Origin of the sequence: Mycolicibacterium parafortuitum (genome assembly GCF_002086815.1) — a bacterium.
GTDB classification, from domain to species: domain Bacteria; phylum Actinomycetota; class Actinomycetes; order Mycobacteriales; family Mycobacteriaceae; genus Mycobacterium; species Mycobacterium parafortuitum.
Map to the genome: position 1 here is coordinate 56,074 of NZ_MVID01000012.1, position 83,860 is coordinate 139,933.

An 83,860-nucleotide genomic window follows, 5' to 3' on the forward strand; every position below is an offset into this window, starting at 1 on the left:
GGGCCTAACCCGCGATTCGAGAAATTGAGATGACCAGGTCTTTTAGAGAGACGGTTTTCACGCGTTCTCGCACGGCGGGGGGTACGTCGTACCCCTCGTACCCCCTTTAGGCGGGCGCTCATCGCCCCTCCTGTAGATGGACGACTTTGGCGTTGCCGCCCTTACCGAGGATGGGTTGCAGCTCCACATCGCCTACGCCGATCAGTCGCTCCAGCGCCGGGTCGAAGAGCTTCTTATCGCGTCCGAAATCGCGTCGCATCGCGGCCTTAGGCTGATCATTCTTCGCGCGTAGCGACTTCCGAATACGTTCGGCGACACGACCAATGGCGGCATCTTCCGCCTTCGCGAGAACCTCCGCCTTGGCCACCTCGCGTACCGCGTCCTGGCGCCCGCGTTCCTGGTTCGCGGCGGTCGACTTAGATCTCAGCGCGGCTTGGACGTCGCGGCGGGTCGCGGTCGATACTCCCATCACGACGCTTGCCAGGTCCCAATCTTCCTCAGAGACTTTGTCGGTGCGTCCGTTGATCCACATGAGGGCGACTGCGAGCTTTAATCGCGCGAGCATCGCGTGGGAGTCAAGCGCATGGACTGTGGAGACCTCACCGCGCAGTTTCGCGCGCTGTTCCTGCCGAACCTTCTCGGCGACGGTTGGCGGCAAGGCCAACACATGAAACGCTGACTTGTCGGCGGGCACATCGAGCATGTACGGATCGACGTCACCAAACTTCAGCTGAACACTGTCGCCTATCGACCTGTCCGCGATCGCATCGGCGGGGTCGGGAGTTGCGGCCGGCCACGCGGGTAGGCATAACGGGTCGGGTTCCGCGTCAGGCACCTCCGGCGCGTCCGGGTCTGTCGTCGGCAACCAGATGAACCTTTGGGGTGTGCCACCGTCCTTGTCGTCCAGCAGAGCCCTCGCACGGCCAGGCTGGACCCCGACAATCATCGTCATTCGGTAGCGGTGCTCCATGATGGCTACGGCCTTTTCGGCGTTCGCGTAACCGAAGCCGAGCCGCTCCCCCATCCATGCCTTACGCAGTTCAGGCATTAGCGTGGAGCCGCTGCGACCCGCTAGGGCTGCGAAGGTGTCGACTTCGCCGACCGTGAACATCACCGAATTACGCAGATTCATCTGCTCGGCCTTTTGTTTGTAGGCGTACTGCTTCGGTATCCCCTCCCCGCTACCCGGCGTCGCGACAAACACGTCGGTCTCACTCACCACAAAGTCTGCCGCGGCTGCTTCCGAGGTGTTCTTGCCGAAGCCTGAACGTGCGACCAAGGCGACGAACAGATTCACGCTGGCGAAGGACCCCACTGTGGGTGGCAGAACGACGTGCGGCGGAATCGTCGCTATCGCGCGAGCCAGAACCGCGCCAAGCATCGACCACGGCCCGACTGAGCGCGCCCTGGCGAACTGTCGTAGCCGCTCAAGTTCAGGCCTTGACGTCCAGAAGCTCTCAAGCTCTGCGGTCGTCGGCAAGCTGTCATTCCGGTGCGCGCGCTTAGCGTCAGCCTGCGCAGCACCCCACCGCATCACCCGCGCGAACTCGCCACTGCGCTGCGCCAGACGAGCGCGACCGTCACTTTCATCGAACGCATCGAAGTAGACAGTTCTCAAGGCTTCAACCGCATCACGCGCCGAGTAGCAGCCGGCCATCGCCTCCGACAGCGCCCACGGGGCAACCTTCACCAGAGTCTCGTAACGGCTCGCGCCGTCCTCCACCCCTTTATGGAAGTGCTTCAGCGGGCCGTCCACGGTGTGTGAGCAGTCGTCACGTCCGCAGCCCCCGCCGGTATGGGCGTCGAGGAACGCTGCCAATTGGAGGCCTGTCAGCGGGTCGGCGGTTTCGCCCGCCTCCGCCAAACACTCCCGCAATACCTCGGGCATCGGCGGCAACGGCCCCGTCTTTCGTGGTCTGTACTCGCCGTCTTTAGTCTCCGCGTCGGGGTGTGGAGTCGGCGCCGCGATGATCACGCCGTTCTTGCCGCGGAACTCGCCCCAGCGCCCGAACGCACCTGCGCTGTTCCCGAAGTTGTCCGACTGACAGGCGAACATGTAGTGCGCGCGTGCATCCTTCCCGCAATGCAGTCTGCGCGTCGCTTGTATTGCTCCAGTCTGCAGAGCGGTCCAAAGCGTCGCCGCCATACCAGCAGGTTTGTCGTTCACGTCTTCGTCTAGGTCGAACACGCCCGCACCAGACCGCCCGCAATGCAGCGCAATCCCGTAACGCGGGTTCGCCGTCCACCACCGACGTATCTGCTCGGGGTCGCGGCTCGAATGCTCATGCCACTTGCCGCCGACAACACTGCCGGGGTTCTTGATCTCCCTCGGGTCTGTGGGCAGCACATACCAACCCGCATCCGTATAGGCCAAGGCGGCCTCCAACAGCGACAGGCCGCTCACGTCAGGCAGCCGCAGACTGCCAACGGCGCCCTCAATGGACAACCGGAAGTCATCATCGATGCCAACAGAGCTATTTCGCAACGGCTTTCGTTCGTTGCGTTCCTGGCGTAGCGTCATCGTCGTCTCTTCTCAGCCATCGAAGTAGGCATCGCCCCCGGTCTCGTCAACCGGGGGCACACTTCACTTCGCGGTGTTGACCTCTGGTGCGCGATAGACGCCAGATTGCTTGCGGGACTTCACCCAATCCAGACCGTCGCGCTTGCTGAAGTAGTTGCCGTTACCGAGTCGAGTTGGCCGGATCTCCCGCCGCTTCACAGCCTCTTTTACCGAGCGCCGCGTCACAGGCAGGTCGAGGTCGAGAAATAGGTACTCGAACAATTCTTGCTCCGTCAGATTGGGCCGGTCCAGATAGTCCATTTCTTCCTCCAAAACACAAAAACACCTGGCGTACACGCTCAATGTCATGAGCGTGCGCCAGGTGTCATGGGTGTTCAGCGCAGTCCCGCAGGTCCACAGCCTGCCGCCAAGATCCAGCTTGGAGGCTTCTGAGTTGCCTTCGAATATTCACTTTTGCCGACGGATCGCCGCCGAGCGGTACCCCTATCGTAGCCGATCCTCGCTCGTCGCGCTCCTACGTAACTCGACTCGAATATGGTCACTAGAAACTGATTTCGTCCCTCAGCTGCCCTCAGACCGTTTGACACAATCGCCGGGTATGGGGATACGCGGCCATTCTTCGGCGAAACCTTCTGCCAACCCCTCCCTAGCCCGGTTGCCCTCGCCCTTGCGGCATATCGCCGTCATCGCCATCAGCGGGCCGCGCGGGGCCGTCTACGTCCGGTCGGGCGGAACCCTCGGCGGGACCGGCGAGCCGAGGTCAATCCGCGCCCCGGGCGGCAGCTTCGACTGGGCTTCCAAGACGTTGATCTGAAAGTTCGTATCCGCGAGCAGGCCGGCCACGTCCTCGCACACCCGGCAGCACCGGAATAGCAGGACGAACTGCCCGCGCCGAACCGGCATCAAGCGCGTAGTCCCCGCACCATGGTCCTCCGCGTGGGCCGTACACCCCTCGGCCACGTTGATCGTGCACCGAAGCTCAGCGTCCGCACCACTCCCGTACGAGTGGTAGTCATCGATCATCGCGAAGAACTGCAACATGCCGCTGAAGTAGTCGGGACCGCGAACCTGGCGTGTGCGTGCGTTCGCCTGGCTCCGGCAAGCGATCAAAACGGAGCTGCTGCCCGGCGCCCAGATGAAGACCGCCTCGGCGGGTGGGTTGTCTAGGTCGACAGTGTCGTAGTGGTCGTGCGTGTCGAACCTGATGTGACCTTCGGCTAGGCCCGCGCGAAGCTCCGCCATGGCCTGATTCGCTCGTGTCCACATCGCAGGCGACCAGACTGGGTCGAACAGGGCTGCGTTCCCCCGGCCATGCGCCTTGGCACTGATCGCCCCAGCCGCCAGCATCGCCGTCACTGTCGTATTCATGGCGGGGTCCATCGGCGGGCGGTCAGTACCGTATTTGGCGGTGAGCGTTGCCCGGCGTGTGTCACTCATAATCATGCTGTTCTCCTATTGCGGGTAATGTGGCGGTAGAGGTCTCGGGTGGAGTAGTACACAGCGCCGCCTATCAGATAGCTCGGCAGTGTGTAGTTGTTTGTCGAAACGACAACACTGTTCATCGACACCGGGATACCGAGCACCGTTCGATACCACTCGACCGCGCCCTGCTTCCCTTTGATCGTTGGCGCCTCGGAAAGCGTGACCCCGGGCGGATCAGCTGCGTCGGGCGGCGCAACACGGGCCATAATTGCCTCCTAGCGGGACCTCGGAGCACACGTAATGCGTTCTGCGAGAGAACTACCCGCTATCCTATCGCGATTCCGTCGCGGCCCGACTTCAAGTCCGTCGCTCATGTATCGCGGTCCGATAGCCTCCGTACTCGCCGCTTGAATCTGGCCTACCGTCGCTACCTCGTAACGACTTTCGATCTAGCAGGTAGGTGAATTCAAGTGGCTAAGGGTATTTCAGATCGCGGATCGGCGCTCGTGAATCAGACGGCGGACGGTGTCGACCTCAACTCCGTCTGGCAGGAGGTCGCGGACGCGCTCGCGCTGTACAACGAGGAACGCACAACGATCGCGAGCCTGCTGAGCTACCGCACGGTGCAGGTGGCCGATGCGGTACCGCAGAGCTCATCCAGTGACTCATTCGAGGAGGCAACGGAATTCGGTGTTCCGCGAGCTATTCGCCCACCAAGCGATGTGCTCAAACTGGGATACCAATTCAAGGACTTTGACATCAGCCTCCGCGCGACCTGGCGCTTTCTCCGTGAAGCCACTGCCGAACAGATTACTGCGCAGGTGGTCCGTGTCCTCGAGGCTGACAACAAGCTAATCAACGGAACTGTTCTGCGGAGACTGTTCTCTCCCACAGTTTTTCAGAACGAGTTCGGACACAACTGCTACGGCTTGTGGAACGGCGACGGCATGACGCCACCACCCTATCTGGGTAAGACGTTCACGAGTTCGCACACACATCTGCTCACCAGCCAGTCGAGCGTGATCGACAGCCAAGATGTCGAAGACCTGCTGCGCCACGTCACCGAACACGGTTACGGCCGCGTCGGTTCGCAGATGCTGATCCTCGCCCACCCCGACGATGTCGACGCCGCGACTCTGACCGCTTGGCGCGCTGGGGTTGAGTACCGGACTGGGGGTCCTTTGCCAAAATTCGATTTCATCCCGAGCGCTGCGATGCCAGCCTGGATTAGCGATGAGACAATTCACGGACCGGTCCCAGCTGCCGAATACAACGGCCTTGTGGTTCACGGAAGTTACGGTGGCGCTTTGCTTTTGCAAAGCATGTACGTCCCCAAGGGCTACGTAGCCGTTGTTGCCAGCGGCGGCCCCGGCAGTGAGTCCAACTCAGTCGGCTTCCGCGAGCACGTCAATCCGAGTTATGCCGGATTGCGTCACATCGCAGGCAACGGGCCGTACCCGATCCAGGATAGTTTCTTTGTGCGGAGCTTCGGCGTCGGCGTCCGACACCGGGGCGCAGCGGCGGTCTGCCAAATCACGGCGTCGGCGTCCTACACCGCGCCGACGATCGCGACGTAGTCATGACCGCACCCGAACGATGGCGCGAGGTACCGCCACCCTCGCCACCGCTACGTCGACCAGCCGACCCGAATCGCCTCGCTCGGGACAAGTCCCAGGCCGAGACCGAAACCGAGTTCGGGTGGGGTTCTGGCCTCGTGCCGCCACACATCAATGGCCGGCCGCCATCCGAAGGCGGCGCGTACCGGCCAAAGGCACCGCCCGTCGAGCTTGTCGAAAGCTCAGCCATCCCCCGCCAGCAGCGGCGGCCACGCGGAGAGGTACGCGGTTACCCCGGCGTCCAGATTGCACGCTAGACCCCCGACCGGGGCGGGTGGCCTCAGACCCCGCCCCGGTCGGACTCCTAGTCACGACGCGGCCTACTCATGTGACGCCAGATTGAATGGTCAAGCGCCGACGCCTTCATATCGAGGCGACCAGCAGCCTCGGTTACGAGTTGAGAGACCGTCTTGGCATCCGGTGTGCGACCGACGGCCTCCGCGACGAACCGGGTGACAAGCGTGTCCGCTTTAACTCCATCGTTGCCAGCCAACATGAGGAAGTAGTCCCAGGTGACGGGGCCGAGGCCCTTCGTGCCGCAATAAGCTCGGCGCTGCTCGGCGGAGTTTCGGTCGATATCAGCGTGAGATATGACGCCGATGTCCGCGAACCTCCTCGCGGCGTTGACTATTGCTTCGGCCTTCGGCACGCCGCCCGTCTTCTGCTTCATCAGCACCTGCTGCAGCCAAGCGGTATCGGCCTTTGCGAGTTCACCGAAGTCGTCCCAGCTTGTTCGGCCCGATTCGGCCTTGTACCGCTTGATGGCCCCGCGAACCCCGGTGTCCGCAGAGGTGCCATACGTCGCCCGGATCGAGAGCACCGCATCGATCAACGACAACTCGACATTCCCCGGCCAACCTTCAGGCGCTTCGTAGAACGTCGTTACCGTCGAACCGACGTATTCGACCAGCCGATTAACGTCCCCACCCTCAGAAGCCACTTAGCCCTCCCCCTCTCGCGTCTTCTCGGCGAACTTTACAACCGGGGGCCGACGAACCTAACCGTTCAGCCTCAGCCCCTCATTCGGCGGCTGACGTGTGCGGAATCTTCGCCCGCCCCTTCGAGCGAAATCGGCACGGCAACACGCCTACGCAGCTCTAAAGGGCTCAGGTGGGCGTGTTAGCTACGAATGCGGAGCCGTCGCCGCGCTCCCGCCACACGCCGCGTTCACGCCGCGATGACGGCCGCTAGTTAGCCCCGCTAGGCGTTCGATACCGCCTCTCAACAGGCGATATAGAGTGCCCCCACTGGGATTCGAACCCAGACTTTCCGGATTTTAAGTCCGCTGCCTCTGCCAATTGGGCTATGGGGGCCAGAACACCCGGGCAGGAATCTAGCGTGCCTCAGCCTGACGGCGAAACCTGGCGTACCGGAGGCGCGTCGTCCCCGTTACGGCCTGCTCGGAATACCTCTGCACGCCCTCGGTCCAAGCCGTGCTGTGGGCACCGTCCGCGGGTCGCGATCCACCTAAGCATCACCCTTGCGCGCGAACACTTTCGAGAACGCCAACCGGCGATCAACCCGCCAGCGCTACGGCGTGGTCATCAAGGTGTAGACAACCAACACCAACGTCAGCGCCATCAGCACCAGAACGCCGATGACCTGGATCCTGCGTCGCAGGTCCATGGAATTTTCACGGCGGGTCTCGGGTGCCTGGTACCAGGGCTCGGCCATGTCGCGAGTCTATATCGACAGGCCCGCCACGAGGTACAGATTCTTCATAGCCGTGGCAAGCAGTGATCGATACTTTCCGCTGTTCAGCAGCTCAAACCACCCAACTGCTTGCGTTTGCTAAAAACTGGAACTGCCCGCGCTGCTGTAAGCACTTTGCCGGAGCACCGGCCACTCCGCGCCTGGCGTTCCCGCCCAGCAGGTGACGGCCGTCTTCAACTTGCGACCTGGCCCCGACGACGTTGCGGAACGCCACCGGCGTGCCCATCGCCTCGGCGCCGATCAGACACAGCGGAAGGGCCCCGCCGTGGGCGGGGCCCTTCCTTACCGATCGGTCTGTGTGCCGGGCTAGCTGGTCGGTGGTTCGTAGGTGGCGTCGGGATTCTCCCGGTGCCAGTCCACCTGCTTCTCCTGCACCTTGTGGTGCGCGCGGTTGAGCCAGAACAGCCCACCACCGATGAGCAACACCGCTAGCACGACGCCGACGATCCCCGCCGCAGCGGTGCCGTTGGCGAATGCGAACAATCCGAGCACGAGGCTCAGGACACCGAGGCCCACGGCGATCAGACCCGGGGCGTTGACCCCGGCCTTCATCGTCTCGCCGGCATGCTGGCGGGTGGTCCGGGCGTGGTCGACCGGGTCTTGGGACGTGTCAGGCATGATGCTCCTTTCGCTGACGGTTCGTCATCACTGATAGGGCTGGTATTGCGACCGCTTGAGCAGCCGCGCGAGATGCGCGGCGTTGCGGGCTGCGGCCGCGGTCGCCGACGCGACCTGTTCGGGAACGTGGTCGAGGTCCTTGTAGTCGCCGCTTTCCATCGCGGGGCCGTTCCAGTACGTGCAGCCTTGTGCGGGGATGCTGTACCCGACGTCGTTGAGCGCCTGGAACAGGTCCGCGACCACCTTGTGCGCGCCGTCCTCGTTGCCGACGACGCTCACCAACGCGACCTTGCCGACCATCACCGGCCGACCCTCATCGTCGGTGTTGGACAACTCGGCGTCGAGGCGCTCCAGGACCCGCTGCGTGACCGACGCGGGATGCCCGAGCCAGATGGGTGAACTGAGCACCAGAATGTCTGCGGCGAGCACCTTTTCGCGGATCTGTGGCCACTGGTCACCGGATCCCATGTCCGCCTCGACACCGGGTGCGATGTCGTAGTCGGCGCAGCGCACCGCCTCGCATTCGACGCCTTGCGCACGCAGCTGCTCGAAGACGTGTTCAGCCATCAACTCGCTGCTGGACTCCGCCGGGCTCGGCTTCAGGCTGCAGACGAGCCCAACCGCGCGCAGCGATTCCGGATCTTGAGCCATGGGGCCGAAATACCCGGGCCCCCCGCACCCAAACTGGGAGGGCCGTCACGTCATACGCCCGTCATGTGCGAGAACCGTTTGAGAATTCGTGGCGAGGGCATCTGTCAGGCCATGAGCAATCCCCGTGACGAGAAGGCCGAAGCCGATACCGAAGAAGACACCAAGGTCGCCGGATCACGGGCCTCGAAGGGCAACGACGATCCGTCCGACGGTCCCTACGTCGGCCGTTCCAGCTCTGACGACGACTTCGATGCCGGCGAGTCGGGCGCGGAGGCCCGCAGCGACGACTGACAGCCCAGCACGCCGCAACTCAGTGGTTGCGGAGCTTGTCGATCAACTTGTCCTTGGTCAGGTGCGAGTACCCCGACATCCCGAGCTGTTTGGCACGCTGCTTCAGGTCGCTGACCGTCCAGTCGTCATAAGACCCGGACTTGCCGCCGCGGCGGCCCACCGCGGACTTGCCCTGCCCGGCTGCAGCATTCGAGATGCGCGCGGCCTTCTCCTTGGAGTTGCCCTGATCGCGCAGCTCCTCGTACATTTTCTCGTTCTTGATCGATGCGTTTGGCATAGAAAAATCAACCTCCTGCCGTATGCGGTACGAGGAGGTTTCCCGGTGCTCCGGCAACCAAACAGAATCAGCCCCGCGCGACCCGCCGGATCGGCATCCGGGTCACCTCCTCCATGAAGCCGGCGCCGCGTCAGGCCCATCGACCCTTACGGCTTCAGGATCACCTTCACCGCACCGTCCTGCTTCTTCTGGAAGATGTCGTAGGCGTGCGGCGCCTCGTCCAGCGGCACCACATGGGTGGCGAATGTGTCCACCCCGAGCGGGTCCGAGTCGGTCAGCAGCGGCATGATGTCGTCGACCCACCGCTTGACGTTCGCCTGCCCCATCCGCAGCTGAATCTGCTTGTCGAACAACGTCAGCATCGGGATCGGGTCGGCCATCCCGCCGTAGACGCCGATCAGCGACAGGGTTCCGCCGCGCCGCACACAGTCGATCGCCGAGTACAGCGCGCCGAGCCGGTCGATGCCGGCCTTCTGCATCATCGGCTTGGCGATCGCGTCGGGCAGGAACGCCGTCACCCCCTGAACGGCGTGCGCCACCGGCGATCCGTGGGCCTCCATCCCGACCGCGTCGATCACGGCGTCGCTGCCGCGGCCGCCGGTCAGCCGGCGCACCTCGTCGCCGACCGAGCCGTCGACTTTGGAGGCGTCGATGGTGTGGATCCCGCGCGCGACCGCGCGGTCGAGCCGCTCGGGCACCAGATCGACGGCGAACACCTGATACCCGAGAAATTGGGCGATCCTGGCCGCCATGTCCCCGATCGGGCCCAGTCCGAGGACGGTGACGGTGCCGCCCTTCGGGATGTCGGCGTAGACCACCGACTGCCACGCCGTGGGCAGCACGTCGGACAGGTACACGAACCGCGAATCCGGCGGGCCCTCAGGGACTTTGATGTGGGTGAACTGGGCCTGCGGCACACGCAGGTACTCGGCCTGCCCGCCGGGCACCGAACCGTACAGCTCCGAGTAGCCGAACAGCGCCGCACCCATCCCCTGCTCGCGCACCTGGGTCGTCTCGCACTGGGTGTAGAGCTTTTGGTCGCACATGAAACAGTGGCCACACGAGATCTGGAACGGGATCACCACCCGGTCGCCGACCGACAGGTTCGTCACCTCGGAACCCACCTCACGCACGATCCCCATCGGCTCGTGGCCGAGGACGTCGCCCTCGTTCATGAACGCGCCGAGGACCTCGTACAGGTGCAGGTCCGAACCGCAGATGTTGGTGGACGTGACCTCGATGATCGCGTCGGTGGGCTCTTCGATCTTCGGGTCCGGAACGGTGTCTACGCGCACGTCCCGGCGCCCATGCCATGTCACAGCCTTCATGGGCCCGTCACTACCCTGTGACAAGCCCGCCAAACGTCGCGCCCGTTTGGTCAAGATCAGAAACGGCAATGCGGACTTGGTTGAAGGCGGTCGAGTCGAAGGAGGTCGCAGTGGGCGAACAGCACGGCGGCAGTGCCGCATTCGAAGGCCTGGTGTCTCTGCTCGACTATCCGATGTTCGTCGTGACCACCGCCGTCGGCGACCGCAGGTCGGGCTGCCTCGTCGGATTCACCTCGCAGACGAGCATCAACCCGCCCCGTTTCCTGGTCGGCCTGTCCCGCAACAACCACACCTTCACCGTGGCCCAGGACGCCGAGTACCTCGCCGTGCAGGTCCTGCCGCACGACGCGCTGAACGTGGCCAGATTGTTCGGCGGCACCACCGGTGACACGACGGACAAATTCGCCGAATGCGCCTGGCATGAAGGACCGCACGGCCTGCCCGTCCTCGACGATGCGGCGGCGTGGTTCGCCGGACGGGTGGTCCGCCGGTTCGACGTCGGCGACCACGTCGCCCATCTGCTGGAGCCCGTCGACGGCAGCGCGCCCGACGAACTCGGTGACCTGATCACGTTCTCCGACGTCCGCGACATCGAGCCGGGCCACGACGCATGACCGACGTGCGGGCACTGCCCGCCGGCGCCGCCGTGGAGGACCACGGCTACCGGCCGGCACCCGCCGGGGTGCGGGTCAACATGATCTTCAGTGCCGACGGCGCCGCGGCGTTCGCCGGGCGGGCAGGACCGCTGTCGTGTCCGGCCGACTACGCCCTGCTGTTGGCGCTACGCGCCTACTCGGACGTGGTTCTCGTCGGCGCCGGAACCGCACGCGCCGAAGGCTACGGCCCGGTGCGGCTGGGTCCCGAACACCGCGCGCACCGTCGCGAACTCGGCCTCGGTGACGACCCGCCGCCGCTGGCGGTCGTGTCGCGGTCCGGCCGGCTGCCCGAGAGCATGTTCGGCGGGCCGACCCCACCGATCCTGATCACCGGTGCCGCGAACACCAGCACAGCGCGGGAAACCGGTTGCCAGGTCATCGTTTCCGGCACCGACACCGTCGATGTCGGCGGTGCGATCCACCAGCTCCGCGAACAGGGGCTGCAGCGGATCCTGTGCGAAGGCGGGCCGGCGCTGCTCGACGAACTCGTCGCGCACGACCTCGTCGACGAACTCTGCGTGACCCTCGCCCCGAAACTGGCCGGCAGCCAACCGGTGGGCACCGGCGCACCCTCGGCCATCGCGGCCCCGACCGCACTGCGGTTGGGACGGGTGCTCGTCGGCGCCGACGGCTACCTGTTCCTGACCTACCACCGAGGGTGAGGCACGCTCAGCCCGGCAGCGTTTCGCCGCCGATCGGGGCCAGCACCTCACCGCTGTAGTACGACGACATCCGCGACGCCGCGAAGAACACGTAGGACGGTGCGATCTCGTCGGGCTGCGCCGCGCGCCCCATCGGCACCTGCTCGCCGAACGACTCGACCTTCTCCGCATCCATCGTCGCCGGAATCAGCGGGGTCCACACCGGCCCGGGAGCGACGCAATTGACCCGGATCCCACGCTCGGCCAGTGACTGCGCCAGCGAGTACGTCAGCGCGATGACCGCGCCCTTGGTCGCCGAGTAGTCGATCAGGGTCTTGTTGCCGCGCAGACCGTTGATGGACCCGGTGTTGATGATCGCGGCACCGTCGGGCAGGTGATGCAGCGCGGCCTTCGTGACGTGGAAGAAGCTGTCGATGTTCACCGCGAAGGTGCGCCGCCACTGCGCGTCCGAGATCTCGGTGAAGTCGGAGGCCGGCGACTGGAACGCGACGTTGTTGACGACGATGTCGAGCCCGCCGAGCTGCTGGGCGGTCTCGTCGACGACGCGGCGGCAGTGTTCGGGGTCGGCGAGATCACCGGCGAATTCGATGCCGCGCCGGCCGGCGCCCTCGATCAGCGACAGCGTATGTGCGGCATCGGTTTTCTCCTCCAGGTACGCAATGGAGACGTCGGCGCCCTCCTTCGCGAACGCGACGGCCACGGCTCTGCCGATACCAGAGTCCCCGCCGGTGATGAGCGCCTTCTTCCCGGCCAGCAGGCCGGTGCCCTGATAGTCGCGCATCTCGTCACGCGGACGGTCGGACATCTGGTCGGTCTCACCGGGGTACGGGATGACGCCGTCAGGGGTCACGTCGGGGGCTGCGGGGGTTTCCTCGTGGGTCACGGCGTCCGGCGTACCCGGCCGCCCCCCGGCGAAACTACGGTGCGGGTGCCTGCTGAGGCCCGGTCCGCATCGAGATCGGCAGCAGCCACCAGAACATCACGAACAGCACCAGCGCGCACCCACCGGCGACCACCGCCGCCCACAGCCCCGCGACCGCGTCGAAGATGATCACCGTCATCCCGGTCAGCGCCACCGCAAGCAGCAGCAGCCCGGCGTACGCGCACCGGTGCGCGGCCGCCACCAGCACCGCCAGCCGGTGCCTGCGGAACAGCAACCGGTGCATCGCCACCGGGGCGATCAGCAGCACGGTGGACCCGACCGCGGCGCACACGGTCACCAGATACACCACCTGCATGCCGTCGTCGAGGATGTCGAAACGCTGCTGGAACGGCAGGGTCAACAGGAAGCCGGTGAGCAATTGCACCCCGGTCTGCACGACCCGCAGTTCCTGCAGCAGGCTGGCCCAGTTGCGGTCGAGGCGTTCGGTCTCGGTCTCGTGGCGGCGGGGCGGTTGACCAGGACCCATCGACCGATCCTCCCACCGGCGCCTCCACCCCGTCGGGCGTTTGGCCACGCGCGACACGGGTAGGCATCTCCCGACGCGCACAGTGAGAAAGACCAGGGAGTGACCATGAGCAAAATCGCCAGATCGCTGTACACGCCGCTGTCGGTGGCCACCGGTGTGGGCGGAGGTCTGCTCGCTGGTGCGATCTTCGGGCAGATCTGGAAACGCATCGGCGACAACGACGCCGAGCCGCCGGACCCGAAGGACCTGACGCAGTCGACCAAGACCGTCATCCTCGCCGCGGCGATCCAGGGCCTCATCATGGGGCTGGTGCGCGCCGGGCTACAACGCGCGAGCGCGCACGGATACCAGGCGATGACCAACGAACTGCCGCCCGCTTAGGATTCCCACCCGAACTTCAAAGGATTCACACAGCAAACGGTGAGCCGGTCTTCAGCACCCCGGCTCACCGTAAGGGCATGACTCACACAGTCGAGTTCCCGCAGGTCCGCGATGCCGTTGCGCGTGAGACTGCGCGTGAGACGCAGCGAACGTGGCTGACCGCCGTGCTGGCGTTCGCCGCGAGCATGGCGATGATGCTGATGTCCTCGCCGGCGCACGTCGCCGCGTGGGCCTACTGGACCGTCTCGGCCATCGCGCTGGTGACCGCGCTGATCGTGTTCGTCGCGGCCCAGCACGCGTGGGGCCAGATGGTCACCAGCGCGCAGGCAGCAGGCGTCGTCGAGGACTGACCGTCGGCGTCACCGGCCGAGCGGGGCCAGCACCACCGCCGGTCGCGGCAGCCGCCATCGCGCGCAGCCGTCGTCGAGCGCATCGTCGACCGCGGACGCGATCGCGCCGAGCCCCTTCGTGTCACCGGTCAACCACGCACTCGCCGGCCCACCCGCCAGACTGATCCGGGTCAGCTCCGCACCCCACGACCGCATCTGCGCCATCCGGCCCAGCAGCCGCTCGGCGGCCACCCCCCACTGTCCCGGATCGTCCGGATCGGCGACGTCGCAGTGCATTCCGACGATGTCGAGGCGTCGCTCACCCGCCACAGCCGGTCCCGCTTCGTCGAGGTAGACGTACTTCGACGGCTGCGGGCAGGCGGTCAGCGCGTCGACGTGGCGGTCGCTGGACACCACGAAGCGCACCACACCCAGACCGGCCGCCCGGCGGATCGTCTCCGACACCGGGCAGCACCGCAGCACGACGTGCAACGGACGCACCCCCGCCGCGCGCACCAGTTCCAGTTCCTCGCCGCCGCACGCGGTCACCGCAAGCCCGTGCGCGCGCACCCACGCCGCCACCATCGGATCGCGCAGTGCCACAGCCGGAATGGCGCAGCCCGCCATCGGCAGGATCCGGCGCACCGCGTGCACCGAGGCCGCCAGCCGGCGAGGGGCCAGGGGAACGTCCAAAGTCGTCATGAATTCGGTGTACGCGCACGCCCTGGCAACACGGGTCGATCCATACAGATCCTTGACGGCCGCCTACCAGACTTTGACGCCGCGCTGACGGCCGCATGGGGTCCGTAAAAACTGTGCCGGCACCCGTCAAGAAACCGTCAACGCCCAGCTCACCCACCTGTTTCCGGTCATACGTTGGCCTGCGCATCCCGCCACCACCGGTGGGTGTGTCAATGAGCGCAGGAGAGCTGATCCACGTGACGACCGTCATTTATCTCGTGCTGACCGCGGCGATCTTCGCCGTGTTCGGCCTCATCCAGAAGTGGGTGGAAAACCTGTGACGCCGAACCTGATCGGGCTCGCGCTGGCGGCCCTGATCGCCGTGTTCCTGTTCGCGGCGCTGTTCTTCCCGGAGAGGTTCTAGTGAGCGCCGACGTCGCGGGGACACTGTTCGTGCTCTCGCTCGTCGTCGCGCTGGCGGCGGTGCACGTGCCGCTCGGCGATTACATGTACCGCGTCTACACCGCGTCGGGGCACTCGCGCGTCGAGCGCGGAATGTACAGGCTGATCGGCGCCGACCCGAAGGCCGAGCAGACCTGGGGCGCCTACGCCCGCAGCGTGCTCGCGTTCTCCGCGGTCAGCCTGCTGTTCCTGTTCGTCCTGCAACTCGTGCAAGGCAAGCTGCCGCTGGCGTTGCCGGACCCCGGCACCGAGATGACCCCGGCGCTGGCCTGGAACACCGCCGTGAGCTTCGTGACCAACACGAACTGGCAGGCCTACTCCGGGGAGTCCACGCAGGGCCATCTCGTGCAGATGGCGGGGCTGACGGTGCAGAACTTCGTCTCCGCCGCCGTCGGTATGGCAGTCGCCGTCGCGTTCGTGCGCGGCCTCGCCCGCCACACCCGTGCCGAGCTCGGCAACTTCTGGGTCGACCTGATCCGCGGCAGCTTCCGGATCCTGCTGCCCCTCGCGATCGTCGGCGCCGTCATCCTCGTCACCGGCGGCGTGATCCAGAACTTCCACCTCCACGACCAGGTGGTCACCACGCTGGCCGGAGGTGCACAGACCATCCCCGGCGGCCCCGTGGCCAGCCAGGAAGTCATCAAGGAACTGGGCACCAACGGCGGCGGCTTCTTCAACGTCAACTCGGCCCATCCGTTCGAGAACCCGACCGCGTGGACCAACTGGGTGGAGATCTTCCTGCTCAGCGTCATCGCGTTCTCGCTGCCCCGCACCTTCGGCCGAATGGTCGGGTCGCCCAAACAGGGTGTGGCGATCGTTGCCGTCATGAGCATCATCGCGCTGCTCAGCGTCAGCCTGACGATGGCGTTTCAGCTCCAGCACCACGGGACCGTCCCGACCGCGGTCGGCGCATCCATGGAGGGCGTGGAACAGCGCTTCGGCGTTGCCAATTCGGCAGTGTTTGCCGCGGCCACCACGCTGACCTCGACCGGTGCGGTGGACTCGTTCCACGACTCCTACACCAGCCTCGGCGGCATGATGACGATGTTCAACATGATGCTCGGCGAGGTCGCCCCCGGCGGGGTGGGTTCGGGCCTCTACGGCATGCTGATCCTGGCGATCATCACCGTGTTCGTCGCGGGCCTGATGGTCGGACGCACCCCGGAATACCTGGGCAAGAAGATCACCCCGCGCGAGATCAAGCTCGCCGCAACGTATTTCCTGGTCACCCCGCTGATCGTGCTGACCGGGACCGCCGCGGCGATGGCGCTGCCCGAGCAGCGGGCCGGCATGCTCAACACCGGACCACACGGACTCTCCGAGGTGCTCTACGCGTTCACCTCGGCCGCCAACAACAACGGGTCGGCGTTTGCCGGCCTCACCGTCAACACCACCTGGTACAACACCGCTCTCGGGCTGGCGATGCTGTTCGGCCGGTTCCTGCCGATCATCTTCGCCCTCGCCCTGGCCGGTGCGCTGGCCCGGCAGGGCAAGACCCCGGAATCGGTCGGCACGCTGCCGACGCACCGGCCGCAGTTCGTCGGCATGGTCGCCGGCGTCACGCTGATCCTGGTCGCCCTGACCTTCCTGCCCATGCTCGCACTCGGACCCCTCGCCGAAGGACTCCATTCATGACCGTCACCACCGTCGAACACGCCCACCGAAAGCACACGGCCGCAGCAGGTTCCACCACCGTGCGCGGCGGCCTGCTCGAGCCCGCCATGCTGTGGAAGTCGCTGCCCGACGCGTTCGCCAAACTCAACCCGCGCACGCTGTGGCGCAACCCGGTGATGTTCATCGTCGAGATCGGCGCGGCGTGGAGCACCGTGCTGGCCGCGGCGGACCCGTCGTGGTTCGCGTGGCTGATCGTGGTGTGGCTGTGGCTGACCGTCGTGTTCGCCAATCTCGCCGAAGCGGTCGCCGAGGGACGCGGCAAGGCCCAGGCCGACTCGCTGCGCAAGGCCAAGACCGACACGATGGCGCGCAGGCTCACCCCGTCCGGCGGGGAGGAACAGATCGCCGCGCCACTGCTGCAGCAGGGCGACATCGTCGTGGTCGAGGCCGGGCAGACGATCCCCGGCGACGGCGACGTCATCGGGGGCATCGCCTCCGTCGACGAGTCGGCGATCACCGGCGAATCCGCGCCCGTCATCCGCGAATCCGGCGGCGACCGGTCCGCGGTCACCGGCGGCACCACGGTGCTGTCGGACCGCATCGTCGTCAAGATCACCCAGAAACCCGGTGAGAGCTTCATCGACCGGATGATCGCGCTCGTCGAAGGCGCCAACCGGCAGAAGACCCCCAACGAGATCGCGCTGAACATCCTGCTGGCGTCGCTGACGATCGTGTTCTTGTTCGCGGTCGCCACCCTGCAACCGCTGGCGATCTACTCGGTGAGCAACAATCCCGGCGTGCCGGACAGCCTGGCGCTCAACGCGAACGGCGTCTCCGGGATCGTGATGGTCTCCCTGCTGGTCTGCCTGATCCCGACCACCATCGGCGCGCTGCTGAGCGCCATCGGCATCGCCGGCATGGACCGCCTCGTGCAGCGCAACGTGCTGGCCATGTCCGGGCGTGCCGTCGAAGCGGCCGGCGACGTCAACACCCTGCTACTCGACAAGACGGGCACCATCACCCTCGGCAACCGTCAGGCAGCGGCATTCGTGCCGTTGGCCGGTGTGCCGCCGGAAACCCTCGCCGACGCCGCCCAGCTGTCCAGCCTCGCCGACGAAACCCCGGAGGGCCGTTCGGTCGTCGTCTTCGCCAAGCAGGAGTTCGGGTTTCGCGGCCGGACCCCGGGCGAGCTCGACCATGCGACCTGGATCGAGTTCAGCGCCAACACCAGGATGTCGGGTGTCGACGTCGACGGACGGCGCCTGCGCAAGGGTGCCACCGGCGCGGTCGCCGACTGGGTACGTGCCAAAGGTGGCACGGTCCCAAGCGAACTCGGCGACATCGCCGACGGTATCGCCGCCGCCGGCGGCACCCCGCTGGCGGTCGGTGAGGTGCGCGACGGTCGCGCGACGGTGCTGGGGGTCATCCATCTCAAGGACGTCGTCAAGCAGGGTATGCGGGAACGTTTCGCCGAGATGCGCCGCATGGGCATCCGCACGGTGATGATCACCGGCGACAACCCGTTGACCGCCAAGGCGATCGCCGACGAGGCCGGCGTCGACGACTTCCTCGCCGAGGCCACGCCCGAGGACAAGATGGCGCTGATCAAGAAGGAGCAGGCCGGCGGCCGTCTGGTCGCGATGACCGGCGACGGCACCAACGACGCCCCCGCGCTGGCCCAGGCCGATGTCGGTGTCGCGATGAACACCGGCACCTCGGCGGCCAAGGAGGCCGGCAACATGGTCGATCTCGACTCCGACCCGACCAAGCTCATCGAGATCGTCGAGATCGGCAAGCAGTTGCTGATCACCCGCGGCGCGCTGACGACGTTCTCCATCGCCAACGACATCGCGAAGTACTTCGCGATCATCCCGGCGCTGTTCGTCGGCCTGTTCCCCGGGCTGGAACTGCTCAACGTGATGCGGTTGCACAGCCCGCAGTCGGCGATCCTGTCCGCGGTGATCTTCAACGCCGTCGTCATCGTCGCGCTGATCCCGCTGGCACTGCGCGGTGTCCGCTACACACCGAGCAGCGCGTCGAAACTGTTGAGCCGCAACCTCTATGTCTTCGGTCTCGGCGGCATCGTCGCGCCATTCCTCGGCATCAAGGCCATCGACCTCGTCATCCAACTCTTCCCAGGAATGTGACATGGTGTTCTCCAACCTCATCCGCGGCCACTGGGCGGCACTGCGCGCCCTGCTGCTGTTCACCGTCGTGCTCGGGCTGGGCTACCCGGCGCTGATCTGGCTGATCGCCCAGGCCCCGCCGCTGTCCGGCAACGCCGACGGCTCCATCGTCGAGGTCGATGGAACACCGGTGGGCAGCAGCCGGATCGGCCAGCTCTACACCGACGTCGACGGCAACCCCCTACCGCGATACTTCCAGGGCCGCCCCTCGGCCGCCGGTGACGGCTACGACCCGATGTCGACCAGCGCAAGCAACCTGGGGCCGGAGAGCATCGTCGACCGGCCGGACACACCCAGCCTGCTGACCCTGGTCTGTACCCGCAGCGCCGCGGTGGGCGAACTCGACGGCGTCGACGGCAGCCGTCCGTACTGCACGGGCGGCGGAGTCGGTGCGGTGCTGTCGGTGATCGGCCCACGCGACGGCTCGGGCGACGTCACCACGCCCACCGAGGTCGTCAGCGTGAACGAACCGTGCGACACCACCCCGGAACCGTTCCTGGACAGCTATCTCGGCGTGCAGGTGGACTGCGCGGATCCGGGGCGTGACTACAGCGCCGGGCAGCTCGTGCCGATCCGCGGCGCGGCGCCGGCCGATCCGGCCGTGCCCGCCGATGCGGTGACCGCCAGCGGTAGCGGACTCGATCCCGACATCTCGCCGGCCTACGCCGATCTGCAGGTCGACCGCGTCGCCGCCGCGCGCGGGATCGACCCCGGGCAGGTCCGCGCCCTGGTGGCCCAGCACACCGAGGGCCGCACCCTGGGATTCCTCGGTGAGCCCCGGGTGAATGTGTTGCAGCTCAACCTCGCTTTGGATCGTCAGGGTGGATGATGGGCAGGTGAGTTCGCCCGCCCCGCAGCGGCCCAAGCGCGGAGAGCTCCGCATCTACCTGGGTGCGGCTCCCGGCGTGGGCAAGACGTACGCGATGCTCGGCGAGGCGCACCGGCGGATCGAGCGCGGCACCGACCTGGTCGCCGCGGTGGTGGAGACCCACGGCCGCGCGAAGACCGCGCAGCTGCTCGACGGTATCGAGACCGTGCCCCCGCGCATGGTCGAGTACCGCGGGCACAGCTTCGCCGAGCTCGACGTCGACGCGGTGCTGCGGCGGCGCCCGCAGGTGGTGCTCGTCGACGAGCTCGCCCACACCAACACCCCGGGCAGCAGAAACCCCAAGCGCTGGCAGGACATCGAGGAACTGCTCGACGCCGGCATCACGGTGGTCACCACCGTCAACGTCCAGCACCTCGAAAGCCTCAACGACGTGGTCACCCAGATCACCGGCATCGAGCAGCAAGAGAAGGTGCCCGACGAGGTGGTGCGCGCCGCCGACCAGATCGAGCTCGTCGACATCACTCCGGAAGCGTTGCGGCGCAGACTCGCTCACGGCAACGTGTACGCGCCCGAGCGGGTGGACGCCGCACTGTCGAACTACTTCCGGCGCGGCAACCTCACGGCGCTGCGGGAGCTGGCCCTGCTGTGGCTGGCCGACCAGGTCGACGCCGCGCTGGAGAAGTACCGCGCCGACAACAAGATCACCACCACCTGGGAGGCCCGCGAGCGGGTGGTCGTCGCGATCACCGGCGGACCCGAGTCGGAGACCCTGGTGCGCAGGGCATCCCGGATCGCGACGAAATCCAGCGCCGAGCTGATGGTCGTCCACGTGGTGCGCGGCGACGGACTGTTCGGCGCCGCACCCCACCAGATCGACCGCGTGCGCGAACTCGCCACCAGCATCGGCGCCACGCTGCACACCGTCGTCGGAGACGACGTGCCGTCCGCGCTGCTGGACTTCGCCCGCCAGATGAACGCGACCCAGTTGGTGATCGGGACGTCGCGGCGGTCCCGCTGGGCCCGCATCTTCGACGAGGGCATCGGCGCGACCGTGGTGCAGAACTCGGGCACGATCGACGTCCACATGGTGACCCACCCGCAGGCCGGCGGAACCTCGCTGTGGGCGCGGGTATCTCCGCGGCAACGCCACGCCGCGGCTTGGCTGGCGGCCGTCGTCGTGCCCTCGGCGATCTGCGCCACCGCGGTGCTGTTCCTGCAGCCGTTCCTGGGCATCGGCGGCGAGAGCGCGATCTTCTTCATCGGCGTGCTGGTCGTCTCGCTGCTGGGCGGCGTTGCGCCGGCGGCACTTTCGGCGGTGCTGTCCGGGGTGCTGCTCAACTTCTTTCTCGTCGAACCGCTGCACACGTTGACCATCGACGATCCCGACAGCGCCGTGACCATCGTGGTGCTGCTGGCCGTGGCGGTCGCCGTCGCCGCCCTGGTCGACAGGGTGGCCAACCGCGCTCGTGAATCACGCCGGGCCGCAGCGGAAGCCGAGCTGCTGGCGCTGTTCGCGGGGTCGGTGCTGCAGGGCGCCGACCTCGACACGCTGCTGGAGCGGGTCCGCGAGGCCTACTCGCAACGGTCGGTGAGCCTCGTCCGCGGCCCGGCGCACGGCGGCGAGGTGCTCGGATCCGCGGGCACCGACCCGTGCGTCTCGGTCGAGGACGCCGACACCGCGATCGAAGCCGGATCCGACAACGACTCCGAGGAGTTCTGGATGGTGCTGGCCGGCCGCACGCTGCCCGCCCGCGACCGCCGGGTGCTGGCCGCGGTGGCCAATCAGGCCGCCGGGCTGGTCCGTCAACGGGAGCTCGCCGCGGCCGCCGGGAAGGCCGAAGTGCTCGCCCAGGCCGACGAACTGCGCCGGTCCCTGCTGTCGGCGGTCAGCCATGACCTGCGCACCCCGCTGGCCGCCGCCAAGGCCGCCGTCTCGAGCCTGCGCAGCGAGGACGTCAGGTTCTCTGCCGACGACACGGCCGAACTGCTCGCCACCGTCGAGGAGTCGGTCGATCAGCTGACCGGGCTGGTCGGCAACCTGCTCGACTCGTCCCGGCTGGCCGCCGGCGTGGTCAGGCCCGAACTGGGGCCGGTCTATCTGGAGGAGGCGGTGGCGCGGGCCCTGCTGGGCATCAACCGCGCAGGGCGCGACCGGGTGAAGATCGAAGTCGACGGCGCGGTGGTGCTGGCCGACAGCGGCCTGCTGGAGCGGGTGCTGGCCAACATCCTCGACAATGCGCTGCGCTACGCGGCCGACGGGCCGGTGCGGGTGACGGCGGGCCGGATCGGCGAGCGCGTCCTGATCGCCGTGGCCGACGAGGGGCCGGGCATCGCGCAAGGGGCCGAAACGGCGTTGTTCGCCCCGTTTCAGCGGCTGGGCGACCACGACACCAGAAGCGGTGTCGGCCTTGGCCTGTCGGTGTCGCGGGGGTTCGTCGAGGCGATGGGCGGCACCATCGCCGCCACGGACACCCCCGGCGGCGGGCTGACCGTCGAGATCGATCTGGCGGCCCCGTGACCGCCCCACCGAAGACCCGCGTGCTCGTCATCGACGACGAGCCCCAGATCCTGCGCGCGCTGCGGATCAACCTGTCCGTGCGCGGCTACCAGGTGTCCACCGCGGCCACCGGATACGACGGATTGCGGGCGGCCGCCGAGCGCAAACCCGACGTGGTCGTGCTCGACCTGGGCCTGCCGGACATGCCCGGTATCGAGGTGCTCGAAGGCCTGCGCGGCTGGCTCACGGCGCCGGTGATCGTGCTCTCGGCACGCAGCGACTCCGCGGACAAGGTCGAGGCCCTCGACGCCGGCGCCGACGACTACGTCACCAAACCCTTTGGGATGGACGAGTTCCTGGCCCGGCTGCGGGCAGCGGTCCGGCGCGGGGCCACCGCGGCCGACACCGACGAACCGGTGGTCGAGACATCGTCGTTCACCGTCGACCTGGCCGCCAAGCGGGTCACCAAGAACGGCGTCGAGGTGCATCTGACACCGACCGAATGGGGCATGCTCGAGATGCTGGTCCGCAACCGCGGCAAGCTCGTCGGCCGCGAGGAACTGCTCAAAGAGGTGTGGGGGCCCGGTTACGCGAAGGAAACCCACTACCTGCGCGTGTACCTGGCGCAGCTGCGCCGCAAGCTCGAAGACGACCCGTCGCACCCCGTGCACCTGCTGACCGAGGCGGGTATGGGCTACCGCTTCCAGCCGTAGCACCCCCACGCCGCCGCCGAACTGGGATTCCCGGCTGTGATTTGCGGCGCGATCACAACCGGGAACCTCAGTTCGGCGAAAACTCCTTGGCCACCGCGATCAGCTTGGCCCGCACCAGCTCCGGCTGCTCGTCGAGGATGAAGTGGCCGCCGTCGACGACCTCAAGCGTGTAGTCGTCGGCGCGGGCGGTCTCCGCCGCGGCGAGGTCGGGGTGGATGGCGGTGTCGGCCCGGCCGAATAACGCCCGGGTCGGCACGGTCGAGCGGCGCCGCTCGCCGGTACGCGCCGCCGACGGGAACTCCCGGGTCAAAAACGTCCGGTAGGTGTCGCGGGCGGTGCGGGCCACCACGGGATCGCGGAACCGCTCCGAGTAGACCCGCACGGTCTGCGGGTCGAGCGTCGGAGCCGCGACCCGGAACACCACCTTCTCCAGATACCGGGTGCGTCGCTGCAGCGGCACACCCGCCGACGCGACCACCGGCTGATACAGCAGGAACCGCCACAGGTGCGGCGCCATCACCTTCGGCGGCACCCACGGGTGCGCGATGTTCAGCGCCAGATAGGCGTCGATGCGGTCCGGGATCCGCAGCGTCAGCAGATGCCCGATGTAGCCGCCCCAGTCGTGCCCGACCAGCAGAAAACGGTCCAGGCCCAGCGCGTCGACCAGCGCCACCAGATCGGTGACCACGTCCTCCTTGGCCCACCGATGCGGGGCCGGTCCCGACCATCCGTAGCCGGGCAGATCGGGGGCGATGATCCGCAGCCCGGGGGGCGGGTCGGCCAGCAGATCCCGGTAGGCCCAGTGGTGCTGCGGCCAACCGTGCAGCGCCAACACCGGCCTGCCGTCCTGCGGACCGGCCTCGGTGACGTGGAAATCGACCCCTCGGACGGTCAGCCGGTGCCGGCGCGCCCCGGCGATTTGCGGGGGTTGGATGGTCATGGTCCAGAGACTAGACCCAAGGGTCTACGGTGCTCCTATGCCTGGGTACCGCGACCTCTTCGATGCCAGCATCACCGATCCCGCCTCCTTCTGGGGTCAGGCGGCCGACGCCGTGACGTGGATCCGCAAGCCCGACCGCGTGCTCGACGACAGCAACCCGCCGTTCTACCGCTGGTTTCCCGGGGCGGAGCTCAACACCTGCGCGAACGCGCTGGACCGGCACGCCGACGGCGGGCGCGGCGATCAGCCCGCGCTGATCTACGACTCCGCGGTCACCGACACCAAGCGCACCTACACCTACGCCGAGCTACGCGACCAGACCGCCCGGTTCGCCGGCGCGCTGCGCGGCCTCGGTGTCGGCAAGGGCGACCGCGTGGTGATCTACATGCCGATGATCCCCGAGGCCGTGATCGCGATGCTCGCGTGCGCGCGCCTCGGCGCGATCCACTCGGTGGTGTTCGGCGGATTCGCCCCGCACGAACTCGCCGTGCGCATCGACGACGTCCAGCCGAAGGTGATCGTGTCCGCGTCGTGCGGCATCGAACCGTCGCGCACCGTCGAGTACAAGCCGATGCTCGACGCCGCGATCGCGATGACCGCGCATCCGCCGACGCATTGCGTTGTGGTGCAACGTGATCGGCTGCGCTGCGAGCTGATCGACGGACGCGACCTGGACTGGGCCGACGTCATCGCGGGCGCCGACCCCGTCGACCCGGTGCCCGTCGCCGCGACCGACCCGCTGTACGTGCTCTACACCTCCGGCACCACCGGCAAGCCCAAGGGCATCGTCCGCGACAACGGCGGTCACGCCGTCGCGCTGCTGTGGAGCATGCGCCACCTCTACGACATCGCCCCCGGCGACGTGTTCTGGGCGGCGTCCGACGTCGGCTGGGTCGTCGGGCACTCCTACATCGTGTACGCGCCGCTGCTGCTCGGCGCGACCACCGTGCTCTACGAGGGCAAACCCGTCGGCACGCCCGACCCGGGCGCGTTCTGGCGGGTGGCCGCCGAGCACGGGGTCAAGGCGCTGTTCACCGCGCCGACGGCGATCCGCGCCATCCGCAAGGAGGACCCGGAGGGCTCCTACGTCGGGGACTACGACCTGTCGGGGCTGAAGTATCTGTTCCTGGCCGGTGAGCGACTCGACCCGGACACCTACCACTGGGCGTCGGACAAGCTCGGCATCCCGGTCGTCGACCACTGGTGGCAGACCGAGACCGGTTGGGCGATCGCGGCCAATCCGATGGGCACCGAAGCACTTCCGATCAAGGCCGGCTCCCCCACCGTGCCGATGCCCGGCTACGACGTCCACATCCTCGACGAGCAGGGCCACGACTGCGCCGCCGGCAAGGAGGGGGCCATCGCGATCAAGCTCCCGCTGCCGCCCGGCACCCTGCCGACGCTGTGGAACGCCGACGACCGCTACCGGGTGTCGTATCTGACCGAGTACCCGGGCTACTACCTCACCGGCGACGGCGGACACCTCGACGAGGACGGCTACCTGTACGTGATGGGCCGCATCGACGACGTCATCAACGTCGCCGGCCACCGGTTGTCCACCGGCGCGATCGAGGAGGTGCTGGCCACCCATCCCGCGGTGGCCGAGTGCGCGGTGATCGGCGTCGCCGACGAGATCAAGGGGCAGGCGCCGCGCGGCCTGGTCGTCGTCAAGTCCGGCGCGTCCACCGAGGGGTTGACCGAGGAACTGGTGAAGCTGGTGCGCGACGAGATCGGCGCGGTCGCGGCGTTCAAGCTCGTCGACGTGGTGCCCGCGCTGCCGAAGACGCGGTCCGGGAAGATCCTGCGCAAGACCATGCGCGGCATCGCCGCCGGCCGCGACGAACCGGTGCCGTCGACGATCGAGGACCCGGCCGTGCTCGAGGCATTGGGCCCGATCCTGCGTTCCTGACCGCGACGGTGTTACGCACCGCCCAGGATGGGTATCTCCCCCCCACACGTTCGTCAATAAGTACCCGGGAGGGAGGCCCCGATGTCACCGGCTCCCAAGATCATGGCGGTGCAGGGCGCGGCGATGATCGTCGCAGCGGCGCTGATCGTGATGGGCATCCTCGGCTTCATCCCCGGGATCACCGCGAATTTCGACCAACTCGGCTGGGCCGGAAGGCGTTCCGGCGCCCTGCTGTTCGGCACCATCGCGGTCTGCGCGACGGTCAACATCGTGCATCTGGTGATCGGGGCGGCCGGCTTCTGGTTCGCCCGCAGCTACGCCGGCGCACGGAACTACCTGCTCGCCGGCGGCGCGATCTACCTGGCGCTGTGGCTCTACGGCGCGCTCGTCGAGTTCGGCAGCAGCGCCCATGTCATCCCGCTCAACACCGCCGCCAACTGGCTGCACGTCATCCTGGGGACGGTCATGGTGCTGCTGGGCCTGACGCTCGGCGGCCAGCACGACCCGACCAAACGCAGACCGAGGTTGCGGCGCGCCGCGACCCACTGACACCGCTCAGACGATCGACAGCGCGATCCCGTCGAGGATGTCGTGCTCGCTGACCACCAGTTCGCTGATATGCGCCCGCTCGCCGAGCATCGCGGCCAACTCCTGCACGATCAGCGCACCGCCACCGATCACGTCGACGCGGCCCTCGTGCATCGGGCCCAGCACCGCACGCTGCTGACGCGTCATCGCCAGCAGGTCGGCACACACCGGTAGCAGCGCGTCGAACGGCACCCGCGACAGGTGGATCGCGTCGGAGTCGTAGACGGTCATACCGTGCGCCAGCGCCGCCAGCGTCGTCATCGTTCCCGCGACGCCCACCCACGTGCGGGCCTGCTCGACGGGCACCACCTCGAGCACCTGGGCCAGCGCGTCGCGCACCACCGCCCGCGCGTCGGCGATCTCCGCCTCGGTGGGCGGATCGGATCGCAGGCAGCGCTCGGTGAGCCGCACGCAGCCGATGTTCACCGACAGCGCCGCGGACACCTCGCCGGAGCCGACCACCACCTCGGTCGAACCGCCACCGAGGTCGACGACCACGAAGGGTGCCGCCGCGGCATCGAGTTCACCGACCGCGCCGCGGAACGACAGCTCGGCCTCCTCGGCGCCGGTGATCACCTCGGCGACCGCGCCCGGCACCACGGTGCCCAGCACGTCGGAGGTCATCGCGAAGAACTCATCGCGGTTGGACACGTCGCGCGCCGCCGAGGTCGCGACCATCCGCACCGCGCCGACGTCGTGGCGGCGCATCAGTTCGGCGTAACCGGTCAGCGCGGCGCGGGTGCGCGCCAACGCATCCGGGGCGAACTCGCCGGTCGCGTCGACTCCCTGCCCGAGCCGCACGATGCGCATCTCGCGGTGCACGTCACGTAGTCCGCCGGCCACCTGCTCGGCGATCAGCAGGCGGATCGAGTTCGTTCCGCAGTCGACCGCGGCGACTCTGCCCGTGCTTGTCACTGTGCCCACACCTTCCGGTCCAGGATCCCGGCCATCTCCGGCTCGGCGGCCAGCACGGCCAGCGCCTCGTCGCCGAACGGGTTCACCCCCGGCCCCTTGGCCAGCGAGTGGGCGATCACCACGTGCAGACACTTCACCCGGTCAGGCATCCCGCCGCCGGAGAACGTGGTTCCCAACGGCTCGATCGCGTCGCGCTCGGCGAGAAACGATTCATGCGCTCGGCGGTAGGCCGCGGCCAATTCCGGGTCCTGGGCGAGGCGTTCGGTCATCTCGCGCATCAAGCCCGAGGACTCCAGCCGGCTCGCCGCGGCGGTCAGCGCCGGGTGGGTCAGGTAGTACAACGTCGGAAACGGTGTTCCGTCAGGAAGTCTCGGCGCCGTCTTCACCACGCCGGGCTCACCGTTGGGGCATCGGTAGGCGATCTCCAGCACACCGCGCGGCTCACGGCCCAGCTGCCGCGCGACGGCGTCGAGATCGGACTGCTCAACCACCGGGCGGGGGCGCGACAGGCGCGACGGGCTCGGGCGCGCCGGGCGCACCGGGTGGCGGCGGTGTCGGCGAGATGCCGTGTGGCGCATCGGCGATGGTGTGCCACAGCGCCGTGTACCAGGGGTCGTTACTGGTGGCTTGCAGAGCTTCCTCCTGCGGGGTGTTCGGTTGGGCCGCACCGGGAGGCAGCTGTACCTGATACGGCGTCTCGCCGGGCATCACGAAGCCGAGGCGCTGACGCGCCTCCGACTTGATGAACGTCTCGTCGGCCAGTTTGGCCTTCTGCTCTTCGAGCTCGGCGATCTGTTCGCGCAGTTGCGCTTCGCTGGCTTCCAGTTGCTTCATCTCGGTGCGCTGCGAGAAGTAGGTGCGCACCGGCCCGGCGATCGTCAGGGTCAGCACGCAGATGACGGCGGCCAGGATCGCCGCGCGACGTGCCGCCGAACCGAACCGCTGCTCGGCGGCCGCCTCGGCCGACGCGATGATCGATTCCCGGATCGTGGCGGGGGCGTCGACGATCTCGACGTCCTCGGGTGCGGCGGCCTGCGCCCGCGTCTCGGCGCCGCGGGGTTCACGGCGCGCCGCCGTCGCCGGCCGCGGCTTGGCCCGACCGGCCGCACCGGGCCGGGACGCGGGAGCCTTCTTGGCTCGCGCGTCCCCGCCGGCACGGCGTTTCGGATCGGGCCGTTTCGCCTCGGGCACGGGCTATTTCGTCTCCACACTGAAGCGCGGGAACGCGAGGTCGCCGGCGTAGCGCGCGGCGTCGCCCAGCTCCTCCTCGATGCGCAACAGCTGGTTGTACTTCGCCACCCGCTCACTGCGCGCGGGCGCACCGGTCTTGATCTGGCCGCTGCCGACGGCCACAGCGAGATCGGCGATCGTGGTGTCCTCGGTCTCGCCGCTGCGGTGGCTCATCATCGTCTTGTAGCCGGCGTTGTGCGCCAGCGACACCGCGTCGAGCGTCTCGGTCAGCGTGCCGATCTGGTTCACCTTCACCAGCAGCGCGTTGGCGGCGCCCTTCTCGATGCCGTCCTCGAGGCGCTCCGGATTGGTGACGAACAGGTCGTCGCCGACCAGCTGGATCTTGTCGCCGATCGCCGACGTCAAGGTGACCCAGCCGTCCCAGTCGTCCTCGGACAGCGGATCCTCGATCGACACCAGCGGGTAGGCACCGAGCAGCTGCTCGTAGAACTGCGCCATCTGCTCGGCGTTGCGGGTCTCCTTCTCGAACGCGTAGCCGGTGCCCTCGGTGTAGAACTCGGTCGCGGCGACGTCGAGAGCCAGCGCCACGTCGCTGCCGACCTTGAACCCCGCGCCCTCGATCGCGGTCGCGATCAGGTCCAGCGCGGCCCGGGTGCCGGGCAGATCCGGGGCGAAACCGCCCTCGTCGCCGAGACCGGTGGACAGGCCCTGCTTCTTGAGCACCGACTTCAGCGAGTGGTACACCTCGGCGCCCCAGCGCAGCGCCTCCTTGAACGACGGCGCGCCGATCGGGGCGATCATGAACTCCTGGACGTCGACGCCGGTGTCGGCGTGCGCGCCGCCGTTGATGATGTTCATCATCGGCACCGGCAGGATGTGCGCGTTGGGTCCGCCGATGTAGCGGAACAGCGGCAGCTCGGCCGACTGCGCGGCGGCCTTGGCCACCGCCAGCGAGACGCCGAGGATCGCGTTGGCGCCCAGCCGCGACTTGTCCGGGGTGCCGTCCAGGTCGACCAGCGCCTGGTCGACGAGGCGCTGCTCGTCGGCGCCGAGCCCGATCACCGCGGGCGCGATCTCGTCGAGCACCGCCTCGACCGCCTTCTCGACACCCTTACCGCCGTAGCGCGAACCGCCGTCGCGCAGCTCGACGGCCTCGTGCTCCCCGGTGGAGGCACCCGAGGGGACGGCCGCGCGGGCCACGGTCCCGTCCAACAGGCCCACCTCGACCTCGACGGTCGGGTTTCCCCGGGAATCGAGGATCTCGCGGGCTCCGACCTGCTCGATGATGGGCACTTTGTCGCCTCCTGGGTCTTGGGCTCAGACGTTTTTCGTTGTTGAGCCTAGAACGTGCCCGTCGGGCGGGTGCCCTCAGAGCGGATGTCCGTTCGCATACGCCGTCGCCCAGTCCCGCACATTGCGGGCGTAGGCGTCGGAAAGGTTGTACGCCCGCAGCGCCTCCATCCAGCCGCGCGGCTTCGACAGGTCCTTGCCGCGCCAGCACAGATACCCGGCGGCCGACAACGCGGCGTCGTCGATGTTGTCCACGCTGATCTCGCCGTCGTTGTTGGCGTCGACCCCGTACAGCCGCCAGGTCTCCGGGATGAACTGCATCGGTCCCATCGCCCGCGCGAACGGTACGTCGCCCTTGTTCTCGACGGCCGGGTCGTGGCTGACCGAATCGGTGTCCAGGATCTCCAGGTTTCCCGCGGTGCCGTCGAGCAGCACGCCGCGGATCGGTGGGGTGACCTCGCCGTTGCGGGCGATCTTCGCGCCGCGGTAGGTGCCGTGATGGCTCTCCACCTGCCCGATGCCGGCCAGCGTCGTCCACGCCAGCTTGCAATTGGGGTTCTCGACCTCGGCGACCCGCGCCGCGTACGCGTAGGCCTCCAGCGCGGTCACCGGGATACCGAGTGCCGGCGCCCGCTCGGCCGCCCATTCGTGCAGCTGGTCGGCGGGCCTGCCCTTGGCGTAGGTGTCGATCTGCGGGACGGGGTCGCCGGCCGGGGGCGGCACACCGTCGGGAATCGGGGTGCCGAGTTGCCAGGAACAGCTCGACGCCATGAGCAGCGCTGTCGCGCCGATCACGGTTATCGCCTGTAGCCAACGCACCCGCGTCACCGGACTCCCTAACCCGCTCTGGTTGTCATCCATGCTGCCACGGGAGATGTGACTACCGACTGAACCCGGGCCGCCGGGGACGGGTGTACATTCACTACGCGCTGCCAAAACTGAGGTGAGCCACACCTTCCTTTGGGCAGCCAAAGCGAAGCGCGCGCACGCCGTAGCAAGGACAATTCGATGGTCGCTGGTACAGACCCCGGGGTCACCTCGTACTACGCGGCGGCGAACCTCAGTTCACAGCTATTTGGCAGCGGACTCATAGGATTACGCGAAGGTCTCGAAGCCGCGATCGTCGTGTCGATCCTGGTGGCATTCCTGGTCAAATCCGAACGCCGCGACGCCCTCCGATGGGTCTGGCTCGGTGTCGGCGCCGCCGTCGCGATGACGGTGGTCACCTTCCTGGCCATCCAGTTCGGCGAGAACACCATCAGCGGACTGGCCGCCGAAGCCATCGCCGGAGTGGCCTCCCTGGTCGCGGTCGCGATCGTCACCACGATGGTGCTCTGGATGAAGAAGGCATCGGCCTCGATGTCGGGCCAGTTGCGCAATGAGATGGCCCAGGCCCTGGAGACCGGGCCGGTGGCCGTCGCGCTGCTGGCGTTCCTCGCCGTCGGACGCGAAGGTGTCGAGACCGCGCTGTTCATGGTGGGTTACGCCGAGGCACAGTCGAATTGGCCGCTACTGGGGCTCATCGCCGGGGTGGCGGTGGCGGGACTGATCGCCTACGGGATGTACCGCGGCGCGCTGAGCATCAACCTGGCGAAATTCTTCAGATACACCGGCGTGTTCCTGATCGTCGTCGCCGCCGGCATCCTGTCCTACGGCATCGGAGCCCTGCAGACCGTCGGATGGCTTCCAGGGTTGGGCGACAAGGCATTCGACATCAGCGCCGCGTTCAACTGGTCGTCCTGGTACGGCGAGGTGATCCAGGGCATCTTCAACGTCACCCCGACCCCGACCGTGCTGCAGCTCGCCGGCTACCTGGCCTACCTCGTCGTCGTACTGGCGCTGTTCCTGCGCCCCCCGAGTGCGGCGCGGGACAAGACCCCGACACCACCGAATCCCTCTCCCGAAAGGTCCATTACGTGAAGTTGCATCCCTCCGTCGCGGTGCTCTCCGCGGCCCTGGCCGCGTTCGCACTCGCCGGCTGCCAGGCCAAGGACGAGGCGCCCGCCGCGTCCGGGGACGGCGGCACCGCCCCGTCCGAGATCACCGTCGAGGCCTCCGACACGTCCTGCGCGCTGTCGGCGACCGAGGGCAACACCGGCGCGAACACGTTCGTGATCACCAACAACGGCTCCAAGGTGACCGAGTTCTACGTGTACGGCGAGGGTGAGCGCGTGATGGGCGAGGTGGAGAACATCTCCCCCGGGCTGCAGCGCAAGCTGATCGTCCAGCTCAGCCAACCCGGCACGTACCAGACCGCGTGCAAGCCGGGCATGATCGGCGACGGCATCCGGGGCGACTTCGTCGTCACCGGCGACGAGGTGCAGGTCGACACCGAGGGCAAGTTCAAAGAAGCCGCGGACAACTACAAGCGCTACGTCAACAGCCAGGTCGAGGCGCTCGTCCCGGCGGTCGAGGCGTTCGTCGCGGCGATCAAGTCCGGTGACATCGAGGCCGCGAAGGCGCAGTACCCGACCACCCGCGTGTATTACGAACGCATCGAGCCGGTCGCGGAGTCGTTCCCCGACGATCTCGATCCCCGCATCGACCTGCGCGAGGCCGACCTCGAGCCGGGCCAGCAGTGGACCGGCTTCCACCGGCTGGAGAAGGACCTGTGGGTGACCGGCCCGCAACCCGACACCAACGCGATCGCCGACCAGCTGGTCGCCGACGTCAAGGAACTGCAGGCCGGGGTCAGCGCACCCGATTTCACCGTCGACTCCACCCAGATCGCCGGTGGCGCACAGGGTCTGCTCGACGAGATCGCCACCAGCAAGATCACCGGCGAAGAGGACATCTTCAGCCACACCGACCTGTGGGACTTCAGCGCGAACCTGCAGGGCTCGCAGACCGCGGTCGCCTCGGTGCGCCCGATCCTCGACGAGCGCAACCCGGATCTCGGCACGCGGGTCGATCAGCGCTTCGAAGAGGTCGAGGCACTGCTGGAGAAATACCGTGAAGGCGACGGCTTCGTCACCTACGACAAGGTGACCGAGCCGGAGCGACAAGAGCTTTCGCGCGCCCTCGACGCGCTGAGCAAGGAGGTCAGCCAGGTGCAAGGTGTCATCGCACCCCAATAACGAAGACGCCGAGGCTCAGCCCCAGCCCGAGAGGGCGGGGCTGAGCCGGCGCAAACTGTTCGGCGCGGCCGGGGTGACCGCCGCCGTGGTCGGCGCGGCCGGTGCCGGTGCGTTCGCCGGGCGCGCGACCGCGGCCCAGACGACGGATCACCTGCATGCCGCGGTGCCGTTCCGCGGGCCGCATCAGGCGGGCATCGTCACCGAGGCCCAGGACCGCATGCATTTCGCGACGTTCGACGTGACGACCCGCAGCCGCGACGACGTGATCAAGATGCTCGCCGACTGGACCGAGATGGCCGAGCGGATGACGCAGGGCAAGGAGGCGTTCCCGAACGGCGCCACCGGCCAGAACCCGTACGCCCCACCGTCGGACACCGGCGAGGCGCTCGGACTGCCGCCCTCGCAGCTGACGCTGACCATCGGCTTCGGCCCGTCGTTCTTCGCCAAGGACGGCGTCGACCGGTTCGGCATCGCGGACAAGAAGCCGGACGCGCTGGTGGACCTGCCGAAGTTCCCCAACGAGAAGATCGACCCCGCCCGCAGCGGCGGCGACATCGTCGTGCAGGCCTGCTCCAACGACCCGCAGGTCGCGGTGCACGCGATCCGCAACCTGGCCCGCATCGGGTTCGGCACCGTCGCGGTCCGGTACTCCCAGCTGGGTTTCGGGCGCACGTCGTCGACCACCCGGGAGCAGTCCACACCGAGAAACCTGTTCGGGTTCAAGGACGGAACGGCGAACCTGCGCTCCGACGAGACCGACAAGCTGAACGAGTTCGTCTGGGTCGCCGACGGCGACGGACCGTCGTGGCTGACCGGCGGGTCCTACCTGGTCGCGCGCCGCATCCGGATGCGGATCGAGCAGTGGGACCGCACGACGCTGCTGGAGCAGGAACGCGTGGTCGGGCGGCAGAAGGGCAGCGGAGCGCCGATGGGGCTCACCGATGAGTTCGAGGAACTGAACTTCGACCTCACCAACGACAAGGACGAGCCGCTGATCGACACGCTCGCCCACGTGCGGCTGGCGTCGCCGCAGAACCTCGGCGGCATCGAGATCCTGCGTCGCGGTTACAACTTCACCGACGGGTCCGACGGGTTCGGGCACCTGGACGCGGGGCTGTTCTTCATCGCGTTCGTGCGCAACCCGGTCACCCAGTTCGTCCCGATGCAGAACGCGATCTCGCGCAACGACGCGATGAACGAGTACGTGACACCGACGAGCTCAGCGGTGTTCGCCTGCCCGCCAGGGCTTCCCGAGGGTGACACCTCGTCGTTCTGGGGATCGGCACTGTTCGACTGACCTCGAAATCCACCTTTTGCAGACGAAGTGCGAGTAAAGACCTGCAAAAGGTGGATTTGGACGCCGAGGGCTACTCGACCTCAACCTCCCGCGGCCACGCCGCCCGCCACTCGTCGGCGGTGAAGGCGCCGTGCGGGGCAGCGTCCAGCTCCTCGGCCACGTCGTCGCCACGCCGGGCGGCCGCGGCGGCCCTCTCGGCGGCGCGCACGTCGTCCATGAACTCCAGAACCGCTGTGCGTAATGCGCTTTCGGCGTCGAAATCAGCCGCCACGGTGACCCGGGTGACCGCATCCGGGATCAGATCGGCCGGCAGCCCCGCCGTCTCGGCGCGTGCGAGCACCTTCTGCGCCAACGCGAGCGACGGCTGCGCGGTCGGGATGTCGTCCATGCAGGACTGCCGCGACGAACGTTCCAGCGCCTTGCGCTGCTCCCACTGCGCCAACTGGTCTTCGAGCGAAATCGACTCTCCGGCAAGCACTGCCGGCACCCGGTTGCCGAGCTTGCGCACCAGCGCGTCGGCGACGTCGTCGATGTCGAAGGCCGCCGCAGGACTCTCCTGGGCGATGCGGGCGTGGAACAGCACCTGCAGCAGCACGTCACCGAGTTCGTCGCGCAGCTCGGTCAGGTCTCCGCCGTGCACGGCGTCGAACAGCTCGTAGGTCTCCTCCAGCAGATACCGCCGCAGCGAGTCGTGCGTCTGCTGGCTCTCCCACGGCCCGGCCGTGCGCAGCTTGTCCATCATCGCGACCGCGTCGACGAGGCGTTCCCCGGGTTTCGCCGCCGGCGCCGAGATCACCCGCTCCCCCGCGGCGATCCGCTCGCGCACCGACGGGTGCTGCGGGTCCGACGACAGCAGCACCTCGGCCGGCTCACCGGTGTAGGCCGGCCGGGCCGCGGGCAACGACCACGGCACCTTGATCGGCATCTCCTCGGTGTACTGGACATCACCGCCGAGCAGTTCTATCGCGTCGACAGGCACCAGCGACGGGCGACGTGGGTCGACGAGGACGACGGTCATCGCAGTCGGTTATATCAGCTTTGCCGGAACGCAGGGCACTACTCGTGCAGCACCTTGATCAACCCGGCCACGAAATCCACCAGTTCCAGGTCGCGGATCCGCGGGGACCCGACGCCCGAACCCGCCCGCGGGATCGGCACCTGCACGGTCGAGGTGGTCGCCCGGTAGTTCGCCCCGGCGTAGAGCCTCTTGAGCCTCAGCTGCGCCGAATCCGGCAGCGTCAGCGGCGACACCCGCAGCGTCGACGCCGCCGCCGACACCGCACCGATCTCGGTGATCCCGTGCGCGCGGGCCAGCAGCCGCAACCGGGCGACCGCGACCAGCAGCAGCGCAGATTCGGGCAGCGGGCCGTACCGGTCGGTCAGCTCCTCGATCACCGAGTCGACGCTCTTGTCGTCCGGTGCCGCGGCGAGCCGGCGGTACGCCTCCAGCCGCAGCCGGTCGCTGCCGATGTAATCCGGCGGGAAGTGCGCGTCGACCGGCAGATCGATCCTGACGTCCTTCGGTTCCTCCGGTGTCGCAACGGTTTTGCCGTCCGCGGCGGCCCGGTAGGCCTCCACCGCCTCACCGACCAGCCGCACGTACAGGTCGAAACCGACGCCGGCGACGTGCCCGGATTGCTCGGCGCCCAGCACGTTTCCGGCGCCGCGGATCTCCAGGTCCTTCATCGCGACCGCCATACCGGCGCCGAGTTCGTTGTTCTGCGCGATCGTGGCCAGCCGGTCGTAGGCGGTCTCGGTCAACGGAACCTCGGGCGGATACAGGAAATACGCGTACCCGCGCTCACGCGAACGACCGACCCGGCCGCGCAGCTGGTGCAGCTGCGACAGCCCGAACGTGTCGGCGCGTTCGACGATCAACGTGTTCGCGTTCGAGATGTCCAGTCCCGTCTCGACGATCGTGGTGCACACCAGGATGTCGTACTCGCGGTTCCAGAACCCCTCGACGGTCTTCTCCAGCTGCTCCTCCGGCATCTGGCCGTGCGCGACCACCACCCGCGCCTCGGGCACCAGCTGGCGCACCTTGGCCGCGGCCGAGTCGATGGTGCGGACCCGGTTGTGGATGTAGAACGCCTGCCCGTCGCGAAGCATCTCACGCCGCAGCGCGGCCGCGACCTGCTTGTCGTCGTGCGGGCCGACGTACGTCAGCACCGGGTAGCGCTCCTCGGGCGGCGTCAGGATCGTCGACATCTCCCGGATGCCGGCCAGGCTCATCTCCAGCGTGCGCGGGATCGGGGTGGCGCTCATCGTCAGCACGTCGACGTGGGTGCGCATCGACTTGATGTGCTCCTTGTGCTCGACGCCGAAACGCTGCTCCTCGTCGACGATCACCAGGCCGAGGTCCTTCCACGTCACCCCGGTCTGCAGCAGGCGGTGGGTGCCGATGACGATGTCGACCGACCCGTCCTTCATGCCCTCCATCGTCGCGCGCGACTGCGCCGGATCGGTGAACCGCGACAGCCCCCTGACGGTGACGGGGAACCCGGCCATCCGCGCGGTGAACGTCTGCAGATGCTGTTCGGCCAGCAGCGTGGTGGGCACCAGCACCGCGACCTGCTTACCGTCCTGCACGGCCTTGAACGCCGCGCGCACCGCGATCTCGGTCTTGCCGTAGCCGACGTCACCGCAGATCACCCGGTCCATCGGGACCGGCTTCTCCATATCGGATTTGACCTCGGTGATCGCGGTGAGCTGGTCGACGGTCTCGGTGAACCCGAACGCGTCCTCCATCTCGGTCTGCCACGGCGTATCGGGGGCGAACGCGTGCCCGGGCGAGGCCTGCCGCTTCGCGTACAGCGTCACCAGTTCCGCGGCGATCTCCCGAACCGCCCGGCGCGCTTTGGTTTTCGTGTTCGCCCAGTCGCTGCCGCCGAGCCGCGACAGCGTCGGCGCCTCACCGCCGACATACCGCGACAGCTGGTCCAGCGAGTCCATCGGCACGTAGAGCTTGTCGGTGCCGCCCCCGCGCTTGCTCGAGGCGTACTCCAGCACCAGGTACTCGCGGCGGGCGCCGCCGACCACCCGTTCGGTCATCTCCACGAAGCGCCCGATGCCGTGCTGGTCGTGCACGACGAGGTCGCCGGCGGTCAGTGCGAGCGGGTCGACGACGTTGCGCCGCTTGGCCGCAAGCTTCTTGCCTTCGGTCGCGGCGGCCCGGTTGCCGGTCAGGTCGGTCTCGGTGATCACCACGAGGTTGGCACCCGGGATCACCACGCCGTCGTGCAGCGGCCCCTTGATCACCCCGACCACACCCTCCTTCGGGGTGTCTCCGGGCTCCAGAATCGCTGCCGGCGTGTCACTTTCGGCCAGCTGCTCGACCACGCGCTGGCAGGTGCCCGTACCGGGGGCGACGACCGCGCCGTAGCCGCCGGTCGCGACGTGCGCGCGCAGCATCGCGAAGATCTCGTCGAGATTGTGTTGCTGGCCGCGGGCCGACGGCGCGGGCCTGATGTCGAGGGCCGTCGATTCGTCCGAACCGCTGTCGAGCTGGCTCAGCGTCCACCACGGGTGCCCGCCCGCCCGGGCGGCCTCACGGGCGTCGTCGTAGCCGACGTACCCGGAGGCGCCGAGCGCCTCGATGTCGATCGGGGCGTCCCCGCCGACCGCGGCCACCGACCACGACGCCTCCAGGAACTCCCGGCCGGTCTTGATCAGGTCGGCGGCCCTGGTGCGCACCTTCTCCGGGTCGCAAACCAACAGCGGGGTGCCCGCGGGCAGCAGATCGGGCAGCGTCGCGAAGTCGCTCGGGCGCAGCAGCGGAAGCAACGCCTCCATCCCGTCGACCGGGATGCCCTCGGCCAGCTTGGCCAGCATGTCGGGCACGCTGCCGACGACGTTGTTCTCCTGGGCCGGGTGCTCCTTGGCGAGTGCGGCCGCGCGGTCGCGCACGTCGGGGGTCAGCAGCACCTCGCGGCACGCGACGGCGATCATCGTGTCGATCTCGATCTCCGGGATCGACCGCTGGTCGGCGATGGAGAACATCCGCATCTCCGAGACCTCGTCGCCCCAGAACTCGATGCGCACCGGATGTTCGGCGGTCGGCGGGAAGACGTCGAGAATGCCTCCGCGCACCGCGAATTCACCACGCTTGCCGACCATGTCGACGCGCGTGTAGGCCAGGTCGACCAGCCGCGCGACGATCGCGTCGAACTCGGCCTCCTGCCCGACCGTCAGCGTGACCGGCTCGGTCTGGGCCAGATCGGGCGCCATCGGCTGCAGCAGCGACCGCGCCGTGGTCACCACGACCCGCAGCGGCGGGCCCAGGCGCGCGTCGTCCGGGAAGGCCAGCCGGCGCAGCAGCATCATCCGCGCACCGACGGTGTCCACCCCCGGGGACAGCCGCTCGTGCGGCAGCGTCTCCCAGGACGGGAACATCGCGACGGTGTCGCCGTAGACGCCGCGCAGTTCGGCGGTCAGGTCGTCGGCTTCGCGGCCGGTCGCGGTGACCACCAGCAGCAGCCCGGACCGGGCGAGCGCGGACGCGGCGAACAGACGGGCGCTGGCCGGCCCGACGAGGTGCAGATCGGCGGGCCGGTCGGCGGAACTTCCAGCGATCTCCTGCAGGCAGGGATCACGCAGCGCCAGCTCGACGAGGCCCGCGATCGGGGTGTGGACGTCGACGGTCCCCGATGCGGTCATGATGTCTTCCATCGTAGGCACTGCCCGGCACAGCCAGAAATTGGTGCACGGAGGCCGTCCGCGGCGGTGTTAGCTTCGCAGCGTCAGACATTCGCGCGCTGGGGAGGCTGCCGGTGGTCACGATCTCGGTCGTCGAGGCCAGCGCACCGCAGCGGCTCACCGACACCGCCGCCTCGCTGGCCGCGGCGGCGACCACCCTCACCTCCACCGTCGACGCACAGCGGCGGGCGCTGACGGCGCTGCGCGCGGGATGGCCGGAGACCGACACCGCGGGCACGGCGGCCGACACCGGTATCGCGCGGCTGACGGCGCTGTCCGCGCGGCTGACCGCGATGCAGCGCGCGCTGGCCGGCGCCGGGGCGAACCTGACCGCGCTGCGCGAGCAGATCCTGCCGATGAGAGACCAGGTCATCAAGCTCGGCGGCAAGGTCGACGACGACGGCACGGTGGCCCCGCTGGTGCGGCCGTTCGGGACGATGCAACTGCTCACCCCGGCCGTCTGCGCGAGCTATACGGACTGCTTCACCGCGCTGCTGACCCAGTTCGACAACGTCGACGAAGCGACCGCGAACGCACTCGGCGTCTTCTGGTCGCACCCGGCGTCCAGCCCCGACCCGTGAGGGGCTATTCCTCGTGCAGCACCGGATCGGACTCCAGGTGCGTCAGGCCGTTCCAGCACAGGTTGACCAGATGCGCGGCGACGACCTCCTTCTTCGGTTCGCGCACGTCGAGCCACCACTGCGCGGCCATCGACACCGAACCGACCAGCGCCTGCGCGTAGAGCGGCGCGAGGTCGGGGTCGAGTCCGCGGCGGGAGAAGTCACCGGCCAGGATCGAGGCGACCTGGCTGACCGCATCGTTGAGCAGCGTCGAGTAGGTGCCCTGGGTGATGCTGGCCGGCGAGTCGCGGATCAGGATCCGGAATCCGTCGGTGCGCTCCTCGACGTAGGTCAACAGCGCCAGCGCGACCCGCTCGACCCGCACCCGGGAGCGGTTGTCGGCCAGCGAGGACGTGATGCCGTCGAGCAGCGCCGACATCTCCCGGTCGACGACGACGGCGTACAGCCCTTCCTTGCCGCCGAAGTGTTCGTAGACGACCGGTTTGGACACGTTGGCGCGCAACGCGATCTCTTCGATCGACGTGCCGTCGAAGCCACGCTCGGCGAACAGCGACTTGGCGATCTCGATCAGCTGCTGGCGCCGTTCGGTGCCGGTCATCCGGGCGCGCGGCGCACGCACATGGACCTCGGGACTGTCGGACTTATGCGGCACGGCCACGCGTCTCAGGGTAGACGCTGAGGTCACCGATCCGAGGTAGCGTCAACCCGTGATCACGCTGGACCGCCTGATCAACGTCCTCGGCGGCTACGGCGCGCGCTGGCAGGGCGGTTCGGCGGAGCGACAGACCGAGTTGCGCAGCGTCGTGCTGCCCGAGGCCGTCGACGGCCGCACGGTGTCCGGCGACGTGCTGCTGGCCATCGGCGCCGCCTCGAGCGCCGAGGCGCTGGAATGGGCCCGGGCCGCGCGGGCGGCCGTCGTGCTCACCCGCGGCGGCGGCCCGGCCCCCGAACTCGACACCGCCGGGGTGGCCGTGCTGGTCGTCGATTCGGCCCTGCCGTGGAGCGAGTTCGCCGCGATCGTCTACGGCCTGGTGATGGAGGGCCGCGAAACCGAGTCGGGCCGCGGGCCGACCGATCTGTTCGCGCTGGCCGACAGCCTGGCCGGCGCCGTCGGCGGCGCGGTCGTCATCGAGGACCGGGCATCGCAGGTGCTGGCGTTCTCCCGCGGGCAGCAGGACGCCGATCCGGCGCGCGCGGCGACCATCCTGTCCCGTCAGGCGCCGCCGGAACTACGCGCGGTGTTCGACCGGCACGGCGTGTTCACGCATCTGGGCGCCTCCGACGAGCCGGTGTTCGTCCCCGGTGACGACAGCGTCGGGCTCACCGGGCGGATGGTGGTGGCCGCGCGGGCGGGACGGGAGCTGCTGGGTTCCATCTGGGTCGCGTCACCGGTACCGCTGACCGGGACGCGGGGGCAGGCGCTCGCCGACGGCGCGCACACCGTCGCGCTGCACCTGCTGCGGTCACGCGCCAGCGCCGACCTGGAGCGCCAGGTCGAGTCGGACCTGGTGTTGCGGCTGCTGGAGAGCGCCGCCGACGCCGAGCCGGTGGCCAGCCGCCTCGGCCTACCGCCGGCGGCGCTGCGGGTGGTGGCGCTGCGGGCCCGCGACGACGCGAACCCGCATTCGGCGCTGCTGCAGATCTTCGAACGCGCCACCGCGGGGTTCGGGTGGTCGCGCCCGTCGCGCAGTGCGCTGGCCGACGGGACGGTGTACACCGTGCTGGCCGCCGAAGCCGCCGCCGTCGCGCGCGACTGGGTCGGCGCACTGGTCACGACACTGCCCGGCCCGCTGACCGTGCGGGCCGGCATCAGCGCACCCGCGACGGTGACCGAACTGTCCGTCGCGCGCACCGAGGCCGACGAATGCCTGGCGCTGCAGGAGAGCACCGGGGTCGCCGAGCCGCCGGCCTACGACGAATCCTGGGACGACCTGCTGCTGCGCCGGCTCAAGACCGCGGCCCGGTCAGGGCGCACCCCGCACCGCGGCGCGGTCGCCGAACTGCGCGACCACGACCGGCAGCACGGCACCGCGTATGTCGAGACCCTGCGCGCCTGGCTGCACGAAAGCGGCGATCCCGGCCGCACCGCCGCACGCCTCGGGGTGCACGAGAACACCGTCCGGTACCGGATGAAACGGATGGCGGAGCTGACCGACCTGCACCTCGACGACGCGAACAAACGGTTCGCGATGACGATCGAGCTGGCCGTCCTGGACTGAACCGCCCGGCGCGTTGTCGCAACGCCACATTCTGCACACCAGTGTTTGTCGGATCACAACAACGCCTCCCCGGTACCCGCATCGCACCATGAAGGCGTCAGTACCGGTTTACGAGAGGTCATGCGATGTTCGGCGGGTCAGGGATGGACAGCGGTCCCCGATCTGTGATCGTCGTGGGTGCCGGCATCGTCGGTCTGTCGACGGCCTGGTTCCTGCAGGAACGCGGCGTCGAGGTGACGGTCATCGACCGCGGCGGCGTCGCGGCGGGGGCTTCCTGGGGCAACGCCGGCTGGGTGTCCCCGGCGCTGACCGCGCCCCTGAATTCGCCATACGTGCTGCGCGAGGGGCTGCACGCGATGGCCGACCCCGCCGCGCCGCTGCACATCCCCCTGCGTGCCGACCTCACCCTGGCCCGATTCCTGCTGCGCTTCGCCGCGCACAGCCGCCCCTCGGCATGGCGGCACGCCGTCGCGGCGAACGCCGCGCTCAACGCCGAGGCCATCGAGACGTTCGACGTGCTGGTCGCCAACGGCGTCGAGGCTCCGGTCACCGATACCGCGCTCGCGGTCGCGTTCCGCGACGTGCGCCGCGCCGACGACTTCCTGCGCGAGCTCGACGCGATGGACGGCCCCGTCGTCTCCGAGGTGCTGACCGGCGCGGCGTTGCACGACCGGGTGCCGCTGGCCTCCGAACAGGTCGCGGCCGTGGTTAACGTCGCCGACCAGCGCTTCGTCGATCCGGGCCGGTTCACCCACGCGCTCGGCGATGCGGTGCTCGCCCGCGGCGCCGCGCTGCACGCCGACGAGGTGTGCGGTGTCTCGGGCACCACGAACGGCGCCCGGGTGATGCTGCGCGGCGGCCGCTCGCTGCGCGCCGACGCGGTCGTGCTCGCGACCGGGGCGTGGCTGCCGGCGCTGACCGGACGGCGGGTGCGGGTCGGGCTGCAGGCCGGGCGCGGCTACTCGTTCACGGTGCCGGTCGACCGGGCGCTGCCCGGCCCGATCTATCTGCCCGAGGCGCGGGTCGCGTGCACGCCGTACCGCGACGGCCTTCGGGTGGCGGGCACGATGGAGTTCCGCCGGCCCTCCGAACCGCTCATGCCGCGCCGCATCGACGCGATCATCGCCTCGGCCACACCACTTCTCGACGGCGTGCGCTGGGACGAGCGCACCGACCTGTGGGTCGGCCCCCGCCCGGTCACCGACGACGGCAAACCGCTGATCGGCCAGCTCGGCGCCGCGGTGTTCGTCGCGGGTGGACACGGCATGTGGGGTCTGGCCCATGGCCCGGCCAGCGGCAGGCTGCTGGCCGAACACGTCGTCACCGGCAAGCAGCCGGAGATCGCGCGCCCCTTCGATCCGCTTCGCGGACGTCGCGGCGCCCGGCCCGGCGACACGCTCACGCTTCCCCTCTGACGAGGGCTGCCCGGTCGTCAGGGGCGGCGGATTCGATCCCGCCCCTGACGACGATTCCCTTTTATCGACCCCCTTCTTGACCGACCGAAAGGACTACTCATGCACACCGTCGAACGCGTCTGGATGACCCCGCAGACCCGCGAGAGCCTGGAACGGGAACTGGCCGAACTGCTGGCCGTGCCGAACGAGGGTGGCACCGATGAGGTCGTCGACGCGTGGCTGGCCCGCAAGGAACGCATCCGCGAGATCCACGAACTGCTCAGCCGCGCCGACCACGCCGTCGCCCCCGCCGACGACGGTGTCGCCGAACCGGGCATGGTGCTGACGGTGCGCTTCGACGACAGCGGCGACACCGAGACCTTCCTGCTCGGCACCCGCGGCACCACCGAAGCCGAGCTCGAGGTGTACACGGTGAACTCGCCGCTCGGCGGTGCGCTGCTGGGCGCGACGCCGGGTCAGCAGCGCAGCTATCAGCTGCCCAACGGAGCCACCCAGACGGTGACGCTGCTGTCGGCCAAACCGTTCGGCGCGGACAGCATCCCGGCGTAACGGCCCCCGCCTTCCCGCGGGTCCGCCGCAGCACAGACCCACCCCACGCGGTGGGTTAGAGTCGCACGCGTAACCGGTGTTCCGGTCCGTCGTGGTGTAATCGGCAGCACCTCTGATTTTGGTTCAGATAGTTCAGGTTCGAGTCCTGGCGACGGAGCTCAACAGCGAGCGTGCGCGAAGTGGCCTCCAGGCGCGGCGTGTCGAGTGCAGACACGCACGCTCGCGGAGCCAGGGCGGTGAGCCGGCTCGGGAAGGACGTCTATGCGAGACGCCGCGGTCGTGATCCTGGCGGCGGGTGCGGGCACCCGGATGAAATCGGACACCCCGAAGGTGCTGCACACCCTGGGCGGCCGCAGCATGCTGGCGCACAGCCTGCACGCTGTCGCCGGGGTATCGCCGAAGCACCTCGTCGTGGTGGTCGGCAAGGACCGCGAACGCGTGGCGCCCGCGGCCCGTCAGATCGGTGCGGACCTCGGACACGACGTCGAGATCGCCGTCCAGGAAGAACAGCGCGGCACCGGCCACGCCGTGGAATGCGGCCTGACCGCCCTGCCGGAGGACTTCGACGGCGTCGTCGTCGTCACCGCGGGCGACGTGCCGCTGCTCGACGCCGCCACCCTCGGCACGCTGATCGAGACCCACGACGCCGAGGCCGCCGCCGCGACACTGCTGACCACCACGCTGGCCGACCCGACCGGGTACGGGCGCATCCTGCGCACCCAGGACGGCGAGGTGATCGGCATCGTCGAGCAGGCCGACGCCACCGCGTCCCAGCGCTCGATCACCGAGGTCAACGCCGCCGTCTACGCGTTCGACATCGGTGCGCTGCGCTCGGCGCTGGGCCGGCTGCGGTCCGACAACGCCCAGGGCGAGCTGTACCTGACCGACGCGATCGCCCTGGTGCGCGCCGACGGCGGTGTGGTGCGTGCGGTGCACGTCGACGACGCCGCACTGGTCGCCGGCGTCAACGACCGGGTGCAGCTGGCCGACCTCGGCGCGGTGCTGAACCGCCGCGTCGTCGCGGCGCACCAGCGGGCCGGGGTGACGATCGTCGACCCGGCGTCGACGTGGATCGACGTCGACGTGACCATCGGCCGCGACACCGTGGTGCGCCCGGGCACGCAGCTGCTCGGCGCGACTGCGATCGGCGGCCGCTGCGAGATCGGCCCCGGCACCACGCTGACCGACGTGATCGTCGGCGACGGCGCCCAGGTGATCCGCACGCACGGCAGCGAGGCGGTGATCGGGCCCGACGCCGTCGTCGGGCCGTTCACCTATCTGCGCCCCGGCACCGTGCTGGGTGAGGCGGGCAAGCTCGGCGCGTTCGTCGAGACCAAGAACGCGACCATCGGCACCGGTACCAAGGTGCCGCACCTGACCTACGTCGGCGATGCCGACATCGGCGAGCACAGCAACATCGGCGCGTCGAGCGTGTTCGTCAACTACGACGGAGAAACCAAGAGCCGCACCACGATCGGGTCGCATGTGCGCACCGGCTCGGACACCATGTTCGTCGCCCCGGTGACCGTCGGCGACGGCGCCTACACCGGCGCGGGCACGGTGGTGCGCGAGGACGTCCCGCCCGGAGCGCTGGCGGTGTCGGCCGGCCCGCAACGCAACATCGAGGGCTGGGTGGCGCGCAAGCGCCCGGGAAGTGCCGCGGCTTCCGCGGCGGCAGCCGCCGCGGCGGCAGCGGCGGCCGAAAAAGGTGACCAAGCTACCAGCGAGTAGCTTTTCGGCCCCGTTTCTTGGCATTCTGTAACCCGCCACCGTGAGCGCGTAAGCGCTACGTACGATGGCCCCGTATCGATCGCCGACGCCGAGGGCAGCCCCGTGAGCCACGACTGGACCGACAACCGCAAGAACCTGATGCTCTTCTCGGGCCGGGCTCACCCTGAACTCGCCGAGCAGGTCGCCAAGGAACTCGACGTTCCGGTGACCGCGCAGACCGCGCGCGACTTCGCCAACGGTGAGATCTTCGTCCGCTTCGACGAATCTGTGCGCGGCTGCGACGCATTCGTGCTGCAGAGCCATCCGGCACCGCTGAACCAGCACCTGATGGAACAGCTGATCATGATCGACGCGCTCAAGCGCGGCAGCGCCAAGCGCATCACCGCGATCCTGCCGTTCTACCCGTACGCCCGGCAGGACAAGAAGCACCGCGGCCGCGAACCCATCTCCGCGCGCCTGGTCGCCGACCTGCTCAAGACCGCGGGCGCGGACCGCATCGTGACCGTCGACCTGCACACCGACCAGATCCAGGGCTTCTTCGACGGCCCGGTCGACCACATGCGGGCCCAGAAGCTGCTGACCGGCTACATCGCCGAGCACTACGCCGACCGCGACATGGTCGTCGTCTCCCCTGACTCCGGTCGCGTCCGCGTCGCCGAGAAGTGGGCCGACTCGCTGGGCGGCGTACCGCTGGCCTTCATCCACAAGACCCGCGACCCGCTGGTGCCCAACCAGGTCGTGTCCAACCGGGTCGTCGGTGACGTCAAGGGCAAGACCTGCGTGCTGACCGACGACATGATCGACACCGGCGGCACCATCGCCGGCGCGGTCAAGCTGCTCAAGCAGGACGGCGCCGGCGACGTGATCATCGCCGCGACCCACGGTGTGCTGTCCGATCCGGCCCGCGAGCGGCTGGCCGAGTCCGGCGCGTGCGAGGTGATCGTCACCAACACCCTGCCGATCAGCGACGACAAGCGCTTCCCGCAGCTGACCGTGCTCTCGATCGCGCCGCTGCTGGCCAACACGATCCGCGCCGTGTTCGACAACGGGTCGGTGACAAGCCTTTTCGACGGGTCGGCGTAGATGGCCGGCGAACGCATCTACCACAACCCGAAGTGCTCGACGTCGCGTAAGACGCTGGACCTGTTGCGCGACAACGGCATCGAGCCCGAGATCGTCCTGTACCTGAAGAACCCGCCGACCCGCGCGGAGCTGGCGAAAATGATCGACGACGCCGGTATCGACGTGCGCACCGCCGTGCGGAAACGCGAATCCCTGTACGCCGAGCTGAATCTGGCGTCGGCGTCCGACGACGAGCTGCTCGACGCGATGGCCGAGCACCCCATCCTGATCGAGCGTCCGTTCGTCGTCACCGGCAAGGGCGTCCGCCTGGCCCGGCCCATCGACAACGTCCGCGAGATTCTGTGACGGCTCGCCTCCGGCTGGCCGTCGCGCTCACCGCGACCTTGACGCTTTCCGGGTGCGCCCCCGAAACCCCTGACTATCAATCGGTCTGGTCGACGACCAGCAGCGCCCCACCGACGTCGTCGACCACCGCCGTGGCCGACGGCGACGAACCGCCGATCAACATCGCGACATTCCTCGAGCGGGCCGGTGTCGTCGGTGAGCCCGTTGCCGCGGACAAGCTGACCGACCTGATCGTCACGATCCCGACGCCGCCGGGCTGGCAGCCGTACCGCAACACCAACCTCGCGCCGGGCACCCGGATGATCGCCAAGGGCGACACCTATCCGACCGCCATGCTGATGGTGTTCGAACTGATCGGGGATTTCGATGTCGCGCAGGCGCTCTCGTACGCGGACACCGACGCAAAGACCTCGGAGAACTTCACCGAGCTGAACTCCTCGACCGAGGAGTTCGCCGGCTTCCCGTCGTCGATGATCGAGGGCAGCTACGACCTCGCGGGCAGCCGCATGCACAGCTACAACCGCATCGTGTTCGCCACCGGCGCACCCCCGGAGAAGCAGCGCTACCTGATCCAGTTCACCGTCACCGGCTACGCCGACAAGGCCGTCGAGGAAGCCCCCGACATCGAGGCGATCATCCGGGGCTTCACCGTCAAACTTCCCTGACCCGCCCGTACTGTGGTGGGCATGAGCGACTGGACCGCCGCCGACCTGCCCTCTTTCGCCGGACGCACCGTGATCGTGACCGGCGCCAACAGTGGTCTCGGGCTGGTCACCGCGCGTGAGCTCGCCCGGGTCGGCGCCACCACGATCCTGGCGGTGCGCAACCTCGACAGGGGCCGGACCGCGGCCGCGACCATGACCGGCGATGTGCAGGTGCGCGAGCTCGACCTGCAGAACCTCGCATCGGTGCGCGCGTTCGCCGACGGCGTCGAACACGTCGACGTGCTGATCAACAACGCGGGCATCATGGCCGTGCCGTACGCGCAGACGGCCGACGGGTTCGAGAGCCAGATCGGCACCAACCACCTGGGGCACTTCGCGCTGACCAACCTGCTGCTGCCCAGGATCACCGACCGGGTGGTCACGGTGTCGTCGATGATGCACCTGTTCGGACGCGTCAACCTCAAGGACCTGAACTGGAAGGCGCGGCCGTATCTGGCGTGGCCCGCCTACGGCCAGTCGAAGCTCGCCAACCTGCTGTTCACCAGCGAGTTGCAGCGAAAGCTGACCGCCTCCGGATCCTCGGTGCGGGCGTTGGTGGCCCACCCCGGCTACTCCGCGACCAACCTGCAGGGGCAGACCGGGGGCTTCGGCGACCGTCTCACCGGCCTCGGCAATCGGATGATCGCCACCGACGCCGACTTCGGCGCCCGGCAGACCCTGTTCGCCGTGGCCCAGGACCTGCCCGGGGACAGCTTCATCGGCCCGAAATACTCCACCCGCGGGCCGTCCGGCCCGACCTGGCGCAGTCCGCTGGCGCGCGACCGGGCCAAGGCCGCGGCGTTGTGGACGCTGTCCGAGCAGCTCACAGGCACCGAATTTCCGTTGTAGGCCGTTGCTGGGCTACCCTTGCGGACGCGTCACGGCGAGGGTGGCTTGCTCTGCAGGACCACCGTTATCGACGGGAACCAGCACTTCTGGTGTGCAACCCTGGCCGTGCCCGATACCGAATCACCGGCACAGGAGCACAGACCAATGGCTAAGAACGCCCCCAACAACCTGACCGCGCAGGTCCGCACCACCACCGGCAAGGGCGCGTCGCGTCGTGCCCGCCGTGAGGGCCTCGTCCCCGTCGTGCTGTACGGCCACGGCACCGAACCGCAGCACCTCGAGCTCAACGGGCGTGACTTCGCCGCCGTGCTGCGCCACGCGGGCACCAACGCCGTGCTGACCCTCGATATCGACGGCAAAGAGCAGCTGGCGCTGACCAAGTCGATCGAGATCCACCCGATCCGCCGCAACATCCAGCACGCCGACCTGCTCGTGGTGCGCCGCGGCGAGAAGGTGACCGTCGAGGTCACCGTCGTCGTCGAAGGCGACGCCGCCCCCGGCACGCTGGTCACGCAGGACGCCAACACCATCGAGATCGAGGCCGACGTCCAGTCCATCCCCGAGCAGTTCACCGTCTCGGTCGAGGGCGCCGAAGAGGGCACCCAGATCCTGGCCGGTCAGGTCGAACTGCCGTCCGGCGTCACGCTGATCACCGATCCCGAGGTACTGGTCGTCAACGTCGTCGCGGCGCCGACATCCGAGGAGCTCGAGAGCGAAGGTGCCGGCGAGGCGGGCGGCGCGGCAGCCGAGGGCGCCGAGTCCGAGGGCGAGGCCGAGGGCGACGCGGCCGAGTCCGCCGAGTAGGCGAACCCGGTCATGGCCGAGCCCATCCTGGTGGTCGGCCTGGGCAACCCCGGACCGCAGTACGCCACCACCCGGCACAACGTCGGGTTCATGGTGGCCGACGTCCTCGCCGACCGCATGGGCGAGACGTTCAAGGTGCACAAACGCTCCGGTGCCGAAGTGGCCACCGGGCGGCTCGCCGGCCGCTCGGTGGTCCTGGCCAAACCGCGGGTGTACATGAACGAGTCCGGCCGACAGGTCGGTCCGCTCGCCAAGTTCTACTCGATCCCCGCCACCGACGTCGTGATCATCCACGACGAGCTCGACATCGACTTCGGCCGCATCCGGCTCAAGGCCGGCGGCGGCGTCGCGGGTCACAACGGTCTGCGTTCGGTCGGCTCAGCGCTGGGCAGCAACGACTTTCAGCGCGTGCGGGTCGGCATCGGCCGGCCCCCGGGACAGAAGTCCGGTGCCAGCTTCGTGCTGGAGCCGTTCAACTCCCGCGAGCGTCCCGAACTCGGCACCATCATCGAGCAGTCCGCCGACGCCACCGAGTTGCTCATCGAACTCGGTCTGGAGTCGGCGCAGAACACCGTGCACGCCTGGGGCTGACGCCCCCGTTTCGCCGAAATTGCGTTCCGGCAGAAGAAGTTCGAGTAACTGTCTGCTGGAACGCAGTTTCGGCGGATGTCACCGGCGACCCATTCCCCCGTCGACAACCTTGACGTCCTTGTGCGGGTAGCGCTTGACCGCGTGCGCGTGTGCCTCGGAATCCGGCAGCACATACAGGGTTTCGCGTTTGTCCTGCAGCGGCTTGAGCACCAGGTTCATGAACGCCTTGCGGTCGTCGAGATAGGGCTCGATGACCTCCTCGCCGGCCGGGCAGACCGCCAGACAGTACGCGGCCTTGTAGTTCGCCTTGAACGACAGGCTCTGCCACATCGACGCGTTCTCCGAATCGCTGACCCGGGAGCGGAAGTCCGCCGCGTCGGAACTGTCGGCGACGGTCTGAACCCAGTCGGTGAACCCGCCCATGAACTCGCGGTAGTTGTGCACCGCGCACGCGACGAAGTCGAAGTCGCCGTTCTTCTTGATCGCCCCGACCGGGCATGCCGCCACGCACAGCTTGCACTCCAGACACGGTGAATAGTCCAGCGGCGCACCGTAACCGCTGATCTCTGAGGCGACAAGCACCGTGCCGAGCAGGATGAAGTTGCCGAACCGCGGGTGGATGACGTTGCGGTGGATGCCCATCGCACCCATGCCCGCGGCCACCGCGACCGGTTTGTGCGCGACCACCCAGATGCGCCCCGGGTAGTTGTCCATCTCCATCGGGAAGGTCGCCGACGGGTTCACCACCCGGTGCCCGGCGTCCTGCAGCGCGCGGGTGATCCGGTGCGCCGCCTCGTTCATGATCTCGCCGCTGCGGTGGAACTCCTGGTTGGCCACGCTGCGGGCGGTGGAGCGCACGTTGTCGCGGTTCATCTTGACCACCAGCGAGATATAACTGCGTGCGCCCGGCAGCGCCGTGTCGACGTGCGGGCGCTCCGAGGCCAGGGCCGGATCGTCGACGCGCGCGAATCCGACGTCGTCGACGCCGGCGTCCAGGCACACCGCACGCAGCCAGTCGGCGTCGATGACGCCCGGTTTCGGCGCCGGTCGGGACCGCACGGCGCGCACGGTCGGATGGTCGGCGAGTCGGGTCGGCTTCGTCATGGGTCTGAGTATAGCTTTCTATACTCAGGTGTGTCAGCTGCTGGTGCGGCGCCGGTATGCGTAGAGCGCGAACGGCGCGAAGACCGCCGTCAGCGCCAGCGACCACAGCACGGTCGCGAGTACCGGATGGTGCAGTGGCAGTTGCGCGCTGGCCGGGGCGGGCCCGCCGTTTCCCCACAGCTCGCGCATCGCCTGCGCCAGCGAGGACACCGGATTCCACTCCGCGATCACGCGCAGCCAGTGCGGCATCGGCTCGGTCGGCACGAACGTGTTGGCCAGGAACGTGATCGGGAACAGCGCGGTGAACATCACGCCGTTGACCGCCTCGACGGTGCGCATCAGCGAGCCGATCAGGATGCCGAACCAGATCATCCCGAAACCGAACAGCATCAGCAGCGCGAAGGCGAGCACCGCCTCCCCGACGCTGTTGCGGATCCGCCACCCGATGGCCAGCCCGGTCAACGCCATCACCAGCGCACCCAGCGACGAGTGGATGACGCTGGCGATGCTGCGCCCGATCAGCACCGAGGACCGTGAGATCGGCAGGGACCGGAAGCGGTCGATGATGCCCTTCTCGACGTCGGCGGTGATCCCCGAGGCCACCACGAACGCGGAGAACACGATCGTCTGCGCCTGGATGCCTGGTAGCAGGAACTCCCGGTAGGACGCGCCGCCGGTGTTGGTGATCGACGCCCCGAACACGAACGCGAACAGCAGCACGAACATGATCGGCTGCGCGGTGACGTCGCTGAGCATCTCCGGCATTCGTTTGGTATGAATCATGTTGCGCTTCACCATGATCCACGACTGCTGCGCGAGGTTGGTGGGCCGGGTCGGGACGGGCTGCGGCCGGATCGGGGCCTGCGACCGGTTCTCCACAGCGGTCATGCGCCGACCTCCTCGGAGTCGTCGGTGGTGCGATGCCCGGTGAGCATCAGGAACACGTCGTCGAGGCTGGGCCGGGACAGGCCGATGTCGTCGACGGTGATGCCGCTGTCGCGCAGCCATCCCGCGACCTGGATCATGTCGTCGAGCCCGTCGGCGGTGGCGGTCAGCCTCCGCGCACCGGTGTCGACGAACACGTCAGCGCCGGTACGGGCCAGCAGTGCCCGCGCCGGTTCGAGATCGGCGGTGTCGGCGACGGTGACGACGAGGCTGGCTCGCCCGGCCTGCTGTTTGAGTTCCAGCGGGGAGCCTTCGGCGATGATGCGGCCGCGGTCGATGACGACGATGTTGTCGGCGAGCTGGTCGGCTTCCTCCAGGTACTGGGTGGTCAGCAGCAGCGTGGTGCCCTGGGCCACCAGACCGCGCAGCACCTCCCACAGCTCGCTGCGGCTGCGCGGATCCAGTCCCGTGGTCGGCTCGTCGAGGAAAAGCACCGGCGGCGCGGCCAGCAGGCTGACCGCGAGGTCAAGGCGTCTTCGCATGCCGCCGGAGTAGGACCTGACCACCCGGTCGGCGGCGTGGGTGAGCGAAAACTGTTCCAGCAGTTGGCCACTGAGCGCGTTGAGGTCCTTGCGCCGGATGCCGTAGAGGCCGCCGATCATCCGGATGTTCTCCCGCCCCGTCAGCAGTTCGTCGACGGTGGCAACCTGCCCCGTCAGCCCCATGTGCCTGCGCACCCGGTCGGGTTCGGCGCCGACGTCGTAGCCGGCGACCCGTGCGGTGCCGCTGGTCGGTTCGGTCAGCGTCGTCATCATCCGCACGGTGGTCGTCTTGCCCGCACCGTTGGGGCCGAGCAGCCCGAGCACGGTGCCCGGCGGGACCGCGAAGCTGACCCCGTCGACCGCCGTCTCGTCGCCGAACCGTTTCACCAGATCGATGGCCTCGATCGCGGGATCCATGCCCACGACGGTATAGGCGCGCACCGACACCCGGCGACCGCTTTACTGGCCGCGAAGTCCTGCGTCTACTGGACAGGTGCACCTGGACTGGTTCGACGCTCCCGGGTACTGGCTCGCCCGGGAGATCCTGCAGCGCGGGATCGCCGCGATCTATCTGATCGCGTTCGTCGGTGCCGCCCGTCAGTTCCGCGCGCTGATCGGTGAGCGCGGCATGCTGCCCGTGCCGCGCCTCGTCGCGCAGGTGCCGTTCCGGGCGGCACCTAGCGTGTTCCAGCTGCACTACTCCGACCGCTTCTTCGCCGGCGTCTGCTGGGCGGGAGCGGCACTGGCCGCCGCGCTGGTCGCGGGCGGCGGCAACGTGGTGCCGCTGTGGGCGGCCGTGCTGGGCTGGCTGGTGCTGTGGGCGCTGTACCTGTCGGTCGTCAACGTCGGGCAGCGCTGGTACAGCTTCGGCTGGGAGTCGCTGCTGCTGGAGGCCGGTCTGCTGGCGATGCTGTTGGGCAACGACGACGTCGCACCGCCGCTGCTGACGCTGTGGCTGATGCGCTGGCTGCTGTTCCGCGTCGAGTTCGGCGCGGGCCTGATCAAGATGCGCGGTGATCCGTGCTGGCGGGATCTGAGCTGCCTGGAATACCACCACGAGACCCAGCCGATGCCCGGGCCGTTGAGCTGGTTCTTCCACCATCTCCCCAAACCGCTGCACCGTGTCGAGGTGGCGGGCAACCACGTCGCGCAGCTGGTGGTGCCGTTCGCGCTGTTCGCCCCGCAGCCGGTCGCGTCGGTCGCCGCCGGGATCGTGATAGTCACGCAGCTGTGGCTGGTGGCCTCCGGCAACTTCGCATGGCTGAACTGGCTGACGATCCTGCTCGCGTTCAGCGCCGTCGACGCGACCGCGTTCTCCCGGGTGGTGACGGTGCCGGCTCCCCCGCCCGTCCCGGACGCGCCGGTGTGGTTCGTCGCGGTGGTGCTCGCCGCGACCGTCCTGACGGTGGTGCTGAGCTTCTGGCCGGTGCGCAACATGCTGGGCCGCCGACAGCAGATGAATGCGTCGTTCAACCCGTTCCACCTGGTCAATACCTACGGCGCGTTCGGAAGTATCGGGCGGATCCGCTACGAGGTGATCCTCGAAGGCACCGACGACCCGTCGCCGTCAGGTCGCACGGAGTGGAAGGAGTACGGCTTCAAGGGCAAACCCGGTGATCTGCGCCGGATCCCCCGGCAGTGGGCCCCGTACCACCTGCGACTGGACTGGCTGATGTGGTTCGCGGCGATCTCCCCGTCCTACGCGCGGGACTGGTTCCGGCCGCTGGCGGTTCGGCTGCTGCAGGGCGACACCGCGACGCTGCGGCTGCTCGGGCACAACCCGTTTCCCGACACGCCGCCGCGCTGGATCCGGGCACGGCTGTACGAATACCGGTTCACGACATGGCGGGAACTGCGCGACGAACGCCGGTGGTGGGACCGGACGCTGATCGGTGACTACCTGCCCGCGGTCACTCTCGGTGAGCGTGCGTGAAGTTCGCAAAAGTGGCGGCGTGTCGGCTGCAGACACGCACGCTCGCATTTAGGTGACCAGCGAGACCGAGTTCGACCGGCGCAGCTTGCCCGACGACGTCTTCGGGATGCTGCCCGGGCCGAGAACCACGACGTTGCGGGGGCGGACGTCGACCTCGGCGACCACCTCGTGGGCGACCTGACGCTCGATGCGGTGCACCTCGGCCGGGTCCTTCCAGGCGTTCGACTCGACCGCGACGGCGAACGTCTCCCGCGAGTGCCCGGCGTCCAGGCGCACGGCGACCGCGCAGCCCGGGCGGACACCCTCGACGCGGCCGGCGGCCCGTTCGATGTCGGTCGGGTAGATGTTGCGACCGGCCATGATGATCACGTCCTTGACGCGGCCGCACACGACGACGTTGCCCTCTTCGGTGATGTAGCCGAGGTCGCCGGTGTCGTACCATCCGTGCTCGTCCTGCGCGGGAATGAAGCCGCCCATGGTCATGTAACCGGGTGTGACGCACTCACCGCGCAGCTCGATGACGCCGACACCGCGCGGTGGCATCACGTTGCCGTGCTCGTCGATGACGCGGGCCTCCAGGTCGGTCAGCAGCGGGCCGAGCTCGGCGAGACGCTTGGTGTGCCCCTTGGTGGCCGGGACCGCGCGGCGCAGCGCCGCGAGCAGATCCGCGTCGACCTCGTCGACGGTCAGGCCCTGACCACACGGCGAGAACGACACCGCCAGCGTGGTCTCGGCCATACCGTAGGCGGGCAGGATCGCGCCCGGATCCAGACCGAACGGCTTGCCCGCGTCCAGCAGATCCTCGACGTCGGCCGGCTCGACGGGCTCGGCACCGGAGAGCGCGAAGCGCAGCGTGGACAGGTCGAACTCACCCGGCTTGGCCTGCCGGCGCAGCCGCTTGGCGAACAACGCGTAGGCGAAGTTCGGCGCGGCCGTCATCGTGCCCTTGTACTTGTGGATCAGCTTGGCCCACAGCAGGGTGTCGCTGAGGAAGTCCATCGGCGTGACCTTGACCAGCTCGGCGCCGAAGTACATCGGGATGGTCAGGAAGCCGACCATGCCCATGTCGTGGAAGCACGGCAGCCAGCTGACCATCACGTCTTTGTCGACGTCGTACTGCGCGCCGATGAACATCGCCTCGGCGTTGGAGTGGATGTTGCGGTGCGTGATCTGCACGGCTTTGGGTGAACCCGTCGAGCCGGACGTCAACTGCATCAGCGCGAGATCGTCCTCGCCGACCTCGATCGGCTCGATCGGATCGGCCTCGAGCAGATCAGAGATCGTGAGGACGAGGATGCCCTTCTCCTGCAGCACCGGGATCACGGCCATGAACGGGTCGGACACGATGACGGCCTTGGCCTCGATCATGCCGATCACGTTCATGGTGTCCTCGGCCCAGACCACGAGGTCGGTGCGAGGAGTCGGCTGGTGCAGCATGGTCAGGCTCGCGCCGCGCATCCACAGGCCCTGGGCGGTCGGCGCGATCTCGACGGGGAAGCCGGCCAGCACGCCGACGGCGTCACCCAGACCGACACCCGCGGCCGCGAGGCCGCCTGCGATGCGCTTCGCGCGCTCGTGCACTTCGCCCCAGGTGTGCCGGACGGGCGTGTGCGGCTCGCCGGTGACCATGCCCCGCCTGCTCGTCCGGGCATTGAAGTACATCTTCTCGGTGAATCTGCTCACGACGACCTCCTCGCCGACATCTGCCCCGGTGCACATGCCCGTTTGCCATGCTCCGCCTGATCAACGGCCATTTCGGGAAGGCGCGCATACGGTTGGGGAGCGATTGTGTCTCGAATCGGTGATGTTGAGCAGACGCGGCCGAACGCGGTCCACATCCTGTTAGCCGCCCCGCCGGCAGAACCGGTGGGGGAACTGGATGCGTCCACTACTCGACCGCTAGCTCTCACCGTCGCTCATCTTAAGCAACTCTTAAGTAACTGCCAAACGAGCGCGACTATTGAGGTATGTGTCACACCTATTTGTGATCGCGAATTTATCCGGCAGACGCGCCGCGATCAGCCGGCCGTCGACGGGCTCGGCACCAACCGCGCCCCCTGCACCGGACCGCTGGCCACCCGCACGGTGCGGCATACGCCCGCGCCGGCCAATTCGGTGCCGATGTCGACGGCGGCGCCCGCCGAGGTGCACAGGAATGCGCACGTCGGCCCGGAACCGGACACCACCCCGGCCAGCGCACCTGCCTCCACGCCGGCGCGCAGCGTGCGACGCAGCGCGGGGTCCAGCGTCAGCGCGGCGGGCTGCAGGTCGTTGCCCAGCAGCGGCGCGAGCTCGGCCGGATCCCCCGACGCCAGCGCGGCCAGCACGGGTTCGGGTGATTCCAGCCGGGGCGGCAGCGTGCGGTTCTCCTCGGCGCGGAGCCGGTCGATCTCGGCGAAGACGGCAGCCGTCGAGAGCCCGCCGGGCGAGAAGGCCAGCACCCAGTGGAAAGTGTTGCGGGTCAGCACGGTGGCGAGCTCCTCGCCGCGGCCGGTGCCCAGCGCGGTGCCGCCGTGCAACGCGAACGGCACGTCGCTGCCGAGCTGGGCGGCCAGCGCGTGCAGGTCGCGGCGCGGCACCCCGAGTTCCCACAGCGCGTTCATCGCCACCAGCACCGCGGCCGCATCCGCGCTGCCGCCGGCCATCCCGCCGGCGACCGGGATGGTCTTCTCGACGGTGATCGCGACGTCAGGGGCGCGCCCCACGTGCTCGGCCAGCAGTTCCGCCGCGCGCCAGGCCAGATTGCGGTGGTCGGTGGGCAGCGACTCCGCACCTTCCCCGACATGCTCCAGCGACAGGGTGTCGGCGTTGCGCACGGTGACCTCGTCGAGCAGCGACACGGCGTGGAAGACCGTGGTCAGCTCGTGATAGCCGTCGGGCCTGCGGTCGCCGACGTCGAGATAGAGGTTGACCTTGCCGGGCACCCGCACCGTGACCGAACCGGTGGGAACCCACTCCGAAACCGTATTACCGTCACGCGCGGACACCGCACGACATTAACGCCGACCGTCGCGCGCGGCGAACCTGAGCCGCACACCACAAAGGCCCCGGTGCGCGACCGGGGCCTTCATGAAAAACAGCGGTGGGCGACTACGTCGCGGTGACCTGCGACTCCTCGCTGGTGTCGGACTCGGTCTTCGGCACGACGTGCCAGTCCGCGCTGCGCTGCAGCAGTCGCACGAAGTCGTTGATGCTCAGCGTCTCACCGCGCCGGGACGGATCGATGCTGGCGGCCAGCAGCCGGCTGGCCGACTCGTTGCCCGAGCCCGCCCACTCGGCGAACGCGTTACGCGACGTCTTACGGCGCTGCGCGAACGCGATGTCGATCAGATCGAAGACCTGCTCGCGGAACTCGGTGTCGGTGGGCCACGGCGACGTCTCGTAGCGGTCGATCCGGACCAGGCCCGAATAGACGCGCGGGATCGGCCAGAACACCGTCGGCGACACCATGCCGTAGCGGCGGACGTTGCCGAAGAACCGCACCTTGGCGCTGGGTACGCCGTACTCCTTGTTGCCCGGTTCGGCGGCGAGCCGCTCGGCGACCTCGGCCTGCACCATCACCATGACGGTCCGGATGGACGGGAACTCGGCGAGCAGGTGCAGCAGCGCGGGCACCGCGACGTTGTACGGCAGGTTCGCGACGAGCGCGGTCGGCATCTCGGTCATATCCGACTGCTTGAACGTCAGGATGTCCCGGTTCATCACGGTCAGCCGGTTGACCTCGCTGTGCGAGTGGGCCGCGATGGTCGTCGGCAGCTGGGTGGCCAGAACCGGATCGATCTCGACGGCGGTCACCTTCGCGCCGCGGTCCAGCAGCGCGAGCGTCAGCGAACCCAGCCCCGGACCGACCTCGAGCACATGGTCGTTGCGGTTGATGCTGGAGGCCGAGACGATGCGGCGCACCGTGTTGGCGTCGTGGACGAAGTTCTGCCCGAACGATTTCCGCGGGCGGAAATCGATGGATTTGGCCAGATGCCGAATTTCAGTTCGCCCGAGCAGTCGTATGGTCACGACGCACCGATCCTCCCACTACAGGTCGGCCACGCTCCCCAACCCTGGCGCGCCCGAGTTACCTCAGCTATCGCGATCTGCTCTTCTCTCGTTGCCAGATCCGCTCGCTGAGCATACCTCAGACCACCGTTGCGCTCCCAGGTGTTTTGATCGAATTGAACTCCGCCGAAATAGCCATTGCCTGTGTTGATCGCCCAGTTACCTCCCGCTTCGCAGCGCGCGAGGGAGTCCCAGGTCATCCCATTGTTCACTGGCGGCACCTCGGTACCAGGCTTCGCACCCACCCGCAGCACACCGTCGCGAGCCGGTGTCACGACGACATTGGCTATTGGCAGCCTTCCAGTTTCGACCCCGTTAATTTTCGCTACAGCGAAAGTCACGTCTTGAACTCCAGGATTTCCCGGATCCTCGACGACCTGGCGACTCATGTTCAAAGTGACGTCTTCGATGCGCTGATTGTTCGGGTTCAACGGCAATCGCTCGGTCACCTTTTCGATGCGCACCCTGGTCACTTTGATGAACATGCCGTCCACAATCGGCGTCGACGCCGCGGGGATGACGGAATCTCTTTGCTGTAACGGCGCGCCCGCGGCTTCCAGCAGCGCCTGCACGGTCGGCGCCGCGAGCCGCACGGACCGCATCACGCCGCCGTCGTCGATTTGCACGTTTCGCGGACTGACCACCGGGAGCGCCATTCCGTCGAGCGGAAGCCTGCTGGCGCGCGACGCCGCGACGGGAGCCTTGTCGGTCATCTGCAGCTGGGCGAGCGCCTCGTCGACCGTCGACGCGGTGGTCCACACCTGCTCGGTGCCGCCACCGTCGGTGGAGATCTCCAGTGGCCGGCTGCGGCGCAGCACGATCGTGTCGGACTGGTGCACCGGTGTCTCGGCGGCGGGATAGAGGTCGTCGCGCTCGCTGACGTCGAACCCGTTCTCGGCGACGACGTCGATCACGCGCGACTTCATGGTCGACACGGTCACCGAGGCGCCGTCGACCTGCAGGGTGACGGTCTTGTGCGCGGCGACCGCGGCTCCACCGGCGAACACCAATGCCAGCAGGGTGGCTGCGACCAGAAGTCTCAGCAGCGGTGAGCGCGTTTGATGGAGTTTTGTCAGTGCATTCAAAAGTTCGTCAGTCCCGACCTAGCCTGGTGCGCGGCAGCGGCGAGCAACGGTGGGGGCGCTGCCACGCGGTTTATCACGAGACGGTAACGAATCGGCCTAGGTCCAGCAACCCGCCAGACCGTAGGTTCGCACCGCCGTCGCGGAGGTCAGCTCGGCGAGCTCCTCCGCGGGCCGGCCCAGGAGATCGGCCAGCGCTCGCACAGTGTAGGGCAGGCAGTAGGGCTCGTTCGGCGCCCCGCGATACGGGTGCGGGGTCAGAAACGGTGCATCCGTCTCGACGAGCAGCTGACCGTCAGGGATCAACGCCGCGGCTTCACGCAGGTCACGGGCGTTCTTGAAGCTGACCGTCCCCGACAGGCTGAGCAGCCAGCCCTGGTCGATGCACGCCCGCGCCATCGCGGCGTCCGAGGAGAAGCAGTGGAAGATCACCGTCTCGGGGGCGCCCTCGGCGCGCAGCACGTCGAGCACGGCCGCGTCGGCATCGCGGTTGTGGATCATCAGCGGCTTACCGGTGCGCTTGGCCAGGTCGATGTGCCACGCGAACGCCTCGCGCTGCTCGTCGGGTTCGGCGCATCCGTCCAGCCGGCCCGGCCAGTACAGATCCATCCCGGTCTCCCCGATCGCGACCACCCGGGGATGCTGGGCGAGGCGTTCGATCACCGTGCGCGCCTCCGCGGTCAGCGCGTTGGCCCGGGTCGGGTGCAGCGCGACGGCGGCGTAGACACGGGGATCCCAGTCGGCGGCCTCGGCGGCCCAGCGCGCGGACTCCAGGTCGTCGGCGATGGTCACGACCGCGCGCACCCCGGCCGCGCCCGCCCGGTCCAGGATGTCGCGGACGCCGTCGGCATCCTCGGCGCCGCACGCGTCGAGGTGGGTGTGAGCGTCGACCAGCGGTCCGAGCGGCTCCGGGATCGGCGGCGGCTCACGCCGCTGTTTATCAGCGCTCACGCCAACACTCTAGGGTTGACCCTGAAATGAGCGAGCCTTACTACATCACCACGGCGATCGACTACCCCAACGGTGCGCCCCACATCGGGCATGCCTACGAGAAGGTCGCCGCCGACGCGATCGCCCGGTTCAAGCGCCTCGACGGCTACGACGTCCGATTCCTGACCGGCACCGACGTGCACGGACTGAAGATGGCGCAGACCGCGGAACGCGAAGGCATCCCGACCGCCGAACTCGCGGTGCGCAACTCCGACGCGTTCGAGGCGATGCAGCGCAGGCTCGGAAGCTCCTTCGACCGCTTCATCAGGACCTCCGACGCCGACCACTTCGCCGCGTCGGCAGAGATCTGGAAGCGGATGGACGCCGCCGGCGACATCTACCTCGACACGTACTCCGGGTGGTACTCGGTGCGCGACGAACGCTTCTACAGCGACGACGAGATCGAGACGCGCGACGGCGAGAAGTACTCGATCGAGACCGGCACGCCGCTGACCTGGACCGAGGAGCAGACGTACTTCTTCCGGCTGTCGGCATACACCGACCGGCTGCTCGCCCACTACGAGGCGAACCCCGATTTCATCGGTCCCGACGTGCGGCGCAACGAGGTCGTCAGCTTCGTCTCCGGCGGACTGCGCGATCTGTCCATCTCGCGCACCACGTTCGACTGGGGCGTGCCGGTGCCGGGACATCCCGATCACGTCATGTACGTCTGGGTGGACGCGCTGACCAACTACCTCACCGGCGCCGGCTTCCCTGACGTCTCGTCGCCGGACTTCCGGAAGTACTGGCCCGCCGACCTGCACGTCATCGGCAAGGACATCATCCGATTCCACACCGTGTACTGGCCGGCGTTCCTGATGTCAGCCGGACTCGAGCTTCCCCGACGGGTGTTCGCCCACGGCTTCATCAACGTCAAGGGCGAGAAGATCAGCAAGTCGGTGGGCAACGTCGTCGACCCCATCGCGCTGGTCGAAGAATTCGGCGTCGACGCCGTGCGCTACTTCCTGCTGCGCGAGGTGCCGTTCGGCCAGGACGGCAGCTACAGCGAGGACGGCATCATCGGCCGCATCAACGCCGACCTGGCCAACGAGTTCGGCAATCTGGCGCAGCGCTCGCTGTCCATGGTGGCCAAGAACCTCGACGGGGTGGTACCCGAACCCGGTGAGCTGACCGCCGAGGATTCCGAGATGATCGCCGCCGCCGACGCGCTGCTGGAGCGGGTGCGCGAGCACTACGACCGCCAGGCGATGCATCTGGCGCTGGAAACGATCTGGTCGGTGCTCGGCGCGGCCAACCGCTACTTCTCGGCGCAGGAACCCTGGGTGCTGCGCAAATCCGATCCGCAACGCTTCGCCACGGTGCTCTACACGACGTTGGAGGTGGTGCGCATCGCCGCGCTGCTCAGCCAGCCCGTGATGCCCGAGACGATGGCCAAGCTTCTGGATCTGCTCGGCCAACCCGAAGAACAGCGGGCCTTCACCGCGATCGCGACGCGGCTGGCGCCGGGCACCTCGCTGCCCGCACCGTCCGGGGTGTTCCCGCGCTACCAGGTGGATTGATCGGAAATGACTGAGTTACACACCAAACTGCACGACATCTACGACGAGGTGGCGCGGCGCAACCCCGGCGAGGACGAGTTTCACCAGGCCGTCTACGAGGTGCTCAACAGCCTCGGCCCGGTGGTCGACAAGCATCCCGACTACGTCGACCGCGCCGTCATCCGGCGGCTGTGCGAACCCGAGCGGCAGATCATCTTCCGGGTGCCGTGGCTCGACGACTCCGGCGACGTCCAGGTCAATCGCGGGTTCCGGGTCGAGTTCAACTCGGCGCTCGGACCGTTCAAAGGCGGGCTGCGCTTCCACCCGTCGGTCTACCTCGGCATCATCAAGTTCCTGGGCTTCGAGCAGATCTTCAAGAACTCGCTGACCGGCCTGCCGATCGGCGGCGGCAAAGGCGGATCGGACTTCGATCCGAAGGGCCGCTCGGACGGCGAGGTGATGCGGTTCTGCCAGTCCTTCATGACGGAGCTCTACCGGCACCTCGGTGAATACACCGACGTTCCGGCCGGCGACATCGGCGTCGGGATGCGCGAGATCGGTTACATGTTCGGGCAGTACAAGCGGATCACCAACCGCTACGAGTCCGGCGTGTTCACCGGCAAGGGCATCACCTGGGGCGGATCGCAGGTGCGCACCGAGGCCACCGGGTACGGCACGGTGTTCTTCGTCGACGAGATCCTGCGCTCACGTGGGCAGTCGTTCGACGGGAAGAAGGTCGTGGTCTCCGGCTCGGGGAACGTCGCGATCTACGCCATCGAGAAGGTGAGTGCGCTCGGCGGCACGGTGATCGCCTGTTCGGACTCCAGCGGCTTCGTCCACGATCCCGACGGCATCGACCTCGATCTACTCAAGGAGATCAAGGAGAAACGCCGCGCCCGGCTCGCCGAATACGCCGAAGCCCGTGGATCGGCCCAGCTGGTGGCCAACCGCTCGGTGTGGGAGATGGAGTGCGACATCGCGCTGCCCTGCGCCACCCAGAACGAGGTGTCCGGCACCGACGCCAGACACCTGATCGAGTCCGGCTGTCAGATCATCGCCGAGGGCGCCAACATGCCGTGCACCCCGGAAGCGGTGAAGTACTTCGAGGACGCCGGGGTCACGTTCGCCCCGGGCAAGGCCGTCAACGCCGGCGGGGTCGCGACCAGCGCGCTGGAGATGCAGCAGAACGCGTCACGTGACTCGTGGACGTTCTCCGACACCGAGGCGCGCCTGGCCGAGATCATGCGCCGCATCCACGACCGTTGTCTGGCGACCGCCGACGAGTACGGCCAGCCGGGCAACTACGTCGCGGGCGCCAACATCGCCGGCTTCATCCGGGTCGCGGACGCGATGCTCGCTCTCGGACTGGTCTGATCACGATCGAGTAATCTGCGTCACACATCCGGCGTCGGTGTCACATCCGGACACCGCGCGGTGTCTTGAGGGCACAAGCCCCTCGAAAGGAGACACCATGAGCGCGCAGCCCACCCGGATCGTCGTCATCGGCGGCGGATACGCAGGCGTGATGGCCGCCAACCGACTCTGCTCCCGCGAGGACGTGGACGTCACCCTGGTCAACCCCCGCCCCCAGTTCGTCGAGCGGATCCGGCTGCACCAACTGGCGGCAGCCGACGACCCCGGCAGCACGGTCGCCGTCCAGGACTTCGGCACCGTGCTCAACGCCCGCGTGCGCCTGGTGGTCGACAGCGCCGATCGCATCGACGCCGCGACCCGGCGCCTCGCGCTTTCCTCCGGTGCCACACTGGACTACGACTACCTGGTGTACGCGGTCGGCAGCACCGGCGATGTGCCGGCAAGCGTGCCCGGAGCCGCCGAATTCGCCTACCCGCTCAGCGAATTGGAGCAGGCGACGCGGCTGCGGGAGCGGCTGGCCGACCTCGCGGCGCCGGCTCCGCTGGTGGTCGTCGGCGGCGGGCTGACCGGGATCGAGGCGGCCGCCGAGTTCGCCGAGGCGGGCCGCTCGGTCACGCTCGTCACCCCGGTGGTCGGACCGTCACTCAGCGTCGCCGCGCGCCGGTCGGTGACCAAGCGGCTGCGCACGCTGGGTGTCACCACGGTGGCCGCCGGGGTGCGCACCGTCGGCCCCGACCACGTCGTCCTCGACGACGGGCGCACCCTGCCCAGCGCGGTGACGGTGTGGACAGCCGGGTTCGGGGTGCCGGGGCTGGCCGCGGCCAGCGGACTGACCACCGACGCACTGGGCCGGCTGATCACCGACGAGACGCTGACCAGCGTCGACGACGACCGCATCGTCGCGGCCGGGGACGCGGCAGCTCCGTCGGGTCACCCGTACCGGATGAGCTGCCAGGCCGGGCTGCCGCTCGGCGCCCAGGCCGCGGGTACGGTGCTGGCGCGGATGGCGGGCACCGCCGTCGCCGACGCGACGGTGCCGATGTCCGGGCAGTGCATCAGCCTCGGACGCGGCGCGGGCACCGTGCAGATTCAGCACAAGGACGACACCCCGCGCAACCTCTACATCGGGGGCCGAACCGGCGCCTTCGTCAAGGAGCAGGTGTGCCGGTTCACGGTCAAATGGCTTGCCGCCGAGGCACGTAAGCCCGGTTCGTACCGGTCGCTGAAGGGCCCGGATCGTTCCGATCTGATCGCGACCTCACCGGAGGTGCCGGTGCGGTGAGCATGGCGCCGGGAGACGAACACGCCGAACGGTTCACCCACCTGCGTCCGCTGCTGTTCACGATCGCCTACGAGATCCTGGGCAGCACAACCGAATCCGACGACGTGCTGCAGGAGAGCTACCTGCGCTGGGCCGAGGTGGACCTCGCCTCGGTCACCGACACCAAGGCCTACCTGGCCCAGCTCGTCACCCGGCAGTCGCTCAACGCCCTGCGCGCCCAGTCCCGCAGGCGGGAGGACTATGTGGGCCCGTGGCTGCCGGAACCGCTTCTGACCCAGCAGGATCCGTCAGCGGATGTGGTGCTCGCCGAGTCGGTGTCGATGGCGATGCTCGTCGTGCTGGAGACGCTGAGCCCCGACGAGCGGGCGGTGTTCGTGCTGCGCGAGGTGTTCGGCTTCGGGCACACCGAGATCGCCGAGGCGCTCGGCAAGTCGGCTGCGGCGGTCCGGCAGATGGCGCACCGGGCCCGCGAGCATGTGCAGTCCCGGCGCAAACGCTACGAGCCGGTCGACCCGAAGGTGTCGAGCGAGATCACCATGAAGTTCTTCGCCGCCGCGGCCACCGGCGACATGGACGGACTGCTCGAGATGCTGGCGCCCGACGTGGTGTGGACCGCCGACAGCGACGGCAAGGTCAGCGCGGCCCGGCGGCCGGTGGAAGGGGCCGACAAGGTGGCCCGGCTGATCCTGGGCTTTGTCCGCCTCGCCGGTGGCGAGGGCCGGGTCGAGCCCGCGTTCTACAACAGCGCGCCCGCACTGGTGCTCTACACGGGCGACGTGCTGGAGGGCGTGGTCACGTTCGAGGTGGCCGACGGCCGGATCACGAACTTCTACGCGATGCGCAACCCGGAGAAGCTGACGGGGGTGATGGTGCCGCGCCGGATCAGCCGATAATGAGCCGTGCGCATCGAGCGGCTCGGCGATCTGGGCGACGCCCCGTCGGTGCTGCGTGCGCTCGGAGCCGCGACGGAGCGTCTCGGGCTCGCGGCGCCCGCCGCGCTGATCGGTGACTGGTTCGGTTCCCGCGCGGTGATCGCTCCCACGGTGGGCGTGTCGGCCGTCGCACCCGAGACGGTTTTCGGCGTGACACCGGGAAACCGCTGCGACGGGCCGGTGGGTGGCGGCTGGTTCGGATATCTGTCCTACCCCGACGCCGGCGCCGACGGGCTCGGCCCGCGGATCCCCGTCGCGGCGGGCGGCTGGTCGGATTCGGTGTTGCGCTGCGACCGCGACGGCGGCTGGTGGTACGAAAGTCTCACCGGGGCAACACTTCCCGGCTGGGTCGTCGATGCGGTGCACTCGCCCGCCGGGCCTCGGCGCGCAGCAGTGGTGTGGGAGGCCGCCGATCACACCGCGCACCAACGGGGGGTGCGGGAATGCCTCGACGCGATCGCCGCCGGCGAGGTGTACCAGGCGTGCGTGTGCACACAGTTCCGTGGCGTGCTCGACGGAGCGCCGCTCGATTTCTTCACCGAGGCGGCGGGCCGGACCACACCGGCCCGGGCCGCGTATCTCGCGGGCGATTGGGGCGCGGTGGCGTCGCTGTCGCCGGAGCTGTTCCTGCGCCGGTGCGGGGAATCCGTCACATCCAGCCCGATCAAGGGCACCCTGCCGCGGCAGGCCGATCCGGCGGCATTGCGGGCGTCGGTCAAGGACGTCGCGGAGAACATCATGATCGTCGACCTGGTGCGCAACGACCTGGGCCGGGTCGCGCGCACCGGATCGGTCACGGTGCCCGAGCTGCTGGCGGTCCGGCCGGCGCCCGGGGTCTGGCATCTGGTGTCCACGGTGACCGCGCAGGTCCCCGCGGAGTTGCCGATGGCCGACCTGCTCGACGCGACGTTTCCGCCGGCTTCGGTCACCGGCACGCCGAAGCAGCGCGCCCGCGAGCTGCTGGTCTCGTGGGAGCCGCTCCGGCGCGGGATCTACTGTGGCACAGCGGGGCTCGCGTCACCGTGGGCCGGGTGCGAGCTGAACGTCGCGATCCGCACGGTCGAGTTCACCCCGAACGGCGCGGCGGTGCTCGGCGTCGGCGGCGGTATCACCGCCGATTCGGATCCGGAGCGCGAATGGGACGAGTGCCTGCACAAGGCCGCGCCGATCATCGGCCACGGTGTCGGCTCACTCACGCGCACGTAGTACCGCGTCATAGAGCTCGCGTCGCGACGGAGCGCCGGGATGCGCGGCGACCACCTGTGCGCACGCGTCCTTGACCCGCATCCCGTCCTCGACCAGCCGAAGCGCCTCGGCGACCATTTCCTCGGGATCCGCCGACGGTGTCGCACCGGCCAGCACCACGGTGATCTCCCCCAGCACACCGTCGGCCGCCCACTCGGCGAGCTCCCCGAGCGTCCCGCGCACGATCTCCTCGTGCGTCTTCGTCAGCTCCCGGCACACCACGGCCCGGCGTTGCGGGCCGAGCACGTCGACGGCGTCGCGCAGCGTCTCGGCCAGCCGGCGGGGTGACTCGAAGAACACGCAGGTGCGCGGTTCGGCCCGCAAGGTCTGCAGCCACGAGGTGCGCGCGGACTGCTTGCGCGGTGCGAACCCCTCGAAGCAGAACCGCTCCGACGGCAGGCCCGCCACCGCGAGCGCCGTGGTGACCGCCGACGGTCCGGGCAGGCACTGCACCGTCAGGCCGTTCTCCGCGCAGGCCGCCACCAGCCGGTAGCCGGGATCGCTGATCAGCGGCATCCCGGCGTCACTGACCAGCAGCACCGTCGCCCCGCTGCGGATGTCGTCGAGGAGCGCAGGCACCCGGGACGACTCGTTCTGGTCATAGAGGCTCACGATCCGGCCCGCCGGCTTCACCTCCAGCGCCGTCGCCAAGGTGCGGATCCGGCGGGTGTCCTCGGCGGCGATCACGTCGGCACTGCCCAGCGCCCGGATCAGCCGCGCTGAGGCGTCCGACGGCTGTCCCAGCGGCGTGGCGCCCACGAGCAGTCGTCCGGCCGTCATGTCACACAGCCTACGATCGCATGCGTGACCGCCCCGACCGAGGAACTCGAAAGAAGCGGGCGCTCGGTCCCCGTCATCAGCCCCGGCCCGGTCGTACCCGTCGCCGACTTCGGTCCGCTCGACCGTCTCCAGGGCTGGGCGATGACCGCCGTGATCACCGCGCTCGCCGCGGTGACGCGGTTCCTGAACCTGGGCTCGCCGACCGATGCCGGCACCCCGATCTTCGACGAGAAGCACTACGCGCCGCAGGCGTGGCAGATGGTGCACAACAAGGGCCTGGAGGACAACCCCGGCTACGGGCTGGTGGTGCACCCGCCGGTCGGTAAACAGCTCATCGCGATCGGCGAGGCGATCTTCGGCTACACCGGGCTGGGCTGGCGGTTCTCCGGCGCGGTGTGCGGTGTGGTGCTGGTGCTGCTGGTGGTGCGGATCGCGCGGCGCATCAGCCGCTCGACCCTGGTCGGGGGTATCGCCGGGCTGCTGCTGATCGCCGACGGCGTCAGCTTCGTCACCGCGCGCACCGCGCTGCTGGACGGGTTCCTGACCGTGTTCGTCGTCGCGGCGTTCGGTGCCCTGATGGTCGACCGCGACCAGATCCGCGAGCGCATGCACATCGCGTTCTTGGAGGGGCGCATCGCCGAGACGCCGTGGGGTCCGCGGCTCGGGGTGCGCTGGTGGAGGTTCGGCGCCGGGGTGCTGCTCGGGCTGGCCTGCGCGACGAAGTGGTCGGGGCTGTACTTCGTGCTGTTCTTCGGGGTCATGACGGTGGCCCTCGACGTCGCCGCCCGCAGGCAGTACCGGGTGCCGCGGCCGTGGCTGGGCACGTTCCGCCGCGACGTCGGTCCGTCGCTGTATGCGCTGGTGCTGATCCCGTTCGGGGTGTACCTGGCGTCCTACACGCCGTGGTTCGCGTCCGAGACGGGCGTCAACCGCCACGAGGTGGGCCGGTCCATCGGCCCGGACAGCGCGCTGCCGATCCCGGACGCGTTGCGGTCGCTGTGGCACTACACCTACGCCGCGTACCGATTCCACTCCGGGCTGACCAACGCCGACGGCAACCACCACCCGTGGGAGTCCAAACCGTGGACGTGGCCGATGTCGCTGCGGCCGGTGCTGTACGCGATCGACACCGACAACGTGTCGGGCTGCGGCGCCCAGTCGTGCGTGAAGGCCGTGATGCTGGTCGGCACGCCGGCGATGTGGTTCCTGGCGGTGCCGATCCTGGCGTGGGCGGTGTGGCGGGCGTTCGTGAAGCGGGACTGGCGTTACGCGGTGCTGCTGGTCGGCTACAGCGCGGGCTTCCTGCCGTGGTTCGCCGACATCGACCGGCAGATGTACTTCTTCTACGCCGCGACGATGGCCCCGTTCCTGGTGATGATCATCGCGATGATCCTCGGCGACATCCTCTACAAACCGACTCGCAACGCCGAGCGCAGAACTCTGGGCCTGCTGGTGGTGTGCCTCTACGTCGCGGTGGTCATCACGAACTTCGCGTGGCTCTACCCGATCCTGACCGGGCTGCCGATCTCGCAGCACACCTGGAACATGCAGATCTGGCTGCCGTCCTGGCGCTAGCGGGGTTTTCGCCGAACTGGGATTCCCGGTCGCGATTTCGGGGTTATCCACAGCCCTCAGCCGAGGCTCGCCGAGGGCCGGCCAAAGTCAGCGACGATCGATCACATGCGACCGGTGATCCTGGGCAGCCAGGAGATCAAGGACGGCACGCTCACCCGCGGCGAGCTGCGATGGCATTACGAGCGGCTCTTCCCCGACGTCCACATCCTGCGGGACGTCCCGCGCTCGCTGTATCACCGGACCGTCGGCGCATGGCTGTGGTCGCGCGAACGCGGTGTCATCACCGGCCGTGCCGCCGCGGCCCTGCACGGCGCGAAATGGATCGGTGAGGACGTGCCGATCGAACTCATCTGGAAGTCCTACGACACGCCCCCGGGGATCGTCGCGCGCGACGACCACTTCCTCTACGACGACGTCTACCCGATCGACGGCATGGCCGTTGCGACGGTTCAGCGGTGCGCCTACGACCTCGGCCGTCACCTGCCCCGGGACGAGGCCGTCGTGTGTCTCGACGCTCTGTCCAACGCGACGGGGCTTCGCGCAGAATGGGTCTCCCCGATAGCCGACAGGTACAAGGGCGCCCGCCACATCAGGCGGCTGCGGACCGCCCTCGACCTGATGGACGGCGGCGCCCAGTCCCCGAAGGAGACTCGTCTTCGGCTGCTGCTGATCGACGCGGGTTTCCCCCGTCCCGCAACACAGATCCCGGTGTGTGACGACTACGGAGCCCCGTTCGCATTCCTCGACATGGGCTGGGAGGACGCCGGTATCGCCGTCGAATACGACGGCGATCACCACCGCACGCATCGCGGGCAGTACGTCTGGGACGAACGGCGGCTGCGGATGATCAGGGACCGCGGCTGGCGACATGTGAAGGTCATCGCGGAGGACAGGCCGTACGACGTGATCGAACGGGTGCGTCGCGCATGGGCCGAACGCGAGCCCGGCGCCATGGTTGTGTGAACGGGCGAATCCACAGCCGGGAATCCCAGTTCGGCGAAACTAGAGCGGGTCGCGGCCGGCCGGGCACGACATACAGCGTGGGCCGCCGCGGCCGGTGCCCAACTCGGACGCCGCGATCGGCAGCACCTCGATCCCCGAGTCGGCAAGGCGGGCATTGGTTTCGGTGTTGCGCTCGTAGGCGACGACGACGCCCGGGGCCAGCGCCAGGGTGTTGTTGCCGTCGTCCCACTGCTCCCGCTCGGCGGTGACGGGATCGAGCCCGGTGTCGATGACGCGCAGCTTCCCGATGCCCATCGCGTCGGCCGCGGCGTCGACGAACGGCGCCGCCCGGTCGATCTTCACCCCGCCCGACTCGCTGCGAATCGTGAACGCGGTCAACGAATCCACGATGTTCGGATACATCACCACCGCATCGGTGTCGACCATCGTGCACACGGTGTCGAGGTGCATCTGGGCCCGCTCCTGCGCGATCGGCACGGCCAGCACGGTGTGCGCGAGACCGTCGTCGAACAGGCTGCGCGCCAACGCTTCCGCACCGGCCGGAGTGGTGCGCTCCCCCACCCCGACGGCGACCACGCCCGGAGCCAGCAGCAGCACGTCCCCGCCCTCGATCGGCGCGGACCGCGACTCGTAGGCCCGCCGCACCCCGAGGAACCGCGGATGGTGCGCATAGATCAGGTCGGTCAGCGACGTCTCCCGGATCCGGGCTTGCATCGACAGCGACGTGATCGCCACGCGAGGCCCGATCCAGAACGACGAGTCCCGGGTGAACAGCAGGTTCGGCAGCGGGTCGATCACGAAGTCTCCGCCGTGGTGCATGCGGCGCACCAGCGACAGCTCGTTCTCACCGAACGGCAGCTCGTCGAAGGTCATGCCGGCCATCAGAATTCGGGCCAGCGCGGGCGCGTCCAGGGTGCGCAGGTATGCGGCGAGCTCCTGCGCCAGCGGCACCCCGAGACGGCGCGAGTCCACCGCGGCGGAGATGCCCTGCATGCGGGCCGCCCCGCTCTTGGCCAGCGCCTCGGTCAGCAGGTCACCGAGCAGCAGCACCTCGACGCCGCGCGACCGCAGCAGTTCGGCGAACGCGTCGTGCTCCTGCTGCGCGCGCGCCACCCACGGCAATCCGTCGAACAACAGGGTGTCGTTGTTGCGCGGGGTGAGCCGCTGCAGCTCGGGTCCGGGGCGGTGCAGGATGACCACGCGAAGCCTGCCGACCTCCGAATTGCATCCCAGCGCCGCATCCGTCACAAGAGCACCGTAACCGCAACTAGGGTTGAGGTCATGGAATGGCCCCACGAGCTGACGCCCGGCGAGATGGCCGAGCGGAGCGGGGTGGCGGTGTCGGCGCTGCACTTCTACGAGCGCGAGGGCCTCATCACCAGCCGGCGCACGAGCGGCAACCAGCGCCGCTACGCCCGCGAGACGTTGCGCCGCGTCGCGTTCATCCGGATGTCGCAACGGCTCGGGATCCCGCTGGCACGGATCCGCGACGCGCTCGCGACACTGCCGGCCGACCGGGTGCCGACCAGCAAGGATTGGGCCCGGTTGTCGGCGGGCTGGCGCGAGGACATCGACCAGCGGATCCTGCACCTGCAGCGGCTGCGCGACAATCTGGCCGGATGTATCGGCTGCGGCTGCCTGAGCCTGAAGATCTGCGCGCTGGCCAACCCCGGGGACGTTCTCGCCGATGAGGGACCCGGCCCCGTTCGCCTCTGAGAATTCGAACGCCTGTGCGATAGACTGCGCGGTATGGAGCCAGCTCTGCAAAGCTCGCTTTTCGAGCAGTCCGACCGCCGCGACCTCGGCAACGGCGCATGGCTGGAAGTCCGCTCCGGATGGTTGTTCCAGGACGGTTCCCCCGACGACACGCTGTTCGCCGAACTCCGCGACCAGATCCCGTGGCGCGCCGAACGACGGCAGATGTACGACCGGGTCCTCGACGTGCCCCGCCTGATCAGCTTCCACAACCTGGTCGACGCCGATGCCCCGCATCCGCGGCTCAAACAACTCCGCCGCCGCCTCAACGACGCCTACGCCGGTGAACTCGGCGAGCCGTTCGTCACCGCGGGGCTCTGCCTGTACCGCGACGGGAACGACAGCGTCGCCTGGCACGGCGACAACATCGGGCGCAGCCGCACCGAGGACACCATGGTCGCCATCCTCGGACTCGGCGCCACCAGGGTGTTCGCGCTGCGCCCGCGCGGCGGCGGACCGTCGCTGCGGCTGCGGCACTGCCACGGGGATCTGCTGGTGATGGGCGGCTCGTGCCAGCGCACCTGGGAACACGCGGTGCCGAAGACGACCAGGCCGACCGGCCCCCGGATCAGCATCCAGTTCCGCCCGCAGGGTGTGCGCTGAGGGCTACCCGCGCACCAGGTCGACGGCCTGGGTGACGAGGTCGCGGGCCCGCTCGGTGTCGATGCGGGCGGGCGGTTTGTCCGGTACGGCGAGCGGGTTGGCCGTGACGATCACGATGAAGTTGCCGAACGTGGCCACATAGTTGTAGAGCTCGCCGGTGCGCGGGCCCTCCGCGGTCACGGTCTGCAGCACCCGGTGTGTCCCGATGGTCCGCACCCCGTCGATCTGCGGGGCTTCGGCGCCCTCGACCAGGCCTCTGATCCCGGCGCCGGTGAAGGTGACCTTGCCGCACTGGTCGCCGGGGGTGTTCACCGGTACCGCCTCGGAGGTCTCGAGCGCGATCACGATGTAGCGCACGCCCTCGCCCTCGGCGGTCGTCGCGGCCATGTTGCCCTTGACGCCCTCGGGCACGGTGTTCTCCGCGGCCGCTTTACCGCATTCGGCCGGATCGAACGTCAACCCGGCCGGCAGTTTCTGGGCGGTCAGGAACTGCGGATCGACGGCCGCCGGACCGACGGTGCTCACGGTGTAGGACGGGCCGAAGCTGGATTTCACCTCGGCCACCCGGGCGATGTCGGCCTTCGACAGGTCCTGCTGCGGCGCGCTCTGACACGCCGTCAGCAACCCGGCCACCACGGCCGCCGTGCAGGTGAGGTACTTCGGGGCGTTCGACATCGCCGCCAATGTACCGGCGCCGCACCGTTCAGCCCCGCAGCGTGGACACCGTTTCGGCGAGCAGATCCGAGGCGAACTCGGCGCCGAGCGTGGGGTGCGGCGACCCGGGATCGGTGACCACCACGACGAAGCACAGGTACGTCCCGAGGTAGGCCACGGCGGTGTCCGCATGGGTGTGCGTCTCGGTGCCACCCTCGACGACCGTGGTCAATGCGGTGCGCATCGCGACGGTTTGCGCGGCATCGATGCCCGGGCCCGGTTGCGCGGTGACCGTGCCGCTGGTGTGTCCGGACGTCACGGTCCACTGTCGGCATTCGTCGAGCACGACGGGGTCGGGGCCCTGCGGGGGCGTCGCCTCGGCGACCACGGCGTAGACGATCCCGCCGGGACCCGATGCCGACCAGCCGCGGGCTGTCTCGGCAGCAACCGACGGAGCTCCCAGCGCCGCGCACTGCACCGGGTCGGCCTGCGCCGAATCGCGAAAACCCCACGCCCCGAACGGCACCGGCGCCCCGGCGTACCCGGCGACCTCGTAGCCGTCGGGCATCGCATCGCGAGCGCGGTCGATGCGGGCCGGGTTGACGGTGTGCGTGGCCGACGGTTCGGGTTCCGGTGAGCGCGGCGGCGTGGCCGGCTCGGAACATGCGGCGACCATCAGAGTCAGGGCGCACGCGGCGATCAGCCTCACGCGCTGTTGATACCACGCGCGCGGGCCGCGTCCGCTCAGGCGGCGTCGGCCGCGTCGCTGTCGTCCGATTCGTCGCCGGCCTCGGTCGCCGCCGGCGGATCCGCATCGGAGTCCACGTCTGCGTCGCCGGGGGCCGTCGACGTGCCCTCGGTGTCGTCCGCCACCTCGGTGTCCGCATCGGTGTCCTCGCCGAGGTCCACCTCGAAGTCCACCCCGGCGCGAATCTCCTCGTCGCGCCCCTCCTGCGCGTCCGGGGACTGCCGGTCCCTCCCCGCGGGTTTCGAAACCCGCTGCGGCGTAACGCTTTCGGGGTCATCGCCGCCGGCTGCGGGGTCATCGCCTCCGGCCGGCCATTCGACTCCGCCGACGCCGAACGCACCCGGCGCCGTGGTGCCGAACACCCGCCCCTGACCGAAACCCTCGGTCAGGTTGTCCAGCGCCACCGGCACCGACGCGACGAGTTTGGCGGCGGTGCCCGCGAAATCCTTGATCGGCCACCACTTCGCGGGCGTGGGCGTTCCGGGGCTGACGTCACGGTCGTAGGCGTCCTCGATGATCACCCGCAGTGGCACGTCGAGCGCACTGAGGATCGCGGCCGGCACGAAGGGGCGCAACGGCTGCAGCAGCGGCACCAGGTCCGATTCGATGAGGTAGTAGTCGGTGTCGCCGACCCGGCCCTGATAGCGCGCCCGGGTGAACGGCACGTCGACGGTCTCGGCGTGCATCATGCCGTAGCCCAGCAGCGCGTTGACGGTGGCGAGCAGGTTCAGCGGACGCACCGGGAAATCACCGCCGAAACCGTCGTATTGGCGCACGACGTCCACGGTCTTGAACGCGCCGTCGACACTGTCGGTGGGGGTCGCCCCGTAGAACGTGATGCCGATGAGCGGGATCGTCAGCTTCGGAAAGCGGCCGAGCACACCACCATTGGGCCGCATCGGGTTGGCGGTGAGCATGAACGACGCCGACGGAGATCCGGGCCCGTGCTCGTCGATCAGCTTCTTCTTGAGCAGCGAGGCGATCGCCGCGCTCTGCGAATACCCGAACACCAGGAAGGTGTCGCCGAGTTGCGGCGCGACCGCCGAACCTGCGTCGGGATCGGTGTTGAACACGCAGCCCGCGTCCGCGGCCAGACACCTGCCGAGGTTCGCCAGCCCTTCGGCGACCGACTTGTCGAACGTCAGACGGCCGATCGGGAGGAAGTCCTCGGGTGTGTAAACGGCGACCGCGTTGGTCTCGGCGACGCCGTACGCGCCGGCGAGCTGATTGTTGACGGCGTTGTCCAGATAACGCTTCACGAATTCCGGTGAATCCTGCGGCCCCATCAGCGGATGGAACGTGCCACCCATGATCAGTGCGGTCGTGTTGGCCGCCAGGATCGGTACCGCGGTGGGCGCCCCGAATGCGGCCACAGCGACGAGCGCGGAGCAGAGCGCCAGGAACGAGCGAACGACGAGACCCATGTCCCGACCCCCAACCCTTGTGCCGGTACAGCACAGATGTACCACCGTCGGGACGGCCGCGGACGGTTTCGGCAAACCATGTTCGGGCTGTCCCCGCGAATTCGCTAGCCTTGACCCGAAATCCGCCTTTGGCGCCCCGACGAACAGGAGACGACGTGACCTTCGCCAACCGGGCCGGCCTCGCCGCGATCGCACTCGCGGCCGGAATCGGACTGACCGGCTGCGGGTCGGAGACCGCAGGCGACGCGACCTCGGCCGACGAGACGTCGGCGACGGCGGAGACGACCGTCAGCAGCACCTCCGAAGCGCCCGCGTCGGAGGCCCCCGCTGCCGGTGCCGACATCACGGTCGAGCAGTACATCGCCGAGAACGGCATCGAAGCGACCACGATGCGCAAGGGCGATCCTGGCGCGCCGACGGTCACGCTGCCGTTCCCGCCGGGATGGGTCGCGGTGGGCGACTCCGCTCCGGAGGGCGCGTTCGACGGCATCATGTTCACCGGCGATCCGCCGGCCCCCGCGCCGGCGACCATCGTCGCGTTCGTCACCAAGCTGACCGGCGACGTCGATCCGGCCAAGATCCTGGAGTACGCCCCGAAGTCCACCCTGGCACTGCCGGGCTTCCAGGGCGCCACGTCCGGGCAGCCGGGCAATCTCGGCGGCTACGACGCCACACAGATCGGCGGGTTCTACAAGAAGGAAGACGGCGGCCCCGACTGGCTGATCGCCGAGAAGACCGCGGTGATCCCGACCGACGGCGGCGTCTTCATGCTGAAGCTGACCGCCGAGGGCCCCGAGGATCTGGCAGTCCAGTTGATGGAGGCGACAGCGGCCATCGACGAGCAGACCACGATCACGCCCTAGAGATCGCCGACGCCTCCGCGATCTGTTCGCGACTCGGATGTACCCCGGTGTATCGCGCGAACTGCTCGGCGGCCTGCAGCGCGATCACCTCGGCTCCGGTGACGACTCGAACGCCCGCGGCACGCGCCGCGCGGATCAGCGGCGTCTCCGACGGGATCGCGACCACGTCGAACACGGTGTCGGCGGCCGCGATCGTCGTCTCGGCGAACGCGACGTCATGCTCCTCCGGTCCGCCGGCCATCCCGATCGGGGTGACGTTGACGATGACGTCCGCAGTCGCCGAACCGAGTTCGGGCAGGTATTCATAGTCGAGTGTGTCGGCCAGCGCGGTCCCGGACTCGACGTTGCGGGCCACGACGACGCCGGTGTGGAACCCCGCGTCGACGAAGGCGCGGCCGACGGCTTTGGCCATGCCGCCGCTGCCCCGGATCAGCACCGCACTGTCGGGATCCAACCGGTTGTCGCTGATCAGTTGCCGGACCGCGAGATAGTCGGTGTTCGAGGCGGTGAGCCGCCCGCCCGGCACCGACACATCGTTGACGATCGTGTTGACCGAACGGATCGCCTGCGCGGACGGCTCGATCTCGTCGACCAGCGTGAGCACGTCCTCCTTGAACGGCATCGACACCGAACACCCACGGATCCCCAGCGCCCGCACGCCGCCGATCGCCGCGGCGATGTCGGTGGTGGTGAACGCCTTGTAGATGTAGTCGAGGCCGAGCACGTCGTAGAGATGGTTGTGGAACCGGGTGCCGATGTTGCTCGGCCGGCCCGACAGCGAGATGCACAGCAGGGTGTCCTTGCTCAGCGGCGGCCTGCGCGAGGCGCCGTCGGGCATCAACCGACCGCCCGGATCACCTGCCGCGCCACCCCGCGGATCTGGTAGGCGAGCTCACGGCTGATCGTCAGATCCTCGACTTTCGGGACGGGGATCTCGGTGACGACCACTCCGAGGTCGTCGCGACGCCAGTGCGCGCCGAACCGGTCGAGGATCGCGCGCATCGCGAAGTTGTCGCTGAGCACCCGTGCGGTGAACCGCTGCACCCCGTCCCAGCTCGCGGCGACCGAGATCGCCGCCATCAGCAAGGTGCCCAGGCCGCGACGCTGATACTCGTCGGCGACGATGAACGCGACTTCGGCCACGGTCGGATCGTCGACCTCGCGGACGAACCGGACGTCGGCGACCACCGGCCCGTCGATGCCGTCGGTCAGCACGAACACGAAGTGGTCCTGGTAGTCGACCTCGAACAGGTACGCCATCAACGCCCGCGTCGGCGAGCGCACTGATTGGAAGCGGCGGTAGAGCGTCTCGTCGGAGAACTCGACCTGCCCGCTGCTGGTGCGTTCGATGTCGCCGGGCAGCACCGGCCGCAGGTACAGCACGGTGCCGTCGCGTGCCTGCACCGGGATCGGGGTGATGAACGCCGCGAGCCGCTGCCGCGCGATGCGCACCAGTTTGGCCATCATTCCCGGGATCTCGAGCATCGTCGCGAACGCTTCCCGCCCGCCGACCCATCCGCTCAGCGGTTCGGTCGCGACGACGGTGGCGGTGCGCGGCGCATCGCGCAGGAGCGCGATCTCCCCGACGATCAGCCCCGGTTCGAGCGTGACGACGGTGTCGTGGCCGTCGTCACCGGTGTGTGTCACCTCGGCGCGCCCCGAACCGACCAGCAGGAACGACACGGCGAGCTCACCCTGCTGCATCAGCACCTGGCCGGGGGCGGCGTCGAGCGGCCGCAGCTGGGCGGCCAGCGGCGCGAGCGCCTCTGACGGGATCCCGTCGAAGACGGCCAACGCCGCCAGGTCGTCGGCTCGGACATCGGTCACGCCGGACACGCTTACGAGGCTACGGGCGCGCGGGAAATTCGGGCAAGGATGCGGCAAGACCGCCGTCGGGTACCGATTGCGGGAAAACGCCGCCGCCCTGCTTGGATGGCGACAGTCAACGGCGACGAGATGGTGTGGGATGTATCGATACGCGGATCACTACGACTGGTTCAGCGGCTTCCTCGAAGCCCGTTCCGTCGCGCGCTACGTCCGTGCATTCATCGTCACGCTCGCCCTGTTGATGACGGGATCGGTGCTGCTGCTGCTGACCTCTGCAGGCGGCCCGACCGGCGGACTCCAGAAGGCGATGATGTGGGCGGCGGTCGGCGGAGGACTGGTGGCCGCCGCGCTGTGGGCGCGTCGGTGGCCGCGCCGGGGACAGTCCGCGGCGTTCGCGGCGGTGACGACGATGTCGATCACGTTCGCCTGCCTGGCCTATCCCGATCCACTGGCGGGCCTGTTGGGCTGTATCGCGTTCACGACGATCGGCGCCTACCTGGCGTTCTTCCACTCCACGAAGTCGGTGCTGACGTTCGTCGCGATCGCGTCCACCGTGGCGCTTGCCCAAGCCGCCCAGATGGCCGTCGACGGCCGCCCCGCGCTGGCCGCCGTCGACTTCTTCATGATCGTGCAGGCCAACATCGCGATGCCGGTGGCGATCCACGGCCTGCTGCGGGCGTTGCGCGGTGACCTCGTGCTCGCGCAGGCCGATGCCGATCACGACCCGTTGACCGGGCTGCTGAACCGGCGGGCGTTCCGCAGACACACCCTCAACCTGCTCAGCCGCGGCGGTCCGGGACGGTACCTGAGCATCGCGATGGTCGACCTCGACGACTTCAAGGCCCTCAACGACGCTCTCGGCCACGCGGCCGGGGATCAGGCACTGATCGCCGTCGCCCAGGCGCTGCGGGCACGCACCGCGCCGAGCGCCGTCATCGCCCGCGCCGGCGGCGAGGAGTTCCTGATCGCCGACGTGACCCCGGCGGATCATTCGCGGCAGAGCTATCAAGAGGTCTGCGACGCGATCGCCGACCTGGACGTGCCCGTCACCGCCAGTGTCGGAACGGCCGTCGCCTTCGTCGACACGGCGACCGAGGGCGACATCGACACCGTCGTCGATCACCTCATCGAAACCGCGGATTCGGCGATGTACCGTGCGAAACGTAACGGGGGCAACCAATGTCACCATCACGGCATCTGGCCGGGCACGGCCGCGTCGTGATCGGAGAGGAAAGCGAGCGAGCGTGCGGACGTTGATCACCGGAGTGGACGCCGACGGCAGGTCCTGCGTCGTGAGTCAGGACGAGCTCGCACTCGACGAGCTGGCACCCGGCTTTGCGATGGGTATCCCGTTCGCCACCACCGCTTGTCCGCCGCCGGCCCGCCCGCCGGGCAGCGCACCGCTGATCGACCAGGGCATCGCGCCCGGGCTGGCGCGGTGGATGGTGGTCGAGCTCGGCCCGGGTTCCGAGACCCCGATGCACCACACCGACACCCTCGACCTGGAGACCGTGCTGTCCGGCAGTGTCGAACTCATCCTCGACGACGGCGCCCACCACCTCGACCAGGGCGACCTGGTCGTGCTGTCCGGTGTCGACCACGCGTGGCGGGCCGGGCCCGACGGCTGCCGGCTCAGCGCGGTGCTCATCGGCACTCCCCCGCCGGCCTGAGACCGGAGCACCACATGGACCCGCAGACCCACGAGCGCGGCCGGGAGATCCGGACTCGGGTACTCGGCGCGGAGTACGTCGAGCGCGCGGCCGCCAACGCCGACGAATTCTCCCAGCCACTGCAGGATCTCGTCACCGAGTACTGCTGGGGCGCGGTATGGGGCCGCGACGGGCTGGCGCCGAAATCGCGCAGCATGATCACCCTCGCGATGATCGCGACGCTGAACCGGCCGCAGGAGTTGGCAACCCACATCAAGGGTGCGCTGCGCAACGGGGTGACACGCGACGAGATCCGCGAGGTCTTCCTCCAGGTCGGGGTGTACGCCGGAATCCCCGCGGCGGTGGACAGTTTCCGGATCGCGCGGGCGACCTTCGCCGAACTGGACGGCGATCAGCCGTGACGTTGGGATTCGTCGGACTCGGCAACATGGGTTTCCCGATGATGAGCCGGCTGGTCGCGGCGGGTCACCGGGTCACGGTCTTCGACACCGATCCCGACGCGGTGGCGCGCGCCGTTCAGGTGGGTGCCGAGGCCGCCGGGTCGGCGCGGGAGGTGGCCGACCGCGCGGAGTCGGTGTTGGCGAGCCTGCCGACCCCGCAGGTGTCCAATGCCGTCGCGCGCGAGGTCGCCGACGGGTCGCGGGTGCGCCGGTTCGTCGATCTCTCCACGGTGGGACAGCAAGCAGCGCAACGCAATTGCGACGTACTGCGGGGCAGCGGGATAGCCGCGCTGGACAGCCCGGTCAGCGGCGGTGTGCACGGCGCCGAAGCAGGCACGCTCGCGGTGATGGTGTCCGGACCCCGCCCGGAGTTCGACGCGCTGGCGACGGTGTGGCCGACGCTCGGACGGGTCACGTTCGTCTCGGAGACCCCCGGCGCGGCGCAGACCATGAAGCTGATCAACAACATGATCGCCGCGACCGCGCTGGCCGTGACGGCCGAGGCCGTGGTGATGGGCGCCAAGGCCGGCCTCGACCCGCAGGTCATGGTCGACGTGCTCAACACCGGCTCCGGCGGCACGCACGCAAGTCGCGACAAGTTCCCGCGGGCGGTGCTGCCCCGCACCTTCGACTACGGGTTCGCCACCGGGCTGATGACCAAGGACGTGCTGCTCTACCTGGCCGAGGCGCAGGCGCTGGACACCCCGGTCGCGCTGGCCGAGTCCGTCGCCCGGGTCTGGCAGGCCACTCAGGACGAGGAAGGTCCGGCGTCGGATTTCACGTCGGTGGTGAAGCCGATGGAACGCGCCGCCGGGGTGACCGTCGGCCGTCGGTGACGCAATCGACATTGCTAGTGCCCTAATGATTAGGGCACTATCGATCGTATGACCCTCACCGCGGAGGACGTCGATCCGCTTGCCCTGGAACGGCAGGTCTGCTTCGCGTTGGCCGCCACCAACCGGGCCGTGCTCGCGCTCTACCGGCCCTTGCTGGAGCCGCTGGGCCTCACCCATCCGAAGTACCTGGTGATGCTCGTTCTGTGGGACCACCAGAAGATTTCCCCGTCGACCTCGTTGTCGGTCAAGAAGATCGCATCCACCCTGCAGATGGATTCGGCCACGCTGTCGCCGATGCTCAAGCGCCTGGAATCGCTCGGCCTGATCTCGCGGGCCCGCAACGCCACGGACGAGCGGTCCACCGATGTGACGCTCACCGACAAAGGGCTCGCACTGCGCGAACGCGCGCTGGAGATCCCGGAGAAGGTCGTCGCGCGACTCGGGATGAGCCTCGCCGAGCTCGAGCGCGTCCACGAAGTCCTGACCCGTCTCAACGCCGCCGCCGTGCGCGGCGGCGCGCTGCAGTCCTGAATTTCCCAACCCCCGAGGAGCATCCATGGCGATCGAAGAACCGGCCGGCACCGACAAGCCGAGCTTCTGGCAGTACCTGGGGTACTGCTACGGCAAGCGGCTGCCGAAATCGATGAACCGCTGGGTCGCCGAGGATCTCGCCGGCGAGGGCGCCATCCGCAGGCACATGATCCGCTGGGCGATCCCGCCGCTGCTCGTACTCGCCCCGCTGTGGCTGCTGCCGGCGCCGATCTACATGCGCCTGGAGATGACGGCTCCGATCTACATCTGGGCGTTGCTGATGGCGTTGGCGCTGAACAAGGTCTGGCGCAGGCACCGGCTGGCCAAGCACGGCCTCGATCCGAACCTCGTCGACGTGATCCAGCGCAAGAGGGACGCGAAGATGCACGACGACTACATCCGCAAGTACGGGCCGCGCCCCGAGGACTCCAAGACACAGTCGAACAGCAGTCCGTTCTGAGGTTTCGGCCCCGTATGGTCTGACCATGCCGAACGTGGGCCGTGTCGATTCAAATGAGGATGTCGACCTGACCGAGGATGTCGATTTAACCGACCTGGACCGGTTCACCTCCGGGTTCCCGTTCGAGGTGTTCGACGTCCTGCGCCGTGACGCGCCGCTCTGGTGGCATCCTCCGACCGAGCACACCCCGGGCGGCGAAGGATTCTGGGTGCTCAGCAGGCACGCCGACATCGTCGCCGCGGCCGCCGACAGCGAGACGTTCTCGTCGGAATCCGGCGGGGACCGCGAGGGCGGCGGAACCACCCTGGAGGACATGCCGACGGGGTTCGCCGTCGGCGCGCTGCTCAACATGATGGACGATCCGCGGCATGCGCAGTTCCGTCGACTGCTCACGCCGAGCACGACGCCGCGGGCCCTGCAGGCCATCGAGGCCGACCTGCGCCGCCGCGCCATCGACATCGTCGACGCGGCAGTCGCCAAGGGGCAGTGCGATTTCCTGATCGACGTCGCCGCCGAACTGCCGCTGCAGGCTGTCGCCGAGTTGGCCGGTGTGCCGCAGGAGGATCGGCACGAGCTGATGAACTGGGCGAACGTGACGCTCGACTACGAGGAGCGCGAGATCGGGGAGATCAGCGACCGGGTGGCGCAGGCGCAGGCCCAGATGTTCACCTACGGCACCGCGCTGCTGGAGCGCAAGCGCCGGGAACCGCCGACCGACGAGCTGCTGTCGATCGTCACCCACGCGCTGATCGACGGGGAACCGTTGAGCGAGAACGAGCAGCGGATGTTCCTGAGCCTGATCATCGCCGCGGGCAGCGAGACGACCCGTAACTCGATCGCGATCGGCATGTCGGCGCTGAGCCAGAAACCGCAAGTGTGGGAACAGATTCGGCAGGACCGTACGCTGCTGCCGACGGCCGTCGAGGAGATCCTGCGGTGGGCGTCGTCCACGCCGTACAACCGGCGCACCGCGACTCGGGACGTCGAAATGCACGGCCGGCGGATCAGGGCGGGCGACAAGGTCAGCCTGTGGTGGGCGTCTGCCAACCGCGACGAAACGGTCTTCGCCGATCCGTATTCGTTCGACGTATCGCGTAACCCCAACCCACACTTGGCATTCGGCCGAGGAACGCACTTCTGCCTGGGCGCGTCGCTGGCCCGCATGGAGATGCGGGTGATCTTCGACGTGCTGCTGGATCGGGTGCGGCGGGTGACGGTCACGGGGCCGATCGAGTACGTGCGCAGCAACAAGCACAGCGGCGTCCGGCACATGCCGGTGTCGATCGAAGGCCGTTAGGGCGGGTGTAGCCACCTGCGAAGGGGCGTCGAGTCTGAACTTGTTGGCGAGTTTCGGGCGGCGGGTTCAAGGGGTGTTTGCAACAGTCTCTGCTTGAGAGGCTGTTATGCGTCCATCTCCGTTGTCCTGGTTACGTCGTCGGTTCTGGGATGCGATTCGTTGTGGTTTGACTGCGCGTGAAGCTGCTGTGGCTGTCGGCGTGTCGGAGAACTCCGGTGTGAACTGGTTTGCCGATGCTGGTGGGGTGCGACCACAGTTTTCCTGATGAACGGCCCCGGCAACGTCCTAGATTGACCTTCGAAGAGCGCGAGGAAATCGCGCTGGGCGTAGCAGCTCAGGAGTCGATTCGCAGCATCGCTGATCGGTTAGGTCGTGCGCCGTCAACGATTTCGCGCGAGATCGCCAACAACGCGGTGCGCGCCGGCGCTGCCAGGTACCGATCGCATTGTCAGTTCGGTGCACGGTGGCGCGGCGGGCGCGCCCCGGCCCCTCGGTACAAGGCCACGGTGGCCCATCACCGCAGCGTCACTCGCGCGGCGCGGCCCAAGCCCCGCAAGGTGGACCTGTGTGCACCGTTGCGCGAACAGGTGCAGACTCGATTGATCGACGAGTTTCACAGTCCAGCTCAGATCGCTGCCCGGTTGCGGCTGGACTTTCCTGCCAATCCGGAGATGTGGGTGTCACACGAGGCGATCTACCAGGCGATATACGTTCAGGGCAAAGGTAGCTTGCGCCGCGATCTGCACACCTATCTGCGGAGGGCTTGTCAAGATTTCTGTGTAAGTAGTTGTGGCCGTTTTGGTTTGGTGGGTGTTCTCTAGAGTGGGAGTCGGTCGGGGAATTGGATGGCGAAGGCGTTGAGTGCTTCGGTCCAGCGGTAGGTTCCT

84 protein-coding genes and 2 tRNA genes are annotated in these 83,860 nt (G+C 68.6%); 48 read left to right on the plus strand and 38 right to left on the minus strand.

What is annotated here, in order from left to right; genetic code table 11:
* Nucleotides 1–118 precede the first annotated feature (118 nt).
* The 4 genes from BST38_RS14820 to BST38_RS29230 all read right to left on the minus strand — a co-directional run bounded on the left by BST38_RS14820 (nt 119) and on the right by BST38_RS29230 (nt 4,209).
* Complete coding sequence (locus BST38_RS14820; RefSeq protein WP_083144091.1) at nt 119–2,521, minus strand: bifunctional DNA primase/polymerase; 2,403 nt, start codon at nt 2,519–2,521, stop codon at nt 119–121.
* A gap of 63 nt (nt 2,522–2,584) precedes the next feature.
* Nucleotides 2,585–2,821, minus strand: coding sequence for a hypothetical protein (locus BST38_RS14825; protein WP_083144170.1), 237 nt, complete (start codon nt 2,819–2,821; stop codon nt 2,585–2,587).
* Between the two features lie 414 nt (nt 2,822–3,235).
* Nucleotides 3,236–3,958, minus strand: coding sequence for a hypothetical protein (locus BST38_RS14830; protein ID WP_133057238.1), 723 nt, complete (start codon nt 3,956–3,958; stop codon nt 3,236–3,238).
* 2 nt (nt 3,959–3,960) lie between these two features.
* Nucleotides 3,961–4,209: a hypothetical protein gene (locus tag BST38_RS29230; RefSeq protein ID WP_133057239.1), complete on the minus strand. Its 249-nt coding sequence runs from the start codon at nt 4,207–4,209 to the stop codon at nt 3,961–3,963.
* A gap of 204 nt (nt 4,210–4,413) precedes the next feature.
* Between BST38_RS29230 and BST38_RS14835 the strand changes: the two genes are divergently transcribed.
* On the plus strand, nt 4,414–5,520 hold the full coding sequence (locus tag BST38_RS14835; RefSeq protein ID WP_083144093.1) for a hypothetical protein: 1,107 nt from the start codon (nt 4,414–4,416) through the stop codon (nt 5,518–5,520).
* Between the two features lie 343 nt (nt 5,521–5,863).
* Here the strand turns inward: BST38_RS14835 and BST38_RS14840 are convergent, their stop codons facing one another.
* The 5 genes from BST38_RS14840 to BST38_RS14855 all read right to left on the minus strand — a co-directional run bounded on the left by BST38_RS14840 (nt 5,864) and on the right by BST38_RS14855 (nt 8,541).
* On the minus strand, nt 5,864–6,499 hold the full coding sequence (locus tag BST38_RS14840; RefSeq protein ID WP_133057240.1) for a DUF8548 family protein: 636 nt from the start codon (nt 6,497–6,499) through the stop codon (nt 5,864–5,866).
* A 299-nt stretch (nt 6,500–6,798) separates the two neighbouring features.
* Nucleotides 6,799–6,872 (minus strand) — tRNA-Leu (locus BST38_RS14845).
* Nucleotides 6,873–7,089: 217 nt separating this feature from the next.
* A complete protein-coding gene (locus BST38_RS29365; RefSeq protein WP_165761595.1) occupies nt 7,090–7,233 on the minus strand; it encodes a hypothetical protein in 144 nt (47 codons plus the stop codon).
* A gap of 345 nt (nt 7,234–7,578) precedes the next feature.
* Nucleotides 7,579–7,890 (minus strand): EGFR-like transmembrane domain-containing protein, encoded by a 312-nt coding sequence (locus tag BST38_RS14850; protein WP_083144095.1) that lies wholly within the window; start codon nt 7,888–7,890, stop codon nt 7,579–7,581.
* Nucleotides 7,891–7,917: 27 nt separating this feature from the next.
* The gene (locus BST38_RS14855) at nt 7,918–8,541 is read right to left on the minus strand and encodes a flavodoxin family protein (protein ID WP_083144096.1); all 624 of its coding nucleotides are present in this window, start codon (nt 8,539–8,541) and stop codon (nt 7,918–7,920) included.
* Between the two features lie 111 nt (nt 8,542–8,652).
* Here BST38_RS14855 and BST38_RS14860 point away from each other — a divergent pair, with 111 nt between their 5' ends.
* Complete coding sequence (locus BST38_RS14860) at nt 8,653–8,832, plus strand: hypothetical protein (protein WP_083144097.1); 180 nt, start codon at nt 8,653–8,655, stop codon at nt 8,830–8,832.
* 19 nt (nt 8,833–8,851) lie between these two features.
* On the opposite strand, the gene BST38_RS14865 is transcribed toward BST38_RS14860, so the two are convergent.
* Both BST38_RS14865 and BST38_RS14870 read right to left on the minus strand, forming a co-directional pair.
* Complete coding sequence (locus BST38_RS14865; protein ID WP_083144098.1) at nt 8,852–9,109, minus strand: DUF7218 family protein; 258 nt, start codon at nt 9,107–9,109, stop codon at nt 8,852–8,854.
* 146 nt (nt 9,110–9,255) lie between these two features.
* Complete coding sequence (locus BST38_RS14870; protein ID WP_083144099.1) at nt 9,256–10,437, minus strand: zinc-dependent alcohol dehydrogenase; 1,182 nt, start codon at nt 10,435–10,437, stop codon at nt 9,256–9,258.
* A gap of 173 nt (nt 10,438–10,610) precedes the next feature.
* Between BST38_RS14870 and BST38_RS14875 the strand changes: the two genes are divergently transcribed.
* Nucleotides 10,611–11,051 (plus strand): flavin reductase family protein, encoded by a 441-nt coding sequence (locus tag BST38_RS14875; RefSeq protein ID WP_237160809.1) that lies wholly within the window; start codon nt 10,611–10,613, stop codon nt 11,049–11,051.
* Complete coding sequence (locus BST38_RS14880) at nt 11,048–11,755, plus strand: pyrimidine reductase family protein (RefSeq protein ID WP_083144100.1); 708 nt, start codon at nt 11,048–11,050, stop codon at nt 11,753–11,755. Before BST38_RS14875 ends, BST38_RS14880 begins: the two co-directional genes overlap by 4 nt.
* 7 nt (nt 11,756–11,762) lie before the next feature.
* Here the strand turns inward: BST38_RS14880 and BST38_RS14885 are convergent, their stop codons facing one another.
* Together BST38_RS14885 and BST38_RS14890 are read right to left on the minus strand one after the other, a co-directional pair.
* On the minus strand, nt 11,763–12,560 hold the full coding sequence (locus BST38_RS14885; RefSeq protein WP_083144172.1) for an SDR family oxidoreductase: 798 nt from the start codon (nt 12,558–12,560) through the stop codon (nt 11,763–11,765).
* A gap of 112 nt (nt 12,561–12,672) precedes the next feature.
* Nucleotides 12,673–13,164 carry a DUF6328 family protein gene (locus BST38_RS14890; RefSeq protein ID WP_083144101.1) on the minus strand — a complete coding sequence of 164 codons (492 nt, stop codon included), beginning with the start codon at nt 13,162–13,164 and terminating at the stop codon, nt 12,673–12,675.
* A gap of 105 nt (nt 13,165–13,269) precedes the next feature.
* Between BST38_RS14890 and BST38_RS14895 the strand changes: the two genes are divergently transcribed.
* Both BST38_RS14895 and BST38_RS14900 read left to right on the plus strand, forming a co-directional pair.
* The gene (locus BST38_RS14895) at nt 13,270–13,545 is read left to right on the plus strand and encodes a DUF4235 domain-containing protein (protein ID WP_083144173.1); all 276 of its coding nucleotides are present in this window, start codon (nt 13,270–13,272) and stop codon (nt 13,543–13,545) included.
* Between the two features lie 77 nt (nt 13,546–13,622).
* Entirely contained in the window at nt 13,623–13,895 is a 273-nt protein-coding gene (locus tag BST38_RS14900; RefSeq protein ID WP_083144102.1) for a hypothetical protein, read from the plus strand.
* Between the two features lie 9 nt (nt 13,896–13,904).
* Here BST38_RS14900 and BST38_RS14905 read toward each other — a convergent pair whose 3' ends face one another.
* The gene (locus BST38_RS14905; RefSeq protein ID WP_083144103.1) at nt 13,905–14,576 is read right to left on the minus strand and encodes a type III PLP-dependent enzyme domain-containing protein; all 672 of its coding nucleotides are present in this window, start codon (nt 14,574–14,576) and stop codon (nt 13,905–13,907) included.
* Between the two features lie 301 nt (nt 14,577–14,877).
* Here BST38_RS14905 and BST38_RS29660 point away from each other — a divergent pair, with 301 nt between their 5' ends.
* From BST38_RS29660 to BST38_RS14935, 6 genes are read left to right on the plus strand one after another with little or no spacing between them, the layout of a single operon-like run.
* A complete protein-coding gene (locus tag BST38_RS29660) occupies nt 14,878–14,979 on the plus strand; it encodes a potassium-transporting ATPase subunit F (protein ID WP_110781761.1) in 102 nt (33 codons plus the stop codon).
* Nucleotides 14,979–16,652, plus strand: coding sequence for a potassium-transporting ATPase subunit KdpA (gene kdpA, locus BST38_RS14915; RefSeq protein ID WP_083144105.1), 1,674 nt, complete (start codon nt 14,979–14,981; stop codon nt 16,650–16,652). The genes BST38_RS29660 and kdpA overlap by 1 nt, the downstream gene beginning before the upstream one ends.
* The gene (gene kdpB / locus BST38_RS14920) at nt 16,649–18,778 is read left to right on the plus strand and encodes a potassium-transporting ATPase subunit KdpB (protein ID WP_083144106.1); all 2,130 of its coding nucleotides are present in this window, start codon (nt 16,649–16,651) and stop codon (nt 18,776–18,778) included. The genes kdpA and kdpB overlap by 4 nt, the downstream gene beginning before the upstream one ends.
* 1 nt (nt 18,779) lies before the next feature.
* On the plus strand, nt 18,780–19,646 hold the full coding sequence (locus tag BST38_RS14925) for a potassium-transporting ATPase subunit C (protein ID WP_083144107.1): 867 nt from the start codon (nt 18,780–18,782) through the stop codon (nt 19,644–19,646).
* Nucleotides 19,603–22,164 carry a DUF4118 domain-containing protein gene (locus tag BST38_RS14930; RefSeq protein ID WP_083144108.1) on the plus strand — a complete coding sequence of 854 codons (2,562 nt, stop codon included), beginning with the start codon at nt 19,603–19,605 and terminating at the stop codon, nt 22,162–22,164. The genes BST38_RS14925 and BST38_RS14930 overlap by 44 nt, the downstream gene beginning before the upstream one ends.
* Nucleotides 22,161–22,856 carry a response regulator gene (locus BST38_RS14935; RefSeq protein ID WP_083144109.1) on the plus strand — a complete coding sequence of 232 codons (696 nt, stop codon included), beginning with the start codon at nt 22,161–22,163 and terminating at the stop codon, nt 22,854–22,856. Before BST38_RS14930 ends, BST38_RS14935 begins: the two co-directional genes overlap by 4 nt.
* Before the next feature lie 67 nt (nt 22,857–22,923).
* On the opposite strand, the gene BST38_RS14940 is transcribed toward BST38_RS14935, so the two are convergent.
* Nucleotides 22,924–23,796, minus strand: a complete 873-nt coding sequence (locus BST38_RS14940; RefSeq protein ID WP_083144110.1) for an alpha/beta fold hydrolase — start codon at nt 23,794–23,796, stop codon at nt 22,924–22,926.
* Between the two features lie 37 nt (nt 23,797–23,833).
* Between BST38_RS14940 and BST38_RS14945 the strand changes: the two genes are divergently transcribed.
* Together BST38_RS14945 and BST38_RS14950 are read left to right on the plus strand one after the other, a co-directional pair.
* Complete coding sequence (locus BST38_RS14945; protein ID WP_083144111.1) at nt 23,834–25,705, plus strand: propionyl-CoA synthetase; 1,872 nt, start codon at nt 23,834–23,836, stop codon at nt 25,703–25,705.
* An 81-nt stretch (nt 25,706–25,786) separates the two neighbouring features.
* Nucleotides 25,787–26,254 carry a DUF4383 domain-containing protein gene (locus BST38_RS14950; protein ID WP_083144112.1) on the plus strand — a complete coding sequence of 156 codons (468 nt, stop codon included), beginning with the start codon at nt 25,787–25,789 and terminating at the stop codon, nt 26,252–26,254.
* 6 nt (nt 26,255–26,260) lie between these two features.
* Here BST38_RS14950 and BST38_RS14955 read toward each other — a convergent pair whose 3' ends face one another.
* The 5 genes from BST38_RS14955 to BST38_RS14975 all read right to left on the minus strand — a co-directional run bounded on the left by BST38_RS14955 (nt 26,261) and on the right by BST38_RS14975 (nt 30,517).
* Nucleotides 26,261–27,208: a Ppx/GppA phosphatase family protein gene (locus BST38_RS14955; protein ID WP_083144113.1), complete on the minus strand. Its 948-nt coding sequence runs from the start codon at nt 27,206–27,208 to the stop codon at nt 26,261–26,263.
* Nucleotides 27,205–27,699 carry a DUF501 domain-containing protein gene (locus BST38_RS14960; RefSeq protein WP_083144174.1) on the minus strand — a complete coding sequence of 165 codons (495 nt, stop codon included), beginning with the start codon at nt 27,697–27,699 and terminating at the stop codon, nt 27,205–27,207. The genes BST38_RS14955 and BST38_RS14960 overlap by 4 nt, the downstream gene beginning before the upstream one ends.
* A complete protein-coding gene (locus BST38_RS14965) occupies nt 27,692–28,399 on the minus strand; it encodes an FtsB family cell division protein (protein WP_083144114.1) in 708 nt (235 codons plus the stop codon). Before BST38_RS14965 ends, BST38_RS14960 begins: the two co-directional genes overlap by 8 nt.
* A gap of 3 nt (nt 28,400–28,402) precedes the next feature.
* On the minus strand, nt 28,403–29,692 hold the full coding sequence (eno, locus tag BST38_RS14970; RefSeq protein ID WP_083144115.1) for a phosphopyruvate hydratase: 1,290 nt from the start codon (nt 29,690–29,692) through the stop codon (nt 28,403–28,405).
* Nucleotides 29,693–29,767: 75 nt separating this feature from the next.
* Complete coding sequence (locus BST38_RS14975) at nt 29,768–30,517, minus strand: lytic transglycosylase domain-containing protein (RefSeq protein ID WP_083144116.1); 750 nt, start codon at nt 30,515–30,517, stop codon at nt 29,768–29,770.
* A 180-nt stretch (nt 30,518–30,697) separates the two neighbouring features.
* Between BST38_RS14975 and efeU the strand changes: the two genes are divergently transcribed.
* The 3 genes from efeU to efeB are packed head-to-tail and all read left to right on the plus strand — an operon-like array spanning nt 30,698 to nt 34,063.
* Nucleotides 30,698–31,609 carry an iron uptake transporter permease EfeU gene (efeU, locus tag BST38_RS14980; RefSeq protein WP_083144117.1) on the plus strand — a complete coding sequence of 304 codons (912 nt, stop codon included), beginning with the start codon at nt 30,698–30,700 and terminating at the stop codon, nt 31,607–31,609.
* Nucleotides 31,606–32,766: an iron uptake system protein EfeO gene (gene efeO, locus BST38_RS14985; protein ID WP_083144118.1), complete on the plus strand. Its 1,161-nt coding sequence runs from the start codon at nt 31,606–31,608 to the stop codon at nt 32,764–32,766. The genes efeU and efeO overlap by 4 nt, the downstream gene beginning before the upstream one ends.
* On the plus strand, nt 32,747–34,063 hold the full coding sequence (gene efeB, locus BST38_RS14990; protein WP_083144119.1) for an iron uptake transporter deferrochelatase/peroxidase subunit: 1,317 nt from the start codon (nt 32,747–32,749) through the stop codon (nt 34,061–34,063). Before efeO ends, efeB begins: the two co-directional genes overlap by 20 nt.
* A gap of 70 nt (nt 34,064–34,133) precedes the next feature.
* Here the strand turns inward: efeB and BST38_RS14995 are convergent, their stop codons facing one another.
* Together BST38_RS14995 and mfd are read right to left on the minus strand one after the other, a co-directional pair.
* Entirely contained in the window at nt 34,134–35,081 is a 948-nt protein-coding gene (locus BST38_RS14995; RefSeq protein WP_083144120.1) for a nucleoside triphosphate pyrophosphohydrolase, read from the minus strand.
* Nucleotides 35,082–35,119: 38 nt separating this feature from the next.
* Complete coding sequence (mfd, locus tag BST38_RS15000; protein WP_083144175.1) at nt 35,120–38,719, minus strand: transcription-repair coupling factor; 3,600 nt, start codon at nt 38,717–38,719, stop codon at nt 35,120–35,122.
* A gap of 113 nt (nt 38,720–38,832) precedes the next feature.
* Between mfd and BST38_RS15005 the strand changes: the two genes are divergently transcribed.
* The gene (locus BST38_RS15005; protein ID WP_083144121.1) at nt 38,833–39,339 is read left to right on the plus strand and encodes a hypothetical protein; all 507 of its coding nucleotides are present in this window, start codon (nt 38,833–38,835) and stop codon (nt 39,337–39,339) included.
* Between the two features lie 4 nt (nt 39,340–39,343).
* On the opposite strand, the gene BST38_RS15010 is transcribed toward BST38_RS15005, so the two are convergent.
* Nucleotides 39,344–39,937, minus strand: a complete 594-nt coding sequence (locus BST38_RS15010; RefSeq protein WP_083144176.1) for a TetR/AcrR family transcriptional regulator — start codon at nt 39,935–39,937, stop codon at nt 39,344–39,346.
* 109 nt (nt 39,938–40,046) lie between these two features.
* On the opposite strand from BST38_RS15010, the gene BST38_RS15015 reads away from it, so the two are divergent.
* The 11 genes from BST38_RS15015 to pth all read left to right on the plus strand — a co-directional run bounded on the left by BST38_RS15015 (nt 40,047) and on the right by pth (nt 49,629).
* Nucleotides 40,047–41,558, plus strand: coding sequence for a PucR family transcriptional regulator (locus BST38_RS15015; RefSeq protein ID WP_083144122.1), 1,512 nt, complete (start codon nt 40,047–40,049; stop codon nt 41,556–41,558).
* Between the two features lie 125 nt (nt 41,559–41,683).
* Entirely contained in the window at nt 41,684–42,973 is a 1,290-nt protein-coding gene (locus tag BST38_RS15020) for an NAD(P)/FAD-dependent oxidoreductase (protein ID WP_083144123.1), read from the plus strand.
* A 99-nt stretch (nt 42,974–43,072) separates the two neighbouring features.
* Entirely contained in the window at nt 43,073–43,522 is a 450-nt protein-coding gene (locus BST38_RS15025; protein WP_083144124.1) for a GreA/GreB family elongation factor, read from the plus strand.
* 85 nt (nt 43,523–43,607) lie between these two features.
* A tRNA-Gln gene (locus tag BST38_RS15030) sits at nt 43,608–43,679 on the plus strand.
* A gap of 104 nt (nt 43,680–43,783) precedes the next feature.
* Nucleotides 43,784–45,253, plus strand: coding sequence for a bifunctional UDP-N-acetylglucosamine diphosphorylase/glucosamine-1-phosphate N-acetyltransferase GlmU (glmU, locus tag BST38_RS15035; RefSeq protein ID WP_083144125.1), 1,470 nt, complete (start codon nt 43,784–43,786; stop codon nt 45,251–45,253).
* 102 nt (nt 45,254–45,355) lie between these two features.
* Nucleotides 45,356–46,336: a ribose-phosphate diphosphokinase gene (locus BST38_RS15040; RefSeq protein WP_083144126.1), complete on the plus strand. Its 981-nt coding sequence runs from the start codon at nt 45,356–45,358 to the stop codon at nt 46,334–46,336.
* Nucleotides 46,337–46,681, plus strand: a complete 345-nt coding sequence (gene arsC, locus BST38_RS15045) for an arsenate reductase (glutaredoxin) (protein WP_083144127.1) — start codon at nt 46,337–46,339, stop codon at nt 46,679–46,681.
* Nucleotides 46,678–47,346 (plus strand): LpqN/LpqT family lipoprotein, encoded by a 669-nt coding sequence (locus BST38_RS15050; RefSeq protein ID WP_083144128.1) that lies wholly within the window; start codon nt 46,678–46,680, stop codon nt 47,344–47,346. Before arsC ends, BST38_RS15050 begins: the two co-directional genes overlap by 4 nt.
* A 21-nt stretch (nt 47,347–47,367) precedes the next feature.
* Nucleotides 47,368–48,234 carry an oxidoreductase gene (locus tag BST38_RS15055; protein WP_083144129.1) on the plus strand — a complete coding sequence of 289 codons (867 nt, stop codon included), beginning with the start codon at nt 47,368–47,370 and terminating at the stop codon, nt 48,232–48,234.
* Nucleotides 48,235–48,378: 144 nt separating this feature from the next.
* Nucleotides 48,379–49,038, plus strand: coding sequence for a 50S ribosomal protein L25/general stress protein Ctc (locus BST38_RS15060; protein WP_083144130.1), 660 nt, complete (start codon nt 48,379–48,381; stop codon nt 49,036–49,038).
* 12 nt (nt 49,039–49,050) lie between these two features.
* Nucleotides 49,051–49,629 (plus strand): aminoacyl-tRNA hydrolase, encoded by a 579-nt coding sequence (gene pth / locus BST38_RS15065; RefSeq protein WP_083144131.1) that lies wholly within the window; start codon nt 49,051–49,053, stop codon nt 49,627–49,629.
* Between the two features lie 78 nt (nt 49,630–49,707).
* On the opposite strand, the gene BST38_RS15070 is transcribed toward pth, so the two are convergent.
* The 3 genes from BST38_RS15070 to BST38_RS15080 are packed head-to-tail and all read right to left on the minus strand — an operon-like array spanning nt 49,708 to nt 52,577.
* Nucleotides 49,708–50,733: an epoxyqueuosine reductase gene (locus BST38_RS15070; RefSeq protein ID WP_083144132.1), complete on the minus strand. Its 1,026-nt coding sequence runs from the start codon at nt 50,731–50,733 to the stop codon at nt 49,708–49,710.
* 33 nt (nt 50,734–50,766) lie between these two features.
* A complete protein-coding gene (locus BST38_RS15075) occupies nt 50,767–51,621 on the minus strand; it encodes an ABC transporter permease (protein ID WP_083144133.1) in 855 nt (284 codons plus the stop codon).
* A complete protein-coding gene (locus BST38_RS15080) occupies nt 51,618–52,577 on the minus strand; it encodes an efflux ABC transporter ATPase subunit, DrrA-related (RefSeq protein ID WP_083144177.1) in 960 nt (319 codons plus the stop codon). The genes BST38_RS15075 and BST38_RS15080 overlap by 4 nt, the downstream gene beginning before the upstream one ends.
* An 82-nt stretch (nt 52,578–52,659) precedes the next feature.
* Here BST38_RS15080 and BST38_RS15085 point away from each other — a divergent pair, with 82 nt between their 5' ends.
* Nucleotides 52,660–54,093: a lipase maturation factor family protein gene (locus BST38_RS15085; RefSeq protein ID WP_083144178.1), complete on the plus strand. Its 1,434-nt coding sequence runs from the start codon at nt 52,660–52,662 to the stop codon at nt 54,091–54,093.
* A gap of 48 nt (nt 54,094–54,141) precedes the next feature.
* Here the strand turns inward: BST38_RS15085 and BST38_RS15090 are convergent, their stop codons facing one another.
* From BST38_RS15090 to BST38_RS15110, 5 genes are all read right to left on the minus strand, one after another.
* A complete protein-coding gene (locus BST38_RS15090) occupies nt 54,142–55,776 on the minus strand; it encodes a fatty acyl-AMP ligase (RefSeq protein ID WP_083144179.1) in 1,635 nt (544 codons plus the stop codon).
* A 335-nt stretch (nt 55,777–56,111) separates the two neighbouring features.
* Nucleotides 56,112–57,080, minus strand: coding sequence for a 4-(cytidine 5'-diphospho)-2-C-methyl-D-erythritol kinase (locus tag BST38_RS15095; RefSeq protein ID WP_083144134.1), 969 nt, complete (start codon nt 57,078–57,080; stop codon nt 56,112–56,114).
* Nucleotides 57,081–57,183: 103 nt separating this feature from the next.
* Nucleotides 57,184–58,104 carry a 16S rRNA (adenine(1518)-N(6)/adenine(1519)-N(6))-dimethyltransferase RsmA gene (gene rsmA / locus BST38_RS15100; protein WP_083144135.1) on the minus strand — a complete coding sequence of 307 codons (921 nt, stop codon included), beginning with the start codon at nt 58,102–58,104 and terminating at the stop codon, nt 57,184–57,186.
* Entirely contained in the window at nt 58,101–59,228 is a 1,128-nt protein-coding gene (locus BST38_RS15105) for a resuscitation-promoting factor (protein WP_083144136.1), read from the minus strand. The genes rsmA and BST38_RS15105 overlap by 4 nt, the downstream gene beginning before the upstream one ends.
* Before the next feature lie 96 nt (nt 59,229–59,324).
* Nucleotides 59,325–60,176, minus strand: coding sequence for a TatD family hydrolase (locus BST38_RS15110; RefSeq protein ID WP_083144137.1), 852 nt, complete (start codon nt 60,174–60,176; stop codon nt 59,325–59,327).
* A 26-nt stretch (nt 60,177–60,202) separates the two neighbouring features.
* On the opposite strand from BST38_RS15110, the gene metG reads away from it, so the two are divergent.
* The 5 genes from metG (at nt 60,203) to BST38_RS15135 (ending at nt 66,508) form a co-directional block, all read left to right on the plus strand.
* Nucleotides 60,203–61,735, plus strand: coding sequence for a methionine--tRNA ligase (gene metG / locus BST38_RS15115; protein WP_083144138.1), 1,533 nt, complete (start codon nt 60,203–60,205; stop codon nt 61,733–61,735).
* A gap of 6 nt (nt 61,736–61,741) precedes the next feature.
* On the plus strand, nt 61,742–63,088 hold the full coding sequence (gene gdhA, locus BST38_RS15120) for an NADP-specific glutamate dehydrogenase (RefSeq protein ID WP_083144139.1): 1,347 nt from the start codon (nt 61,742–61,744) through the stop codon (nt 63,086–63,088).
* A 97-nt stretch (nt 63,089–63,185) separates the two neighbouring features.
* The gene (locus tag BST38_RS15125; RefSeq protein WP_083144140.1) at nt 63,186–64,370 is read left to right on the plus strand and encodes an NAD(P)/FAD-dependent oxidoreductase; all 1,185 of its coding nucleotides are present in this window, start codon (nt 63,186–63,188) and stop codon (nt 64,368–64,370) included.
* A 2-nt stretch (nt 64,371–64,372) separates the two neighbouring features.
* The gene (locus BST38_RS15130) at nt 64,373–65,263 is read left to right on the plus strand and encodes an RNA polymerase sigma-70 factor (protein ID WP_110781762.1); all 891 of its coding nucleotides are present in this window, start codon (nt 64,373–64,375) and stop codon (nt 65,261–65,263) included.
* Nucleotides 65,264–65,269: 6 nt separating this feature from the next.
* Nucleotides 65,270–66,508, plus strand: coding sequence for an aminodeoxychorismate synthase component I (locus tag BST38_RS15135; RefSeq protein WP_083144142.1), 1,239 nt, complete (start codon nt 65,270–65,272; stop codon nt 66,506–66,508).
* Here the strand turns inward: BST38_RS15135 and rsmI are convergent.
* Nucleotides 66,491–67,327 (minus strand): 16S rRNA (cytidine(1402)-2'-O)-methyltransferase, encoded by an 837-nt coding sequence (gene rsmI, locus BST38_RS15140; protein WP_083144143.1) that lies wholly within the window; start codon nt 67,325–67,327, stop codon nt 66,491–66,493. The two genes, BST38_RS15135 and rsmI, sit on opposite strands and share 18 nt — an antisense overlap.
* 24 nt (nt 67,328–67,351) lie before the next feature.
* Here rsmI and BST38_RS15145 point away from each other — a divergent pair, with 24 nt between their 5' ends.
* A complete protein-coding gene (locus BST38_RS15145) occupies nt 67,352–68,902 on the plus strand; it encodes a dolichyl-phosphate-mannose--protein mannosyltransferase (RefSeq protein ID WP_083144144.1) in 1,551 nt (516 codons plus the stop codon).
* A 105-nt stretch (nt 68,903–69,007) separates the two neighbouring features.
* Complete coding sequence (locus BST38_RS15150; protein WP_083144145.1) at nt 69,008–69,865, plus strand: putative endonuclease domain-containing protein; 858 nt, start codon at nt 69,008–69,010, stop codon at nt 69,863–69,865.
* A gap of 39 nt (nt 69,866–69,904) precedes the next feature.
* Here BST38_RS15150 and arcA read toward each other — a convergent pair whose 3' ends face one another.
* Nucleotides 69,905–71,113, minus strand: coding sequence for an arginine deiminase (arcA, locus tag BST38_RS15155; RefSeq protein ID WP_083144146.1), 1,209 nt, complete (start codon nt 71,111–71,113; stop codon nt 69,905–69,907).
* A gap of 33 nt (nt 71,114–71,146) precedes the next feature.
* Between arcA and soxR the strand changes: the two genes are divergently transcribed.
* A complete protein-coding gene (gene soxR, locus BST38_RS15160; RefSeq protein WP_083144147.1) occupies nt 71,147–71,581 on the plus strand; it encodes a redox-sensitive transcriptional activator SoxR in 435 nt (144 codons plus the stop codon).
* Nucleotides 71,582–71,614: 33 nt separating this feature from the next.
* Complete coding sequence (locus BST38_RS15165) at nt 71,615–72,223, plus strand: alpha-ketoglutarate-dependent dioxygenase AlkB (protein WP_083144148.1); 609 nt, start codon at nt 71,615–71,617, stop codon at nt 72,221–72,223.
* Between the two features lie 3 nt (nt 72,224–72,226).
* On the opposite strand, the gene BST38_RS15170 is transcribed toward BST38_RS15165, so the two are convergent.
* The 3 genes from BST38_RS15170 to BST38_RS15180 are packed head-to-tail and all read right to left on the minus strand — an operon-like array spanning nt 72,227 to nt 75,049.
* Nucleotides 72,227–72,898, minus strand: coding sequence for a DUF5642 family protein (locus tag BST38_RS15170; protein ID WP_083144149.1), 672 nt, complete (start codon nt 72,896–72,898; stop codon nt 72,227–72,229).
* Between the two features lie 28 nt (nt 72,899–72,926).
* Nucleotides 72,927–73,586, minus strand: coding sequence for a DUF5642 family protein (locus BST38_RS15175; protein WP_237160808.1), 660 nt, complete (start codon nt 73,584–73,586; stop codon nt 72,927–72,929).
* Nucleotides 73,587–73,621: 35 nt separating this feature from the next.
* Complete coding sequence (locus BST38_RS15180) at nt 73,622–75,049, minus strand: PE-PPE domain-containing protein (protein WP_083144150.1); 1,428 nt, start codon at nt 75,047–75,049, stop codon at nt 73,622–73,624.
* 155 nt (nt 75,050–75,204) lie between these two features.
* Here BST38_RS15180 and BST38_RS15185 point away from each other — a divergent pair, with 155 nt between their 5' ends.
* A complete protein-coding gene (locus BST38_RS15185; RefSeq protein ID WP_083144151.1) occupies nt 75,205–75,912 on the plus strand; it encodes an LpqN/LpqT family lipoprotein in 708 nt (235 codons plus the stop codon).
* Here BST38_RS15185 and BST38_RS15190 read toward each other — a convergent pair.
* Entirely contained in the window at nt 75,902–76,750 is an 849-nt protein-coding gene (locus BST38_RS15190) for a shikimate 5-dehydrogenase (RefSeq protein WP_083144152.1), read from the minus strand. The two genes, BST38_RS15185 and BST38_RS15190, sit on opposite strands and share 11 nt — an antisense overlap.
* Nucleotides 76,750–77,748, minus strand: a complete 999-nt coding sequence (pat, locus tag BST38_RS15195; RefSeq protein WP_083144153.1) for an acetyltransferase Pat — start codon at nt 77,746–77,748, stop codon at nt 76,750–76,752. The genes BST38_RS15190 and pat overlap by 1 nt, the downstream gene beginning before the upstream one ends.
* A 130-nt stretch (nt 77,749–77,878) precedes the next feature.
* On the opposite strand from pat, the gene BST38_RS15200 reads away from it, so the two are divergent.
* The 8 genes from BST38_RS15200 (at nt 77,879) to BST38_RS15235 (ending at nt 83,794) form a co-directional block, all read left to right on the plus strand.
* The gene (locus BST38_RS15200) at nt 77,879–78,961 is read left to right on the plus strand and encodes a GGDEF domain-containing protein (RefSeq protein ID WP_083144154.1); all 1,083 of its coding nucleotides are present in this window, start codon (nt 77,879–77,881) and stop codon (nt 78,959–78,961) included.
* Between the two features lie 22 nt (nt 78,962–78,983).
* Nucleotides 78,984–79,409: a cupin domain-containing protein gene (locus BST38_RS15205; RefSeq protein ID WP_083144155.1), complete on the plus strand. Its 426-nt coding sequence runs from the start codon at nt 78,984–78,986 to the stop codon at nt 79,407–79,409.
* A gap of 14 nt (nt 79,410–79,423) precedes the next feature.
* Nucleotides 79,424–79,810 carry a carboxymuconolactone decarboxylase family protein gene (locus tag BST38_RS15210; RefSeq protein ID WP_083144156.1) on the plus strand — a complete coding sequence of 129 codons (387 nt, stop codon included), beginning with the start codon at nt 79,424–79,426 and terminating at the stop codon, nt 79,808–79,810.
* Nucleotides 79,807–80,685 (plus strand): NAD(P)-dependent oxidoreductase, encoded by an 879-nt coding sequence (locus BST38_RS15215; RefSeq protein ID WP_083144157.1) that lies wholly within the window; start codon nt 79,807–79,809, stop codon nt 80,683–80,685. Before BST38_RS15210 ends, BST38_RS15215 begins: the two co-directional genes overlap by 4 nt.
* 48 nt (nt 80,686–80,733) lie before the next feature.
* The gene (locus BST38_RS15220; protein ID WP_083144158.1) at nt 80,734–81,216 is read left to right on the plus strand and encodes a MarR family winged helix-turn-helix transcriptional regulator; all 483 of its coding nucleotides are present in this window, start codon (nt 80,734–80,736) and stop codon (nt 81,214–81,216) included.
* A 25-nt stretch (nt 81,217–81,241) separates the two neighbouring features.
* Nucleotides 81,242–81,676: a DUF5313 domain-containing protein gene (locus BST38_RS15225; RefSeq protein WP_083144159.1), complete on the plus strand. Its 435-nt coding sequence runs from the start codon at nt 81,242–81,244 to the stop codon at nt 81,674–81,676.
* A 25-nt stretch (nt 81,677–81,701) separates the two neighbouring features.
* Nucleotides 81,702–82,973, plus strand: a complete 1,272-nt coding sequence (locus BST38_RS15230; RefSeq protein ID WP_083144160.1) for a cytochrome P450 — start codon at nt 81,702–81,704, stop codon at nt 82,971–82,973.
* Between the two features lie 290 nt (nt 82,974–83,263).
* The gene (locus BST38_RS15235) at nt 83,264–83,794 is read left to right on the plus strand and encodes a helix-turn-helix domain-containing protein (protein ID WP_165761597.1); all 531 of its coding nucleotides are present in this window, start codon (nt 83,264–83,266) and stop codon (nt 83,792–83,794) included.
* Nucleotides 83,795–83,860: the final 66 nt, after the last annotated feature.

Excerpts from the sequence above, each read along its gene's own strand:
- BST38_RS14820 (WP_083144091.1), bottom strand. The coding sequence starts at position 2,521 with ATGACGCTACGCCAGGAACGCAACGAACGAAAGCCGTTGCGAAATAGC.
- BST38_RS14825 (WP_083144170.1), bottom strand. The coding sequence starts at position 2,821 with ATGGACTATCTGGACCGGCCCAATCTGACGGAGCAAGAATTGTTCGAG.
- BST38_RS14830 (WP_133057238.1), bottom strand. The coding sequence starts at position 3,958 with ATGAGTGACACACGCCGGGCAACGCTCACCGCCAAATACGGTACTGAC.
- BST38_RS29230 (WP_133057239.1), bottom strand. The coding sequence starts at position 4,209 with ATGGCCCGTGTTGCGCCGCCCGACGCAGCTGATCCGCCCGGGGTCACG.
- BST38_RS29365 (WP_165761595.1), bottom strand. The coding sequence starts at position 7,233 with ATGGCCGAGCCCTGGTACCAGGCACCCGAGACCCGCCGTGAAAATTCC.
- BST38_RS14850 (WP_083144095.1), bottom strand. The coding sequence starts at position 7,890 with ATGCCTGACACGTCCCAAGACCCGGTCGACCACGCCCGGACCACCCGC.
- BST38_RS14855 (WP_083144096.1), bottom strand. The coding sequence starts at position 8,541 with ATGGCTCAAGATCCGGAATCGCTGCGCGCGGTTGGGCTCGTCTGCAGC.
- BST38_RS14860 (WP_083144097.1), top strand. The coding sequence starts at position 8,653 with ATGAGCAATCCCCGTGACGAGAAGGCCGAAGCCGATACCGAAGAAGAC.
- BST38_RS14865 (WP_083144098.1), bottom strand. The coding sequence starts at position 9,109 with ATGCCAAACGCATCGATCAAGAACGAGAAAATGTACGAGGAGCTGCGC.
- BST38_RS14870 (WP_083144099.1), bottom strand. The coding sequence starts at position 10,437 with ATGAAGGCTGTGACATGGCATGGGCGCCGGGACGTGCGCGTAGACACC.
- BST38_RS14875 (WP_237160809.1), top strand. The coding sequence starts at position 10,611 with ATGTTCGTCGTGACCACCGCCGTCGGCGACCGCAGGTCGGGCTGCCTC.
- BST38_RS14880 (WP_083144100.1), top strand. The coding sequence starts at position 11,048 with ATGACCGACGTGCGGGCACTGCCCGCCGGCGCCGCCGTGGAGGACCAC.
- BST38_RS14885 (WP_083144172.1), bottom strand. The coding sequence starts at position 12,560 with ATGTCCGACCGTCCGCGTGACGAGATGCGCGACTATCAGGGCACCGGC.
- BST38_RS14890 (WP_083144101.1), bottom strand. The coding sequence starts at position 13,164 with ATGGGTCCTGGTCAACCGCCCCGCCGCCACGAGACCGAGACCGAACGC.
- BST38_RS14895 (WP_083144173.1), top strand. The coding sequence starts at position 13,270 with ATGAGCAAAATCGCCAGATCGCTGTACACGCCGCTGTCGGTGGCCACC.
- BST38_RS14900 (WP_083144102.1), top strand. The coding sequence starts at position 13,623 with ATGACTCACACAGTCGAGTTCCCGCAGGTCCGCGATGCCGTTGCGCGT.
- BST38_RS14905 (WP_083144103.1), bottom strand. The coding sequence starts at position 14,576 with ATGACGACTTTGGACGTTCCCCTGGCCCCTCGCCGGCTGGCGGCCTCG.
- kdpB (WP_083144106.1), top strand. The coding sequence starts at position 16,649 with ATGACCGTCACCACCGTCGAACACGCCCACCGAAAGCACACGGCCGCA.
- BST38_RS14925 (WP_083144107.1), top strand. The coding sequence starts at position 18,780 with ATGGTGTTCTCCAACCTCATCCGCGGCCACTGGGCGGCACTGCGCGCC.
- BST38_RS14930 (WP_083144108.1), top strand. The coding sequence starts at position 19,603 with ATGTGTTGCAGCTCAACCTCGCTTTGGATCGTCAGGGTGGATGATGGG.
- BST38_RS14940 (WP_083144110.1), bottom strand. The coding sequence starts at position 23,796 with ATGACCATCCAACCCCCGCAAATCGCCGGGGCGCGCCGGCACCGGCTG.
- BST38_RS14945 (WP_083144111.1), top strand. The coding sequence starts at position 23,834 with ATGCCTGGGTACCGCGACCTCTTCGATGCCAGCATCACCGATCCCGCC.
- BST38_RS14950 (WP_083144112.1), top strand. The coding sequence starts at position 25,787 with ATGTCACCGGCTCCCAAGATCATGGCGGTGCAGGGCGCGGCGATGATC.
- efeU (WP_083144117.1), top strand. The coding sequence starts at position 30,698 with ATGGTCGCTGGTACAGACCCCGGGGTCACCTCGTACTACGCGGCGGCG.
- BST38_RS14995 (WP_083144120.1), bottom strand. The coding sequence starts at position 35,081 with ATGACCGTCGTCCTCGTCGACCCACGTCGCCCGTCGCTGGTGCCTGTC.
- mfd (WP_083144175.1), bottom strand. The coding sequence starts at position 38,719 with ATGACCGCATCGGGGACCGTCGACGTCCACACCCCGATCGCGGGCCTC.
- BST38_RS15010 (WP_083144176.1), bottom strand. The coding sequence starts at position 39,937 with ATGACCGGCACCGAACGGCGCCAGCAGCTGATCGAGATCGCCAAGTCG.
- BST38_RS15020 (WP_083144123.1), top strand. The coding sequence starts at position 41,684 with ATGTTCGGCGGGTCAGGGATGGACAGCGGTCCCCGATCTGTGATCGTC.
- BST38_RS15025 (WP_083144124.1), top strand. The coding sequence starts at position 43,073 with ATGCACACCGTCGAACGCGTCTGGATGACCCCGCAGACCCGCGAGAGC.
- glmU (WP_083144125.1), top strand. The coding sequence starts at position 43,784 with ATGCGAGACGCCGCGGTCGTGATCCTGGCGGCGGGTGCGGGCACCCGG.
- arsC (WP_083144127.1), top strand. The coding sequence starts at position 46,337 with ATGGCCGGCGAACGCATCTACCACAACCCGAAGTGCTCGACGTCGCGT.
- BST38_RS15055 (WP_083144129.1), top strand. The coding sequence starts at position 47,368 with ATGAGCGACTGGACCGCCGCCGACCTGCCCTCTTTCGCCGGACGCACC.
- BST38_RS15060 (WP_083144130.1), top strand. The coding sequence starts at position 48,379 with ATGGCTAAGAACGCCCCCAACAACCTGACCGCGCAGGTCCGCACCACC.
- pth (WP_083144131.1), top strand. The coding sequence starts at position 49,051 with ATGGCCGAGCCCATCCTGGTGGTCGGCCTGGGCAACCCCGGACCGCAG.
- BST38_RS15070 (WP_083144132.1), bottom strand. The coding sequence starts at position 50,733 with ATGACGAAGCCGACCCGACTCGCCGACCATCCGACCGTGCGCGCCGTG.
- BST38_RS15075 (WP_083144133.1), bottom strand. The coding sequence starts at position 51,621 with ATGACCGCTGTGGAGAACCGGTCGCAGGCCCCGATCCGGCCGCAGCCC.
- BST38_RS15080 (WP_083144177.1), bottom strand. The coding sequence starts at position 52,577 with ATGGATCCCGCGATCGAGGCCATCGATCTGGTGAAACGGTTCGGCGAC.
- metG (WP_083144138.1), top strand. The coding sequence starts at position 60,203 with ATGAGCGAGCCTTACTACATCACCACGGCGATCGACTACCCCAACGGT.
- gdhA (WP_083144139.1), top strand. The coding sequence starts at position 61,742 with ATGACTGAGTTACACACCAAACTGCACGACATCTACGACGAGGTGGCG.
- BST38_RS15125 (WP_083144140.1), top strand. The coding sequence starts at position 63,186 with ATGAGCGCGCAGCCCACCCGGATCGTCGTCATCGGCGGCGGATACGCA.
- BST38_RS15130 (WP_110781762.1), top strand. The coding sequence starts at position 64,373 with ATGGCGCCGGGAGACGAACACGCCGAACGGTTCACCCACCTGCGTCCG.
- rsmI (WP_083144143.1), bottom strand. The coding sequence starts at position 67,327 with ATGACGGCCGGACGACTGCTCGTGGGCGCCACGCCGCTGGGACAGCCG.
- BST38_RS15150 (WP_083144145.1), top strand. The coding sequence starts at position 69,008 with ATGCGACCGGTGATCCTGGGCAGCCAGGAGATCAAGGACGGCACGCTC.
- soxR (WP_083144147.1), top strand. The coding sequence starts at position 71,147 with ATGGAATGGCCCCACGAGCTGACGCCCGGCGAGATGGCCGAGCGGAGC.
- BST38_RS15165 (WP_083144148.1), top strand. The coding sequence starts at position 71,615 with ATGGAGCCAGCTCTGCAAAGCTCGCTTTTCGAGCAGTCCGACCGCCGC.
- BST38_RS15170 (WP_083144149.1), bottom strand. The coding sequence starts at position 72,898 with ATGTCGAACGCCCCGAAGTACCTCACCTGCACGGCGGCCGTGGTGGCC.
- BST38_RS15180 (WP_083144150.1), bottom strand. The coding sequence starts at position 75,049 with ATGGGTCTCGTCGTTCGCTCGTTCCTGGCGCTCTGCTCCGCGCTCGTC.
- BST38_RS15190 (WP_083144152.1), bottom strand. The coding sequence starts at position 76,750 with ATGCCCGACGGCGCCTCGCGCAGGCCGCCGCTGAGCAAGGACACCCTG.
- BST38_RS15200 (WP_083144154.1), top strand. The coding sequence starts at position 77,879 with ATGTATCGATACGCGGATCACTACGACTGGTTCAGCGGCTTCCTCGAA.
- BST38_RS15210 (WP_083144156.1), top strand. The coding sequence starts at position 79,424 with ATGGACCCGCAGACCCACGAGCGCGGCCGGGAGATCCGGACTCGGGTA.
- BST38_RS15220 (WP_083144158.1), top strand. The coding sequence starts at position 80,734 with ATGACCCTCACCGCGGAGGACGTCGATCCGCTTGCCCTGGAACGGCAG.
- BST38_RS15225 (WP_083144159.1), top strand. The coding sequence starts at position 81,242 with ATGGCGATCGAAGAACCGGCCGGCACCGACAAGCCGAGCTTCTGGCAG.
- BST38_RS15230 (WP_083144160.1), top strand. The coding sequence starts at position 81,702 with ATGCCGAACGTGGGCCGTGTCGATTCAAATGAGGATGTCGACCTGACC.